A 115,343-nucleotide genomic window follows, 5' to 3' on the forward strand; every position below is an offset into this window, starting at 1 on the left:
TGATATCAATAAATTGATTGAAGAAAACTTTATCATTTCATTAAATAAAAAGGATTTACAATCAATTAATCAGAACGAAGATCATTTTGATTTTGATTATGCAAATAATTTATCGAAAAAATTAGGAGAATATCTTTTATTTGATTGGGAATCTCAATCTGAAATGAGAAAAACTGATTTTTATTTATGGAATAAAAAAAATACTTGGGTTGAAGATTATTCAATCTTTATGGTCTTAAGAGAGAAATTCAATATGTTGCCATGGTGGGAGTGGCCATTGGAGTTTAAGCAAAAGGAAAATGAATTTATAAAAACATGGATAAAAGACAAAAAAAATGAAATACTTAAAACAAAATTAATACAATGGCATCTTGATAAACAGTGGAAGGAAATCAAAGTCTTTGCCAAAACTAATGGAATTACACTAATAGGTGATTTGCCTTTTTATGTTTCAAGAGACAGTGTGGATGTATGGAGTAATAAATCACTATTTTCTATCTCTCAAAATGGAGATTTACTTTTTCAAAGTGGAGTGCCTCCTGATTATTTCTCATCTACGGGACAACTATGGGGTACTCCCACTTACTATTGGGCTAAGCACAAAAGTACAGCATTTAGATGGTGGAGAAAAAGATTTAAGAGACAATTTGAACTTGTTGACATATTAAGACTTGATCATTTTAGAGCGTTGGCTGGATATTGGAGAGTTGATGGGAATGCCCAAAATGCTATTAATGGGTCATGGATTAATTCCCCTGGGAAAGAGCTATTAAATCTTTTAAAAAAAGATTTAAAATCTGATTATCTACCTATCATTGCTGAGGATTTAGGAGTAATAACTAAAGATGTAGAGATATTAAGGGATAATTATGAATTACCTGGTATGAAGATTTTACAATTCGCATTCGATGGGAATGACAATAACCCTTATCTACCTAAAAATATCGAAAAAGAGAACTGGGTTGTTTATACAGGAACCCATGATAACGCTACCTCCACATCGTGGTGGGACTGTTTAGATATTACAATTAAAACCCATATTAAAGATAAATATAAATACTCAATTGATCCCTCTTGGAATTTAATGGAAATTGGCATGAGTACAAAAGCAAACCTTTTTATCTCTCCAATTCAAGATATCTTATCTTTGGACGATTCAAGTAGATTAAATACACCTGGTACAATTACTAACAATTGGAGATGGAAATTAAATCAAACTCTTGACGAGATAGATATGAATTTAAAAAAATATAGTGACCTTGGAAATAATTATGGGAGATTAAGCAATTAGATCATCAGATATATTTTATTTTCCTTTTTCCTCAATAATTTGAATCTCAATAATATTAATATTTGAAATAAAGTATCGATTAAGAAAAAATAGTATCAAAATTAAAAATAAAAAATAAAAAAAACTTCCCTGCCAGGAATTTAGAAAATCAAACTTTCTCAAAATTATTTTTTTTTTGTTTTTTTCGAAAGTATTTGTTTCTCTAATTTCTAACCCTACCAATGTATTATTTTCCAGAGATAAACATTTTTCCAACTTTAATAATATTGACCTTAGAAAAGGATCTCTTGGTCTAAGGTCTTCAATATTATTCTCAATTGAATTTATAGAAGATTCTGGGATTTTAGAGATATTTGATAATTCTTTAACAGAAAGATTATTTTGAGTCCTTGCTTCTTTTACTAATTTACCAAGTTCAACATATTGATCATATTTTTTACTATTATTTTGTTCCTTCAATTTTATTTTTTTATTTTTTTGAAAATTAATATTGAATAATCTCATTAAAATTTTTTTATTTGACTATTTAAATTATGCATCTAAAGGATTATTTAATTTTAATCAATTCATAAATCAAAAACTATAATTTAATGAGTTGACATCAAAGCAAACACTAAGCTGGAGATATAATGTTTTGAACAGCACTTTTAGCCAATTTTAGAGGACTAAAAGTATCTCTAAGCAAAATTAAGAGTTTTTCTGCATCTTTAAATTCCAATCTATCATCCTTAACAAGGCTTAATAAAAGGTTTTTTCTTACTTCAGATCCTTTGTTACTTACAATTAGTTTCAAACCTGCATTGGCTACTGGAATGAGATCTGCATTAATATTTTCGGTATCCTTAAATAATGTATTTAATAAACTTTCAAGCTTGTCTATCTGAATCCTTCCTTCATTATCAAATACAACTTCAAGAAGAATATTTACAATTTCATCTGAATTATCTGTTAAAAGTTTTTTTGCAATGTATGGATATGCAATTTTTAAGATCTTAAATTCAGGATCAAGTCTCAAAGCTAAACCTTCTTGACTTACAACAGCTCTAATTATTAGTGCGAACCTACTTGGAACTCTAAACGGATAAGAATACATAAGTTTTGAGAATTTATCAGTTACATTTTTTAAATTAAAATTTCCAACCTCGGCCCCAAATGCTCCCCCAAGGACCTCTTTAAGTGGTTCTACAAGTTGTTCAAGATCTTGTTCTTTGGTTAAGAAACCTAATTTCTGAAAATCTTTAGCCATAAGTAAATATTCTTGGTTAATCAAATGCACAATTGCCTTAATGAGTGTGAGTCTATCTGAATTTGTAATAGTATCCATCATCCCAAAATCAACGTATGCTAAGTGTCCATTATCTAAAGTTCCTCCTTTAAGAGCAAACATGTTTCCAGGATGAGGATCTGCATGAAAATAACCATATTCGAATAATTGCTGCAGTCCACTTATCACGCAAGTTCTAATATAAGAAGAAGGAATTAAATTATTTTGCTCTAAAATTTCTCTGTCCCTTAATTTAACTCCATCAATCCAAGATGTTGTAATAACCCTTTTTGAGGAAAAATCTTTTTCTAATTTTGGTATAAATACATTGGGATTAGATTTAAAAAGATCGGCAAACTTCAATGCATTTTTCCCTTCTTGCTCGTAATCAATTTCATCGAAAAGGGCCCTACCAAATTCATCTATTATTTCTCCAATACCAACACCTATATTAAGTGGTAAAAATGATCCGAAAGCAGTCGCTAAGATTTTTAGAATTACAATATCTCTTCTAATAAGAAAATATAAATTAGGTCTTTGTACTTTTACAGCACAAAAATTATTATTTTTTTTTCTTGCTTTATAAACTATTCCTAGACTTGCTGATGCAATAGGTTCATCTGGAAAATCATCAAATAATTCATTAGCAGGAAGTCCAAGTTCATCTTCAATTATTTTTAGAGCAATTTTATGTTTAAAAGGTGGGAGATTATCCTGTAGATTTGTAAGTTCTGTTAGCCAATCTTGCCTTACAAGATCTGGTCTAGTTGAAAGTGCTTGTCCTAATTTAATAAAACATGGACCCAAATCTGTAATAACATCAAAAAGGTATTTTGAAAGATTTTTCTGTACACTCTTACTATTACTGTTACCTTGAAATAGTATTCTTACTAAAAGAAAAATTAAAGTTAAAAGTATATATAAAACTCTTGGTAGTAATATCCATGGTCTAAGGATCAACCAAATCATATCTCCTTTAGGTGAATATTTTGAATAAGAAGTTGCCATTTACATTTAAGATATTAAAGAAGAATTTGTCTTCAACATATTCTATATGTGCCAATAATACTTTATGAGTATTTCCTCTTTTCTATCTAAAAAGTTTTTAAAATCACTTTTTTTCCCTGCCCACAATAGAGGGAAAGCTTTACCAAAAGGCTTGATTAGATTATTAAAAAAACAACCAGGTTTTTGGGATTTGCCAGAACTTCCTGAAATAGGTTCTCCATTATCTAATAGTGGATTAATACATGATGCGCAAATATCAATTTCAAAAAAAGTTAATGCAAAAAAATGTTTTTTTGGAGTAAATGGAGCATCAGGTTTGATTCAATCAGGAATAATCGCTATGGCTAATCCTGGTGAATATATTCTTATGCCAAGGAATGTTCATATAAGTGTTATTAAAGCTTGTGCTTTGCAGAATATTATCCCAATATTCTTTGACATAGAGTTTTCTAGAGTAACTGGACATTACATGCCCATCACGAAAAGATGGTTTACAAATGTATTCAATAATATAGATTTTGACAATTTTAAAATTGCAGGAGTCATATTAGTTAGTCCTTACTATCAAGGATATGCAACGGATCTTGAACCTTTAATTAAAATTTGTCATCTACATAATTTGCCTGTTTTAGTTGATGAAGCCCATGGTTCGTATTTTCTTTTTTGTGAAAACTTTAATTTACCGAAATCAGCCTTAAGATCTAAAGCTGATTTAGTAGTCCATTCATTACATAAGTCACTTAATGGACTAACTCAAACAGCAATAATTTGGCATAATGGGTATCTAGTAGAAGAAAATAAATTAATCAAAAGCATAAATTTACTGCAAACTACTAGTCCTAATTCTCTCTTGCTTTCTTCTTGTGAGGAGTCCATTAAAGACTGGCTTAATAAGGATAATCTTAATAAATACAAAAAAAGAATTTTAGAAGCAAAATCAATCTACAATGAGTTAATAAAAAAAAAGATACCTCTTATTGAAACTCAAGATCCTTTAAAAATAATACTAAATACTTCTAAAGTTGGTATTGATGGCTTTACTGCAGATAGATTTTTTTATAAAAACGGATTAATTGCTGAATTACCTGAAATGATGACGCTTACTTTTTGTCTTGGATTTTCAAATCAAAAGGATTTTACTTTTTTGTTTCAAAAATTATGGAAAAAGTTACTAATTCATACTAATAAATCTTATGGTTTGAAAGCTATAAAACCTCCTTTTAGAATAGTTCAATCACCAGAAATACCAATAGGAGTTGCTTGGAAAAGTAAGAGTATTAGCATTCCTCTAGTTGAATCTTTGGGAAAAATTTCTGGAGATATTATTTGTCCTTATCCTCCTGGAATACCTTTAATTGTACCTGGAGAGAGAATAGACAAGGAAAGAATAGATTGGATAGAAGCTCAAAGTTTGTACAACGAAGATCTGTTAAATTCTTATATAAGGGTCTTAAATAACTAAAAATCAAATATGAGATTGCGAAGTGGCTTATTAATTGGATTGTTTGGGTTAGTTGTTGTTTTATTAGGCGGATGGTATTTCACAATAGCAATTGCATTACTTACCTACATTGCACTTCTCGAATTTTTTAGAATGGCAGAATTCACAGGAATTAAACCAGCCACCAAAACTACCTTATTTTCTTGCTTCATAATTACAATTGCTACATATCTAGAAGTTATTGGATTCCTTGATAGAGAGATATACAATTCAATATTACCAATATGTTCAGTAGGAATATGCACGTGGTTATTGCTGCAGCCAAAGTCAGGCACCATTTCAGATATTGCAGCATCAATTTTCGGATTATTTTATTTAGGTTTTTTACCTAGTTATTGGATTAAATTAAGAGCAATACAATCGACTATAAATAATTCTTCCAATGGAATATTATCCTTTGAAAATATCTCAAATTCGACAGGTCTTTATTTAACATTAATTTCATGTTTATTAATTGTGGCAAGTGATATAGGTTCTTATTTTATTGGAAAGTCATTTGGGGAAAGGGCTCTTTCCCCATTATCTCCAAGTAAAACTATCGAAGGTCTGATCGGAGGAATAATATGCTCAATTTCAGTAGCAACCTTTTTTGCGTTTTTACTTAGTTGGCAGAATCCATTCTTAATTGGGATTTTATATGGAATATTAGTTTCTCTTATGGCATTAGTAGGAGATTTAATTGAATCAATGATGAAAAGAGATGCGAAAATTAAAGATTCTGGAACTTTTTTACCTGGTCATGGTGGAATACTTGATAGAATTGATAGTTACATTTTTACCCCTTCAGTTATCTATTATATAATTATAATTTTGAGGTTTTTTAATTAATTCCTAAGTATTAACTTTACAGATAAATCTATATTCACTAATTAATTTTTTTTTATTAAGATTTGACAATTAATTTTTTTTAAAGATAGAAATATTTTGTTTATATATCCTTTAAATATCAAGTTTAAATTCCATTACAAATAAAATTATTAAAAATACTTTTACTAGGTACAAAAATAATCATAAATAATCTTGCTAGATAATGATGGCAAATCTACATGTGGAAGATGACCACAATTTTTCAACCCAATAAAATTTAATTGATCTATTTGTTTTATTTTATTAATTTCTTTTTTACCGAGAATGCGATCATTCTCTCCACAAATAGTTTTAATTGAAATATTTTGCATGTATTTATATGTCCCAGCAAATCCACCACTTTTTGCAAAAGAAGCTAACGAATTTCTCCAACCGGAGCATCCTAAATGAATTGAGGCAATTTGTTCTTCCATTGAACCAACACTTTTATCTGGATATGCAAAAGCTTGTCTACAAAGACCCTTTCTTACTTGAGATAATCCTAAAAAAGACGCCCCAATCTGGTTTAGTGGGAAGGGAATATTTTTGGATTCTCCAAACAAACCCGCTGGAGATAACAGAATCATCTTATCAATGAGCTCTGGGATTTCTTTCGACAAGTTTATCGCTACTGATCCTCCCATTGAAGCTCCTACAACCATTAATTTATTTTTTAATTTAAGGGTATTAATAATATCAAGAAGATTATAAATTATTTTACGAGGATTATATTGATTGGAAGCATTCCTCGGAGTAAATCCAAATCCTAATAAATCAGGAATTATTAATTGGAATTTTTTTTTTAAAAATGGATAAATCCTCCTAAATTCAAGAAAACTACTATCAAATCCATGTAAGAAAAGGATTGGTTGACCAGTTCCTCCCATAACGACTGGAAATTCAGAAGAATTCCATTTTTCGTTAAGCTTTATCCAATTAACGTCATTAGATATATTAAATCCTAATGGATCTTGAATAGAGTTTTTGACTTTTTCAAAATAATCAATATTCAACTTATTAAGATCATTATAAATATTCTTATTCAAAGTATTTATGCTATTTTAATTTTTTGTTTTTCAAATTCTGTAATAGTTTTTATTATATCTTGCTGATTGATTTCAAAAGGCAAAAAATGAATCTCTGATTTATCCCTGCAGGTAAATTCAGCAATTTTTTGTAAATTATTATTTTCAAAAACATTTATTCCTAAGTCGGCAATAGTAGTTGGTAAATCTAATTTTCTCATTAATTCCATTAACTGTTTAATAGATTGATTAGCTAATTTATTGTTATTTTTAGTTTCTTCTAATCTCAGTTGCAATAAGATTCCTACTCCAACAATTTCACCATGTAAAGGCTTATGACTTGAAATTATCTGAGTAATAGCATTATGTATAGCATGAGCAGCTGCAGTTCTACATTTTTCTCCACCAATTCCACCAATCAATCCAGCAGTAAGTGAACATCCCTCTACAACATTACACCAAGCAACGTTATGGAATGACTGACTCTTATAAGCACTTTCTCCATTAATAAGTAATTGGTCTCTTAATACTCTTGATATTTGAATTGCTTGCTGAACGAGTCCATCTTCCACTTTTGAGCTAGTCAAAGAAGATTCGTACCATTTAGCTAATGCATCAGCTATTCCACTAGCAAGTGTCCGCTTAGGGGCTGTTTTAATAAAACCGTGATCAAGTACTAATATTTCAGGACAAGATTTCAACTCAATATCCTTGATAAATTGTCCATCTTTTGAATAAATATTTGATAATGCAGTCCAACCTGCACAAGTAGATGCACTTAAAGGGATAGTAATAGCAGGAATCGATAGAAAGTCTGCTAAAAATTTTCCTGCGTCTAAAACTTTGCCTCCACCTATAGCAATAATTGAATCGCAATTATTTTTAAGTATGATTCTTTCTATTCTTTCAAGATCTTCATAACAACAATCAAATTGTAAGTTTGATTTAATTATATGGAAATGATGATCTTGTAAGTCTTTATAAATTTGATGCCTTATTTCCTTCGTTGATAAACTTCTACCTAAAACCAAGGGACGCTTAGAAATTTTTTTTATTTGTGTCAGAGATTCTTCCCAAGCATTATTTCCCCTAAATATTTTTTCTGGAGATATTAATTGCATATCAGAGAAGCTATCTAGAAATTAGCCCCTGCCAATTCTTGAGAAGATTCTTCTGTAGAAATATTTACTATAACTTTCTTGTTCTCATCAATATCAACTATAGCTTTGTCTCCATCTTTAATTCTTCCTGATAACACCTCTTCAGCTAAACTATCTTCTAATAAGCGCATGACTGCTCTTCTTAAAGGCCTTGCTCCGTAAGCTGGATTATATCCTTCCTCGACAAGCCTTTCTTTAAAAGCATCAGTAACATCTAGTTTTATACCCTTCTCGTTTAATCTAGAAAAAACTTCTTTTAACATTATTTCTGCAATATCTTTAACTTCATTTTTAGATAATTGTCTAAATACAATTATTTCATCGAGCCTATTTAAAAATTCTGGTCTAAAGTATTGTTTTAATTCCTCATTTACCAAAGATTTTATCCTATTATATTGGCTATCTTCAACTGAATCTCCTGAAAATTCAAAGCCTAAACCTCCACCACCTTTTTCGATTACTTTAGAACCAATATTAGAAGTCATTATTAAAAGTGTATTTTTAAAATCGACCGTTCTACCTTTTGAGTCTGTCAATCTTCCATCTTCCAGTAATTGTAATAGTAAATTAAATACGTCTGGATGAGCTTTCTCAACTTCATCAAAGAGTACGACAGTGTATGGTCTTCTTCTTACTGCCTCTGTAAGTTGGCCTCCCTCATTAAATCCAACATACCCTGGAGGTGAACCAATTAATTTGCTAACAGTATGTCTTTCCATAAATTCAGACATATCTAATCTGATCATGGCTTCTTCACTACCAAAGAAATACGAAGCCAAGGATTTGGTTAATTCAGTTTTTCCAACCCCAGTAGGACCTGAAAAGATAAAACTTGCAATTGGCCTATTAGGATTTTGTAAACCGACTCTAGCTCTTCTAATAGCTTTTGATACTGCTTTAACAGCCTCATCTTGACCTATTAACCTTTGATGCAAAGTCTCTTCCATATTAAGAAGTTTGACTGATTCGGTTTCTGTTAATTTCTGAACAGGAACTCCGGTCCAAGAAGCAACTATATGGGCTACATCTTCTTCACTTACAAGAGGATCATGAATAATAGTTGAGTTATTTTCCGTAGTTTCATTAGCATTACTTATTTCATTTTTTTCTGAACTTTCTTTTTTATTTTCCAATAACTCTTTTATTTTTGCAGATAATTCAATCTCTTTTTCTCTTAACACACCTGCCTGGTCAAAGTTCTGATCTCTTACTGATTCTTCTTTTTGTTTCTGGACTTGTCTTAATTCTTTATCAATTTGTTTCGCTTCGGGAGGAAGTTTAGAATTAATCAACCTTACTCTACTACCAGCCTCATCTATAAGATCTATAGCTTTGTCTGGTAAAAATCTATCAGAAATGTAGCGATCACCTAAATGAGCTGCTGCTTCTAATGCATTATCTGTAATTTTTAAACGATGATGTTGCTCGTAACGTTCTCTTAAACCTTTTAAAATTTCAATAGTATCAGCAATAGATGGCTCTCCAACCATTACAGGTTGGAATCTTCTTTCGAGAGCAGCATCTCTTTCAATATGCTTTCTATATTCATCAAGAGTTGTAGCACCTATACATTGGAGCTCACCTCTAGCTAATGCTGGTTTTAATATATTGGCAGCATCAATTGCTCCTTCAGCAGCTCCTGCACCTATTAAAGTATGAACTTCATCGATAACCAATATAACGTTACCTGCAGATTTAATTTCTTCCATTATTTTTTTTAGTCTTTCTTCAAATTCACCTCTATATTTTGTTCCTGCGACAAGGAGACCAATATCAAGAGTTAGAACTCTTTTATCCTCAAGTATATCTGGAATTTCTCCAAGTTGTATTCTTTGTGCTAAACCTTCAGCAATAGCAGTTTTTCCTACTCCAGGTTCACCTATAAGAACAGGATTATTTTTAGTTCTTCTACCTAAAATTTGAATAACTCTATCAATTTCTGCATAGCGTCCAACAACTGGATCGAGTTTTGATTCGCTTGCTAGTTTTGTTAAATTTGTACCAAACTCGTCAAGAGTAGCTGTCTTTAAATTACCCTTATTTGAAGACCCACCTGAACCAACCTCAGCAGTCTCTCCTAGCATTCTTATAACTTGAGTTCTGACTTTCGTTAAGTCAATTCCTAGATTTTCTAAAACTCTTGCTGCAACCCCTTCTCCTTCTCTTATTAAACCTAAAAGTAAATGTTCCGTACCTATATAATTGTGACCCAATTGGCGTGCTTCTTCAAGAGATAATTCTAAAACTCTTTTAGCTCTCGGTGTAAAAGGTATTTCAACTGCTACAAATCCTGAACCTCTTCCTATTATTTTCTCAACTTCTATTCTTGAATCTTTTAAATTTACACCTAGTGATTTGAGCACCTTTGCAGCTACACCTGTTCCTTCTCCAATTAAACCTAAAAGTATTTGTTCTGTTCCAACAAAATTATGCCCAAGCCTCCTAGCCTCTTCTTGAGCAAGCATAATGACTTTGATTGCTTTTTCTGTAAATCTTTCAAACATTACGGTGTTTAATTTCTTATTAATAACCTACCAGTATTAAGTCAATTTTGTGTTCAGAATGAGCTTTTGTGAATACCCAAAAGTATAAATTAATCAATATTAATTAATATTATTGATGATATAGCAGCTTATTAAAGTAATTTCAGGGATTCTGGTTATCCGCACAAAAGATTTTTAAATATTTATTATGTGAATTTTTTTTCTTTCAAAACAGCATCAGCACCACTTTTATAATAGTTTTTTCTTCTTCCAACAGTTAAAAAATTAAATTTGCAATAAAAGATCTCAGCAATTGAATTAGTTTCCGAAACTTCCAACAGTAATTTTTTTATATTTAGTTTTTCACAATCTTTTATCAAATAGGTCATTAGTTGACTTCCATAACCTTTTCGACGAAATTTTTGTTTTATTGAAAAATAACTTATTTGAGCTTCATCAATTATTGTTTGAACTACATAAATTCCAATTATTTTCTTTTTTAATAATATTGCGACTACTTTGGTACCACTTTTATTAAACTCACTTTGCCATTGTTTTTTAGTCCATAAACAAATTGTAGCTGAATCTAATTTGTAACATAATTCAAAATCTTTTTGATCAATTTCTTTAATTGAGATCATCGAAGTAAATATTTTCTCTCAAAAAATTTTTTGAGATTTATTTTATTATAAATGTTCTGAAAGTTGTAGAATAAACTTACGAAAGAGTTTCCCATGAATGTAAAAACATCATTCTTAAAAAATAAAATTAATGAAGATAGTCCCAATAAAAACATAGTTCCTGTCACAACGACCATTAATAGTGAACATAAGTTATTTATTGGGGAATGTTCTTTGGAAGATTTAGTAAGTAAATACGATTCACCCCTTTATGTTTTGGATGAGATTACCTTAAGAAATTCCTGTAAAGCATATAAAAAAGCACTAGAAAAATATTATCCAGGACCATCACTACCGATATATGCATCCAAGGCAAATAGTTCAATATTTATGAGTAATTTAATTGCATCAGAGGGTTTTGGGCTCGATGCAGTTTCAGAAGGAGAATTATTGACAGCTCTAAAAGGTGGAGTTCCTAATGAAAAAATTGTTTTTCATGGAAATAATAAATCTGATAAGGAAATTGAATTTGCGATAAAAAATAATATCAAAGTTATTGTGGATAACGACCATGATTTAAAAAGACTTGAAGAGATATCTAATTCCTTCAATCACGACATAGAAATAATGGTTAGATTTACACCTGGAATAGAATGCCATACACATGAATACATCAGAACAGGTTCTTTTGATAGTAAATTTGGATTTGGAATCGAATCACTTGGTAGGCTATTCGAAGTTATAAGTAAAACTAAACACATTAAATTAACAGGATTACATGCTCATATTGGTTCTCAGATTTTTGAACTAGATCCTCATAATGACCTTGGAAAAATAATGGTAGATGTCATTTTACAAGCTAAAGATTTTGGTCACAACATAAAAGAACTTAATGTAGGTGGTGGTCTAGGAATTAAATATACTGAGGAGGATGATCCTCCTTCTATTGATGAGTGGATTAAAACAGTATCATTATCTGTTGTAAAAGCTTGTGATAAAAATAATTTAAACTTACCAATTCTTATGTGTGAGCCGGGTAGGTCTATAGTTTCAACAGCAGGAGTAACTATATACAAAATTGGCTCATTTAAAGAAATCCCTGGGATAAGGACATACTTATCAGTGGATGGCGGTATGAGTGATAATCCCAGACCAATTACATATCAATCAAAGTATTCAGCTTGTTTGGTAAATAACCCTTTAAATAGTAATTCCAAAAATAAATATACAGTTGCAGGAAAACATTGTGAATCTGGAGATGTATTATTTAAAGAACTTGAACTTGGTGATTGCAAAACAGGAGACTTGATATGTGTTTTTGGCACTGGTGCATATAATAATTCTATGAGTTCAAACTATAATAGAATTCCCAAGCCTGCTGCTATTTTAGTTTGTAATGGAGAAGCAGAGATTATTCAGAAAAGAGAAAGTCCACATGATCTTCTAAAATATGATGTCCTTCCTGATCGCTTTATCAAACAAAGTTAGGTACATTTAATATAATTTAAATTTCGATGTGAATTTTTGGGGGTTTATAAACTTAAAATTTTTACTAGATGTACTATTTGCTCTAGGATTTGGTCTTTTATTATTTTCAAGAGTCAAAGAACAGCGAACGCTGTGGTTACTAAGAGGGTATTTATTATTAGTTTCTTTTGCTTGGTTTATTCAAAGATATGCTTATCTTCCTCTAACTTCAAAATTAATTGATGCAGTAGTACTTGCTTGCTCTCTATCTTTAGCAATCCTATGGCAGGGTGAACTTCGACGATTAATGGAATTACTTGGGACTGGAAGGCTAGCTGTATTACTAGGCAACCCACCTAAAGAATTCAGAGCAACATCTACGACAGTAAACCAATTAGTTGATGCCGCAGGAAAACTATCACAAAATAGAAAAGGAGCTTTGATAGTTGTAGATTTAGGAAGCGATTTAAGACCAGAAGATTTTTTATATTCAGGTATAAAGATTGAAGCAAAATTGTCTACAGATCTTTTAATAAATTTGTTTGCAACAGATACCCCCTTACATGATGGAGCAGTCTTAGTTAAAGGTAATAAAATAATTTCAGCGGGAGTAATATTACCTCTTTCAAGGCAAGGTATTAGTAGATACGGAACAAGACATCTTGCCGCGTTGGGCATTACAGAAAGGTTTGATAGATGTATTTGTATTGTTGTCTCTGAAGAAACAGGCACTTTATCATTAGCTAATCAAGGAAAACTCGAGAGACCTATTACGAGCAGCAGATTACAAGAACTTCTCATAAAGTTAGTAGGAAATCAAAATACATCGGGTACTCCAAAATCATCTTCGAACAAAACCAATTCGTACCAAAAAACAAATACTAATGATACTATTACAGTTGAAAAGAAGTTAGACAAACAAAATACTATTCAAGATTAGTTTATGAGATTGAATAACTTACAATTAAAAAATAATCTTAATTTATCGAATAAATTAGATAAGGAGAGAATTCCAGAACACATTGCAATAATTATGGATGGCAATGGGAGATGGGCTACAAAAAAAGGGTTACCTAGATCATTTGGGCATAATAAGGGTGTTAGTGTTCTTAAGGAAATTATTAAGGCATCTAAGAACATAGATTGTAAAGTTCTTACTGTTTATGCCTTTTCAACTGAGAATTGGATTAGACCCTCTAATGAGGTTGATTTTCTTATAAATCTGTTTGAAAAAGTTTTGAAAAAAGAAATTTCTGAGATACATCAAGAATCAATAAAAATTAAGTTTATTGGAGATTTATCACCTCTTCCTAATTCATTAAAATTACTGATAAAGAGTTCAGAAGCTCTTACTAATAACAATAAAAAATTTACATTGAATATTTGTGTAAATTATGGAGGTAGGCAAGAAATAGTAAAAGCTGCTAAAGAAATAGCCATCAAATCTTCCTCAGGTAAAATAAAACCCAGTGACATCGATGAACAATTATTTAATTCAGAACTACTAACTAAGGGGAGCATGGATCCTGAACTACTAATACGAACAAGTGGTGAAAAAAGGATTAGTAATTTTCTTTTATGGCAATTAGCTTATTCTGAAATTTATGTTACTGATGTATTATGGCCAGATTTTACTGAGAGTGAATTTTTAAAAGCAATAATAGATTATCAATCGAGGAATAGGCGTTTTGGAGGTATAGAATCATTATCAAATGAATCTTTTGAAGATTCTTGCTATTCTTCCCTAAGTAAAAATGATTAATTCTGATAATCAAAAATTTAGCGAAATAAGATTTGATTGGGAAAGAGACGAGATTTTGGAAATTTTAAATTACCCATTAATAGATTTAATGTGGGAAGCTCAAATTATTCATAGAAGATTTAATCAATATAAAGTCCAACTAGCTTCTCTTTTCAGTGTAAAAACTGGCGGGTGTGAAGAGAACTGTTCTTACTGTAGCCAATCAATTTATAGCTCTAGTCAAATTAAGAGTCACCCTCAATTTGAAGTTGAAGCTGTTTTAAATAGAGCTAAAACAGCAAAAAAAGAAGGTGCTGATAGATTTTGTATGGGTTGGGCTTGGAGAGAAATTAGAGATGGCAAACCTTTCAACTCAATGATAGAAATGGTCAAAGGTGTAAAAGAACTTGGAATGGAGGCATGTGTAACTGCAGGGATGCTCACAGATGAGCAGGCCTTGAAACTTGCCGATGCCGGGCTAACCGCATACAACCATAATCTCGATACAAGTCCTGAATACTATAAAAATATTATTACGACAAGAACTTATCAGGATAGATTAGAAACTATTAAAAGAGTAAGAAATGCAGGTATAAATGTATGTTGTGGAGGAATTATAGGTTTAGGAGAAGATAATGGAGATAGAGCATCTCTTTTAGAAGTCCTCTCAAACATGAATCCTCACCCTGAAAGTGTCCCAATCAATTCTCTGGTAGCCATAGAAGGAACAGGTTTGGAGGGGGGAAAAGAAATTGATTCTATTGAGATGATAAGAATGATCGCTACTGCTCGAATTCTTATGCCAAAAAGCAAAATAAGATTAAGTGCTGGAAGGGAGAACTTAACTAAAGAAGCTCAGATTCTTTGTTTTCAATGCGGAGCAAACTCTATTTTTTATGGAGATGAATTATTGACAACCTCAAATCCATCTTTTCAAGATGATAGAAAACTACTTAAGGATGTAGGAGTTTTATTTAATAAAGACTTTGAATATTGTGATAAAACTGTTTCTACAGTATGAGTAATAATATTTACAAGATTGTATCTCTCTATTCTTTCTTCTCATTTCAAGAAAATTCAATAATTGAACTGAAAGAAAACTTATTTAGTATTGAGAAGAACAATGATCTTTCAGGCCTATTAATAATTGCGAGAGAGGGTCTTAACGGAACCGTTTGTGCTGAAGAAGGCATTATTGAAAATATCCTAAAGTTAATCAAAAATATTGTTGGGAATAACAAATTAAACATTAAAGTTAGTTATTCAAAAAAAAAGATTTTCAAAAAATTAAAAATAAAAATCAAAGATGAAATAGTAACTATGGGTGTCCCAGAAATAAATCCATCAGAAGATTCCGGAACTTATATTGACTCATTTTCTTGGAATAAATTAATTAAAGATAAAAATACAATCGTCGTTGATACTAGAAATCATTATGAAGTCTCTATAGGAAGTTTTAAAAAGTCAATCAATCCAAATACGGAAAATTTTAGCGAGTTTCCTGAGTGGGTGGATGATAATTTAGGGAAATATATAGGCGACGATGATTCTAAAAATATAGCTATGTTTTGTACTGGAGGTATTAGATGTGAGAAAGCTACTAGTTTATTAAAAAAGAAAGGTTACAAAAACATCTTCCATTTACAAGGCGGGATACTTAAATACCTCGAAGACATGTCAAAGGAAGAAAGCCTGTTTGAAGGAGAATGTTTTGTTTTTGATAAAAGAGTGGCTCTAGATCACGAATTAAAACAAGGTTCTTACTCAATTTGTCATGCATGTGGGATGCCAATTTCTATAGAAGATCAAAAGAATAAGGAATACCGAGAAGGTATTCAATGTCATTTTTGTGTAAACAAATTCAGTGATAATGATAGAAAAAGATTTGAAGAAAGGCAAAAACAAATAAATAAATTAAAAGATAAAAATCAAAAAGTTTATAAGGATTAATTGATAATAATTATGAAAGTTGAAGAATTACAAAATATAGCATTTTCCTTAGGCCTAGTTATAAAAATACAAGTAAGAGAAACTATTGGATTATGTTTTTTTAAAATTGTTATCGCAGAACAAACAGATAATGTTGTAAAAATTTGGGGAGAGATGAAAGGTTGGACTTACCTTAATAAGAAGGGTATTCAACTTGATACATTAAGGATCCTGAGTAACTCTCCACCTTTTGTTTCGGAATTAATATGGGCATCTACTATGGCTTGGGCAATAGAAATGAAAGTAAGTAAAAAAGCACGATTATTAGCTATTTATGATACCGAAGGATATAGTAAAAAACTTGTCAGATACTTTAAAATTATTGGTTTTAAAGTTGTAAAAGAAGTTGGTTCTAGTCCAATAGACCTTTTCTTAAGATTAATTTGGGGCGGGGCGGGAACACTAATGCAAGGAGAATGTTATTTTGTATTAAACAAAATGAAAGAAAAACTTTCTTTAATTGAAAAAGTCTAACCAGCGTGATAACTACTTCTAACTAAAGGGCCACAAGATACTTTTTTAAACCCTAATTTACTACAAAAACTTTTTAGGTATTCAAACTCCTTTGGTGCCCAATATTTCTTAACAGATAAATGCTTTAATGAAGGTCTTAGATATTGTCCAATTGTGATTTGATTACAATCCACTTTTTTTAGATCGAGAATCGTAGTTTCTATTTCTTTTAACGTTTCTCCTAAACCCAACATTATTCCTGATTTTGTTTGAATATTAGGAGCAATAGACTTTGCTTTTTCTAATAAGCCTATTGAATTTTTATAGTTAGCACCTCTTCGAACTTCTTTTTGAAGCCTTTCAACTGTCTCAAGATTATGATTAAAACAAATTGGCCTTTGTTCTAGAATTTTTTTAAGTCTATCTTTTTGAAGTTTATCTTTATCTTCAAAAGATTTTCCACCTCCCCATAAATCAGGAGTAAGAACTTCTATTTGAATCTTTGGATCAATTTTTCTAATCTGATTAATCGTTGAGACAAATAAATTAGCTCCATGATCGGGAAGGTCGTCTCTGGCTACTGATGTAAGTACAACATATTTTAAGTTTAGAATTTTTACTGCTTCTGCGACTTGAATACTTTCATATTTATTTATTTCACTAGGTTTACCTTTGTTTACCTGGCAGAAAGCGCAGGCACGAGAACAAATTGATCCTCCAAGTAAAAAAGTAGCAGTACCTGAGGCATAACATTCGGCCCTATTAGGACATCTCCCTTCTTCACAAATTGTATGTATATTTGACTTTCTAATAAGTCTTTGCATTTTCTCAAATTCCGAAGCTTTGCTAATAGGAAACTTTATCCAAGAAGGAAGCCTTAAAATTTTTTCTACTTTCATCTGATTTTTATTTTTCATTTTTAAATTAAATTTGTTCTTCCTTCTAAGGCTCTTGCTAAAGTAACTTCATCTACATATTCAAGTTCACTCCCCATAGGAAGACCATAGGCAATTCTAGTAACCTTAGTAAAAGGAGTTAGTAATTTTCCAATGTAAAGACTTGTAGTATCTCCTTCAACACTTGGAGTAAGTGCCAGTATTATTTCATCAATATCTGATTTACTAACTCTCTCTACTAGACTTCTTATCTCTAATAATTCTGGACTAATTGAATCCATAGGAGAAATCAACCCCCCAATAACATGATATGTGCCTTTAAACTCCCTTGATCGCTCTAAAGCCAGTAAATCTTTAGTTTCTGCTACTACGCAAATTATCTTTTGATTCCTCTCAGTATTTCTACATATTTCACATTCTTCTTCTGAAGTTAAATTAAAACATTTTTTACAATGACCAACATTACTATGTGCCTCTAATAATGCTTTAGAAAAATCTCTAATACTACTTTCAGGTTGTTTTAAAATAAATAATGCTAATCTTTGAGCTGTTCTTGGACCTATTCCGGGAAATTTCTCAAAATGACCAATTAATTTTGAAAGTGGTTTGGTAAAAGTTATCAAGATTAAAATTCCTCTAGAAACAATTTAGACGTATATTTTGAAATTGGATATATTTGTTTGCTTTTAATGTCTTATTATATTTTTAGTTAATAATTTCTAACAACAATGAAAAATATGAAAATTAACCCTTTTAAAAATTTATTATTAATAATTTTATGTCTTGCATTAAGTGCATGCAGTGGAGGAATAAATGCAGGATTAGAGGCTTATCAGAGTCCCGATGGTAGATATGCCTTTTTATATCCAACAGGTTGGACAAGAGTAAAAGTAGATGGGGGTCCTGAAATTATTTACCACGATCTAATTAATAGTAATGAGACTTTAAGCTTGGTGATATCAGATGTAAATAAAGAAGTCGAATTAGAGCAACTAGGGGATCCAAAAGAAGTTGGACAAACATTAATAACTAAGGTCATTGCGCCTGAGGGTTCAGGAAGATCAGTAAAACTTATTGATGCTAAAAAGAGAGAAGCATCTAATCATATTTTTTATGATCTAGAGTATGAATTAAATCTTAATGAACAAGATAGGCATGAACTTGCTACTGTCGTAATCGACAGAGGAACTTTATATACTTTTGCCGTCGGAACAAATGAAGAGAGATGGAATAAAGTTGACAGTATGTTTACTAATGTTATCGAGTCTTTTAACTTCTTAATTTAGTTTTTGAAAAGATATTTTCTAAATTCCTACCTGAACATTCCACAAATCTGAATATACATTTTTATTGTTTAGCAAAAAATCATGTTTTCCGCTTTCAATAATTTTGCCTTTATCAATAACAATAATATTATCAGCGTTTTTAATTGTACTTAATCTATGAGCTATGACTATAGTTGTTCTTTCTTTAGTTATTTTAGATAATGATTTCTGAATTAAAACTTCTGTCTCGTTATCAACTGAAGCAGTAGCCTCATCTAAGATCAATATAGGAGCATCTTTTAGTACTGCTCTTGCTAAAGCTATTCTCTGGCGTTGTCCTCCAGAAAGTCTTTGTCCCCTTTCCCCAACGATTGTTTTATAACCATCCGGTAATTGTTCAATAAATTTATGAGCTTCAGCAATTTTAGATGCTTTTACAATATCTTTAATTTTTGAACTAGTTGCCCCGTAGGCAATATTTTCCTCGACAGTTCCATGAAATAAATAAGTTTCTTGACTTACTAGAGAAATGCATTTTCTTAAGTCTTTTAAATTAATATCTTTTATTGGTATGTTATCCAAAAATATTAAACCATTATTACTATCATAAATTCTCAGAAGAAGTTTAATAATTGTACTTTTGCCAGAACCAGTTAATCCAACAATTCCTAATGTAGAGTTATTCTGAATTTCAAAAGTTATGTTTTTTAATGTTGAATCTCTACCTGGATAATTAAAATTTACATTTTCAAATCTAACATCGCCTTTTATCTTTTTAGAGCTAATTTTTATTTTGCCATCTTTTATTTTTATAGGGGTATCGATAAGATCTATTACTCTATTTATTGATGCCATTGAGCGTTGAAAATCATCTAAAACATGACCTAGAGTAGTCAAAGGCCATAACAATCTTTGAGTAATAAAGACTAAAAAACTATATGTTCCTACATCAAGTACCTTATTCCAGGTTTGAAAACCTCCAATAAGTAAAATTGCTATAAAAGCAAATAAAATAGCAAATCTTATTAGTGGAATAAAAGCAGATGATAATTTTATTGCTGCTTTATTACTTCTTTGATATGCAAGGCTTTCTTTATTTAGTCTATTTAGCTCCCAATTCTCTTTAGTAAAGCTCTTAATCGTAAGTATCCCACTTAAATTATTATTTAATCTTGAAGCCAAAAGACCTGCTTTATTCCTGACATCTTTATATTTTGGAGAGAGCTTTCTTTGGAATCTTATTGATCCAAGAAATATTAAAGGGATAGGTAAGAAAGCAAATAATGCGATTTTGGGCGCAACAAAGATCATAGTCCCCCCAATAATTAAAACAGTAATAAATAATTGAATAAGTTGATTAGCGCCTTGATCAAGAAACCTCTCGAGTTGATTTACATCATCATTTAATATCGAAAGTAGTCTTCCCGTATTATCGTTTTCAAAGAAAGCCATATCTAGTTCTTGAATATGCTTATAAGCCTTTATTCTCAATTTATGTTGTGATATTTGGGCTAAATTTCTCCATAAAACTGAGTATAAATATTCAAAGAAAGATTCTGCTGACCACACTATCCCAGAAGCAAATGCAAGAAATATTAATTGGTTTGGCACTTCCTTTATTCCTAAACTAGCAATCCAAGAATTCTGTTCTTTTACTACAATATCTACAGCAAGCCCAATAATTACTGGAGGAGCTAAATCTAAGATTTTATTTATTATTGAACTTAAAAAAGCAAATAAAATTAGACTCCTTTCCTCTCTTAAATTTAGATAAAGCCTAACTATAGGATTTTTATTATTTATTAATCTCATTGTTGTTTTATTATAATTTAAAATTTTTCTTAGTTTCTAACTTACATTCATTAATTGAATTTTGATGACTAGTACCTTTTCTAAATTTTTCTAAGTAGCAATTACAAGTACCTTTAGCAATTTCTTCGTCATAATTTAAATTCGCTTTTAACATTTCCAACTTAAAACTTTCAATACAAAACAAATTTATAATTGAATTATTTTTTGTATCTGCTAAATATTCAGAATTTAAAAATCCGAACAAAAGAAAAAAACTTCCTAGAACAAAATGTTTTGTAATAGAACTCATGATCCAAAATTAATTCCTTATTCTTAAATTTTTTAGTTTGTTCTTAACTTCACCATGTAAATCTCTTGGTAAATCTACCAAGCTGTACTCATTAAATATTTGTATCTTTCCAATCAATCTTCCATTAATATTTGTAGACGTACAAATAGAAGAAATAATATTTGCTACTCTAACTCTGTCCATTTTGCCAAAATTAAATTTATAGGTTTCAAAAGAATCATTTTGATAATTATTTCTTCTATTTGTATTTCTCATACGATTATTTCCATTTCTATTTGATCTATTACGATCAGAATTATTTTGTCTATAAAGCCAAGACTCGTCTTCGTTAATAAAGAAAGATTTATTACCTATTGCTAAATTAATAGCTGCCATTGCTATATTTGAATCTTCCATAGAATGCTTTTCTCTTAGGGTATCCAGAATATCGATCATCAAAGCTTTTTTTTCTTCATTATTTTCCTGATCTAAAGAACTTTCATTCAAATTTGTAATTAATTTACCCATTCTTTTTTCATTAATTATTTTATTATTAGGTATCTCGATTTCTTCTATTTTATTTCTTGTTGAATTTTCTAAATTCCTAAGAAAATGTTTTTCTCTTTGATTTACAAATAAAATTGCTTCCCCAGACCTACCTGCCCTCCCTGTTCTACCGATTCTATGAGTATATGTTTCCTTATCAAAAGGAAAATCGTAATTAATAACGAGTTTAATCCTTTCAACATCTAGGCCTCTAGCAGCGACATCAGTTGCAACAAGAATATCAATAAATCCTTTTTTTAATCTATCAACTGTATTTTCTCTTTGATTTTGTGGGATGTCACCATTAAGAACAGCTACACTATGACCTGAGTTTTCTAGAGCTTCCGCAATTGAGGTAGTAAGTAATTTAGTCCTTACAAATATTATTACTCCTTCATTCGTTATTTCTAATATTCTTTTTAGAGCATCTAACTTATGGTGCCTTTGAACATTAATATATTTTTGAGTAATTAATTGAGTTTCTTGTTTAACGCTTTTAATAAGTATTTCAGCTGGTTCATTTAGATATTTTTTTGCTATGTTTCTTATCTCATTTGGCATTGTTGCAGAGAACAAAACCATTTGTTTATTTTCTGGAAGTTTATCTATAATCCATTCAATATCTTCAAGAAATCCCATTTTTAACATTTCATCTGCTTCATCAAGAACAAGACAACTTATGTTATTGATCTTAAAAGTTCCTTGTCTTATATGATCCATTATTCTTCCAGGAGTTCCAACGACAATGTCTGTCTTTCTTTTAAGTGATGAGATTTGATTCCTAAAATCAGTTCCTCCATATATTGCTAATGTCCTTAAATTAGTTGATTCAGCACTATAACTTTTAAAAGAATCTGCAACTTGAGTAGCCAACTCTCTTGTTGGGGTCATAACCAAAACTTTAGCGTTTGATTCTTTATTATTTTCAAGCTTTTCTATTAATGGGAGAGCAAAGGCTGCTGTTTTACCTGTACCAGTCTGAGCTTGTCCTAACAAATCTCTTCCAAGCATTAATTCTGGAATTGCTGCTTTTTGTATAGGTGTAGGAGTTTTATATCCTTTACTTTCTAATGAATTTAATATTAATTTATTAAACCCAAAGCAAGCAAATCCATTATCAAGATCCTCTTCTTTAAAAGAAATTTCATCTTCGGTAACTTCTAATTTTTGTTCTGATTGAATTGAAGGATTATTAGAAATATTTTCTACCCCCAAATTATCGTCATTTTTTTCTACTAATTGATTGTCTTTATTTGAAGCCATTAAAATACCTGATTATCTACTGATCAGGCATTCAACATTTATCTAAAGAATATTAAATTGTTGACTAGCCTTTCAGATCCGAATCACTAATCTAACATCTGGAGGTAAAGATAAATCTGATTTCACGAAATAAAAACTTAATTAAGAAAATAAATATCCAGAAAATTCTTTGCTCTTGTAATTGCGGTATATAGTAATCTCTTTTCATAACTATCTCTAAAGAAAATTAATTTGCTTTCTTTCAGATCTTCCTTATAATTGTTAATTTGAGATTTTTGGGTCCACAAAATACTTACTTTTTCAGATTCGCTTCCTTGAGATTTATGAATAGTGATAGCAATTGCTGGCACGACGTTATCAAGAGTTGATGGTTCAATAAAGTCAACTACAAGATCGTTATTATCATTAAATTTCCTAAATAGAAATTTCCGGTTTTCATTTTTTCCTATTAAGACTCCAATATCTCCATTTGAAATTCCGAGTTCGTTATTATTTTCAGTACACATTATGGGGATCCCTTCTTCAAGGCTAGTAAAGTCATAAGGTTTTCTCTGGCCTAAAACGATATCATTTATATTCTCAACGCTCCATGTCCCAGTATTCTTCTCACAAAGGATAAGGTGACTTTGTAAATCTGTAAAAATATTATTTATTAAGTCTTTTTCATGGCTCATTAAATCTCTAAATGTTTTTTGAAAGATATATTCTTTTTTACTTAAGTTTGATGTTGAAATTCGTAATTTATTAATGTAATCTTTAATTTCATTTAATAATCCTAGAGGAATATTCTTATTAATGCTTTTTAAGATATTAACTTCTTTTGATTTTTTATCATTTTCTAATTCTTTTATCTTTTTCTTAAATAAGGAATCTGTAGGATTAAAAATAAGATTACTAAGTAATTCAATATCCCCACTATTTCTATAAGTTTTATTGAGATTTACTATACAAGATTTGATTACCTCATTATTAGAATATTCGAATAAATAATTCCATATAGAGGAATTTTTTACTGGAGGTAATTGATTTTTATCACCAACTAGGATTATTTTACAATCTTTAGCTAATAAATCTAAAATCAATTCAATAATATCAATATTTACCATTGACATTTCATCAATAATAAAAATATCTAATTCCTTTAATTTAAATTTTAATTTAATAGCTTTATGTTCAGAATAAAAAATCCATTTATGTAAAGTTTGACATTCTATTTGATCAAGACTTTTACTAAAAATTATATCTTTTTGTTCATTAAGAGATTCTTTTAGTCTAGAGGTGGCTTTTCCAGTAGGTGCTGCGAGTCCTATATTTAAAAAACGGTCACTTTTTAAAGAATTTAATATAAAGTTTATAATTAAAGTTGTTTTGCCTGTTCCTGGTCCTCCTTGCAGAAATACTAAATTTGAACTTTTAAAAATATTTTTAATTTGATGAAGTTTATTATCATCATTTATTTTTATGGGGATTTTATCTATTTTCTTTAAGAAAATATTTATAACTCTATTTATCTTTCCAGACCATTTTGCTAATGATAATTTCCTATCACTAAATATAAATGGGGAATTAAAGGAGTTTAACAATCCTAAATCTTTGAGAACTTTTAAATGTTCATTAGGCCATCCATCTTTTAATAAATCAAATAATATTAACCTTTTATCAACTTCTACAATAGTTTCACCATTTTTCTCAAATTCTAATAATATTTTTAAAGTATCTTTTACGAAATCTCCATCTTTTATTTCATTAAATCCAAAAATATCCTGGAGGAGATTAAATATATGATTATATTGAAATGCTTCTATATCCAAATTAGTATGATTCATTCTAAAAAAGTTTATCTAAATAATTAATTCTATTTATAGGAGCCTGGCCAATAAAAACTCCTGGAGAAATATCTTTCTCAACAGATTTTTCAAACAACTTTTTGTCAGGCAATCCCTTTAAAAATAAATATACATATCCTCCAAGATGAAGATTAGGTTGATAATTTTTTAATCTCCACTTTAATAATCTATGTAATGCCAATAGATAAAGATGAGATTGCAATGGATAATGATGTTTAATCATTTCTTCTTTCATATTTTCATAGTTATAGTTTCCAGGTAAACAATCACTATTTTCGCTTCCAGAAATAAAATTACTTTTCCAATCGATTACCCACCATTTACTATCCTCTAACTTATTACCAATAGGGACTACACAGTCAATACAACCTGAGTGAAAACCTTTATTTAGAATTTGTAGATCATTAATTTTGTTTGAGTAGCTTTTACCAAATTCAAATTCTTGATCCAATAGAAAGCATTTGGAAATATCATATGAATTAATATTTTTTCCATTATAAGAAAGTGTTAAATTGTACTTAACCTCTTTTAGAATATTATTTGAAGGGATATCAATTAATTTTTTATTTAATAATTTCCTTCCAAGCGAGACGTTAATGATTCGCAATATACCTTCTCTTACATTTAATGCTAAAGAAGAATCAATTTGAAAGAAATTTAGTTCTTCATTAATTAAATCAAGTAATTTATCGGTGTTATCATTTTGAAAATCAAATCTCTCTATTATTTTATGCAAACATGTACCAGCAATAGTACCTTTAGGAAAATCACTTAAGGGATTGGAGAGAGTTAAGTATTTGGGACAATTTTTTGATTTTTCTAAATTAGTATCTTGGGAATTATTAAGAATTGAGATATTATCCTCATAATCCTTGTATTGATTGGAAGCATAGTCTGTTTTTTTTTCTTTACTAATCCATGAGGAATAACTTGAGAAAGAAATAACTTCTTCAGAAGGAATAGGTTTTTTTGTATTAACTTTATTTATTTTCCAAAGATTATTCTTCAAACCAATAAAATTAAACTTATTAGAAATTTCTCTAATATTTATTGCCGCTATTTTATGTTCAATTTTAGATTTATGAAAATTAATATTTTCTAGGTTAGGTAACAAATCATTATTAATAATATTATTTGTATTATTAATATCATTAAAGATAATGAGCTTATATTTACTCCTGGTAAGAGCCACATAAATCAATCTTTCACTTTCATTAAATAAATCTCTTTCTTCTATTAATTTAAAATCTTCTACCTTACTGTAATTATTAGAAATATTGATATAGATAGACCTATCCAAATTTGATTTCCAGATTGGACCTTTGGTTTTATTTGATTTATTGGAAATAGTAGATAAGTAGGGACATAAAACTATTTCATATTCAAGTCCCTTACTATTATGAATTGTCGAAAGATTAATTCCATTTTGAAGATTATAATCTTTCGTAAAATAATCCTCTCCAGTACAACTCCTTAAAGAATTATCTAATTGGTTTAGATACCACTTAAATACTTTATTTAGATTAAAGTCATTATTCATTAATTCTATTTCAATTATTTCTGACAATTGAAATAAATTCGAGTATAAATCTGCATCAAATATAATTGAGGATGACTTGTAATTAATAATGAGTTCATTAACAAGGGTTAAAAATCCTTTCTCTTTTAATTCCAAAGACCATGAAATACATTGATTAGTTAAAATTTCAATTTTTTTACTAATTTGATGATCAATTAATTCTGCCATATCCATTTCTATAAATTTAGAAGTAGCCAACAAACTTATATTCCTATAACGCCTTGGATATAATATAGATTCAATAAATAAGACTAATAGAGTACTGGCTTCAGTATCAAAGATATTTTTTTTATTTTTAATCTGGCACGGTATATTTAACTTTATTAATTTATTTTTTAATTCTAAACATTGGGAATTATACAAGGTAAGAATTGAAATTTTATTAATATCAATTTCATTATTATTTAAAAGAAAACTAACTATATATTTAGTGACAAGATCTTCAATATCAACTTCTTTGCTTGAAAATTCTACAATTTCAAATACATTCTTAAAATCAAATTTATGATTAAAACTTTTATTAAGTTTAGAGTTTAAATTATTATATTCAAGTTTTGACTCTCTAAGACCATTTTTATATAGATTATTAATAACATCAAGTAATTTATTTGAAGATCTAAAGTTATTTGTAAGACTAAAAACTTCAATCGCATCAGATTTAGCCTCTAAATAAGTTTCAATATCTCCACCTCTAAATTTATAAATAGCCTGCTTTGGATCTCCAACGCAAAGTAAAAAGTGATTATTTGTATAAAAGAATTTTTTTATTATGCTCCACTGAATATTATCTGTATCTTGAAACTCATCCACTAGAACACATTTAAATCTATTTTGAATTTCTGAAAGACTTTTATCATTGGTAAGATCTGATCCTAGATATTTTTTCTCAACAGTCTTTATAAGATCATTAAAATTAAAAATAGATAAACTTCTTTTTAAGGTAATTAGTTTTATATTAGCTAATTGAATAAATATTCTTACAAATTCAGTATAAAAACCTTCTTTAATTTTATAAATTTTATCTTGAAGTAATTTAAAACTACTAAAATCTAGACTAAGATCAAATTTATTAATTTCTTTATTGATATTTTTATTATAAAAATATTTAAATAAAAGATCTTCATTTAAAATCTCATATAAAAGTTGACTTATATCTTCTGAATTAAGTCTTTTATTAATATCTTCTATCCATTCAGTTATTTGATTAAACTTATTGTTTCTTGGCTTGGACGAATATACCTGACTTTTGCATCCAATTTCCTTTATTAATTTCCCTAATGAAATAAGTTTAAGGTATAATTCCTCCCCATTATTATTCCATTCAACACAAAACGCTTTCCAATTTATATGTAAAAATTCTTTTAAATAAATTGATATATCAATATTCTTATATTTATTTATTATCTCAAATTTGCAAATATTTTCTTGATCAATATTTTTTAAAATTTCAACAAAAAATGATTTATTAATTTTACTTCCATATATAGAACTTATTTTTTTTTGATTAACTGCAGAAATTATTTCTGGATCAAGATTTTGAAATTGCTCAATCCATAAATCATCGATTATATCTTGGTATAAATTATCTATATTATTTTCAATAAATGGATCTTGTGCTGAGCCTATATCTATACTAAATTCCTCTAAAATATTATTGCAAAAAGCATGGAACGTAGTTACTTTTAGTTTATAAATAGTATTAATAAAATTATCAATATCGAATATTATTTTTTTCGGATTCGTTTCCTCCTTTTGAAAGTTTTTATACCATTCTAAAAGAGTATTATCTAATTCAGTTTCTTCGGGATTCTGTAAAAATAATTTGAGTTTACAAAATCTTGAAAGTATTTTGTCTCTTAATTCTGTACATGTATTTTTTGTGAAACTTAATAAAAGTATTTCCTCTGATTTGATCTTTTTCTCCAATACATTTCTTAAAACTAAGTGAGCCAAAGTAAAGCTTTTTCCAGTTCCTGCACTTGCTTCTATTAATTTAAAATTATTATCTAATTTAATTTTGTTAATATCCATATCTTATTTAAGTTAATATTTAACCTTATCTGTATAAATAAAATAATTTTTAAATTTTTTATTTAAATATTTCTCTTCTAAAATTATCTTTAATTTAATTATTAAAGCAAGACTTATTGTTAAAAATAAATGATAAAAAGATAATTTAGTAATAAAAAAACCAAAAGATATCAGTATTAAAGAATAATACATAGGATGTCTAATGAAACTATAAATGCCTGAAGTAGTTAGATTGCCATTGACTGTAGGTCTTGGGAAAGGAGATAAATTTCTACCTAAGTCTTTAATTGAAATCAACATGACAATTGTTGAGATTATGATGAGTAAGAAACCCACAAAACTAAAGAAAAAATTAACTTGCATTATTTCTTTCTTAGGAATAAATTCCAAATGAATAAAATGAAGAATAATGATGAAGAACTGAAAAAGAACTAGGGAAAATTCATAAGATTTTTTAAGAAATCTTTTCAAATGTAATTTAGACATTATTTATTTTTTAATGCCTCAAATAAGGGGCCATATAATCTGAAAGATAAATCATCAAATTTATCATTTCCAAAAAAGAAGTCTCCTTCTTTTTTATTTCCAAAACACATTTAATTACACTATTATCTCTTTCTCCTTTGGTAAATGTTTTATTCCCTATCCATTTATCAGAAAAAGCTTTTTTCTCATTTTTAAATAGCTTTTTTGCTTCTACATATTTATATGTACTTTCTGGAGGGAGGGGTAAACATTTATCAGAGTAATTCTTAAAAATATTTATATATTCTTCTAATATTTTCTTTGATTGGAGTTGGCCTGGTGTTTGAAGAATTTCTGATTTATATTGATTTTCTTTTCTAAAAATTACTTTTGTCTTTGTTATCCTCTTTTCTAAAGAAGAAATAAAGAGTAACTTAATCCAAGCTTCTGACAAACTTTTCAAACTAAGTTTGGAATGAATCAATTCAATCACAACATTATCAGAAATTAAATATTCTTCTTTATTTGAATTTGATTTAACGTAAACTCTTTTTATATTTTTATCATTACTCAAATTTTCAACTAAACTTCCTAACAGGTTTTGTATCTCTTTTCCTTTTGTAAAAATACTATTTCTTGGCGCAATAATTCCATTTTCAAGAAATTGTTCGTTTATATTTAAATTTTTTAATTCATCAATAATGTCATAATTATCAATGTCTAGTTTCTGAATAACTTTAGTAACTAGTTTAAATTTCTGCAAATTACTTACATACTCTTCATCTGGATGATGATTAAATATTACTTTAGGAGAAATATTCTTTTTATTGAGCCAATAAAGCTGAGGAGCTTTAAACCAATAAATCAATTCAGATAATTTAAAGTCTTTACATTTATAAATTTTTTCTTCCCAATCTATTTTATTTAATAAAGAATATTGACTTTTTAAAAAATTACTATTATTAGGATTATCAACTTCTTCTTTCTCATAATCAAAGTATTTGATTATGGACTTTCTTTGTTTTACAGATAAAAAGCTCTCTAAATAGTTTATTAGTTCCTTAATAGGGAAGGAAATATCTAATATTTTATTATCTTTATCATTATTAACCCAAGAAACTATAAGTTGCTTTCTACAGGAAATTAATAACTCTAGGAAAAAGTATTTTTCTCTATCAAAAGAAGATGGATCCCCAAGAAGGTATTTTTTAGTTAGCAAATTTATATTTTCATTACTCGATAATCTTGGATAATAAATACTATTCATATTTATCAAGAAGATAATCTTACGAGGAATTAGCCTAACCTTCTCAATATCACTTACTAATATCTTATTTATATAAGATTGATTTCTATAGTTAAGTTTATTTATACATGTAATTAATATTTCTCTAAAAACATTCAACACAATTACTTTATCAGATGTTGAAGATATTAAATAATTATCAAGAATTCTATTTATTTCATATATATCTAAATTAAAATTATCATTAAAATTTCTAATTTTTTTAAGTATAAATTTAATCTTTTTAACCCAATCTGAATAATTAAAAGATCCTCTTAGTAAATTAATATATTGTTTTAATTGAACTAAAATTTTAACCCATTTATTCAAGTCCAAGCTTGAATTCTTAGGGGTAAATGATTTAAGGTTAGAATTATTTAAACTAAATTGTTCATCATAAACTAGACCTAAAGTAATTCTATTTATACACCACTCTAAAGTATTTTTTTCTTCACCCAACCTTTCGTTAGTATCTAATCCCCAATGAAAACCAACTTCATTTAGTATTAAAATAATCTCATTTTTCTCATCAATATCAAAATCAAAAATATTCTGATTAACTTTTTTAGAAAGAAAATATTCTATTTTTTCAAGCGTAATTTTCTCATTTGCTAATTCAATAATATCAAGTAAGAAATTATATACATTTGAAGAATCCTCAAAATTATCTTCAAGAAATAAATGAGGTAGCTTTTGTCCGTTTATTAATTCATTATTAAAAATATACTTAAGATAAGGTTTTATTAAACTAGTTTGAGGAGATACTATAGCGATATCACTGTATTTAACATTATCGCAAGCTTCTAATATTTCTATGACTTTATTTCTTACATACTCTAATTGACTTAATTGATTAAAATGCTCCCTAAAAATAATTGACTCATCCTTTTCATTTATCATAAAATCATCTTGACTATTATCAATTAATCTTTTCTGAATTTGATTAATCAAAGGTATATCCTTCTCACTTGTAAAACTAAACGTTGGATCAATATATATTGAATTATTGTTTATTTTTATATTTTCAATATTAGAAGTTTCCTCAATTAATTTCTGATAATTAGCTCCAAATTTGCCAAATATTTTTTCGATATTTGAACTATTTAAATTAAATTTGCTCTCAATAGAACTAAAATCAACCTCTCCCTCAAGAGAATTTATTCTATTCCACAAATTATCTCCAGCAGAGAGTAAGTATAAATTAACCTTAGTAAATTCTGCTAATTTAGAATAAAAGCTAACATGTAATCTTGATAAATTGTTATCAGAAATAATATATATTTGTCTAGGTAATAGATTTTCTTCATTATGTATTTTTTTAATATTATTTATTATGTCAATCATGAATAAACATGAAGGTTTCTCGGTCATTTTTTTCTCAAGTAATTTATATAAAATTGGTTGCCAATATTCATTTGAATTTAAATTATTAAAAAGATTTCGTGAACTCAACTCATATCTATGCCAATTAGCTATCATCTCAGGCCTGAAAATTAAATACTCAATAAAATTATTTGCAATCTTTTTGATTAAGTTGTGAATATCCCCATCAATTATCTTTTTATTGTTTAAATATTTATTAATCCAATTACTTAGCGGTAATGATTCTTCATAGCTGTTTAATTCTTCAAATGAATCTATAATTCCCCATTTTATTGAATCAAAATTCCATACTCCCATATCAATTGCCGGGAAAATTTTTGTCAATATTGCTTCGGTATAACTTGATATAGTCTTAAATTCATAAAGAGCACTTATTTGATTACTTATTGTTATTTGGTCCCATAACCACTTCCCTAAAAAATAATTAGGAACTGCTACATCTAGTTTTTCTGTTATAAAAGGGGGGCTAATTATTAATTCTTTTGCTAATAGCTCAGTAATAACTTCAATTTTGTTTGATTTATAAATATTAAGCAATTTTCTTTTATTATTTTTTACTCAACTTTAAAAGGGTCATTAATTTCACTATTAGGGCATTCAAATTCTCCTACCGCAACAAATTCTAAGCGAAGCTTTAAGAAGGTAATAAATTTTTTATCTGTAGAGATAACGGCTGCAGGAGTATTAGGGATTTTTTTAGATAAATCTAAAAATGCCGACGATTTCAAAAAAGATGGATTCTTTAAAAGCCAAAAATCTATTTCCTTTTTGTTTTCTTTATAGTTTCGAATCCTTTCTTTTAAAATCTCTTCAAGAGGTTCTTCAACTGTTAAAAATTTCTCACTTGCTGCAACGAAAAAATAAGTTGTCATTTTAAATAATTAATTTATTGAAATTAAAGTCTTCATTTCGCGTACAGCTCTTTCTAGACCTACCGCTAAAGCCCTTGAAACAATACTATGTCCAATGTTTAACTCATTCATATTGTTAATTGATGCAATCTTTTTTACATTCTGATAATTCAGTCCATGCCCTGCATTAACGATTAATCCAATATCTACAGCATAATACGAAGATTCAATAATTTTTTGAAGCTCTACATATTGATCTTGTCCTTTTAAACCAGCATATTTGCCAGTATGTAATTCTATAAAATCAAATCCTATTTCTCCTGAAGAATTAATCTGATCATTTGCAGGATCTATAAATGCGCTTACTTCAATATTGGAACTTTTTAAACTATTAACGTAGTTTTTAAGGTATTTCTCATTATTTTTGACATCTAACCCCCCCTCTGTGGTAATTTCCTTTCTTTTCTCTGGTACAAGTGTTACGTAATCTGGAAGTAACTTTTTTGAAATTCTCAACATTTCTTCAGTCGCCGCCATCTCTAGATTGAGTTTCGTTTTAATAGTATCTTTCAAAAGATATATATCTCGATCTTGTATGTGCCTTCTATCTTCTCTTAAGTGAATTGTTATAGAATCAGCTCCGCCTAATTCTGCTAAAAAAGCAAATTGAACAGGATCTGGTTCTACAGTCTGCCTAGCCTGCCTGACATTTGCAATATGATCTATATTTACTCCTAATTTTGCCATAAATTGATAACTCTTTGATTTAGACAATTTACTAACCGACTAATTCTAGCTAATAAAAAATTACAATCCTATAATTTAATAATATAAAATAAATTGAATTTGAAAAATAAGAATATTAATATTTGCCATGAAATTAACCCTTTTTTGGGACTTATCGCAATGTTTATAACCCAAGATATCGTTATGAAAATATTTTTTAAAAAAAAGAAAATAATTAATAATAAGTTTCTAATCCCCAATAACAGTTCCGTTATTTTAGCCCCAACCCATAGATCGAGGTGGGATGGATTAATTCTTACTATGGCGATGGGTAGGAGAGTCACCAAAAAGGATTGTAGATTTATGGTCACAAAATCTGAGATGATTGGTATTCAGGGTTGGTTTTTAAAAAGACTTGGTTGTTTTTCAATAAATCAATTATCTCCTTCTCTTGCTGTCTTGCGATATGCTGTTGATCTGATCGTCAAAAAAAAGCAGTTAGTTGTTTTTCCAGAAGGAAAAATTAATAAACATGGAAAAAAAATTGTCCTAAAAGAAGGAGTATTTAGATTAGCCCAATTAGCTAAAAAAAAAGCAGCCTTTATAACTATAATTCCTATCGGTATAGCCTACAGTGAGGTAAATCCAAAATTTAGAGGCAATGTTTCTCTATGTGTTGGAGAACCTTTAATCATTAGTGACAAAATAAACTTTTCTATAAATGAATTTAATGAAATATTGCACGAAAAAATGACATCCGCCGAAAACGAAGCTCTAAAAATAGTCGGTTGATGAATCCATTATCAGTTAGTATTGAAACTAATAAATACGACAACATGAAAGTCTTAAAGTTAATTCCGATTATTTTTATATCTTTAGGAATATTTTCCCCTACTAATACTGTTTATGCAGATAGTGATGATCCAAACAATTATAAAGTCCTTAAAAGCACCAATAAAAGGCTTTCAATTACAAACGTAGAAGCCCTCTTAAGAGAAGGTGATAATCTAATAAAATCTGGTGAGATTGAAAAAGCAAAAGATTCTTTTGATAAGGCAAGAAATTTAGCAAAAAAACTAGCAGGATTTTACGGGGATTTAAATGGCTCGTTTAAAGGGTTAGATGCCAGGATCCCAAGGGAGATGACAGAAAAAGGTAAGAATTCATTAAAAATTTGGGCAGAATCAAATGAAAGATTAGCTGCAGTATATAAAAGTAAAAATCAACCCGAAGTCGCTGTACCTTTACTTGTAGAAATAATCAGATTAATGTCGCCTGCCAGCTCAGAAGGTAAAGAAGCTTATAAAGAATTGGTTCAACTTGGTTTTGTTGAAACACCCTACAAAGGATTATAGGAATCAATAATGGCTACTAAAAGTGAGGTAATTAACTTAATAAAGCAAAAAATAGTTGATTCTGAAGTTTATGTTGAGAATCTAAAAGGAGATGATCATTTGCAAGTAACTGTAATTTCATCTGAATTCAATGGATTATCATTAGTTAAACAACATCAGCTAGTCTATTCTGCACTTAAAGAAGAATTAGCTTCAGAGGCTATCCATGCGTTAGCTCTAAAAACAGAAACTCCTAATTAAATTATGGAAAACCCTACCAAAAATAAAATTCAAAACCTAATTGACCTTAATCCAGTTATGGTTTTTATGAAAGGAACTAAATTAATGCCTCAATGTGGGTTTTCTAATAATGTAGTTCAAATTCTTAATTCACTTGGAGTGACATTTAATACATTTGATGTCTTAAGTGATTTTGAAATAAGAGAAGGTATTAAAGAGTATTCGGAATGGCCAACAATACCTCAAGTTTATTTAAAAGGAGAATTCTTAGGTGGTTCAGATATTCTTATCGAGATGTACAACGCAGGTACATTGAAAGAAAAGATCGAGATTGCATTAGCTTCTTAAAATATTTACTAAGTATAAATACTAAATTTAGTTAATAAAAATTAATATTTTAAATCTTTTTTTTATCAAAAAAACCTTTATTTTCATCTCCATCTGGATTTATAAAACTGGATGGATCTAATATCCATCTTTCAATTAATCTTTCTAATTTCTCTTGATCTTTTAGCTCTAAACTATTGCAATTCCTCAAAGCTTGGAGATAACCATCACTGTATAATTTCAAGTCTGAGGGAGTATGAAATCTAGTTACTAAGTCTTGGCAACTATCGCAGATTGATTGAAAATGGCGAATTGCTACTGGATTTTCAAATGATGTCATAATTCGATAGATTCTGATTTTTATTTAGCATTTGTTATACCTTATTAAGGATGATTAAAAATTGCCTGGCCAAACAGTAATTAAGAATGCAATCAACTGAGCAAATCTCAGCTTCAGCTCCTGGCAGCTCCCAATTGCCCTCGACCTCTCAAACACCTTCGAGAGTTCTTGTTGTTGAACCTCACCCCACACTAAGAACAGTCTTAGTACAAAGACTTCGTCAAGACGGTCATTTAGCAGCCGCCGTAGGATCAGCTATTGAAGCTGTTGACTTATGCAGAGAGCAATCTCCTGACCTGCTTGTAAGTGCTGAGATATTAGAACAAAATACTGCAATGAGGTTAGCTCAACAACTAGGTTGCTCAGTTATAGTTCTAACAGCAAGATCTGGGGTAGAACCATTAGTCAGCCTATTAGATGAGGGGGCTGATGATGTTCTAAGAAAACCTTTTGGATTAGAGGAGTTAGCCGCAAGATGCAGAACTCTTCTAAAGAGGGGTCGTATAGGTTTACAAGAGAAAGTTGCAGTAGGTCCTTTAGAAGTTCATTTACTTTTAAGACAAGTAACTCTAAGCGAGAAGCCTGTAGAATTAAGCCCTAGAGAGTTTGCATTGCTTTGTGCTTTACTTATGCCCCCTGGCATGGTTCGAAGTCGCCAAGAGCTTCTAAGATTGGCATGGCCGCCATTTAGTGGAGGACCAAGATCTGTAGATACTCAAGTTCTGACATTGCGTAGAAAATTAGAGCAAGCAGGATTAGGAGAAGGAGGAGGTATAACCACAGTTCGACAGCAAGGATATAGATTTAGTATTGATAGTATTTAAATTATAAAAGCTATTAGTTCACCTATAATCATTAATATAGACATGTATGTTAGTAGTTTATATGTCCATAAGGGTGAAATGTATGATAATTTATCGATATTTAACTTTGTCTTTTCCTCAATTATAGATACAAACCTTTCAAAATTTTCAACCCTTTGCGGAACAAGAAAACTTTCATTTTTATTACTAATGAAATAATGTATATTACTTCCTTGGCTGGTTGGCAAAGATTTAATTAATTTAATATCTTTCCAAAAAATTTCCCAATTTTTTTTTCCAAAAATTTTAGAAATAAAGCTTGTTTTATAAGAAATTTTTTTATCACAGGTATCCACATAATCATTTGTAATATTGATAATCAAAAGTAACCCAAAGAAAAAAGTAATTATTGAGAATATTTTTAATTTTTCACTTGAAATAAACGGGATAGGACATGTAAGCGCTAAATACAATGAAATCAAAGAACTTTTAACAAAAAAAAGAGTTTTGAACTTTTCTACCATCTGATTGATCTTTTAGTCTGGTAAATTAAAACTATTTATATTTAATTTAGATCCTATTTTATGAGCGCAAGCATAACCACTAAAAGCAACTGCATTAAGACCTTGTCCTGGAAAACATGAATCTCCAACGCAATAAAGGTTTTTAATTTTTGTAGTATTGAATGGCATAGGAAGTAATCCAAGCAATTTTTTATTAGGAATTGGTCCATAACTGCCTTGGAATCTACCAAGAAATTTTCTATGAGTTCTTGGAGTTCCTATCTCTTTATGATCAATATTTTGATCTAAGTTAGGAATTATTTTAGAAATTTTTTCTATAAGGAATGAATAATAAACTTGCTTCTTTTTAAGATAATCTTCTCGTGAGAGGTCTTCCCATTCTTCGATTGATGAAGGAGTAAATGCATGGATAATATGTTTACCTTCTGGAGCCAAGGACGGATCTAGTATTGTAGGTATGGAAATGAAAATCACCCCTTTTTCATTCTCTAATTCATCCCAATTCTCAACAATTATATGATGACAATTAAAGTCTTTATTTATTAAATCTTTTGTAACTCCAAGATGAATTGAGACGAAAGAGGGAGAAGGCTTATAAGTTTCAGACCACTTATTTTCACTTTTTGGTACTTGATCACTTTTAATTAAACCTTTTTTAAGATTATCAAGCCCAAAAGTATCCCATCTTGTGGAATTGGATACAACAATATTCGTGTAAATTTCTTCTCCATTTAATAGCTTTACTCCTACTGCCTTTCCATCTTTTAATAGTATTTCAGTCACATTAGCTCTGTAACGAATTTTACTTCCAAGTCTTTCTAACCCAGAAACTAATTTTTCTGCAATCTTGCCAACTCCACCTTTTGGATAATTAATTCCTCCAGCATGTCTATCAGTAAAAACCATTCCAGCATTGATCATAGGAGTTTTAAGGGCTGGCATTACTGACCAACAAAAACACTCAATATCAATAAATTTTAAAAGTTCAGGATCCTTAATAAACTTTCTAGCAACATCTCCTGCATTTATTGGAAGCCATCTAGCCAAACCTAAGCAAGATAATGGCGCCTTAAAGAATACCTTAAAAAGATAACTAGGATCCTCTATTGATAAGAGAGGGATGGAATCTAAACAATTAAAAACCTTTTTACATGTTCCATAAAATTTGTTTATGCCCTCCTTCTCATGAGGAAAACGTGCTGATAAGGTACTGATAAATTTTTGATAACTTTTATCTACAGAAATACTAAGTTTATTTGGGAGATGATATTCAAGTTGAACTGGATCGGGAATAGTTTCACATTTCTCATTTACATCTTTCAGGGCACGAGTTAACAAATTTGTATAACCTTTCTCTCCAAACCCAAAAATCATTGAAGCGCCTACATCGAAAGTATAACCATTTCTTTTAAATGAACCTCCACTTCCCCCTGGAATAATATATTTTTCAAGCACTAGGACTTTGGCTCCTTTAGCAGCTAATTGTGATGCTGTTACTAAACCTCCTATACCTGAACCAACAATAATTGCATCGAAATTTTCTTTATTTAATTTCATTTTTGATTTCATTTTAATTAATCTCAACAAGTAATTGATCATTTTTAAAAGATGCATCTAATACTTTTTTAAATACTTGCAATTCCTTTAGTGACCTTTCTTGATATGCCTTATATCTTAATTTTTTATCTTTTATTTTATTAGTTAATTCTGGAACTAAACCAAATGAAGCAGGCATTGGTTGAAATTTATTTTTTTTCTGATTGGACATGATTTCATTTCTATTACTAATGAAGTTCATTAGAGACCCAATCATTGATTCGTTAGGAAAAGTCACTAGATTTTTATTTTTGGCTAATAATGAAGCGTTTATTCCAGCCAACAAACCTCCAGCAGCAGCTGCTGCATATCCCTCTGTACCTGTTATTTGACCAGCGGCAAAAAGAGTTTCTCTTTTCAAAAATTGAAGTGTTGGTAGAAGTAATTTAGGGGATTCTAAAAATGTATTTCTATGCATTACTCCAAAACGTACAAACTCAGCTTTTTCTAGGCCTGGTATCATCCTAAATATTCTTTTTTGCTCTGACCATTTCAGATTAGTTTGAAAACCAACCATGTTTAGTAATTTACCTTCAAGATCCTCTTTTCTTAATTGAACAATTGCATGAGGTCTTTTTTTTAATCTATTTTCCCTATCAAATAAATCCCCCCAATTTGGATTCCATAAGCCAATAGATTTCAAAGGTCCATATCTCATCGTTTCAATACCCCTTCTAGCTATTTCCTCTATTGGTAAACAAGCTTCAAAAAAATTTGCAGATTCTTTATCGAAATCTTTTAAAGAAGCTTGTTCTCCATTTATCAATGCATTTCTAAAATTAAAATAATCCAATTTATTAATTGGACAATTTAAATATGCAGGATCTCCTTTATCGTATCTACTTGCCTTAAAAACAATTTCATGATTTATACTATCCCCATAAATAATTGGACTTGCTGCATCAAAAAAATGACAAGAATCAATACCTGTAAATTTTTTAATCTTAGTAGCTAGTTCATCAGATGTTAATGGTCCTGTTGCCAGTACAGTAATATTTTTTTTATTTGGAAGATCAAGTTGCTCAAATCTGCTTATTTCCACGAAAGGATGAGCAGATAATGTTTGTGTTAATGATTTACTAAATTTTGATCTGTCAACAGCTAAAGCGCCACCAGCGGGCACAGAAAATTTATCAGCTGTTTGAATTATCAATGAATTAAAAGTCCTCAATTCTTCTTGTAGTAAACCTGCTGCCCTATCTGCGCTCAAAGCTCCAAAACTGTTACTACAAACTAGTTCTGCAAATTCACTCGTATGATGGGCTGGAGTTGAATTAAGGGGCCTCATTTCTACAAGTTTTACTGCTATCCCAGAATTAGCTATTTGCCAGGCAGCTTCACAGCCCGCTAGTCCTGCTCCTATTACAATTACTTGTTTATCTATCAAATCGAATTAGTCCTTTCCCAAAAAGTCTCTGTTAAATTGTTCTCTGGCAGGTTTTTGGATGTTAAAGACAACCCAAGCTAATGCGGCAATAATTGGTGCGAAAACTACAATTGCTCTTAACATTTTAAATATTCAATAATTCATATACTACTTTACCTATCATCTACAAATAAAGAGAGTATTTTTAATTTTTATATCATAAGTTAAGAATTGTATTTCAATTGTTCAACTTAGGATATTAAGTTGTTTTTTTTACCTTTAGAAGGGATAATTTCATATGTACTCAATTTTACAACTGGGTCGCTAGCTCAGCGGTAGAGCATCCGGCTTTTAACCGGCTGGTCCTGAGTTCGAATCTCAGGCGACCCACATTTAAAAATTGAGTCTGTATTAATAGTCCAAATGAATTTTAAAGGTTACATATTTGGTTGAATTATAAATAAAAACATTCTCAAGTTTATGCGGCTATATCTAATTGATTGGTCATTTCAATAAGAACAAAAATCAGCTATTACCTACAAATTAATTCGGTCAATATCAGTAATGAAGGGAAGTAAAATAAATAATTGGACGGATTTATATTAAAATAAACATTTAAGATCCTGCAAAACGTTTGAGGGGAATTACTTGTAGATATAAAGATATAGAAAAGATGTAGCTGTAGTATTTAAAGTTTTCAATACCTGAAAAAATTTTTTTAATATTACTTTTTACTTCAAACCAGTATAAAAAAAACGAAGAACTTGCTTCTTTACTTAAGTGGAAATTATTTGAGGTTAAGCATGAAAATAATATACATTTATGTATCAAATATGTCTTTTATTCATACAAAGCCCGAATTTACCTGGAATTTCTAGTTAAAATCTTCAAATAATTTACAAACCTTCATATATCCTGTTACACTATTTAATATAAAAACACTTTAATTATCATGACTCCTGAAGCAGAACGTTTTAATGGTTGGGCAGCAATGTTAGGTTTCGTAGCAGCTGTTGGTGCTTATGTAACTACTGGTCAAATCATTCCAGGTTGGTTCTAAATCTTAACGATTTAGGATTGAAAGTATTGGCACGTTGTTCTACTATTTTCTTTAAATTTAAATTATTTATTTCTGATAATAAATTCTTCATTAATATATAAATTTATTCCAGATTATATTAGTCCTTCTTATTTAAGTAAGGGCTTTTTTTCAATTTTGTCTAAGCAACTTGAACAAAGCAAATGTCCCTTTTTAGTCCAAAATGACTTAGTTGATCTTTCAATATCTTTTCTGCAAATTAGACATTTAAATATGGGGGCCATTGAAATTAATTCTTCGTATTTTCAATCATTCAATTAAAATTTAAGCTTTTTAATAAAATCTAGTTGATTTATTTTATTAATCGACAATAAATTGTTTTTAAATATCTAATAGTAGTATTTTTAACAATAAAAAAGATCTGCAATAAAGCAGATCTTTCTTTGTATGTAAGATTTTCTAATTAATAATTAGAAAGAGAATGAAGTTTTAACAGCTACTCCTGTTAAATCATCACCAGCTGTCTCCTCGATAAATATACCAGGTGTAATAGTCATGGCATCATTTACTGGATAAGAGTAAGACGCTTCATATATAAGATACTCAGTTACACTGTCAGCAAAAAGTCCAGTAGTTGCTGCACCAACGTTTACTGAACCAGGGCCAACTTCTGAGAAGCTTAGACCAACGAAGTATCCAGAACTATCAGTTCCGCCTGTTTCTGAAGTTTCATAACCAACACTTAGGCTTGCTAAATCAAAAGTGTAGAAACCGTTAAGACCCCATGTTGTTGTCTCAGCGCCTGTTCCACCATCATCAATAGCATATCCAACAGCTACTCCGTAACTGTCTGTTGAATAAGCAACATTAAGACCGTATAAGTCAGCATCATCACCTACGATTTCAGTTGTTGGGGATGATATTCCACCAGCTATTGAGAATCCAGAATCAAATGCATAACCTAAAGATGCTGCAACACCTTTACCACCAGCACCTATAGAGTTACCAGTACCACAGTCGTCTAATGTTGTATCAGTGAATGCACTGTAAGTACAAGCTCCTGTGTATGTAGCACTAACGTCAGTTGCATCACCAACTACCATTGTTGCTCCACCAACAGGGAATGAATAAGTAACACCATCAACAACTAAGGAAGTTCCAGTGTCGAAACCCATTTTTGCTCCAATAGGTGAAGCTGTTGCACTACCGTTGTCAATAGCTATGTCAAGTGAATCTTCACCTGTGAAACTTGTTGATAAACCAATATTGAATTGGAAGTCAAAACCTGTTTCTTCGCCTTGACCAGTAGTAGCAGATGCATTACCGTCGATAGCACCTAAAACAGCGTCAACGCTAAATGATGCTGTAGTTGTTTGTGAGAAGCCACCATCTGAGCTCCCACTATCAACTAAACCTTCACCACCAGCAAGTAAAGAATTATTCTTTGGTTCATCATTTACAAATGCATTAGCGAGGTCAAGATGCTCTAGATTAGAGTATTTTGAGATATCGTTTAAGTTTGCCTCGCCAGCAAACGTTGAAAATGGAGCTAGTAGCCCAATCGTTGCTGGAGCTACCAACAAGCTTTTAAAAAGCTTCATAAAAATCCTCACACAATTTGAGTAATTTAAAAATAATCTATTTGCCTAGAATTAACAACCACCAGTAGACAAAAAACGAGCTGGCCATTACTAAGAAGCACTTTGCTTTACGTAATCTTATCTCCAAGGATTTTATTGGTTTTAATAATTTCAATTGCAGGTTCCAAAAGTTCCTTATATTCTTTCCAAATCCCAATAGAAGAGGAATAAAATTTCTTTCTTATTTGAGCGCTACTTGCAGTGTATACATTTCTCTTGTTTTGATGGGGTGAAAAATATATTTCGTCCCAATCCCAATCAAGCCAATTTATTATCTCAGGTATAACATTATTAGGATTTTCAATTAAGTCCTCATAGTAATAATCATAAATATTTTCACCATATTTAATTTTATATTCCTTAATAGTTTCAAAATAGTGTAAGTATAAACTAGCAATATCAGGCAAAGAGAAAGAGAAAGACTGATTTAAAAAGTTTGCTCTGTATATGGATAAAATATTATCAAGAGGGTTTCTAATGCAATTTATTATTTTTGCATTAGGGAAAAAATTAGAAATAATGGGACAATACATATAATTAAATAAATTTTTGTCGGTGTAAATAAGAGATGATTCAAATTGATTTATAATTTTTTTTTCGTATAAGTTATGAACATTCTCTAAATCTTTAGCTTCCTTGATAGATTCCTCTAAAAAGTTAACCTCACCCATATCAGTTACTTTAGGATTTAAACTCAATATGTTTTCCAGTAAAGTGCTCCCAGACCTAGGCATGCCAACAATAAAGACATAATTAGAAGAATTTTTAAAATATTTATTTTCTGTTTTTTTGATTTTTAGTGATTTATAAAATTCGGTATATTGAATTTTCAGACTTGAGTCAGATTTTTTAAACTTCATGACTTCGTCGTTGGCAATTTTAAGATATTTTGCACTTTCTTTAAATTTTCTTTGTTTATGAAGCAAATTTGAGATTGCAAAAGCTGCGTAGATCTTTGAATTTGGATCGAGATTCTCTAGTTTTGTATTTAATAAAAAATTTAATTCATTTTTATGATTCTTAAAATCATAAATCCCAGATAATTCATAAAAACTATTAAAGTCAAATTTATTTCTCGAAATAATATATAAATTAGTCTCGATTGCAAGTTTAAGCTGGCCTGAATTTCTATAGAAACAAGCCAAGTTGGTGTAAAAAGGCATGTAATTAGGAGATAAATTTATTCCTTTTTTTAGTATTTGTATACTTTTACTTAATTGATTTTTTTCTTTATAAAGGATACTAAGATTTAAATAAGCCAACTCCAATCCTTTAAATTTATTTATTAACTTTAAAAGAATATTTTCTGCTTCTTTGAACTCTCTTTTCTTTATATGTGCCTTAGCTAAAAGAATATTTATTCTTATTTCTTTGCTATTATCATTTTTAGTTCTATTTTTATTATTTAGTTCCTCTAAAATATATATAGCACCATCAATATTGGATTTATTGATAAAAATCTCAGACTTTAAAAGTTTATAAATATCATTATTTATCGATAATTTAATAGCTTTATCTATATAAACCAAGGCATAATCAAAGTTTCTAAAGGCAAAGTACAAAAGAGAGAAATTATAGAGCAAATCTCCATGATTAGGATCAATTTTTAATGCCTTTAAAAGTAATCTTTCTGCATCATTGAATTTATTCTCAATTTTTAATATTTCGGCTAATAAAATATAAGGATTAATTGATGATGGGAATTTATTTATTAAATTGAGAAACACTCTTTTTGCTAAATTAAAATTTTTTAAATCCCTACAAAACAAACCATAAGCGAATAGTAAATCAAAAGACTCATTATTTGATTTTAATAACGTTTGGAATATCTGATTTGCCTCTAAAGAATTTCCTGCTTTTTGTTTTATTTTTGCTTCTTCAATTTTTTTTAATAAGTCAATTTTTTTCAATATATTTTGTTTTCTAATAATTATAGTAACTGAAATTATGAAAAATAAAATTCACTAACTTGAGAATTTCCTCACAAAAAAAAGACCTGCTGTTAAGCAGGCCTCTTTTTGTGTGTAGTTTTTTCTATCTAAGTTATTAGAAAGAGAATGAAGTTTTAACAGCTACTCCTGTTAAATCATCACCAGCTGTCTCCTCGATAAATATACCAGGTGTAATAGTCATGGCATCATTTACTGGATAAGAGTAAGACGCTTCATATATAAGATACTCAGTTACACTGTCAGCAAAAAGTCCAGTAGTTGCTGCACCAACGTTTACTGAACCAGGGCCAACTTCTGGGAAGGATAGACCAACGAAGTATCCAGAACTATCAGTTCCGCCTGTTTCTGAAGTTTCATAACCAACACTTAGGCTTGCTAAATCAAAAGTGTAGAAACCGTTAAGACCCCATGTTGTTGTCTCAGCGCCTGTTCCACCATCATCCATAGCATATCCAACAGCTACTCCGTAACTGTCTGTTGAATAAGCAACATTAAGACCGTATAAGTCAGCATCATCACCTACGATTTCAGTTGTTGGGGATGATATTCCACCAGCTATTGAGAATCCAGAATCAAATGCATAACCTAAAGATGCTGCAACACCTTTACCACCAGCACCTATAGAGTTACCAGTACCACAGTCGTCTAATGTTGTATCAGTGAATGCACTGTAAGTACAAGCTCCTGTGTATGTAGCACTAACGTCAGTTGCATCACCAACTACCATTGTTGCTCCACCAACAGGGAATGAATAAGTAACACCATCAACAACTAAGGAAGTTCCAGTGTCGAAACCCATTTTTGCTCCAATAGGTGAAGCTGTTGCACTACCGTTGTCAATAGCTATGTCAAGTGAATCTTCACCTGTGAAACTTGTTGATAAACCAATATTGAATTGGAAGTCAAAACCTGTTTCTTCGCCTTGACCAGTAGTAGCAGATGCATTACCGTCGATAGCACCTAAAACAGCGTCAACGCTAAATGATGCAGTAGTTGTTTCTGAGAAACTACCAGCTTCAAAGTTGTTTAATCTTGCTTCTAATCCGTCTACACGGCTATTAGTAACTGCGAGTTCTTCTGCAGGATTAAATTCGCTAATGTTCCGAACTTCTTCTGATGAAGAGTAGCCAGATACATCTTTTAAATTAAGCTCATTAGCAGTAGCGGTCATTGGTGCTAAAAGACCAAGAGTTGCAGGTGCCACAAGCAAGCTTTTGAAAAGCTTCATAAATTGCCTCACACAATATTAGGGACACCTTAAGATACTGTATAACTGAGTATAATCACAAGTATCAAACGATACTTTTTCTATGATTTTTTAATTTAAATCAAATATATTTTTGAATATATAAATCTTAAATAAATTAACAAGTCATAGCAGTGGTTTTTGAGGATAAAATTTAAACATTAATTTTATTGCAACATGTTGTGCCGATATTATTTGTGTCCAATTAAAAAAGATTTGTTTTTTAAATAAGGGTTAAGCAAGCCAATTGATTTATTAAATCATGACAAAATTTCTGAATGAGAGGTTATGTTTAAGATCATGAAAGGTTTCGAATCCAAAAAGAAAATTCCAATTAAGACTTTACTATTTCAAAAGATGAATCCCTGATAGATGATTTTGATAATCACACAAAAATATGTTGGAGTTCTTGGATCTTGATTGGAACTAAGATTTTAAAATTTTACTGAAACAGCCTTGAGAAGAGATAAAAAAAATACCTCATTTTTCTATCATGTAGTACAAATTACTAATAAAACCTAAATAGTAAAATGGAGAAATTTCACTTAATAATACGTGGATTGTTATGTTTACCCAAAAAAGTGGGTTAATTATTTTGAATACAAAATTTAAAGAGCACATTAACGATTAAATATTTCTTAAAAATATAAACCGATCAGAAATTTAAGACTTTTATTCACATAAAACTATTAATTTATTAAATTGGTTTATTTAAGGAAATATATTTCTTAGAAAATGATCTTTATACTTAATTTTTTTTTCGGGAAATTTTATAGGTTACTTTTTGAGTCTTAAATTGCTTCTTCTTTTTATTCTCAAAGGCTCCCACATACCAACCAGAAGCTAACCTAGTATCAATTTCCTCATAAACCTTATTCTCATTAAGTTTGCTAAGAGATTTTTTTATGTAATCCATTCATAAATACAATTCTTTTTATTATAGCAAATATATATTATGTAACTTTGATTTATAATTGAAAAAATCCTCAAATAGATATTTTTCAAATAAAAGCAATTACTATATTGAAAAAATATAAAATCTTTAGAAAAAATGAAAAATAAACGAAAATCTCTCAATAAATAATGATTATAGCTATCTTAAATAAAATTTACACCTGAGGAGCACAAGGTAAAATGACTCAAATAAATTTTTTTGTTAATTCTCTTCCAAGAGATTTATCAGAATTCTCATTTTTCTTAATTATCGGTTTTACAGCAGGATCATTGGGATTAATATAATAATTCATTAATTCTATTAATTCTGAAGTTTTTTCCATTATTATAACGATTTAAAATTAGTAACAAACAAACAATCTTAACTTAATTCTTCTAAAAAATCTATTTACATTTTAACCAGGATTCAACTGGAAAATCAAATTTTGATCTTCCTTCAAGTTCTATCAACTCAACTACGGTTAATAGCCCCGTAATTTTTTTGCCATTGTCTTTTAAAATATTTGAAACACAATTTACAGTACCTCCTGTTGCTAACAAATCGTCGATAATTGCAAAAGAATAAAAGTTATTAAGGCTCTTTTTTTGAATTGACAATGAATTTTCTCCATATTCAAGAGTATATTTTTTTTTAATTAATTCTCCAGGAAGTTTTCCTGGTTTTCTAGCAAATATCATTGGTTTTGAGACTTGAAATGAGATGGCAGATCCAAAAATAAAACCTCGCGCATCAATTGATATTAAAGCTTCAGCATTAGACACAATTTTACTCGATGCCATTTTAAGAATAAGTTCTTTAAAGACTATTGGATGTTGAACTATCTCAAGGACATCTTTAAAATCAATTCCTTCCTTTGGATGATCTTTGTAGGTAGATATTAATTCATTTAGTATTTCCATGTTTTTAGTGTGGATTTAAATTCTCTTTAACAAATTATTTATTAGAAATATCATAGCCAAGCGCAGGATTTAATCATTTAAAGCAGTTTTTATAAAATAATTATTTAGAGGGGCTTTTATAGATGTCTAAAATGAACTAAGATTTAGTTAACGGGGCGTGGCGCAGCTTGGTAGCGCGGGTGCTTTGGGAGCACTAGGTCGCAGGTTCGAATCCTGTCGCCCCGATAAGTCATACCAACGGATTAGAAATAATATAACTTGTCTCATATTGCGAAAAGGTAGCTAGAGGGGTAGCTAGGATACAGTTGTTGCGGTCGTGGATTACTTTTCTAGTGCCTTTTATTGACAATTCCATCAATTAGGTTGTTCCCAAAAAATTTTAGAACTCTTATTAATCAATAAGTGCAACCCATGAAAAGGCTGCTCCAATACCAATTAAAATTCCCGAAACCAAATTTTTATTCTTTAAAATTCTTCCAATATGCTCTGATAAGTATAGGACTATTAAGAGCAAAGATCCTTGCCCTATAAATATTCCTAAAAAGTAACTTAATAGAGGACTTTGCTCAGCACCAACAATTGCACCTCCTATCAAGTAACCATGCAAAGAGATCATGGGTAAAAGTAATGAGCTAGGTAAATAGCCCAAAATTATCAAACTTTCTAAAACTAAGCTTAAAGATACTAATGCTTCTGCGTAGGGGATCATAAATTCTGGCAATGACAAAATTTGCGCAATAGCACTTCCAATTAAACCAAAACCTAATAAAGGTAATATCCATTTTTTTTGGGATCTCAATCCAATAAGACTTATTGCCAAAATAAAAAGGAGATGGTCTGGACCCAATAAGGGATGACCAATACCACTGATAAAACCCTGCCAGGAAGTTAATGTGGAACTCTCACCCATACCAAATGGATGATGAGCAAATACTGGATTATAGATACTAATAAAAAACAAATATACAGGGAAGATTATTAAAGAGACTTTTAAGTTCTTATGAAAAAAATTTTTAGAATTCATTTTTCTATTCAAATTAATGATCTTTGCATGGCGAACATTCTTCACAATCTGTACATTCGCAAGGACAAACACAACCACAACCTGGACAAACTTCTTTCTCGTTTAAAATCAAAGTATCTGTTAATAAATGTTTTGTAAAAGTAATAACCATAATTTAAAAATTTATTTCTAAATATAAATTATATATGACTAAAAATCAATGCTAGTAATAATTTATACATTTTATAAAATTAAAATAAAAAACGATTATCATTTTTATTTAGATAATGAAAATCATATTCATGATTATTATTTAAAAAGATAACTTCACTCAGCTTCTATATCAATAATTCTTTTACCTTCCTAAGCATTAATTCTTTCTTCTTGGAATTCAATAGCGACTATCAATTATTTTTTGGGGTGATGACTACAAGAAGGCACTCGGGTGTAAAAAGGGTAGCTAGAGGGGTAGCTAAGTGACGATCTCATGTGAATTCATGCGATCGCAAGGTATGAATTTGAGACTCAGAAACATTCCAACACAATAGAAAACCTTAGTTACAATCTATATTCTTATCTTTTTCTCAAAGTTACATACAAGTGCTTTGGGAGCACTAGGTCGCAGGTTCGAATCCTGTCGCCCCGACTCTTAGAATCCAAGTCATAGAGAGGAATCCCAACCTCTCTTTTTTATTGCTTGTTCATTCTCACATGAGAAAGGGGCTCTAGGAGGGGCTCTAGCATCTTCGAAGATCTCCAAAAGGTGCCTACCTTTTTTGAATTAATTAATAACTAGTTGATTAAAACTGCCATCTAAAACCGCCACCATAGGACTGCTCATCTCCTCCTTCTGCTAGACCATATTCAGCATTTAAGTTAAACATAAAATCTTTAGTACAGATAAAATCAGCTCCCACTTTTACAGAACCATTATGTTGACCAAGTGTTTTAGAAGAAACTTTAGTATGAGCTGTTGAGCTTTCTGTTAATCCACCTTTAATACTTCTATGATCATCGTCCGAATAGGGATCCATTTCATAATTTAGTGCAAGTGAAGGAACTAAAATCCACTTTCCTCCTTCCATAGGGATTTGCTTATCTATACTGATTCCTGTTTTAAACAGAAGAGATTCTGCCTGATTTGGATCAATGGTAATTAAATCTCCACTACCCGATTCACTGAATCCATCTTGAGTATGGGCGGCATAAGCAACTCCTACCGTTGGTTGTAAACGGATTGGGGTTTTCATATTTTTTATATTCTTTTTCATATCCCAGATACCATTTATCTCCGCAGTATATCCATCAGTATCGTAGGCAGATGTTGCTGATGTAGTTGAATAATTTCTATTACCTTTGTAATCAAAATCAGATCCACCAATCATTCCTTTTAAGGTGAATTTATCACTTACTTTCTTAACTCCATAAATAGAATAGTGAGTGTTAGTGGAACTCAAACTAGCTGTAGTACTAGAGAAGTTGTAATTATTTAAATTAGAAGATCCAACGCCATATGCAACACCAGCTTTCCATCTATCATTAATTGTCTTCTCTACATTTAATGAGGTATTAAATTTTGTATAATCATATCCTCCATAACTGCTATTACCGTTAACAGAAGCAGTTGTATTGTTCGCATTGGTATAAACACAATAATCAGTATCTCCAATCACCCAACCATAGTTATTGCATTGTCCTGCTTTAGCTAAAACCAAGTCTCTATTATTTTTAATTGATGCCAATCCAATATTCTGCATCGCTGTATAGGGTTGGACCCATTCAGTTCCAGTGTCAGGAGGATCTGGAGTAACAAGGGAAGAGATCGTTAAAAATGCACGCCCACCAACACCATCATTTGTTTCAATCTCAAAACCAAAATTATCCCCCGCCTCTACATCAGTGGAAATACTTCCTGATTGATTGAAATCACCATGCAACTGATAACCAGTAAAAAGGGTTGTACTGCTACCGTTTATCAAGTTTGGAAAATCGTAGAAAGGAGTATCGTTTGTAGTATAAGCCCAATCAAAACTATATGTACCAGAACCTCCAGAAGGAATTTCGATAAAAAACTTTTGGGCTGAGCCTCTCGAACCATCATTTGGACCAGTAATAGTTATGGAGTCTGGAGCATTATTAGTATCTAAGGAGCCATCTCCAGACGAGCCTACTGTGCTCCAATTATTAACATCAAAATTTCCTGAAAAATTTTCGCCAGCTTTTATAGGCAGAGAGGAAAATATTAACGTTAAAAGTAAAAAATTATAAATTTTCACTTAATTAGTAATTATACTTATAAATATATATATCAAACTTCTTAAACTACTTTTTATATGAGGATATGCTCTTAAAATATAATAATTAAAAGCTATAAAAGCCAGTGACTTGCAACAATTTTAGATTTCTAGATTACTATAATTACTGAAAACTTACGTGCTTATTTATATTTCTAGGTTCCTAGACTTCTTATATTTTTTATTATTTAGTAGCTTATTTATATTGTTATTTAATATAAAAAACTCTTTTATTTATTTTCTTTTTCTCTTAACTCTGGAAAGCATTTAGCAATATGAATTAACTCATATACTTCTTCACTGTCATAATTTTTATTTGGAACTCCACTTCCTACTTCTATTCCTCTAGCTTTCATCATCTTTAAAATTAATTCTTGCCTTTCTTGGCTAGACATTGATTTATATTTGTTCCTTCTTTCTTCCTTATCCAAAATTAAAAAAGTTATAACTATAGTTCCAATAGTATAAATTAAGCTCCACCCCTGCGAGTTAATTTGCATTAACAGTAGTAGGTAAAGCAAGTAAAGCTAAACAAGATATTAATAATTTATGCATAAAAAAGAGGGTTTTATCCCTCTAAGTTTATCTATAGTTTCCCAAAAAGTTATCATTTCTTCGAGCTGGTTAAAGCTAAACACTAGGTCGGTGGAGGGGGCTCTAAAGGGGGCTCTAAAGGGGGCTCTAAAGGGGGCTCTAATATCTATTAACATCTTGTATGATCTTCGAAGATATTGCAATATGTTGTCTCAAACTCGTTCCACTCTCTATAATTAGTTAAGACTATAACTAGATTCTCAAGCAATTCTTAAAAATAACGCCCAGTGCTTTGGGAGCACTAGGTCGCAGGTTTGAATCCTTTCGCCCCAATCAGTGCATATAAATAAAAGTTAGGTATTGCTAATCTCATATATTCCTAGGTATATAAAAAAAGATTATTTTCTGCGAAATTTAAAGTCATTTCTCTAGCCTTCTTTCTTCGGAGGTATTTTTAAGTATTTCTAGATAAGAAGAAAATAACAAAAGTTTATTATTTTTATCATTAAACATTTTAATTAAAATTTATATTTTGTTATTTGTATCATTTTCAATAATAAAGTTTTTTAATTTATTAACTAATACTTTTGCACCATAATCAGATAGATGATTCCCATCACGATAGAATTTTGAAAAATCTTTAAAATTATCACAACAACTTTCTAATGCTTCTAATGGATTGAATAGAAATAAACCTTCTATATTTGATAAGTTTTTTATAAACAAATTATTCAAAGAAATCGCATTTTTTCTTTGAATTAGATAATTTTGATTATGATTATTTTCTTGAAAAGGTCTAAACCATTCTGGATGAGGAATAGAATTTCTCAATGATGAGGTAATTAAATAAGTTTTAATACCTTTCGCATTAGCTTTTTGAACAAAAGATTTTATAGAGTTTATATAGATATTTATCTTTTCCTCAGCATTAATAGAAATCTCATCATTTATGTTAAAAATGGTATTTCTTGTATCGGGATGTTTTTGATCCCCAAGATAAGAAAGGTGATAACCATAAATCACTAAAATATCATCTTGCCCTAATTTATTCAAAATTTTAGTGGAGGATAATTTTATAAATTGATTACATTTTGATGGTAGAATTCCAAAATCCAAAGGAGGGAAGGGGCAACCTGCATGTGTATAGTGAATCAAATTCAAACCCCTATTGTAAAAAATATCTTGAGCACTCATTAGAGTTTGCGCGTGACTATCACCAACGAAAGCAATCGTTTTATCAATCTTATTTGGGCTTTTATTATAAATAATACAATGATCAAATAATTCATCTATTTTTTCTTGTGTATAGCCTCCATCGGCATGACATTTCCTACCATTAATTTTTTTAGAAACTGATTTAATAGCATATCTCCATTTATTACCCGCATTAAAAGTAGGCGATTGTCCGGTAAATAAAACACTATTATTTAAAGACAAAAATATTGCAATAAGCCCTGAGCTAAAAGCAATAATAATATTAAGGATTAATAAACCAAACTTTTTAACATCATATTCTCTACTTCTTAAAGGTATTTCTACGTATTTATATGAAAAAAAGGCCAGAAAAAAACTTAATAAAATTTGTATTGGTATTGTCCACCATGTTATTCCAAAAGTCCATCTACTTATACAGATAACAGTCCAATGCCATAAATACAAAGAATAAGAGATTTTTCCAATAAAAACTATAAATCTATTGGTAAGAAATTTGTAAGCTAAGAAATCTTCTTTTGTCAATAAGATAAATAATGTTGTACAAAAAACCGTAAGAATTGTAGATAAATTAATAAACTCTCTAGGAAACATCATTATTGATATCAATATCAAAAAAATTAAAATTTCTGAAAGATGTCTGTATTTAAATTTCTCAACTATTTTGTACCGACTTAAAACGAAGGTTAAACCTCCAAAAGAAATTTCCCAAAATCTTGTTGGCATTAGAAAGTAAGCTGCATCTGGATTTGATTTATATAAATGCAAATAAAGACTTAAAGAGGGAATTGAAAAAATTATTAAGACAATAAATAAATTTCTTAAACTTTTTTTAGCTGATCTAGAGAATCCTGTAAACCATATAAAAAATGGATAAATAAAATAAAATTGCTCTTCAACGCCTAAAGACCATGTATGAGTAAAAATATTTAAATCCGCATCCTCTGCAAAATAATCAGTAGCATGTCTAATCAAATACAAATTTGATAATCCAAAAGCAGATGAGGCTCCAGTTCTTAAAGAAATTTGTGGATCAGAATTAAATAAACAGATAAGAATACTAGAAATAATTATAAATACAGCTAATGCTGGAACGATTCTTCTTAATCTTCTTATGTAAAAATTTTGGATAAAATCAATAAAATTTTTAGAATCTCTTCCATACAAAGATGAGGAAATAACAAAGCCTGATATTACAAAAAATATATCTACTCCTAAAAATCCGGATAGTAAGAACTCTTTGTTAAGGTGATTAATTATTACCCCTAAAACTGCAATAGCCCTTAATCCATCAATTTCTGGTCTGTATTTGCTAGGAATTATGTTCAAGAAATTTTAGCCAATAAACTTTTTCTAACGTAATTATAATTAATCATGGATATTAACTGGGCAAGTACCCAAATAGTAAAGAACTTAGACCGACACGAAAAACGAGATTTACTGGCTTGGATTTTGACCCAAAGTGAACGTACCTTCCAGAGAGCCTTCGAAGCTGGACAATATTCTTCTGCTATTGGCTCACTAAAATTAATTTGGGAAATGACGATTAAGGATTCTAAGGAAAAAGACTCTAGATATCACGGGAACTATAAACATTAGTAGGTCTCATCCGTCTTGGACATAGCTTTTGAAGTTGTTGGACAAAATATTAGTTATTTTTGAATATCTGATCTCAACCTAAGACGTGAAAAGTATTGGAAATTGGTTGGCTAGTCTCATTAGTTAGTGGGCGTACTGTCCTCGACACAATGCTTATGTCTCTTTTTTTTCTAAAGTATATATAAGGTGGAAAAGTAATTAATATATAAGGCTATTACTACTATTTAACCTATTTTTATAGGGTGGGAAAGTAGGTGCGAAAGTATGGAGGTTTGACCAACTTTTCCCCTTTTCCAGTTCTTTTTTTATTAAAAAACTTTTGTAATAGCGAAGTAAGCATATTTAGGTCTCCCGCCTGTTGAAGGTAGTCCCTTTTTATCTATGTTTTTGTCTTTTGCCAATTCCCTAAGTACTTCATCTGTATATTTCTTATTAATTGAGAGTTTTTGGCTTATTTCATCAGAAGTGAAAAACCTATCAGAATTATCATTAATGTAAGTCCCAATTCTTTCTCTATGGGTTTTTAATTCATTTAACGTGCAACCTAATCCTTTCATTCTTAAAAAATGGACTCTTTGATCTTCTTCCGAACCTTCGAATAAATAGATTTGATTATTTTTCATAGTGTTGCCCCTAGATTTAAAACTCTTAAGGCTATAGATAGTTTCTCCCCTTTCCCCTATTTCTTTCCAATAGCCCCAAACATCAGTAGAAGCATTTTTCAGATAAACAGTTCCAAATATATCGTTAGCTGTTAATTCTGGCGTTTTACTTTCTTTCTTTCTGGTGTGATGAGTCATAAGAACGGCTACTTGTTTAGTAGTGCTAATCCTTTTGAGCCTATACAAGAACAATGCAAATTCAGCAATACCCCGCAACTATTTAGTCATAGCTTGTAGACATAGTGCTCTACTAGGTTTGTTAAGTGCTTTGGGAGCACTAGGTCGCAGGTTCGAATCCAGTCTCACTGGTTTACTCTTCATGATTCTTAAATACTCTCTGGGTGATCATCTGCTAAACCTACCTTGCATAGCTTTGCTTACAGCATTGTCTGTTTAATACTACTAAATAAGCAGTATTAAACAGACGATTGCTCCAATACTAAAAATTAAACTCCAACCCTGAGAATTAATTTTCAATTTAAAATTATTTATATGTATTGAGTAATGATATGTAAATTCCTGACAATACTAAAATTGCTACACCTACACCCATAATTGAATTTGGTTGATTATGTCAAAGCTCATTAAAAAATCCCATAATTAATACTTAAAGGATTGGATATGCTATCCATCCAAATAAAGTGTAGTTAATAATGACAGCCATGAAGCCTATCATTGCAAGCCTTCCATTAGTCCTTTCGGCAATAAACCAATAGCTATTTGGCCATTCAAATTTTTTCGTATTAAATATTTGATCTTCTGGAAGTGTGGTCTCTTCAGGAGTATTGTCCTGATCAAGATAATAATTACTATCTGGATAAAAGTTTTCGCTTCGAATATTGTCCCCTTTTTTTTCGATCATTTTATTAAAAATTGCACTACATTTATTTTAAAATGTAAAAAGTGTAAATAGGGTAAAAGGCTATTTTTAAATATTTGAGCCTGAAGCAATTTCTTATCCACATAATAAAAGTCAATATTCCTATTATTTGGTAAATACACAATCTTAATTAAATTTCTACTTTCGAGCAAAAGATCAAGATAATATTTGGTATTAGTTTAATAGCTATTGGTATTGGTGCAATTTCAAAAAAGGTTATCAGTTATCTAACTGGAAGCTGTATCCAAGGGTCCCAAGAAATGACTTTAAATAAGGCATAAATAAGTTCTTTTTTTAACGAGTAAGCATTTCATCTAAAATTTAAGTTTTGTTTTTACTCTATTTTTATTTTCAGAATTAAATTTTAAAAGTCACGAATCAGTAAATATAGTCAATTCATCGCCATATGATTCTTGTATAGATAACCCTTCAGACTCTAAATTTTTAACAAATACATTTCCAAGTAGTTCTAAACTTTTAGCATCTTTGTCATAAGTGAGCTTATTTGAGGAAGCTTAAAAATTATTATTAATACTTTTGATAACTACATTACTAATAGCTTCAAAATTACCTTTACCATTTTGTACCTGAGAATCAGAGGTAATAGTGTAATTCAGTTTCTCTTTTGCAAATGAAATTTCACTTAAAAGAAATAGAACTGCTGCAAGTAGTAAGCGTTTCATTAGAAGCAATTCCTATAGCCTTCTATTTTAGCTAATTCCTCAATACTTAACCCAGTATCTTTTAAAAGTGTTTCGCCGATATTATCGCCATTTAATTTATTTAAAGCACCTTTTTCTGAGAGTTTTATACACATGTTTTTATATTTAGCTTCTTTGATTACTGGTGATACATACAAACCTAATAAAATTAAAAAGCCTCCAAAAGTTACTACTCTTCTATGATTCTTCCACCATTGATAAAAATTATTAGCCATTTAAAAAAGAATTTTATTCCTTTAATATAGAGTATTTTTACAATCGTTTAATCAATATTTTTTAAATTCTATAAATTTCAATTTTCAAAATTTCCGAAAACAAGCATCTCCAACTAACAATACTTTCCAATAATCGTTTTTAGCATTTTTAATCCTTAATAAATAATTTGGATTAACTAAGAGAATCGTTTTAATTTGGATATTACCGTCACTTCCATCTTTTATAATATTAAAAAAACATTTCCTACTATTTCTTGAAATAATTCCAGGCCAAATTGCAATAACACCTAGAGTAAAACCTAAAACAAGAATAGATAATTTTTTTATATTAAAAACTTCAAAAAAAATTTTCCTTCTCATTTCAAAATGTATTTTGTTGAGTTAATTTTTACAATATTTACGAATAAATATAATTTCTACTCTTATAAATATATAGAATAATACAAATATTAAAATTATAATTAAAAAATGCTTGACTCAAAAGAATCCGATTCAGCAAATCCAGAAGATAAAAAACTTCCTACACTAGACTTCGATGGTAAGAAATACGATATAAACTCACTGCCAGACGAAGTTAAAGATCTTCTCAAGGGTTTACAAATTGCAGATACACAAATTCGAATGCATAAAGATACTTTAAGACTTTTAGATTTAGGAAAAAATTCACTTGGCGTTCAATTAAAACAAAAATTAAAAAATATATCTCCAGTAAAAAACTAAAAATTAATTAACTGAATCTAGTTAATTTGATAAAAATCCTTTTAAATTATCTTATATTTAAGATATTAAAATATCTTTAAAATTAAATGATTAATTCTATTAATACTGAACATTTACCTGTTAAAGATTTAATTATTTCTGGTTTAATAATTTTCATAGTATCGACAATAATTGCCAATATTTATAATCCATTGTGGGGCTTCACTTATGCTTTTTGTAATGTTTTAACTCTTGTATTCTTGAGTTGGCTTTATCAAGATACATGGAATGATAATCAGTAATAATTATTAAATGATAAATTTAGCTTTTAAGAACTTTTTCAGTGATGTCCCAATTCAACATTAGTAAAAAAAACTTTTTAAGATTAAAGAAACTTTAGAAAATTGAGTAATTCTGATTTTGATAAAAATGGAATAGATAGTACTGGAACACATTGGCTTCAATATGCTGCTTTTGCTTTTTCAGCTTTTGCTATCTTCACTACTTGGGCCTTCTTTTTTGATTATAAATTTCATAATTTCATATTAAATATTCTCAGAGTTTTTAATTGCAGTGGCTTCAACTGTAATGGTGTTTACTAGAATTTAAATGGCTAATCCAAACCAAAAAACGATATTAATTGAGGAAATATCAAAAGATATCATAAAAATTTGTAAAAAATTCCAAGCTGATTCAGGCTCATCAGATTCTGAAGTTAAAACTCTCTTAAAAGAAATAGCTAGGTTATGGGAAATCGAAGAAAAAAATAAATTCGGGTTCAGATTATAAACTTTTCATACCAATTTAATTCTCAAATAAATAATTCCATTATTTTTGAAATTTTATATTGGATGCATATTTAATTTTTACTAGATAAGAAGCTAATAAAGATAGCACTAAAAAAAATAACAAACTTTCCAAAGTAGATTGAGGCATAATCATAATTAAGTAAAGAAGATAGCTATATATCTATGAAAACGAAATTTTATAAAAAATCAAACAGAAACAATTTTTTTGACTAAAATTTAACACTTAATTATCTTTTTATTTGAGTAATTTTTATTGACAGTAAATTACTTTAAAGGCATATAGATGAAATTCAATATAAAATATAGTTATTGTTCATTTCCAGTCAAATACAACCTAATCAAGAATAAAGTACAAAATTAATGTCACGAAAATCTGAATTATTAAAAGGCGAAGAAACTAAAAACTTTTCTGAGTTTTCACAATTAGCAGATTTTTCTTTAATGAATTCTCTCAACGCTGATCCTCATTCGACAAAAGATGGGAATGATCACAGGGCTAGGTCAGTTAATTCAGGTCATTATGTTCCCGTTACTCCAACACCAATTCCCGAACCAATATATGTTTCGCACAGCAAAACATTATTTAAAGAATTGGGATTAAGTTCTGACCTTACAAAAGATAAAAATTTTTGTCGTTTTTTTTCAGGTGATATCGAAGTCGCAGAGTATCCAATGAGACCCTTTGGCTGGGCGACGGGATATGCATTGTCTATTTATGGAACTGAATATACACAACAATGTCCTTTTGGGACAGGTAACGGCTATGGAGATGGTCGAGCAATTTCTGTTTTTGAAGGTTTATTCAATGGGAAAAGAATGGAGATGCAACTTAAAGGTGGAGGCCCCACACCTTATTGTCGTGGAGCAGATGGCCGAGCGGTACTACGATCAAGTGTTCGTGAATTTCTTGCACAGGAGTTAATGCATGCATTAGGAATTCCTACTTCAAGATCTTTAACTCTTTATGTCTCAGGGACAGAAATAGTTAGAAGGCCTTGGTATACAGAAGGTTCTAGATATTTTGAACCTGATATTATGGTTGATAATCATGCCGCAATTACTACACGTGTCGCGCCTTCATTTTTGCGTGTAGGTCAGCTCGAACTCTTTGCTCGCAGAGTTCGAAGTAATTCACATGATGACGCTTTCAATGAGCTTAAAATTATTGTCCAACATCTTATAGATAGGAACTATAGAGATGAAATTGATCCAAGTTATTCATTTAATGAGAAGGTGATTAGGTTGGCTAATTTATATCGAGGAAGGCTAATATCACTTGTAACTAACTGGATGCGAGTCGGTTACTGCCAAGGTAATTTTAATAGCGATAATTGTGCTGCTGGAGGTTTTACCCTTGACTACGGTCCTTTTGGTTTTTGTGAATTATTTGATCCAAGATTTCAGCCTTGGACTGGAGGTGGAGAGCATTTTTCATTTTTCAATCAGCCTTTTGCTGCCGAAATCAATTTTAAGATGTTTTGTTCATCTCTTCTACCATTACTCTTAGAAAATAAAGAAGACATAGAAAAATTAGAGAAAATTAAAAATGATTTTTCTAAATTTATGAGCAAAGAAATGCAATTAATGTGGGCAAAAAAGCTTGGTCTTGAAAAATACGACGAAACTCTTACCAACGAGCTTTTCAATCTTATGGTTAACTCTAAGGTTGATTTCAGTATTTTCTTTAGAAAGCTTTCTCATATTCCTGACAATATATCTTTTTTAAAAGATAGTTTTTATTTACCTTCTAGCGAAGAACTTGATAAGGAATGGTTTATTTGGTTAAAGAAATGGCAAGATTGTATTAACAAACAAGGTGATTTAAAAGAAATCTCCAAATCAATGAAACAAGTAAATCCTAAGTTCACTTGGCGTGAATGGATGATAGTGCCTGCTTATCAAGAAGCTGAAGAGGGTAATTACAACAAAATAAAAGAATTACAAACTATCTTCAAAAATCCTTATGAAGAAGAGTCTTTGGAGATAGAACAAAAATATAATCGACTTAGGCCAAGAGAATTCTTTAATAAAGGAGGAGTTTCGCATTACAGTTGTTCCTCTTAAGAAGAAATTAATTCAGTTATAAACAAAGTTGATAAATAATTTAATTGAAGACTTTTATTTGTTAATAGTTGTTGGCACTCCCACTACTGAAATAACATCGACATGAAGAATGGCAGGTTTTTTTCCAATACTTTTTACATAATGTTCTCCTCCTTTATTACTCTCAACGAAAACATCTCCTGCTCTAAAAGTATTTATAACTCTACCTCTGACATGTTTTAACTTACCTCGCGTAACATGAATCAACATTGGGGAAGGATGCTTATGGATAGGAGTCTTTAAACCTACAGGTATTTTCACTCTCAACAGCCTTAATTCAGGTTCTCCTTCTAGATAATTAAAACTTTCTCCACTTAACCCTTTAGAAGTTTGAATTAATGGGACAACTTCAATTTTTTCTTCAGCTAAGGCATATTTTGGAGATATTAAAGCTATTAATAGCACCATAAAGGAGAAAAAATATTTTTTGATTTTCATATGATTTAAATACTATTTTTATTATATAAATATTGATATTAACTACATCTAGCTTTTACTTTTTATATAGTTTTTCTAACTGCTTAATTTCTTCCCTTAATTCTCTTCCTCTATCATTTAATTTATTATTTTTTTTAATTATTGGAACTATCCACCAAACTTGTAGACCAACAAAGACCAAAATTAAAAGAATTAAATCAGGAGTTCCAGGCGACATTAAGATCGATTTTGGTTAACTTTTTTAATTGATAATAACAATACTTTATTAATTTTAACTATCAAGAATAAACTTGATAATTTTATGCCGCTTCTAAATCAATGCGAAGTTCCCTTCCCTTATAGATTATTGCCTCTTTGAAATTAAGTAGTTTTCTTATTCGTTCCTGCCTTACCTTATCTGTAATGTAAACATCCTCAAGAACCTCTTGTATTGCTAAAGTAACTTTCTGAAGTTGAAACTCTAAATCTTCTCTATAGTTCATTGATTAATGTAATTATTTACTAATTAAAGTTGAAATTTTTAATTAGTAAATGAGTACTTTAACCAATAAAACTCTTGACACCAAGCTAAACAAAACATAAAACTAATAGTATAAATGTACCATTAAATTAATGACGCATAGAGAGGCTAATGTTTGGTCTAATTTTTCGTATGGCAGTCGTACTGATACCCCCAACGGTTGTCTTCTTAATCCCGAGGGGAGCAGATTAATTTTCTTTGAAAGATGCAAAAAATCACCGCAGAACAATATCAAAATCTTTACGCATACATTTTATACCAATCATCTAGGAGAGCCGGCAGGGTTTAAATCTACTAGCAAAATCGTGGTAGAAGAGGCCTGGAAAGAATGGAATGATCTACAAAAACATGGTTGGACAGAAGTATCACACAATTTTGGTTAGCAAGGATAAATCTAAAAAATAGACAACCTAATATTTTTAGAAGAAAATTAATTACCTTAAACCGTCTGGATCACATCAAAACAAAAGCTTTAAAGAGAAAAATTAATGTATTAGCGCAAAAAGTATTCAAAACATATCTCAATAATTTAATTAGCATCAAACGAAAAGTCGCAATAAGACCTTACTTCATACCAATACTGTCTCATTTCTGACACAGTAATTGAGTAATTCACCCATCCCCTTCTTCGGACTTTACATTATTTAATACTTGTGTTACATTAATTAACAATTATAAAAACATTAATGGCTAACTCTCAAGTAACAACAGAATCAGGCGGAAGACAGAATATGTTTCCATCAGAAACTCGTCCTTACATAGATGAGTCAGTTTCTTATGACAGTTACCCTAAAAATGCAGAAAAAGTCAACGGTCGTTGGGCGATGATTGGCTTCGTAGCATTATTAGGCGCATATGTAACAACAGGTCAAATTATTCCTGGAATTTTCTAAAATGGAACCAATTTCTCCTGAACTTTATAAAAAACTTCTTAAAGCATATAAGTACAGCAGGTGAAATAATTTTCTAGTAATCTCTATGGCGGTATCAATTACCTTTTATAGCAATACGCAATTACAAGACTTAAAATTTTAATTAAATTATCAATTATAAAATGCTAGTTTCTCTTCTAGAAGACAACTAGCATTTACTTTATAATTTCATTGAAAACTTTTTAATAAAAAAAGAGTTCGATTTTTAGCTGAAAACGAACTCTCATTACCTAATTCTCACAAGAATAATTTCAAGTAAGCTTTTATAGCTTAATTTATTTTAATTAAGTGTAAATCCGTAGATATGCCGATTTAATTCTATCTTTTTAATCCACCTCTCTTAATCCAAAGAAACCAAGTTATCCAAATTGGAGGAAGAAACTTTATTAGAGAACCAATCTTATAAATATAAAAAGGAACATTATCACCGATAAATAAATTTACGACTGCTGAAGATAATGATACCCAAATCACAATAATTAAAATATTTGCTCCCAATAAAGCGAATTTGTTTTGCTTAAATATTTTTGGCATACAAAAAAAGATATGATTCTAATTTTAAATCAACTAAGAATATAAATGAATTATTTTTCAAAAAAACTTCAAATTTAAAATCCATAACCAAATAAACAAAATACTAAATTTTATCCCACCTCCTAATAGAATTCCAAAAATATAAGGTGGTAAAAATAATATTATTAAAATCGAAAGTAAACTAAAAAGAGCAAAAGAGCATCTAAGAATAATATTCTTTCTTCTTTTTCTTCTTAATTGTTTTATGAAATTCCACTCCCATTCCATTAACCTGTAAAATTTTTCAGATAATAAAAATAAATATTTCATACCTACTTATTTTTAATAATATTAGACTCCTTAAATACAATTTTCCTAGCAAGTCTATTCAAGCCAGACCATGTTGAATATTTTTTCTGAGCTGCTTTTATAATTCCCTGCTTCCCTTTTGATGTTAATTTATATCTTTTTAATAATTTACCTAGGGCTATTGAATTTATAGAAATACAAGTATTCACTAATTATTCCTCAGTTTAAAATGTATGTATATTTAATTTCTAATCTTAGCAATAAACTTTATTACCTTCTTTAGTAAGATAATAAATTTTTCCTTGCTCATTGATAAAAAAAGTTAGCCCTTTGTATTGAGATCTCCCAAATCTTTTGAGTCTATTTTTATGTAAATCCCAATTTATAGTATTAATATCTGGATTTAATTCCTCTTTTAGATTGTCTGGCTGATATAAAAAACTTTTGGATAACTTTTTCTTATAAGAACGATTTTTTTGATTAAAAATAAATGCAAAAACTAAAAGCAATAAAATCAAAAAAACTAAACTAGCAATAAATAATTTAAACACCAAATAAAAACCAAAAATCAGTTCAGGTATTAATCCAAACTATATCAATAGGACCCAAATGCATTTACATGCTATATGTAGCATTTGATCAACTAATAAATTAAACTTTCCAATACATTTTAAATAGTCAATATAAAAATGTAATAAAGCCTCCAAAAGAGCAATTAAAAAATGATGATGGAGTAAGAATGTTGCTGAGAGTTATATACGAATCAATTACCGATTAATTTTCATAATTAAAATGTTTGCATATCTTTTTATTGAGTAAAAAATCCTATTTTTATATTCTTGTATTTTTGAATACTCTTAAAGGTCCCAACTAAATCAGATTATGAGATTAGTTGCATTTTTAACATGACTCAAAATTCCATGAATACTCCTTATGCAAAAAGAGTAGCTGAAAAATTTATAGAGGCTCAAAACTACTTAAAAACCAACGGCTTTAGTAGGTCAACTAAACATTTACTAGAAGATATTGAAAATTCTGCTGAAAAATAATAATGCCAATACCTCCTCACTTACCACAATTACAATACGGGTATGATGATGGTTTTACTACAATTGTTTTCGGATTAATAGGAAGTTGCTTGGGATGTATCTTAATTTTATTAATTTCATTTTTTGAATTTAAATTTAAAAAGCAAAATAGTAAGTCTTAACTTTCAGGAGATGACCTTTATTTAGACATTAAATAAAAACTCCATTACATCACCTTCATTTACTACATATTCCTTACCTTCACTTCTTAGTAAACCTTTATTTTTAGCATTAACTATTGATCCTGAATCAATTAAATTTTGATATGAAATTGTTTGAGCTCTAATAAATCCTTTTTCAAAATCAGTATGTATTACTCCTGCAGCTTGTGGAGCAGTCATCCCATCTTTTATTGTCCAAGCTTTAGTTTCTTTTTCTCCAGTTGTGAAATAAGTTTTTAATCCTAATAATTTATAAGTAGATTTTATTAAAGATTTTAATCCTCCTTCCTCTACACCTAAACCCATTAGGTAATCTTTTTTATCCTCAGGTTCTAACTCTATTAATTCTGATTCAACTTGGGCTGAAATTTTTATACATTCTGTATTTTCAGAGTTTGCAAAACTTTGCACTTTTGAAGAGAAATCATTACCTTCAGCTAAATCATTTTCATTTAAATTAGTGGCATAAACAATTGGTTTTGCAGTAAGAAAACCCAATTGTTTAATCATTAAATTTTCTTCATCAGTTAAAGATATTGACCTAATAGAAAGTCCTTTTTGTAACTCATCCTCAATTTTTTCTAATAAAGAATCTTCTTGTGCCGCTTCTTTACTTGTTTTAACTTGTTTTTTAATTCTTTCTCTTCTTTTTTGAAGCTGAGATAAATCAGCCAAATTAAGCTCCAAATTAATAATCTCAATATCATCTAAAGGATCAATCTTCCCTGAAACATGAATTACCTCAGTATCTTCAAAACATCTCACGACGTGAACTATTGCATCAACTTCTCTAATGTTGGAAAGAAATTTATTTCCTAAACCCTCACCTTTACTCGCACCTTTTACAAGACCTGCAATATCGACAAATTCAATTTTAGTGGGGATAATATTCTGACTAGAACTTAAACTACCTAACTCTTGAAGCCTTTGATCAGGGACTGAAACAATACCTTTATTTGGCTCGATGGTACAAAAGGGGAAATTTGCAGCTTGCGCTTTTGCATTTTCAACAAGTGCATTAAATAAAGTTGATTTCCCAACATTTGGCAATCCAATAATACCGGCTTTTAACATTTGAAAAAATTTATAGATGAATTAGTCAATGAATCATCTTCTTGTAATATAGAGTTTACTTAGCCAACCTTGGATAAGTTAATCATAATCGTTTCGATTATTTACTATAGTTTCTAAATATCCTTAATTGCTTGCTCACTAAAAAATATGCTTAATTTAATAAAAAAGAATTTAAATATAAAAAGTGGAATTGCATTAATTGTTTTAGCAACTATTTTTGTCTTTTTAAGTAATTCTTTTAAGAAAAATAAATCAAAAGACATATCCAACTTTGTAGTTTCCGTTGAAAAGGGAATTCTTTCTGAATCAATAAACACTAGTGGAGAAGTAAAGGCTACCAGAACAAGCAATATTGGTCCAAGGAAACAAGGAATACTAGAAGAAATTAAAGTAGAAGAAGGTGATCTCGTAGAAAAGGGTCAAATTTTGGCTACTCTCGATGATGAAGATTTCATCTATAAGCTTGAAGAACTTGAATTAAATTTAAAAAAACAAAAATCTGAATATTTAAGAAGAGAATTTTTATTCAAAGAAGGAGCAGTTAGTAAAGAGGATTATGAAAGCTATAAAAACAAGTACAACACAAGCGAAGCGAAATTTAGTGATGCGAAAGCTGAAAAAGATTTTTATTCTATAAGAGCTCCATACCCAGGGAAAATAACAGCTAAATATGCAGAGATAGGTTCGTACGTTACACCTAGTTCAAATTTAAGTTCGAACTCTAAAGCTAAAAACTTTATTTTTGAATTATCAGAAGGTCTTGAAATTATTGCCAAAGTTCCAGAGAGTGATATTGGAAGGATAAAAACAGGTCAAGAAGCCTCTGTAAGGATAGAAGCTTATCCCTCAAATAAATACAGAGCAATAGTTAAAAAAATAGCCGAAAGGGCTGTAAAAGATAATAATGTAACTTCATTCGAAGTAACGTTGAAATTCAAAGAAATCTCTGAGGAAATAAAAATTGGTATGACCGCTGACCTTGAATTTAAAGTTAAAAGTAGTGAAGAAAAAATCTTAGTTCCGACAGTTTCGATAGTCACCGAAAAAGGTGAAAAAGGTGTCTTAAAAGTAGATAAAAATAATACTCCTAAATTTGAAAAGATTGAAATAGGTATTAGTAGCGGAAATAAAACCTCGATAATTGAAGGTTTAAGACCTGGAGAGCAAATATTTATTGATATTCCACCTTGGGCGAATAAAAGAAAATGAGTTTGAAATCCAAAGACTCAAAAAAACCAATTTTACTTTTAGTTGATGGCCATTCTCTAGCCTTTAGAAGCTTCTATGCATTTAGCAAAGGGGTTGATGGGGGATTAACAACTAAAGAAGGTTTTCCCACTAGTGTCACCTATGGATTTTTAAAAAGTCTTCTAGATAATTGCAAAAATATTAATGCTGAAGGGGTTTGTATTACTTTTGATACAGAAAAACCAACTTTTAGACATGAATTAGATCCAAATTATAAAGCTAATAGAGATGTTGCTCCAGATGTTTTTTTTCAAGATATAGAACAACTAGAAATCATCTTGAAAGAAAGTCTTAATTTACCCATTTTTAAATCTCCAGGATTCGAAGCTGATGATCTATTAGGAACAATTGCTAATGATGCATCCTCAAAAGGTTGGTGTGTAAATATTCTTTCTGGGGATCGAGATTTATTTCAACTAGTTGATGATCAAAAAGATATTTATGTTCTCTATATGGGCGGAGGTCCTTATGCTAAAAGTGGTAATCCGACTTTAATGAATGAAAATGGAGTCAAAGAAAAACTAGGAGTTTATCCAGAAAGAGTTGTAGATCTGAAGGCCTTAACTGGTGACAGTTCGGATAATATCCCAGGAATAAAAGGTGTTGGACCAAAAACAGCTATTAATTTATTAAAAGAGAATGATACCTTAGACGGGATTTATAAAGCCTTGGACATTATTCAAAAAGATGAAGATAAAAAATATCAGGGTTTTATAAAAGGCGCCGTTAGGGAAAAGCTAAAAAATGATAAATTCAATGCTTATCTTTCAAGAGATTTAGCAAAGATAGATGTTGAAGTGCCTCTGGTATTAAGCAATGGATATGAACTAAATCAAATAAACCAAGATGCTTTATCTGAATCTCTACAAAAACTTGAATTATCAACTTTACTTAGGCAAGTTGATATTTTTAATTCAGCATTTAGTAAAGGTGGTTTTAATAAAAATAATGAGGAAAAACAAAAGAAAAAAGAATCAAAAGTTTCAGCTTCAATTAATTTAGAAGAAACTGAACATGAAATCCCCAAAATCAAAGTAAATATAGTTAATAATTTTAAATTACTAGATCAACTAGTTAAAAGATTAGAGATTACGAAGGAAATAGTTGCCTTAGACACTGAGACCAATAGTTTAAATCCTCTAGATGCAGAACTTGTTGGTATAGGTTTTTGTCTTGGCGAAGAGATTAATGATCTATTTTATATACCTCTTAGTCATCAATCGCAAAAAAAAGAGATGAATCAATTAGCAATTGAAGATGTATTCTTTAATTTAAGATCTTGGATAGAAAGTCCAGAGAAAGAAAAAACACTTCAAAATTGTAAGTTTGATAGACAAATATTTTATAACCATGGGCTAAATCTCAGAGGAGTTACTTTTGATACCCTGTTAGCAGATTACATTCTTAATAATCAGGAAAAACATGGATTAAGTGAAATTAGTTTTAGAGAATTTGGATTTAAGCCACCAACTTTTAAAGAAACAGTTGGAAAAAATAAAGATTTTTCATTTGTCGACATTAATGATGCAAGTACTTATTGTGGTTATGATGTACTCCTAACTTTCAAGATCGCGAAAATTTTTAAAGAACGATTTAATAATGAAAATAAGGATTTAACAAAATTATTTAAAGAAATCGAATTGCCTTTAGAGCCAGTCTTATCAGAAATGGAGATGAATGGTATCAGAATAGATACCACTTATTTAAATGAACTATCTGGAGAATTAAAAAGTACATTAGAAAATATTGAGGAAAATGTTTTTGAAATAGCAAAGCAAGAATTTAATTTATCCTCTCCAAAACAACTTGGTGAAATATTGTTTGAGAAGTTAAATCTTGATAAAAAAAAATCAAGGAAAACAAAAACAGGTTGGAGTACTGATGCAGTTGTTCTTGAAAGATTAGTAGAAGAACATGAGATAATTCCCTTTCTAATAAAACATAGAACTCTTAGTAAACTTTTAAGTACATATATTGATGCTCTTCCCAACCTTATTAGTGAAAAAACTGGAAGAGTTCATACTAACTTTAATCAAGCAGCTACCGCCACTGGGAGATTAAGCAGTAGTAATCCTAATCTTCAGAATATCCCTGTCAGAACAGAATTCAGTAGAAGAATAAGAAAAGCCTTCTTGCCCGAAAAAGGTTGGAAATTACTATCGGCAGATTATTCTCAAATTGAATTAAGAATACTTGCTCATTTAGCTAACGAAGAAATTCTTATAAATGCATTCCACAAAAATGATGATATTCACTCTTTAACAGCACGATTGATTTTTGAAAAGGAAGACATAAATTCTGACGAAAGAAGAGTTGGTAAAACCATTAATTTTGGAGTTATTTATGGAATGGGAATAAAAAAATTCGCACGATCTACAGGGGTAAGTACAACTGAAGCAAAAGAATTTTTGATTAAATATAAAGAAAGGTATGCCAAGATTTTTAAATTTCTAGAATTTCAAGAAAGGCTTGCTCTATCGAAAGGTTATGTAGAGACAATTTTTGGAAGAAAGAGAGAATTTAAATTTGATAAAAATGGACTTGGTAGATTAATAGGAAAAGATCCATATGAAATAGATTTGCAAACTGCTAGGAAAGCGGGAATGGAGGCTCAATCTTTAAGAGCCGCCGCAAATGCTCCTATTCAGGGTTCTAGTGCTGACATTATTAAAATAGCTATGGTTCAATTAAACAAAAAATTATTAGAGATGAATATTCCAGTTAAAATGCTTTTACAGGTTCATGATGAATTATTGTTCGAGGTCCAACCAGATTTCTTAGAAATCACAAAGGATTTAGTAAAGGAAACTATGGAAGATTGTGTAAAATTAAACGTACCACTTCTTGTCGATATCGGAGTTGGAAATAACTGGATGGAAACTAAATAATCTTCAAATAAATACTTTTTTAATATGATCAAATTATTTAATACTTTAAGCAAAAACATTGAAGTCTTTAAACCAATAGATGAAGTAGTAAAGATATACTGTTGTGGTGTAACTGTTTATGATTTATGTCATCTTGGGCATGCAAGAAGTTATATAGCTTGGGATATCCTGAGAAGGTTCTTAATTTATAGTGATTACAAAGTTAAGTATGTGCAGAATTTTACTGATATCGACGATAAGATTTTAAAAAGAGCAAAAGAAGAAAATAGCTCTATGAATGAGGTTTCAGAAAAAAATATTACTGAATTCCATAAGGACATGGATGCCCTAGGAATTATGAGGCCGGATAGCATGCCAAAAGCTACAAATCATATTTGCAATATTTGTTCATTTATAAAAGTTCTTGAGGATAAAGGTTTTGCATATATCAGAGGTGGAGACGTTTATTATTCTGTTTTTAAAAATAAAAATTATGGAAAACTGAGTAATCAAAATATCCTTGAGCAAAATATAAATCAACAGGGCAGGATTACTACAGATGAAAGTAATAAAAAAGAAAATCCCCAAGATTTTGCTCTATGGAAAAAAGCAAAAGACAATGAACCATCTTTTGATTCGCCTTGGGGGAAAGGTAGACCAGGATGGCATATTGAATGTTCTGCAATGGTAAAAGATGAATTAGGAGAAACAATTGATATCCATTTAGGAGGTTCTGATCTTATTTTTCCTCACCATGAAAATGAGATTGCACAGTCTGAATCAGCTAATAATAAAAAGCTTGCGAACTATTGGCTTCATAACGGAATGGTCAATGTAAACGGACAAAAGATGAGTAAATCTTTGAAAAACTTTACTACCATAAGAGACTTATTAGATTCAGGGACAAGTCCGATGACCCTAAGATATTTTGTTTTAACCGTAAACTATAGAAAGCCACTCGATTTTACCGATGAGGCTTTGAAAAGTGCCTCGGAAGCATGGAAAAATATTAATGTTGCTCTTTCTTTATTTGATATTACTAAAAAAGAAAATCTATCGATTGAGGTAAATGAAACTAATGAATTTGTTGAAGAAACATATAAAGATATGATCAATTATGAAATATCTCAAAAAAAGATAAAGTTTACTAATGCTTTAAATAACGACCTTAATACAGCAGGAGCAATTGCAATCATTTATGAATTAGCCAAACCACTAAAAAACTTTATAAATCAATTCCAAAGAATTAAAAACCTTGAAATAAATACTAATGAAAAATTTCATCTTAGAGAAACTTTTAAAACACTAGAAGAACTGACTGATGTTCTTGGATTAAAAAAAGAAGAAATAATAATCGACAACAGAATCAACGAAGATCAAATACTATCCCTCATTAATAAAAGATTGGGAGCAAAAAAGGAAAAAGATTATGCAGAAGCCGATAAAATAAGAAATTTATTAAAGGAAAAAGGAGTAGAACTCATAGATCAATCCCCTGAGCTTACAACATGGGTAAGGATCTAAATTTTAAGAAAAAACCCAATTTAAATTTTTTATTTTTTAAATTCACCTTTAAGTGGGAAAATATTATAAATATTAGAGAAAATTGAAATACATCACTGTGCTGGGTTCAACAGGTTCAATTGGAACCCAAACTCTCGAAATAGTAAGTGAACTGCCTGATAAATTCAAAGTAGTAGCTCTTTCAGCAGGGAGAAATATAGACTTATTGACGGAGCAAGTTAGTCAACATAAACCAGAAGTTATTGCTATTGAGGATGAAAATCTTTTAACAGATTTAAAAAATAATATTAACAATTTAGGAATAAGTAATCCTCCTATAGTTTTAGGTGGTCGAGAGGCAATTAATTCAGTGGCAGCATGGGATTCTGCCGATACTGTAATTACTGGAATAGTAGGATGTGCTGGACTTATTCCGACGATGTCAGCTATTAAGGCTGGTAAAAATATTGCGCTTGCCAATAAAGAAACCTTAATTGCCGCGGGGTCTGTTGTTATACCTGCTTTAAAGGAAAGCAAAAGTAGACTTTTACCTGCGGACTCTGAGCATTCAGCTATCTTTCAATGCATACAAGGATTACCTAATTATGAAAATGCCGATTTTTCAACAGGTCAAATCCCAAATGGTTTAAAAGCTATTCATTTAACTGCATCAGGAGGTGCTTTTAGAGATTGGGAAGTAGAGGATTTAAAAAATGTCACAGTGGAAGATGCGACTTCCCATCCAAATTGGAGTATGGGGAGAAAAATAACTGTAGATTCTGCCACTCTTATGAACAAAGGATTGGAGGTTATTGAAGCACATTATCTTTTTGGGACGTCTTACGAAAATATTGAAATTGCTATACATCCTCAAAGTATTATTCATTCAATGATTGAGATGGAAGATTCTTCTGTCCTAGCTCAATTAGGATGGCCTGATATGAAGCTCCCAATTTTATATGCAATGAGTTGGCCAGAAAGGTTCAAAACTAATTGGAAAAGATTTAATTTAACTGAGATTGGGCAACTTACATTTAAAAAACCGGACGAAGTAAAATATCCATGTATGGGACTTGCATATTCAGCAGGGAAATGTTCAGGAACAATGCCTGCAGTACTTAATGCTGCAAATGAAATGGCAGTAGATCAATTTCTAAAAGAAAAAATTTCTTTTCAAGAAATTCCTATCTTTATAAATAAAACTTGTGAATCACATTTGAATAAAATCAACTTAAACCCAAAGTTAGAAGATATTCTAGAGGTTGATAATTGGGCGAGGATTTTTGTTCAAGAAGAGATAAAAAAAGGCAAAAAATATATCAACGTAGGTTAAAAAAAGTGAACGTTCAAAAGCACTTATTACTTTGTGCAACGCCTACAAAACAAAAATGTTTTAAAGGCGATGAAGGTAATAAGACTTGGGAATGTCTTAAAAAGACTTTAAAAAATTATGAGAATGATTCTTCTTCAAGAAATATACAAATAATGAGATCTAAAGTTGATTGTTTAAGAATATGTAAAAATGGACCAATTCTTCTTATTTGGCCTGATGGCATTTGGTACGAAAAAGTTTCTCCAGAAAAAGTATCAGAAATTTTCACCTCTCATGTAATTAATGGTAATCCAATCGAAAAGTGGATTTTTAAAAAAACTCCTTTTGAAAAATAATTTAAAAAAACATATATTATTTAAAGACTTAAAAGCCAATTCTTAACTGCTTCATCAGACCAACAACCATTATTTGAATGAAAACCATTATGACCTCCCTTATTAGTTATTAGAATAGTTAATTTATCAAATGATTCATTCAAAGAGTTTTTCAAATTTAAAGTAGATTGATATGGAACCCAAGGATCATCCTTAGCATGGATTAAAAGAGTAGGGGGAAGATTCTTAATTAAATTTTGAATTCTAAATATAGGTGAAGATTGATAATAATAATCCTCTAAAGATTTGAACCCCCAACTAGGTGCAGTGAAATTTGCATCAAATTCTCCTATCGTTTTTAAACCTTTAATTTTTTTACTCAAGCTACTTTTAGGAAATAAAATCCCTTCGTTTTTAAATCCATCCCATAATTGCCTTTTCAAACGTTGCATTAACCATTTTTGATATAAAAAATTTCGAGGTCTTTCTATACAATTGCTGCAAGATAATAAATCTAAAGGGCTACTAACACAAGCCAATCCATCTAATAATTTTCTTCTATTTCTTGATCTGTAGTCTAAGCAGGCATTAAGAAGAATAGTTCCTCCTAAAGATAATCCAACTCCAAATATAGGTAAATCTTCTTTATTTTTTAAAGAATCTTTAAATTCAGAATTAAGAAGTTGCCTAAAATTTTTAAGACCCAAAATAATATCATTCGAACATCTTGCGGAATAATTCCCTTTCGCCAAATATCTAGCTGAACCAGCCCCTCTAAGATTTAATTTAATAACTCCAAATCCATTATTAACTAACTTTCTAGCAATTCGTTTTAAACCAAAACGCCTAGTAGATCCCCCTAATCCATGAGTAATAAGAACAATTCCTTTTAAACAATCTAAGTTTTCTGGTAACTCTAAGAACCCTAAGAGATAATCACCCTCAAATTTTTCTGAGAGAATATTATTTATTGGTAAAAGTATTTTTTTATTTGTTTTAGCTTGGAGAAAATCAAAAATAAATGTATCTCTTAAAGTTTGAAGGTCCCCTCCAATCCAAGGGAAAGCCTGTCTAAAAGGTCTTTTGTTTATATAATCTGAAAACTTAAATGAGAGATTACTATTTATCGCCAACTCCTAGATCCTTTAATTCTCCAATTAACTCACTTAAAACTTTCTTGGCATCACCAAAAACCATTGAGGTATTTGGCAAGTCAAACAAATCATTTTTTATCCCCGAATAACCAGCGCTCATCCCTCTTTTTATTACAAAGACTGTTCTTGCTTCTTGGACATCAAGAACAGGCATTCCATATAAAGGAGAACTCTTGTCATTTTTTGCTTGTGGATTAACAACATCATTTGCCCCTAAGACCAAAACAACATCTGTTGCTGGGAATTCAGGATTAACAACATCCATTTCTTTGAGTTGTTCATAAGGAACATCTGCTTCTGCCAAAAGAACATTCATATGTCCTGGCATTCTGCCTGCTACAGGATGAATCGCATATACAACTTCAATACCATTTTGTTCTAGTTTTTTTGTTACTTCTCTCAAAGTATGTTGTGCTTGAGCCACAGCAAGACCATATCCGGGAACAACGATTACCCTATTTGCTGCCTCTAATGTTAATGCACATTCTTCAACACTACAGGAAGTTATATTTGTATATTCCCCTGATCCAGAAGATGTAGTAGTTTGTGCAGATAAAGAGCCTCCAAAAAGGACAGAAATCAGAGATCTGTTCATTCCTTTGCACATTACCTGAGTTAATATCAAGCCTGCTGCTCCCACCATTGCTCCAGCCACAATTAAAAGCTGACTGTCTACTACAAAACCTGCAGCTGCAGCTGCGATACCTGAATAGCTATTTAAAAGAGATATAACAACCGGCATATCTGCACCACCAATTGGCAAAGTTACCCCAATTCCTAAAAGAGTGGAGGCTATAACCAAAAGCCAAATCGAACTAACATTACCGCTTATTAGGTATATGAAAGATATCAATGAAGTTACTCCAAAAACAATGTTTACAAAATGTCTAGCTTTAACCTGAGTCCATCCAGGAGTGGACAGCCAACCTTGTAATTTAGCCATTGCCACGATTGAACCTGAAAAAGTAATCGCACCAACAAATATTGAGACTGAAATTGAAGCATCATTAATAAAAGGTTCTAAAGATCCTGCTTTCGCCACTTCATTAAAAGGGAATAAAAACGCACCAATAGCTACCAATAGAGAAGACATTCCACCAAAACCATTGAACAAAGCTACAGTCTCTGGCATTGATGTCATTGGCACCTTCTTAGCAAGTAAAGTTCCTAACAAACTTCCCACTAAGGATCCAACAATGATCCATGCCCATGATTGAGCTGGGATTCCAGAAGTACCTAGATAGTAGGAGAGTAAACCTACAACAGAAAGCAACATAGCAAATGCTGCTAATATATTCGCTTCTCTAGCAGACCTAACTTTTGATAACCCTTTTATACCAAGTGCTAATAAAAGAACTGCTAGAAGATCTATAACGAATTTAATAATATCAGGAAGATTCATTTTATGTACTTAATTATTTATTTTTTTTTGTAGGTTTACGACTAAACATGGCAAGCATTCTATCCGTTACAAAAAAACCACCTACAACGTTAAAAAGAGCAAATCCAAGAGATATTGATCCGATTATTAATAACGGACTATTTGGCTCTGCTTTTATAATTGCAGTTAATGCTGCCAACATTGTTATACCTGAGATGGCATTTGCCCCACTCATTAAAGGTGTATGAAGTGTTGGAGGTACTTTTCCTATTAATTCCAGACCTAATAAACTTCCAAGCAACAAAACCCAGAGTAAGCTATCAAAATTCATAATTTAATTAAGACCTCAATTTTCAAAAACTTTATTTTGAAGGATAACTCCTTCATTACTTAATAAACAGCCAGAGATTAATTCATCCTCTTTATCTAGATTAATTACACCATCTTTTATGAAAGGTGTAATCAGAGATGTGAGGTTCTTAGCATAAAGTGTACTTGCATCATAAGGAACAGATGATGGTAACTCGCCTGCTCCTATTAGCTTTACGCCATTCCTAATAATAGTTTCATTAGATTTTGTTCCTTCGCAATTACCTCCTTGAGATACGGCTAAATCAATAACTACTGCTCCAGGTCGCATCTTTTCAATCATATGAGAATCGATTAAAACTGGAGCTTTTTTACCTAAGACTTGAGCAGTACAAACAGCAACATCAGCTTCGGATAAATATTTAGTTAACGTAGCCTTTTGTTTAGAAAGGAATTCAGGCGTAACTGCTTTTGCATAACCACCTGATTCGCCTGGTTTTTCATCAATTTCAGGAAGTTCTATAAATCTTGCTCCAAGAGATTCAACTTGCTCTTTTACAGCTGGCCTAATATCTGACACGAAAACAATAGCTCCAAGTCTTTTTGCAGTGGCAACTGCCTGCAATCCTGCGACTCCTCCACCAAGAACAACAACTTTCGCAGGCTGTACAGTTCCTGCTGCAGTCATAAGCATCGGAAAATATCTATCAAGTTCACTTGCTGCTAAAAGGACTGCTTTATATCCTGCGATATTGGCTTGAGAAGAAAGTACATCCGATGATTGAGCTCTACTAATCCTTGGAAGTAATTCCATTGATAAAGCTGAGATCTTTTTACTAGTTATAGTTTTTTGAAGTTTTTCATTAGCATATGGATTTAAAAGGCCTAGCAGAATAGCACCTTTTTTTAACTTGCTTAAATTAGATTCAGAAGGAGTTTGAACACAAAAAATAACATCCGCATTCTCCCAAATATTTATATTAGATTTACTAACAATTTCACCTCCAGATTCTTTGTATAAAGTGTCGTTAAACCCTGATAGTTCTCCTGCTGAACTTTCTACAAAAACTTCGCATCCAAGACCCTTTAATTTTTTTACAGCTGAGGGAGTAGCTGAAACTCTTCTCTCTCCAGAGGCTGTTTCAATAGGAATGAGTATCTTTGTCAATTTATAGTAGTTTTAAACATACTAAAGATAATTTGAATAAAGTCAAAAGTCTTGGAGTTTGAGTTTTGTTAAAAATATATTTTCTTTTCTTTTAATCATGGCTATGAAAAATATATAAGTATTAAAAATCTAATGAGCATAAAAGCTATCGAATGCCCAGATGGAGTTTGTCATAGTCATCATGGAGGCCATGCTGTTCCAAGACAAACCATGCAGAGAAACTTAGAAAAACATGGTAAAGACTGGTGTGAAAAACTAGCTGAAAGAATTTATGAAATGTCAGTTGACACCTATTCTCAAACAGTAATGCCTAGCCTTCATTCATCAGGATGGCAAAGAAGACATCTAGATTGGGAATTTAAATTAGCCGAAAATGACTCTGAACCTGATGAAGCTCTTGTTGAAGGAATCATAAATGCTACTGAAAGTTTTCTTAGAAGCAGTGAGGTGCATAGATTATTCATACAAGAACTCGTACAGGGTACGTTTGAAGAAGCGAATGATAAAAAAATAATTTCTAAGGCTATAAAGTCTATTATCGAAGAGGAAATAGTTATTTCGTTAAGAGAAAAAAAAGAAATTCTTTTAAGAAAAATATCATCAAAATTAGTTTCTGAAGAAAAAGTTAGCGAGGAGCTCGCAATAAATTCAGCGAAAGAAGGATTTGATGAAGTTGAAAGGTTACTCGTAAATCATACAGAGGCAGTTTAGACCTAATTCTTTATATTTTGTTTATATTCACAGCAAATATAGGCTCAAATATTAACTAATTATTAAATTATTGTTTGAAAGTACAAAGTTGTAACTTATTAGACAATGATTAAAGCAATCCATATGCTTACCTATAGTCAATTCTAAATCAGGAAATGACTAATTTTATAAGAAAAAGAATTGATGTAGCAACCTGCTGGGCAACCAACAGGATATCAGTAATGGATACTCTTGAAAAATACGAGGATAGTTACGCAATTGCAGAGGAGTTCAGAGAATGGATATTGCATATTGGTGAGGAAAATGAAAACCTAAAAAGTTCTGTATTAAATTTCCCTAATGAATTAAAAGAATTATTAAATCAAAAGATAAATGAAAACTTAATCGAGTGAAATCCGACCTTCATAAATTGGGTTAATTGATTAATATTAGAGAAATAAATATTTAAATGGAAACAAAAGTAAAAGAAGACAATGTTGAAAATTTAGTAATAATAGGTTCTGGTCCAGCAGGTTATACAGCTGCTATATACGCAGCACGTGCAAACCTTCAACCTCTTTTAGTAACGGGATTTAATTCTGGTGGAATTCCAGGTGGTCAATTAATGACAACTACTTTCGTTGAAAACTATCCTGGTTTTCCTGATGGAGTATTAGGTCCTGAATTAATGGATTTAATGAAAGCTCAAGCCGAAAGATGGGGAACAAATCTATATGAGAGTGATGTTATTTCAATTGATACCAGTAAAAGTCCTTTTGAGTTAAAAACCTTAGAAGGAAGCATTAAATCCAATTCAATTATTATCGCAACTGGCGCAAGTGCTAATAGGTTAGGTGTTATAAATGAAGATAAATTTTGGAGCAAAGGGATAAGTGCTTGCGCAATTTGTGATGGAGCGACTCCACAGTTTAGAAATGAAGAATTAGCAGTTATTGGAGGCGGAGATTCTGCATGTGAAGAAGCTGCATATCTCACAAAATATGGTAGCAAGGTGCATTTACTCGTCAGATCCGAAAAACTCAGAGCTAGTGCCGCAATGATAGATAGAGTAAAAGCTAATTCAAAGATTGAAATACACTGGAACACAAAAGTAGAGAAAGCTAATGGTACTGATTGGCTTGAAAACGTTGAAACCATTAATTCACATAAAGGTAACGTCGAAATTAAAGTTAAAGGACTTTTTTATGCTATTGGACACACACCTAATACAAAGTTTTTAAATAATAAAATTGAATTAGATAAAAAAGGATATATTGCTTGTAATTCTGGAAGACCAGAAACTTCAATAGAAGGTATATTTGCGGCTGGCGATGTTGTAGATTCTGAGTGGAGACAAGGGGTTACAGCTGCTGGTACAGGATGTATGGCAGCATTAGCTGCTGAAAGATGGTTAGCAGAGAAGAATTTATCAAAAATAATTGTTAGAGAAACAAGCGAACCAGAGAAAACATTGTCTTCATCAAGTTTTAATGAAGAGGTGACAAATGAAGATACTTTCAATTTAAATTCCGAATGGCAAAAAGGTAGTTACGCACTGAGGAAGCTTTATCATGAGAGTAATAAACCAATATTAGTTATTTTTAGCTCACCAAGTTGTGGACCATGCCATGTATTAAAACCACAACTTAAAAGAGTGATTAAGGAATTTGATGGAGCTGTACAAGGTATAGAAATTGATATAGATAAAGATCAAGAAATCGCTAAACAAGCAGGAATAAATGGAACTCCTACAATACAATTATTTAAAGACAAATTACTTAAAAAACAATGGCAGGGTGTTAAACAACGTAGTGAATTCAAAGAAGCGATACAAAATATCATCTGATTAAATTATTTATTATTTATTTCCTTCTTGCATTATTTTTAGAATTTCCAGTTCTTGGGCCACCACCGCCTGCATTTCTTTCTCGATAGGTAATCCTTCCTCTTGTTAGATCATAAGGACTTATTTCCACCAGTACTTTATCTCCAGCTAACAATTTAATTCTAAATTTAGTTAACTTACCTGCTGCTCTGCATAAACATTGGTGACCTTCAGGTTGTTCTAAAGTAACCAAATAAAAACCATTTCCTTGCTCTTTTTCTATCACACCAGATGTTTCGATCATTAAATAATTTATTTTCTAGATTTATATTATCAGAAAAGAATAAACAAAATTTACCTCAACATAATTGCGTCAGATGAAATAGGTTAATTGCAAAGATTTTTAATTTATACAAAAAATTTGATTTCATTAATTATTTGTAACTGACCATAATAAAAATTTGCCTTTGCAATTTTTTCAGGATCCTCTAGTTGATCGAAAAAGACAAATCCTAAACTCTCCCATAAAGATGAACCACAAACATTGTTTAATTCATTAGTTGCCTCTTGAGCGATATTATTTAACTTACGTTCAAGATTTTTAGATTTAGAAATTGACATCAGAATAGTTACTTATAGTACAAATATACTATAGAATTTATCTAATGCAACCTTAGAAAGGAAGTCTCTTTTTTTCTTCAATATTTAGATCAGCTTCCATTTCTTTAAGTCTTTTTAAAATCTGCTGATAATATTCTTTAATGTAACTTTCTAAAGAAGTAGAATCTTCTTTTTTAAGTTCTAACAATTCATAAGTATTACTCATATCATCGTCTAAGGGGACTCCACTACTAGTAACTTCAGCGAAGGCCAATCTCTCAGAAACATTTAGTGCATCTTGAAAAAATGAAACCACGTTCTGAGTTACTTTTATTAGAAAAGGCGAAACTCTAAAAATCTTTGCTTTCTTATTACTATATTTTTCGCATAAAGAAATTACTTCATCAGAATCCCAAGCCTTTGGTCCAACTAAAGGAAGTGAACGCTTATAAGATTTTGGCTTATTTATAGATGAAACAATAATTTTTGCCATATCTTGGGTGTTCATATACGCGATTTTAGTTGGGGTGCCACTCATCCAGACGGCTTGACTGTCTAACACAGGTATGGCGAATTGACTAATGACGCCTTGCATAAAAGCAGCGCATTTGAAAATTGTATAGTCAAAATTAGATTTTTCTAGAAGTTTTTCGGTGCAATACTTAACATCCATTAGGGGTACATTTCTAAACTTTTCTGTTGATAAAATTGAGAGAAAAATAACCCTTTTTATTTTTTTCGATTCACAAGCATTAAAAAGATTAAGTTTACCGTCCCAGTCAGTTTCATATATACTTTTGGAATCTTCGGGTCTCCCAGTTGCGCTATCAATAACTACTTCAATGTCTTGTAGAGCATAATCTATATCTCCAGAGTTTAGTAAATTCCCCTTTGTAAGTTCACAACCCCATTCTTGGAGAAAAGAAGCTTTCCTTGGATTCCTAACGAAACATCTAACTTCATGCCCTTCTTCAATAGCTTGCTTTGCTATCTGCCTACCAAGAGTTCCTGTTGCACCTACTAAAAGAATCTTCATACTTGAGGATGTACTTAACTTTCCGAGATTAACTCACTTTCTATAGTATTCGTGAGAATCAATCTCCTTGAAATTTTAATAATAATGCACCACCAACCAATCCAATTGGTATCAATATCCAAAATACAGCAGCAATACTAAAAATTTCTTTAGCCATAGGAAACTTAATCAACTATTATAATTTAACGTTTATATGCATTTTTTTGTAGAAAAAAGAACTAATGCAAATATCTTTAAATTATTTAATAGAGGAACAGAGGGGGTAATTTATATGAACTCTATAGATAAATCGCATGAAGGAAACGAATCTAATTATTGGAATTGGAATGGATTTAAAATTTTTTGGAGTGTTAAAGGTGAAGATAATACAAATCCAATGATTTTGCTTCACGGGTTCGGAGCAAGTAGTAAACATTGGAGAAATAATTCTTACTACTTTGCACAAAAAGGATATTCTGTTTACTCAATAGATTTAATTGGATTTGGCAATTCAGCACAGCCAGGTATAAGAGATATAGGAAAATTAGATAATGGAGTTTGGTGTAATCAAGTCAGTGATTTTATTAAACAAGTAATCAGGCCAAAGACTTCTAAGAAGATAATTTTAATAGGAAATTCTTTAGGTTCTTTAGTAGCTTTAACATGCGCAGTCTATTTAAAAAATGAAATATTATCAGTTATCGCATCTCCACTTCCAGATCCTTTAGTAATTAAAAAAAAGGAATCAAAACTTAATTCGACTTTTGAAAAATTTAGAATCAAACTTATAAAAATATTTTTCAGAATATTTCCTTTAGAAATAGTTCTATTTTTAATAAGTAAATTGGGAATAATAAAATTAGGACTTAATTCTGCATATTTCAAAAAAGATAAAGTAGATAAAGAATTAATAAATATTGTAAGTAAACCAGTTTTAAGAAAGACTTCGGCAAGAGCACTAAGAGCTATGTGCATTGGTATGGCAACAAGGGGAGATAAGTTAAAGGCCTCTTACCTTTTGGAACAACTTAGTTTTTCAAAAAAAATTCCTTTTTTATTATTGTGGGGAGAAAAGGATAATTTCATACCTTTATTTCTTGGCAAAAAGATTGCAAAATTCCATAGATGGGTAGAATTGAAAATAATATCCAATTCAGGCCATTGTGTTCATGATGAAGATCCTTCATTATTTAATAAAATTTCTTATGAATGGATTAGAGACTTAACAACCTATTAAAAGATGAAACATACATTATCAGTACTTGTTGAAGACGAATCGGGGGCTTTAAGTAGAATCTCAGGTCTATTTGCTAGAAGAGGTTTTAATATCGATAGTCTCGCTGTTGGGCCTGCAGAAACTAAGGGGATTTCAAGATTAACAATGGTAGTAGAGGGTGATAATGAAACCCTTCAACAAATGACCAAACAACTTAATAAATTATTTAATGTTCTTGGAGTCGTTGATTTTACAAACCTTGCTGCAGTTGAAAGGGAATTAATGCTTCTCAAAGTATCGTCAAAAGAAGATACTAGAAGTAATATTTTAGATATCGTTCAAATATTTAGAGCAAAAGTAGTAGATGTGTCAGATATTGCTTTAACCCTTGAAGTGGTGGGAGATCCAGGGAAATTAGTTGCTTTGGAAAAGCTTCTTGAACCATATGGAATACTTGAAATTGCAAGAACAGGGAAAGTTGCTCTTAAGCGATCTTCTGGAGTAAATACTGAAATGTTAAAAATAAATAAATACTCTTTAGAGATTTAATTAGAAATTATGATTTCATAAATCAAGTCTTCCCTATCTATTTCCTGTAATATTTCTATTCCTTTAACAACTTTTCCAAAGATTGAATATCTTCCATCTAATTCGGGGAATTTATTAGTTACAAAGAAAAACTCTGTAGTAGATGAATTCCTTTCTCCACTTTTAACCATAGCTAATGATCCCTTTTCAAAAAAGTTAGTCAAAGTTACAATTCCTGCAGGATCTAAAATTTGGTAACCATATTTTGGTTCGATTTCTTTTTTTAATTTTATTTCCAAGGGAATATTTCTTCTAAGTTTGTTTAAGTTTTGATTTTCTTTTTTGTAATAATTGTTTTCTGGGTAAATGCCTGAATAAATTACTTTAACTTGAGGAAAATTAATTATCTTATAAAACCTTTTATTTTTATAGATATTTTTATTTACATTTTGAATAAAATTACTTACTGTAACTGGTTTATTTTTTCCATATAATTGCACATCAATATTACCTTTTGAAGTCTTGAAAACTACTCTTTCGTTCTTTTTCAAACAATTAAGTTCAAGCTTTTTACAATAATAATTAGAATCAAAAGTATTTTTATAACTGCAACCTGTAATTAATAATAAAAATATCTTAAAAAATATAAGTGGTTTTAATAAATAAAATCTTCTTATTTTAAACCCTCCAAATTTACATTTAGAAATTTGGCTAATCTTGCTCCTTCCTCTTCAACTTGAAGCAACGGTTTAAGTTCTCCTGCTCCACTCAAAGGAAGTGGTTTTTTTCTGCCTTTAAGAACCAATGCAATTCTTCTTCTTGGATTAAATCCTTCACTTATATCAAGTTTTACTGACTTAATTTCATCAAAACTTAATTTAACTTCAATATCCTTAAATAATCCTTTTCTTTTAATTTCAACAGATTGAGAATCTTTATCAAAAAAGTTATAACCTGAACCGAAATTTATAAAAACCAAATACCATAAATAAATATTAAGCAAATTCGCTATTACTCCATATGCACCCATTATTATTCCTTGAGGGATAAAAAGTAAGGTTGAAGGATTACCTAAAGGGAGCAAATCTCTACCTGTATAGCTTGAGATCGCAGCTAAGATAAAACCTATACCGCCAATAGATAACATTCCTCCAATAAGGTAGTTAGAAATTTTTCTTGAACCATTGATTTTTTGTTCAATTTTGTTAAAGGAAGAGAGATTTGATTGCATAATATTTTTATTCTAGATGTCTATTCCTACTAATTTAAGAATTAATATAGAGTATTATTACCTAATTTTTAGCATTAAAGTTAGGAAAGCTTTACAAGGCATTTCATATATACAGATATTTCCCCACTTTACTCTCAATCTTTGTTACAGTCTCATCGTATCCCGAAGCTAAAAACGATTTCTCATGACGATCGCCGTTGGAAGCGCCCCACAGAGAGGATGGTTTGATGTCCTTGATGATTGGTTAAAGCGCGACAGGTTTGTATTTATTGGTTGGTCCGGTTTACTACTTCTACCTTGTGCATATCTTGCAATTGGTGGATGGTTTGTCGGAACAACATTTGTTACCTCTTGGTACACACATGGTATTGCATCTTCATATCTTGAAGGAGCAAACTTTTTGACAGCAGCTGTAAGTACCCCTGGAGATGCCATGGGTCACAGTCTTCTATTTTTATGGGGTCCAGAAGCCCAAGGTAGTTTCGTAAGATGGCTACAACTTGGTGGTCTTTGGAACTTTGTTGCATTACATGGAGTATTTGGCCTTATCGGTTTCATGCTTCGTCAATTTGAAATTGCTGGTCTTGTAGGTATCAGACCTTACAATGCACTTGCTTTTTCAGCAGTAATTGCAGTTTTCACAAGTATCTTCCTTATCTACCCACTAGGACAGCATAGTTGGTTCTTTGCACCATCATTTGGTGTTGCTGCAATTTTCCGTTATATCTTGTTTATTCAAGGTTTTCACAATATTACCCTTAATCCTTTTCACATGATGGGTGTTGCTGGAATTCTTGGTGGTGCACTTCTTTGCGCTATCCACGGAGCTACAGTTCAAAACACATTATATGAAGATACAAGTGTTTACACAGACGGTAAAGTTCAAAGTTCAACCTTTAGAGCTTTCGATCCAACTCAAGAAGAAGAAACTTATTCAATGATTACAGCGAATAGATTCTGGAGCCAAATTTTTGGTATTGCTTTCTCTAATAAGAGATTCCTTCACTTCTTGATGTTATTTGTACCTGTTATGGGTATGTGGACATCTTCAATTGGTATTGTTGGTTTAGCACTTAACTTAAGAGCTTACGATTTCGTTAGCCAAGAGATAAGAGCTGCAGAAGATCCAGAATTTGAAACATTCTACACAAAGAATATACTTCTGAACGAAGGTATGCGAGCATGGATGTCTTCTGTGGATCAACCACACGAAAACTTTGTATTCCCTGAGGAGGTTCTTCCGCGTGGAAACGCCCTTTAATAATTTACTAAGAGCTCCTAACCAGAGTATTGAAGAAACTGGTTACGCTTGGTACGTAGGTAACGCCAGATTAATTAATTTATCTGGACGTTTACTTGGAGCACACATTGCACACTCTGGCCTAATAGTATTTTGGGCTGGAGCAATGATGTTATTCGAAGTAAGCCATTTCACATTTGATAAACCAATGTGGGAACAAGGCTTAATTTGTATGCCTCACGTTGCAATGTTTGGGTTTGGAATTGGCCCTGGTGGTGAAGTTACTTCTGTATATCCCTTCTTCGTTGCAGGTGTTATACATCTAATTTCCTCAGCAGTTTTAGGTTTTGGAGGAATTTATCACTCTTTAGCTGGTCCAGAAAAGCTCGAGCAAGATTTTCCTTTCTTTTCAACTGACTGGAGAGATAAAAACCAAATGACTAATATATTGGGTTATCACCTAGTAGTTTTAGGAGTTGGTGCTTTATTTTTCGTCGCAGATTGGATGTTTATCGGTGGTGCTTATGACACATGGGCTCCCGGTGGAGGAGAAGTTAGATTGGTTAGTCCAACTTTAGATCCAAGAGTAATACTTGGTTATCTATTTAGGTCTCCATGGGGAGGTGCTGGTTCAATTATCGGTGTTAACTCAATTGAAGACATTGTTGGAGGCCATGTATACGTTGGTATAACCGCAATTATTGGTGGTTTATTCCATATCTTCACAAAACCCTTTGGATGGGCTAGAAGAGCATTCATTTGGAATGGAGAAGGACTTCTTAGTTATGCACTTGGTGGAATCTGTGTTGCAAGTTTTATTGCATCAACTTTCATCTGGTTTAACAATACTGCTTACCCTTCAGAATTCTATGGCCCAACAAACGCTGAAGCTTCACAGGCCCAAAGCTTTACTTTCCTTGTGAGAGATCAAAGAATTGGAGCTAATGTAGGTTCAACAATGGGACCAACAGGATTAGGTAAGTATCTCATGAGATCTCCTACAGGTGAAATTATATTTGGTGGTGAAACAATGAGATTTTGGGATTTCAGAGGACCATGGTTAGAACCTTTAAGAGGACCTAACGGATTGAGCCTTGAGAAAATTCAAAATGATATTCAGCCTTGGCAAGTTAGAAGAGCAGCTGAATATATGACTCATGCACCTAATGCTTCTATCAACTCCGTTGGTGGTATCATTACTGAGCCTAATGCTGTTAACTTTGTTAACTTAAGACAATGGTTAGCTGCAGCTCAATTCTTCCTAGGATGGTTTACATTCATCGGTCACCTTTGGCATGCAGGTCGTGCTAGAGCAGCCGCTGCCGGTTTCGAAAAAGGAATTGACAGAAAGAGTGAGCCAGCTCTAGAAATGCCAGATATTGATTAACTCTAATCAATTTTCAAAAGACCCTTTTTAAGGGTCTTTTTTTTATGGGAAAATTCCTTCCTTAATAAGACTCTTTCTAAGCCATGGCAAACTTAAACCCATTACATTACTAAAACAACCATCTATCCTTTCGATATATTTACCTCCCTTGCCCTCTAAAGCAAATCCTCCAGCACAATATAAAGGTTCAAGAGAGTCAACATAATTTTTTATCTCTTCATCTTGCAATTTAGAAAAATATACTTTAGAACTTACTGTTTTTTTAATTTTCTTTGTCACTTTTAGTATTTTTGAACTTGAGTCAAAAGTACTAAAAAGTAATGTATGTCCTGTATGGAGAAAACCAAATTCTCCAGACATTTGTGACCATCTTCTATATGCCTCATCTTTATCTGATGGTTTTCCGAAAGGTCTTCCATTAAATTCGAATATTGAATCACAACCAAGAATTTCTACAGAACTATAATTAAACTTTTCTGGTAAGTCTATTTCTTGGATATTAAGAGCAATCCTACTAGCTTTTTGAAAAGACAATTCGAGAGTTAAATTAGATATATCTTTCTCTTTTACTAAAGCTTCATCAAAATTACTTGATATTTGAATAAATTCGATTTGAGAATTTTCTAGTAATTTCTTTCTAGATTGAGAAGCAGAGGCTAGAATTAACACAAATTTTTTATCGAATTATAATTCAATTTACTTATTAATAAATTACAAGATTAATATAAATTACTAATGGAATTAATAGAAAAACTACAACCTATTAAAAAGCCCTTAATGGTTTTAGGTACATCTAGCGGGGCAGGTAAATCTTTAACAGTTACGGCCATTGGCAGGATTCTTAAAAATTCAGGAGAAGAACCAATACCTTTTAAGGGTCAAAATATGAGTAACAATGCATGGGTCGACTGGAATGGCGGAGAGATGGCATTTTCTCAAGCTTTACAAGCATTTGCTTGCGGGATAATTCCTTCTTCGGAGATGAATCCTATCCTATTAAAACCACAAGGTAATTCAACTAGTGAAGTCATTCATTTAGGGAAAAGTAAGGGTATTACAACAGCAAAAGATTACTACAAAGATTGGTTTTTCCCAGGATGGGGAGTAATAAAAAAAAGTTTGAATTCAATATATGAACGATACCCAAATTGTCGTTTAATTATTGAGGGGGCAGGAAGTCCTGTAGAGATGAATTTAATTCACAGAGACCTTACGAACTTAAGAGTTGCAAAGTATTTAAACGCGAATTGCATTTTAGTAACTGATATCGAAAGAGGAGGCGTATTTGCTCAAATAATAGGAACTCTTGAGTTAATGAAACCAGATGAGAGAAAGCTTATTAAAGGCATATTAATAAATAGATTTAGAGGGGACCTTTCATTATTTGAAGAAGGTAAAAAATGGATAGAAAACAAAACAAAAATCCCTGTTTTAGGAATAATTCCTTGGTTAGATGATAAATTCCCTCCAGAGGATTCTTTAGATTTATTAGAAAAAAAATCATCTTTAACCAACCCTGAATTAAAGGTTGGAATTATAAAATTGCCATCTATAAGTAACTTTTCAGATTTTGATCCATTAGAAAATGAAGAATCAATATTAATCAAATGGGTAATGGAATCTCAAAATTTAAATCAATATGATTTTCTTATTATTCCTGGAAGTAAACAGACTATTAAAGATCAAAAATTTCTTAGAGATTCTGGTCTATCAGAAGATATAAAAAATTATTCAACGAATAAAGGTAATATTTTTGGAATTTGCGGAGGTTTACAAATGTTAGGGACAATTCTTGAAGACCCATTTTTTAAAGAAGGATCAAAAATCAATTGTGAGAAATCAATCAATGGAATTGGATTACTCCCTTTAAAAACAACTTTCTTTCAAAAAAAGATAACAAGGCAAATAAATTCTGAGTCAATTTGGCCGCAGGTAACAGAAATCAACGGGTTTGAGATACATAACGGAGTAACTGAATTAGATAACAGTCAAGATACTTTTAAAATAAAACCCATTTTTAAGGATTTAGATCTTGGGTGGTATAAAGAAAATATTCAAGGAGGGACTATTGCAGGTACATATATTCATGGAATCTTTGAAAATGATGACTGGCGAGATCACTATTTAAATTTAATTAGAAAAGGGAAAAACTTACCTTTATTAAAAAAGAGAACAAGATCTTATAAAATGAAACGGGAAAACATTATTGATAATCTCGCAAATGAATTTAAAAAAAATTTTAATATTTCATCATTGTTAAATTGAAACAATCAAAAATTAAAATTATATGGCCAAATAACATTACGACAATTGTAAACGAAGGTGATGATTGGTTTTCTGCAGCAGAGGTAGCAGGAATAGAAATCCCAACTGGATGTCTAACAGGTAGTTGTGGTGCCTGTGAAATAGATGTTAATGGAGAAACAGTTAGAGCTTGTATAAGCAATATTCAAAGTGAAACAGATTGTTCATTAAGCGTTGCTTTTACTACCGATCCCTTTTGGGAAAATTAAATTATTAATTCTTTAGTATAAAAAATTTAATTTAAAACCAATTCGATATTCGTTATCTTCAAGAATTTGTCCGATGTCCTGTATACCGACTGCATTGGAATAATATAAATCAATTGATTTTCCTGGTTTTAGAGAATACCTTAATGCTAATGAGGAATTAAAATCTGAATCATTTTTAAATGAAGTATTTATTTCAGGGATAAGTTGCAAATTATCAAATAAATTTATGTAACTTGAAAGTCCTAACCCCCCAAAACTGTCCACACCACTAAAAAAATATTTAGGACTTAAATTAAAGGCTAACTTATCATTTAAGCTAAAAGTATTTATCAATTCACTGAATAGGTAACCTTGATTAGTATCATCATTTCTTCCAACCGATGTCCTAACTGTCATCCAAAAAAGGTCATCTTTTTGAGGGCTAAATATTAATAATTTCCCTCCTAATCTGTAATTAAGATTATTTTCACTTAAGTAAGTTGAATATAAAGTTGAAATATTATTATCATTAAAACGACCAATATTGAGAAACTCTAGTTGAAATATATTTGACAACGAATAACCATAAAATCCAAACAAATTTCCCTTAGAGTCATAATTAAGATTAATTTGTGAAGTTCCAGCTTTAGGTATCAGTGCATTATTAACTGTAATTCCGCCATAACTAATCAATTTCTCTCTATCATTTAAGGGTTCAAGAAGAGTATCTTCTCCATATGGTTTATATATAAGATTTGCAGAATAAAGTGGCTTATTATCTGAGGGAATAGTAAGTAATCCTGTAGATGGAGTCGAACCGTATGAGTTCGATAATTTACCTTCAATTCCAATCTTAGGATTGATATCCCATCCCAACCCTATACTATATATTGGTTTTCTAGAGTACTTCAGTTCACTATCAAAATAATTATTGCCAGGGCCTAATGGAGTTGTATATGAGAAAAGAAGATCAACATCTTCAGCAATATCTAAAACAAAGCCACTTCCAACATAAAAATTATTTTCATAAGCATTTTTACCAATTCCTTTTGAGCCTAGTTTCTCAGGTAAAAAAGTGATTCCAGGAACTATTACAACTGCCAATTTATCATTAAAATTTTTCGAAAAGGGTAAAGAAAAAGCTCCAATTATATTTTCAAATTTATCTTTACCATATGAATTATTCTCTTGATTATATATACTTTTTGTATTTTCAGATCCACTAGCTTGCCTCCAATATTCAAGAGTAGATACCATTGATAGACCCAAGATATTTTCATTCTCTTCTAATAATTTTTTCTTAAATGAAAAAGCATAATTTTGCCAATGATAATTACTTAGTTGTCCATCAATTAAGTTGTATAAATTATCATCCGCTTCAGAAAAATAAATTGAGATAAGGGAAGAATTTGAGAGCCCATAATCAAAAACAAATGATGGATTTTGTTGCCCAGTACCACCAGATACACCCCCATCAAAAGATGATTTCCATCTAACTGAAGTTTGAAAATCTCCATAGTCAAGAAAATTGTTAAGAGGTAAATATGGTTCAATTTCAAGAATAGAAGGATTTGATTTTAGTTTAGAATTATAAATATTTTCATCTCTATAATTCTCAGTTTTTTTTACTTTAGAACTTTCCTCATTATTATTTTGAAAATAACTTTTATCATCCTTATAGTATTTCCAAATAATCTTTTTCAAATCATTTGAATTTTTTTCTTGTATTTTTTCCCATTTAATCTTTTTTGTTTCAGACGATTCTTTTGTATATTTATCTGCTAAGACACTAACGAAATTTAATAATTGACTAAATATAAATAAATAAAATACCAACCTCATTTAAAAAATTCTTTAATTTATCTAATTAACTTTTCAATAATACTACTAGGAAGACAGTTTTCAATTCTATAAGATAATAATAGGAATGAAAAAAGAGTATTGGACAACTAATGGAGAAGGAATGTAATCATTATAATGATGGATTAGATCCATCAGAAGAATATTTAAGAAAGAAGAAAAAAGGTAATGATGATGATACCTATTTCCCTCCAGAAGAATCAGAATCGCCACATTATTAAGAGCGTAAGAAAATTTATTGACAGGTTCTTTAAAATTAAAAAAAATCAAAATTTAAATATGACTGAACAAAGGAAAATAGAGAAATTTGGAGTCGGGAATTTATACCCTGACATTCATCCACCAGAGTTTTCATTCTTTAAAGAAAAATGTATAGATGTAGCACTTGGATATGATGATGGTTTTACTTTCACTCCTAAATTTGGGAATTTTAAAGAAACTGAAGATATTTTTGATTACCTAAAACAATATCTTGAAGATAAAGAATTAGAAAAATTAGATATTCGTTTTGATACTTTAAAAACTTGTATATACCAAATAAATCCTGAGACATTAGAACTTGGAGAATTATTGGAATGTGAAGGAAGTGATGTTGAATATTTTGAATGGAATAAAAAAACTAAAAGTATTGATGAGGTTGATTCAAATTCACTAAGTGATGAAGAAGAAGAATATTTTCACTAAGTGATGATAATTCATATTTTCCTTCAGAAGAAATAGAGCAAGTTGAGGCACTATCGAAATGAATAAAGAACATAATTATGTAGGATTGTTATTAAATTACATTGTTTTGAAGGAAGAGATGGAAGTGATCTTTTATTTACATAATCCCTATCCAGATTGCTTAAAAATCCCAGATATACTGAAACAAAGGTTTCCTAGTGATTACAAAAGCATAGTTGTAAATTCTTTGGATAATTTCAAAAAGTATGGAGCAAAACGTTGAGCACTAAATGGGATAACACTTCATGGCAGAAAGAGTTCTTGAATATGAAGTCACATTCGCCATCAGATGCAAAACTCTTAATAGGAGGTGTAAAAGGATTTAAAGATGCTTGGCGTTTAGGTGTTCTACATGTGGAATACGAAAGATTGAAGAAAATACAAGAGCAGCAGCAACAATGAAAGAAAAAATAGATTGGAAGAAAGAGTTATTAGAAAGTGGAAGATTCAACGATAAATTCTCTAGGAATTTATTAGAAAACGGAGCAAAGAACTATATGCAAGAAATCTATATGGGATATATGTATAACAGGTGGAGGAAAATTAGAGATTGAATATCTACCACACCTCCAAAAGTAGTCCAACACATCATTCTTTCCTTCAATAGATTAAGTTGGTGTCATCTGAATCGAACCCAAATCGTAATGGTATTTCGTTCCACCATATAGGGAATTTTATACCACACAATTTTAAAGGTAAACCACATTTATCCACCACATTTTATTGCTAGTTATAGTGTTAATTTCAAATTAGCAATATAAACTTTTAAATCTATAATTAATCAACCATCCTTTATTAGCATGCATTTTGGAGGATTAATTACCACAACAAAAGGTATAAGAATCTAAAAATTAACGGAGAGGGTGGGATTCGAACCCACGAACAGTCTCCCGTTAAACGATTTCGAATCGTTCGCTTTCGACCACTCAGCCACCTCTCCATAAATAAATAATATATAAAATTTATAAATTCGTTTTTTTATATCTTCTAATTAATTCCAACCTACTTCTTTCATTATTTCTATTGCCTTACTATTGAATTTCCCAAGTTCTTTTATAGTCACATTATCTGGAGTGAAATCTCCAAATTTACTAACAATTCTATTTTGGCTTGATTCCTTCAAGGGGTGCTCATAAGTTTTATTAGCTAAACCTTGACTACCTTCACTAGAAGCTAAATATTCAAGTAGTTTAATAGCCTCAGTCTTGTTTTCTGCATATTTATATACGCCCCCAGCAGTGATATTTACATGAGCAGGATTTGGTATTATTAATTTTATTTTTTCTGCTAAAGAGGCATCTCTTGGACCTTTAACGCCATCAAGCATCCTTGCGACATAATAATGATTAACGATTCCAATACCGCACGTTCCCAGCCCTACAGCTCTTATTAATGAAGAATCTCCAGAAAAATAGGGAGTGGAGACATTTGATATCAAACCCTTAAGCCAAATTTTTGTTTGACCAACACCTTTCTTTGCTATTTGATTAGAAACCAAAGATTGATTATAAGGACTTTTTCTATTTCTTAGACATACTTTTCCTTTAAAAGAAGGATTGGTTAGATCCTCAAAATTTTTGATTTTTGTAATATCCACAATATCCGGATTTGAGATGATTACCCTTAATCTCCTAGTAAGGCCAAACCATTTATTTCTAGGATCTCTCAAATTGTTTGGAACGCTATTTTCTAGAAAATTTGAATTAATTTTTTGAAATAAATTTGCCTTTGATGCATTTTCAATTATTGCTGCATCAACAAGAATTACTAAATCAGCCTGAGAATTTTTACCCTCTCTTTTTAAGCGCTCAATTATAGCTTTTCCATCTGTTTCTATATATCTAACTTTGATGCCAGTTTGTTCTTGAAATTTTTGATAAACCTCTTTATCTGTATTGTAATGCCTTCCTGAATAGACCTTCACTTCTTTTTCAGTCGAATTAACAGGTATATTTGTATTAAACAAGAAAGTAAGAGTTAAAGCTGAATAAAAAAGTCTTTTTAGTTTTTGCACTTTTATAAAATAGTATCTATGGTTACTTTATATAAAACCATAGATCAAGAATCCTAAAAGAAATTTCCTACACATAACCTTGTATCAATTAATACATAATTACTCATTTTTTTTAAATTAATCTCTAAATTTTTATTTTTTCACTAATGGGAAATTCATCAACTCCCTCTCTTTTATCCATGAAGTGGCAACTTCTCTAGCAAGTTTCCTAATTTTTTCTATATATTGAGCTCGATCTGTCACCGAGATCACGCCTCTAGCATCCAACAAATTAAAGCAATGACTGCATTTTAAAACAAAATCTAGAGCTGGATAAGTAAGATCTTTTTCAATTAAAGAGTTAGCTTCTTCTTGATAGATGGCAAATAATTTTCGCATGTTTTCAGGATTTGAATTACTAAAATTAAAAGAACATTGGTTTTTTTCGAATTGAAGCCAAATATCACTGTAATTAATATCTTTATTCCAATTTAAATCCCAAATGCTTTCTTTATCTTGCAAAAACATTGCAATTCTCTCTAATCCATAAGTTATTTCGATAGGTATTGGATTGCAATCTATTCCTCCACATTGTTGAAAATAAGTAAATTGTGTAACTTCCATTCCATCTAACCAAACTTCCCAGCCTACTCCCCAGGCTCCTAGGGTAGGAGACTCCCAATTGTCCTCTACAAACCTTATATCATGATCTTTGGGATTTATCCCTAAGAATTCAAGAGAAGTTAGATATTTTTCTTGTATTTCATCTGGTGATGGTTTAATAATTACTTGGTATTGAAAATAATGTTGAGCCCTATTTGGATTATCTCCAAATCTTCCATCAGTAGGTCTTCTGCATGGTTCAGCATAAGCAACACTCCATGGTTCTGGTCCGATAGCCCTAAGGAAAGTATGTGGATTCATAGTTCCAGCACCTTTTTCTGTGTCATAAGGTTGCATAATCAAACAACCTTCTTCAGACCAAAATTTATTTAAGTTTTGAATTATATCCTGAAAATACATCGAATTAAAATTTTTAAAAATTTAGAGCGGCACCAATGAACATAATAACAAAGTTGTAAGAAAAGAAATATTTTTGACAATGGTACAAATGAGATTTTAAATACAGAAAAAATCTAATGGCAATGGCCCAAAAGTATTAGATTCTTCTGCATCTTCATCAAATTGGCAAGTTATTAAAATTCCTTCTCCCAGACCATTTTCAGATCTAACAAAAACATTACCAGTTTTTTGGTTACCTTTTAAAAAAACACTTCCATCAGCATGAAGGGAATCTAAATTACCAAATTTTATTGAGGAATATTTATTAGAAATTGATTGCAATGCTTCAATAGCTTTAGTATCAGAAGGTGCCATTATCCCTATTGTTATCCAATCGGCATTAAAAATATTAGTTTCTAGTTCTCCTAATAGTTTTTTTACTTGACTGCTGCTTAATTGCGGAGCAGTTCTAAGACTGTTTAAATCAACTAATTTATTTATTTCCATTTAATTAATACCTAAAATAATAATTATTAAGCAAAGGTTCTTCCATTCCACCCCCACATCTCAGCAGGAACGTCTTCAAAACAAATATAAATTTTATCTAAAGGGACTCCAATCTTTTCATAAATAAAATTACATATAGGTTTTGCCATCTCTGAGGGACTTAGGGAACCTATTGACTTTATTTCTAAATAGCAGCAAAGGCTTTCATCATCGAAATACATTTCGCAATTATCATCTAATTTAGCCATAACAAATCTTTTTGATTTATTTGTCAAAGACGAAACTAATATTGAGATTTCTTCAAGTAATTTTTTCTTGTCCTCAATTTTTGCTGAAGTAGAAACATTAATATAAGGCATATTTATGCAGCTAAATTATCTTTTTGAAAATCATTTTGCAGATTAAAAGATTTATTTTTTAAAACTTTTTTTGATGAAAGATATGCCATATCGTATTGACTAATTCCGTTTTTATATGGATTGAAAAGAGCACTTTTAGATCTACTTTTTTTACTCTTTTTAAATAAAATCATTTTAATTAAATTGATATTTAATAATTTAACTTTTTTTGAATAGATGTCTAGCTTTTTTAAAAATCTTTAATTAACTAAATGCTAAATATATTTTAAATCACAATATGAATATCTATTTACTAAATTTATAGTACCTCTCAAAATAATGGTCTTGGAAGTTTTAAATAATTATCAAAGAAAAAAACTTGATGAGAGCAATGATGAAGAATTTTATTCTGACCCAAAATTTGTTTATCATTTAGATGCAAACTTCAGGCAATATTTATCCAATGTTTATAAAAATGAAATTGCAGATGATTCAACTGTCCTTGATTTAATGTCCAGTTGGGATAGTTATTTACCAAAAGAGAAAACATATAAAAAAGTTATTGGGCATGGATTAAACAAACAAGAACTCGAAAAAAACAAAATTTTTGATTCTTATTGGAAACAAAATTTCAATTTAAATCAAGAGATTCCTCTAGAAAGTGGAACGGTTGATTATTGTTTAATGGTGGCAGCCTGGCAATATTTACAATATCCAGAAAATTTAACCAAGGAAATCGCAAGAATTTTGAGTAATCAGGGCAAGATTATGATTGCTTTTTCAAATAGAGCATTTTGGCATAAGGCTCCTAATATATGGACTTCATCTACTGAAGAAGAGAGAATCAAATATGTAAGAAAAGTATTAATCACAAACGGATTTAATGAACCAAAAATCATTAAAAAGTTTAATGAAACTTCTCTTAATATTTTTAATTTTTTAAATAAAGATCCTTTTTATTGTTTAATTGCGACTAAGGAATAAATTGTTCCTTTACTGCAGTGGAAGACAAAGGTAATGAAAAGCTAATAATTAAAAATCCATAGCCATACTTTTGAATTGTTACTAATATTGGGTAGTTTAAAAATTTTCAATGGGATCTAAAAGAGAAAAATATCCTGAAAAATGTCCATGGGATCTAGGTCCTAATCAAGATTTAGCAAAAGAAGAAAATTGGACACTAAGATTAGGGGAGGCAAATGTATGTTTTAGCAAAAACAAATTAGATGCTAATTACTTTCATGTAATTAGTAATGAAAATGAAGAGCAAATTCTTGCTTTCAGAGCTAGGCTTCTTTATCAGAAATTACTTGATAAAGGATTTAGATTAGTAGAGTAAAAAGTGAGCCACTAGCCCAATAAACTTAGATCCTCAAAAATAAACTCTTGTATATCTTCTTCTTGATTTTTATTTAAGTATTTTATAGATCTTGAATTAAGTATCCAAATGTCTTGAGAACCAATATTAATAAATCTATCCTCATATTCCAACTTCAAAGAATTAGCTTTAAGAGTATTAGGATCAATTTGTTGGCTAGTATATTTTTTACTTAGGAATCCATTCCCAGTATCGAAGAATTCTTGAACAAAAATTTCTATGATTATTCCGTGGATTTTTCTATAAACCATATTTATACAATTATTTTTGACACGATATTTATCACCCTCACTTTTACCGGAAACCATCATTTCAATTCCACTCTCTGAATCTTTAATTAAATTAAAATTGTTTTTCGAGTGAATTTCTTTAAATTCTCTTTTTACCCTATGGATAGACACTTCGAATAATTGTGAGGATATACTTTTAACTATTTTTTGATCATCAATATTGTGGATTTCAGGTTTAAAATCTTTCCCTAAAACAAAACTACCTTTATAGGTATCACTATTCACGGAGAAAATACATTTACCTTTATAACCACTAAATTTACTATCCCACGTATATCTTCTTTCATAAGCATTTTTAAAAAGTTCTTTGCAGTTTATTTCTGTTAAATACATTATTTAATAAGTAATAATAATCATATTACAAAGAAAAAAACAAATATCTTAAAAGATTTATCCCAATGAAGGAATTTCGCCCTTTAATTGAGAAGCCCATGTTTCTAGACGAGAGTCTGTTAAATCAGATTCACTATCTTCATCAAGTGGTAACCCACAAAAGCTTTCACCCATTACACTCTTTGACTCATCAAACGTATAAGAAGATTTGTTAACATAGCCAACCATTTCAGCACCTGCTTTTTTGAAATAACTATGTAATTCTTCCATTGCATCGCAATAGTTTTCTGTATAGGTAGATGAATCCCCTAAACCAAAAATGGCTACTTTTTTTCCTGACAAACTAAGTTCCCCAATATCCTCTAATATTGAGTCCCAAGCAGTTCCAGACCTTTCCTCATCTGCTCCAGTATTCCATGTAGGAATACCACAAATTATTCCATCAAGGCCTTCGAATTCCGAAAGATCATCAACATCGGAAACATCCTTAGGTGATTCTGCTGAAGAAATAAAGTTGTGAAGACGATCAGCTACGTCTTCAGTTTTTCCGGTTGTAGTTGCGTAATAAATTCCTACGGTCATAACTTCAAAATGTTTATATTAAAATAATAAAATTAAAATACGATAAATTAATTTTTATAAAAACTTTTTCATGTATATTTTTATACAAATTAACGTAAAAAAATCTATCCCTAGCAATTTAACCTGATCAGAATCTAATAATGCTCAGTAATAATCAAAAAACTAATCTCAATAAGCTGATTGAAGATTTTAATTTTTTAAGTTCAAAAAAATATAAATTAATTGTTTTATTGGGCCTGCTGGGTGATTTTGATAGTTTTGAATACGCAATAAATTTGAAAAATTTTATAAACAATACTCAAAATAAAGAAATAGATATTTTTGCAATAGCAATTGGTAACAAAATCGGTAAAGAAAAATTTTGCAAATTTACAGGATTTCCTAATAAGAATTTAGAAGTAGTTTACGATAATAAAATTCACGAGGACCTTAAGGTTTCAAACGGTATTGATATTGGACTGGGAGGTTGGATCAATATGTTACTGATGTTATCAGGAATAAACTCGTTAAAAACGATTAAAGAGGTTATCAGAGGTTATACAGGTGATAGGAAATCAAAACAAATTTTCTCTGACGAGGATCAAATAAATTTCTTTAATTTGATAAAATTTTCTGGAATATTCTTCAAATATACTTGTGGTGATGGTTATTTAAGGCCTTTTGAATTGGCTACTTACAGATTAACTAACATGTTGGAAATTCTTCAAAACTGGAATGACTATATTCTTGATAATAAATATCTTCCTCAAAGGGGTGCTTCCTTTCTTTTAGATGATAAAGACCAAATTATTTACAACTATTTTTCAAATGATGTGCTTGGGTATTCTTCTAAAATGGAAGATCCCTTAGCTTTTTTATCTGAGAAATGTAGATAATGAATTCTTTAAATATTGAGTTTTTCGGATACTTTGCAGCAATCTTAACCACAGTTGCTTTTCTCCCACAGTTAATTAAAACTTTAAAGACTAAAAAAGCTGAAGACGTCTCTTTGGTTACCTTAATAATGTTTATATGCGGAGTAGGGTCTTGGATTATTTATGGATACAAAATATCTTCATTACCAATTTTAATGGCGAACATTATCACTTTAATACTTAATTTATTTATTTTAATTTCAAAAATATATTATTCCCGAAATATTAGATAGTGATAATTAATTAATCTAAAAGTATTAATTTGCCCTAAAACTGCCCGTAAAACATTTAAATAAAGCCTAATATAAATCAAATAACAAATTAAGTCTTGAAATCTTCTAAATGCTGGGTTTGGTTTAAAGGAAGCCTTAATGAAGGGGGATATTGGAAAGAGGGTTTTAGTTGCACCTTTGATGAAAAACCTGGAATATTAATAGAAAGCCCATCATACGTAACATGTAGAGTCCCAAATTGGCGTGTCCTTACAAAAGAGCCTGAAGATTTAAAAAAGACACCCTTGATTCCAGAAAATGCAATTTGGAAAATAATTTAAATTAAATAAAAAATATATATTCATCACATAACTCCTAAAAAGGTAGGATTATTTTATTAAAAATAAATTAATACTATTTACAATCTTTTTATAAATATTATTCCTTTCTTGATTTTAGGTTTTTTTATTGGAAAAAGAAAACCTAAACTATCAGCACTTATCGCTTTACCCCTAATTAAGTATGGTATTCCGTTGAGTGTAATGGGCCTCTTATTAAAAGAAGGAATTGATCTAGATTTAATTAAAACTGCTTTAATTGCTTTTCTATCAATTGGATTTTTAATAATTCTAATTAATTACTTATCAATATTTAAAACAAGACTACCTAATTACTCTTTACAATTAGCTGGTTTAATAGGTAACACTTCATTTCTAGGGATCCCAATTGCATTAGCCCTCCTTCCCACAAGTACTATTAATTTTACGATAGGATTTGATTTAGGAACAACTCTATTTGCTTGGATATTTGGGCCTTTCTTTCTAAAAAAGAGGATAAACACTAATACAAATCTTAATTTCAATGAACTTTTAAAAGCAATACTAAATAGCCCTGCCTCAAGAGGAATAGTAGGTGTTCTGATTGTATATCTTTTAGGATTGGAAAAATTTTTAGGAGATTATTTGTGGATCCCAGCAAGAATAGTAATAGTACTAGCGATAGTTGTTGTTGGAACAAGACTAGGAATAATCACAAATAGCAAAACTAAATTTTTTAATTTGAATAAAGGGATTAAATATTCAATAATTTTAAAATTATTAATTTTCCCTCTATTTATATTTGTTTTTAGCAAGATCTTGGGCTTTAACTTAAACGAGACTTCAGCAGTGGTTCTTCAGGCAGGAACACCATCAGCTGTATCAACAATCTTGTTGGCTGAAGCTTATAAAACAAATCAAAAGATTGCAGCTACAATTCTTTTTACAACAACATTAATTTCAATTATTACGATTCCTGTTCTGGCAAATTTGATAAAAACTTTTCAATAACCTCAGAAATAACCCTTTAAATAAGTAGATATATTCATTCAATCAACATATTTGCTGATTATTGTAAATAATATATCCGGATATTTACATAATGTCTTAAGATTTATAGTATGAAGTCAGTAAATCCTAAAAATGAATATATCCCTCTAGATCTTAAAATCTCTGTAAGAAGAGATACTTTACGACTCATTTCAGAAATGGCTCGTGATATGGGGATTAGTATCAATGAGGTTTTCAGTTTTTTGGCGGAGGATTCTGTCATAGATTTAGAATTATTAGATAATTTAAATAATGTCGAAATTCCAAATAAATGTAGTTTGGATGACCTAAAGAATGAAATGCTTAAAAAAAAGCTTTGTTAAAATTTTTCCACTTTTTTATTTCTCCAGTTAGCTTCAAAACCGTTACTCAGTAAATTAGTTGCTTGAGCATTTAAATCACTTTTTTTGATCCTCCATAGATTATAAATTCCATGAACACCTAGTTTTTGATGACTAATATTTGACCAATGTTTCTCAATAGATGAATATTTATCTATGACAACCAAAAAGGATTCATTATCGTAATTAGGTTTGTCTTGAAAATTAATCCTTCTATCAAAGGTCAATCTCTCGGATAAATTAATTACCCCTTCTGCATCTCTAGATTCATAAAAAACTATCTGTTTTGAGTAGAAATGTAATGATGGTTTTCTTATTCCAATCATTGCAAGAGTTTCACCACCCTGTCGAGTATTTAAAATTTGCTTAGAGATATTTCGTAAAGGTAATTGTCTAGATGTATCTCCTAATTTCCTTATTGGTGGCATCAAAACAGTTTGTCCAAGCAATAGTAATAATTGTAGATAAAGAAAAATATTATGAGATCTAAAAACAAATAAAACAATTCCCACGAAAGCAAAAGCAAAGAAAAACAATTTTGCTTTAAAAATTATTCCGGTACTCAATAAGTTTGATGCAAGATTTGGCATTTCAGGATCATTTATCGTGTTCAACCAAATATTTGATAAAAAGAACGCTATTGATAACCCAAACAGAATAAAAAGATTAATAATCCACAAAGAAGAAAAGGTTTTTTTTTGATTTCTAAGCTTCAAATAACTATAACTTGTCAGAATTGCTACAGCTGGCATGGCAGGAAGCCAGTAGCTCGGCAGCTTTGTTGCAGAAATACTAAAAAAAATAAAAACAGAACCAAGCCAACATAAACAATAAATAAATAAACTTTCTGAAGGGGTGTAATCTTTTTTAAAACTAGTTTTTAAATCTTTAAAAGCCTCAAATATTCCGTGAAATAAAAAAGGTGTAAATGGTAATGATCCTATAATCATTACGTATAAAAAGAACCAAATAGGTTCTGCATGATTATTAACTACGGATGTATATCTCTGGAAATTATGATACCCAAAAAAACTATCCCAAAAAGGTCTCCCTTCCTTTATTAACTCTAAAACATACCAAGGCAGGCTTAATAAAACTGTAATTAATAAACCTCTTTTAGGTTTTATTTTGTCAAGTAAATCCCTCCAATCTTTTTGGATGGATAAAAAAGATGCAATAGTCAATGATGCAAGGACAAAGGCTACTGGTCCTTTGGTTAAAATTGCAAGCCCCAGAAAAAACCATGGAGAGATACAATTTTCCTTTTTATTACTAGCCATTCTTCTCCAAAACAAAAGAAGGCTTATCCCTAAATTCCCGCATAAGAGTGCATCACTTACGGCAGTTCTGCTCCATACAATTAATAGTGGAGACAAGGCAAAGCTCAAAGATGCCACTATCGGAGTAGATAATTTTCTATCTCCTTTTTGAGGCCAACAGTATATTGTATCTCCAATCATTAGCATTAAAAATAAGGAAGCCAATGCTGAAGGAAGTCTTGCTGAAATTGTTCCAAGGCTGTCCCACACCTCGTTTTTCGGTAAGGAATAGAACAAGCCCATTAGCCAATAAATAAGAGGTGGTTTATCAAATCGGAAAATACCATTTACTTTTGGAGTTAACCAATCGCCAGATTCGCTCATTGCCTTCCCTGCGGCAGCAAAAAGGGGAGGAGTTTCATCTACTAATCCTGTAGAGCCTAAACCTAAAAGAAAAATTATTATTCCAAAAACCAAAACTACTAAAAAAGTTAGTAGCCTTTCTTTAGACTTAAGAAGAATCATTTAATATAAATTTGTGTTTGATATTCTTTAATAACTTTATTAAGCCAATTCACTACTTTACCAGCAAATATATTTGAAGAAGCATTACTATCTACCCATTCTCTACAATTTTTCCGGTCAATCTTATTAATGATTTTCAAGTAATTAAGAAGGCTTTTCTTATCATCAGGTTTTGCTAAGTAACCTGTTTTACCATGCTGGATAATTTCACTTGGCCCTCCCCTTTTGTATGCCACAACAGGTACTCCACAGGCTAATGCTTCAACTACTACATTTCCATAAGCTTCGTTCCATTTGGGAGTATTAAGTAAAGCTCTACAAGTTCCAAGTTCTTTCTGTAACTTATCAGTTTCTACAAAACCCTTCCATTCTATAATCCCTGGAGAAAATAATTTTTCTATTTTTAATGCATATGACTCATCTTGAACAATTCCCCAAACCTTAAGTTTTTCGCCAAGAGCATTAGCCACATACACTGCATCCTCTAAACCTTTTTCAGGGGCTACTCTTCCTACCCAACCAAGAGGACCATTTTTACAATCTTGAAATATATAATTACTTAAATTAAATCCATTCCCAATAACAATTGGATTTTCAATAAAAGGATAATCAGATGCTTGTATCTTTGAATGAAAAGCAAAGTTATTAGGAAATTTGGAATAAACTTTTGAAATTAAATTTCTTATAACAAAACTTTCGGAACCCATACTAATAATATGAGCAATTGGAATGTTTAAATTTAGAGTCATCCAAATTGGTAGCCAATCGTAAGATAAATTCAAAATAATATCTGCTTTCTTTCCAATATCTATTGCCTTTTCAATCATTCCTGATAAAAGTGAATTATCAGGAATACTTACTGACGAATAATAATCTTGATGTTGCCAACTTTTTTGCTCTTTTCCTTCTACAAAATGTAATTTTGCTTTTTTACTAACTTCAAACAATTTAGAGTTATTTGGGGCCACTACGTCAACTGTATGACCTTTTACAATCAAGCCAGCAACTAAAGAGTTTAGAGTAAGCTCAACTCCACCGCCTTTACCACTTCCTAAAAAACCAATAGGGGTACTAATTAAAACTATATGCATTCTTTAAAAACTATTTTCCTATTGACTTACTAAATATTAGTCTTAGTATTTGAAAATTCCCATATAGACTTTCTCTGGCTGACAAAGAAAACTGATATTAGGACAAAAACCACTCCTATCCATTGAACGATTGTTAATCTTTCATTTAGGTAAACACCACCACTGAGGAGCGCAAATATTGGAGTTAAAAATGCAAGAGTGCTAAATCCTGTTATTTCTTTATTATTCGCAAAATAGAAAAATAAACCATATGCCAAAGCGCCCCCAAAGATACTTGCAAATGACATCAGTCCCCAATCAAATATTGACCAATTTGGTATCAATTGAAAATTTGTTTGTAAGCAATGTTTTATAATAAGAGGGACACTACCCAAAACCATATGCCATCCAGTTACTGCAACAGGATCACTTTTAGTACATGTAAATCTTATCAAAATTGTTCCAAGTGCCATTGCTAGAGAGGCTCCAAGCATCCATAATTCTCCTACATTAAATGCGATGTCAATAATACTCTTATCAGACATTAGCCACCAACTCTCCAAAAGTTCTTTTGGAACTCCTAAAAAAATTATTCCACCTAAGCCAAAAAGTAACCCTAACCATCCAATTGGATTAATTAAATTACCAAAAATCGCTCTTGCTAAGAGTGCTACAATCAAAGGCTGAGAATCAATCAAAACAGAGCCAAGACCTGCACCTGTCTTAGATATCCCATATGTTAAAAATAATTGAAAAAAAGTTGCGTCTACGATTGTAAAAACCAAAAACCATTTCAAATCACACTTATAAATTTTTAAATCTCTTTTTAATAAATATGTTGTAATAAGAACAAGGATCCCGGCAGGTAGAAGTCTTAATGAAGCGACAAACTCAGGGCCAGCACTAGAGACTAGAGGGGTCATAGCTGCCATTGAAGTCCCCCAGAGAGCAAAAGGGAGTATCATTAAAAACCAATTTAGGATTGAATTCATTAGTTCTGCTGATAGTCTTTTTAAAGTAGATTTATGATTTGTACCTTAAAAGAATGATTTGGCCTTTTAGACGTAAGTCAAAAAAAAGAATGGCTCGTATAGTAATTGATGAGCCAATAACAAGTTCAACAAGAGTTTCTGTCCTTAAAGCTCTAAAACAAATTGAGGATAGAGAATTCCCTGCATTAATACTTAGAATCGACTCCCCTGGAGGTACCGTCGGCGATAGTCAAGAAATATACTCTGCTATTAAAAGACTTAAAGAGAAAGGTTGTAAAGTCGTCGCAAGTTTTGGAAACATATCAGCTTCCGGTGGAGTATATATCGGTGTAGCCTCCGACAAAATTGTAGCGAACCCAGGAACTATAACGGGTTCGATTGGGGTAATAATAAGAGGAAATAATTTATCTGAACTTTTGAATAAAATTGGTATTAAGTTTGAGACGGTAAAAAGCGGAATTTATAAAGATATTCTTTCCCCAGATAAGCCTTTAAGTAAGGAAGGGAGAGAACTTTTACAAGGATTAATCAATGAGAGTTACAAACAATTCACTGAGGCTGTATCTGAAGGTAGAAATTTACTTGTAGACGATGTAAAGAAATTTGCTGATGGAAGAATCTTTACTGGAACACAAGCAAAAGATCTTGGATTAGTTGACAAGATTGGAGATGAGTTTGTTGCAAGGGAGCTTGCAGCAGAGATGGTAAATATCGATCCAAAAATACAACCGGTAACTTTTGGTAAGAAGAAAAAGAAAATATTAGGGCTTATACCAGGGAGTAGAATTGTAGAAAAAATTATTCATAATATATTTTTTGAAGTAAATTCATCTAATAAAATACTTTGGTTATATAAACCTTAAATCCGTTATGATTGAAAAATTTGAAGGAAATTACCAATTAACAATCATAAGAGGGGCTACGAATGCAAAAGATAATTCTGTAAAAGAAATCGAGAGTGCTGTAGTTGAATTAATCGAAGAATTAATTACAAGAAATAATATCGTTGTAAATAATTTGTTATCAATTACATTTACTGTGACAAATGATTTAGATGCATGTTTTCCTGCTTCCATTGCAAGAAAATGTAAAAGTCTTGATTCAGTAGCGTTCTTAGACTGCCAACAAATGTACGTTCCAAATGATATTGATTTTTGCATTAGATTAATGGCACAAGTTTTGTTACCTGCGGATCAAACTGTTAATCATCCTTATTTAAGATGCGCTTCAAAATTAAGGGCTGATAGATGTTAATCTTATTAAAACAATTCTCTCTATAAACTCGATAGTTAAATAACCAATCATCTATTTATCTAAACATGATGTTTAACAAACAAAAAAAATTAATTTTAAATTTAAAAATTTTAAAGCTGCTATTTTTTTCACCTTTGTTGATTTCAATTCCATTTTATCTTGGGAATAGTGATGCAAAGGCAGGATTAGAATTTCAATGGGATCAAGATTCAGGATATAGAAGATTAAAGTGGTTCCAAAAAGAAAACAAAAAAAGATTTAGAAATACAATCTTTTTCTTTTTAAGACCTTCTGATAGGCAAGCAAATCTTCTTAAAATTACATTAAACATTCCCAAAACATTCGATTCAACTCTTAAGGATAAAGTAAGTTTTTGTAAGGTAAAAATAGGAGGCTTTGAAGGTCGTACCAAATGTATAGAAGATATTCCTGCAGATGTAGATATAAATGAAGATAATTCATCACTAGATATATATCCTTATAGCCCAATCCCTTCAAATAAAGATAGTTACGCGATTGTTTTTAAAAAAATATCTAATCCTAAAAAGTCTGGTCTTAAGCAATTCCATTCTTATGGTCAGTATGCTCAAAAGAATACCTCTTCAAGATATTTAGGAAGCTGGACTATAGTGATCGATTAAGTGATAAATTAATAAAGGATAATAAAAAAAATGACAAAAAGAACATTCGGCGGAACATCAAGGAAAAGAAAACGTGTATCTGGTTTTAGAGTAAGAATGCGTTCTCATACAGGAAGAAGAGTTATTAAAAGCAGAAGAAAAAGAGGTAGAGAGAGAATAGCAGTTTAACTATTTTTTTATGATGGCCTTGCCCAAAGCTATGCGTTTAAAAGGTCATAGGACTTTTGATTATATTCATAAAAATTCTGTTAAATATTATGGGAAGTTAATTACTTTCAAAATAGCAAGAGCAAATCCAAAAATTCTCATGTCCCATAATAATGTTCATAGTTTAAATAATTTTAAAGTTGCCATATCTATAAGTAAGAAAGTATCAAAAAAAGCAGTAGAAAGAAATAAACTTAGGAGAATATTGCAGGATTCTTTATTAAAAAATTTCAGCCTGCAGAATAACCACAAACCTTATTGGTTACTTGTTAACCTTAAAGCTGGTAATTTCTACAATGATAAGATAAATCTATTGGAGGAATTTCAATACCTAATTTTTAAGTCAGGTTTATTTAAATGATTAACATTAATGAAGAATCGTTTTATGAGGGTGGCCCAGCTCGAAGTGATTTAATAATCAATTTATTTGCTGGTCTAACTCTTCTTGGTCTTCCATTCACATTTGCTGCAATAGTAAGAGCTTTATGGTTAAGATATAAAATTACCAATAAAAGAATAACTATTGATGGGGGATGGTTTGGCAAAAATAAAACTCAGGTATCTTTAAGCAATATTGAAGAGATAAGATCTATCCCGAGAGGATTTGGATCTTATGGAGACATGGTTTTAATACTCAACGATGGCTCTAAAGTTGAAATGAAATCTTTACCTTTATTTAGAGAAAAACAAAAGTTTATTGAGGAAAATATGGTTAAAAGATCACAAACATTAAATCTTAATGAGGTTGAGGGATTTGCTACTAAATCTTGATTAAATTAATTACAAAAGTTTTATTATCCTGTAAAATAAAGTGTCAAATAAATTCAATTCTTCTTTAATATCGTGATCGGGTTCATTTCAGAAAAATTATTAATCCCGATTCTAGATTTTTTCTACGGGTTAGTCCCTAGTTATGGTTTGGCCATTGTTGCATTAACAGTCGTAATTAGAATAGCTCTATTCCCGCTAAGCGCAGGTTCTATTAGAAGCGCTAGGAGGATGAAAATAGCACAACCTGTAATGCAAAAGAGGCAAGCAGAAATAAAGTCTAAATTTTCAAGTGATCCAAAGAAACAGCAAGAAGAATTGGGCAAATTAATGAATGAATTTGGTAGTCCTCTAGCAGGATGTTTACCTTTAATAGTTCAAATGCCTGTTTTATTTGCATTATTTGCAACTTTAAGAGGATCACCTTTCGCAGATGTCCCATACAACATAAATTTAAAAGTTCTACCACAAGATCAAATTGCCGCTATTGACCCGAAGCCATATAAATCCCCGAGACATTCAATATTTGTAACAGAAAAATCCCATTTTCCTGTCATTGCTACCCTTCCTAACGGTACAAAATTGGGTTCTGAAGAATCAGTTAAGATAAACTTGCAGACAACAAATGGGAACAACTATTCTGAAGTACTATCAAATTATGATAATGGTTCAAGATTTCTTCCTACTTGGACAGTGTCAAAAGGTTCAGAAAACATTAAAGTTTCTCAAGACGGATTAGTTACCGCAATCAAGCCAGGGGATGCAACAATTGAAGCTAAAATACCTGGATTAGCGGCAAAAAGCGGGTTTTTGTTTATTAAAGCACTTGGACAGGTTGGGTTTTATGTAGACGGTTCAATCAATTGGGATATAGCTACTTTAGTTGGAGCTTTCGGTTTAACCTTGCTTCTCTCACAAGTTTTATCTAGTCAAGGGATGCCTTCAAACGCGCAACAATCTACTGCTAATAAAATTACTCCTGTAATGATTACGGGTATGTTTTTGTTTTTTCCTTTACCAGCTGGAGTATTACTTTATATGGTTGTAGCGAACATATTCCAGGCGTTTCAGACTTTTCTGCTAAACAAAGAAGCTCTTCCAGCAAACTTACAAAAAATTCTTGATGATCAATTAACAGGCAAAAATAAAGTAATACCCTCTACTGCCAACATCTCAGATAAAAGATTACCATTTGAACCTAATAACAAAAAATAGTTTTTCTTTTTAGATAGATAATGGATTCTTGGAGTAGAAATTTCGAATTACTTATAAACTCCAGAACTCCTTTAATTTGGATAAGAACAAAAGAAGAAGAAAGATTATACAAAGTTATTGATAAATCATGTAAAAAATTAAATATTAAAAGATTCGTATCTTGGGATTGTGTTAATGGCATCAAAGGAGTATTAAATGAAAATGGCAAATTTTCGAACAATCCGCTGGGAGTTCTTAATTGGATAAAGGCACAAACGTCTGAAATACCTACAATTTTATTGGTAAGAGATTTTCATAAATTTTATGATGATCCATCTATCAGTAGAACAATAAAAGAATTATCATCTTCACTTAGAGAAACGAACAATAACCTAATTCTTAGTTCACATATATTGCCATCATCTGAAGAACTTGATGATTTAATTACAATACTCAACTTACCTCTACCTGATTTAAGTGAATTGACAGCTCTTATAAAAAAAATTGCTTTTAATACTGATTCTGATTTAAGCGAACAAGACCTAAACGAGCTTGCAATAGCTTCAAGTGGATTAAGCGAAATAAAAGTTAAGCAAGTAACAGCAAAAGCACTCGCTCAAAGAGGAAAAATAAGTAAATTTGATATCAAAGATATTCTTGAAGAGAAAAAACAGGTTATTGCTAGAAGTGAAATATTAGAATTTTGTGAAAGTAAGTCAAGTCAAAATGATATTGGAGGTTTGAAATTATTAAAAACTTGGCTTAAACAAAGATATAGAGCTTTTTCAAAAGAAGCCCAAGAATACGGATTGCCAATTCCTAAAGGTGTCTTATTAGTTGGGCCACAAGGAACTGGGAAATCTTTAACAGCCAAATCAATTTCTGAAAGCTGGTCGATGCCTCTTCTTAGACTTGATGTCGGTAGATTATTTTCAAGTCTTGTAGGGTCAAGTGAGGCAAGAACAAGAGAGACAATTTCAAGAGCAGAAGCAATGTCACCATGCATCCTATGGATTGATGAAATTGATAAGGGATTTGGTGGAGATGCTAGAAGTGATGGAGGAACTAGTCAAAGAGTTTTAGCTAGTTTGCTAACTTGGATGGCAGAAAAAGAATCAGCAGTATTTGTAATTGCTACCGCTAATGCTATCGATAAGCTCCCAGCAGAATTATTGAGGAAAGGTAGATTTGATGAAATATTTTTTCTTGATTTACCAAATTCTGAAGAAAGATTGAGCATTCTTGATTTGCACCTTAAGAAAAGGAGACCTAGCTATAGTTTTCCTCTTTCAACAATAATTGATCGAACAGATGGATATTCAGGAGCGGAACTTGAGCAAGCAGTTATAGAGGGTATGCACTTTTCATTCTCTGAAAATAGAGAATTAATGGAAAAAGATTTAATTAAAGCTGTTTCTGAATTAGTGCCGTTATCACGCACAGCTAAAGAGCAAATAGATTTATTAAAAGAATGGTCTTCTACAGGCCGAGCTCGTTCTGCATCTTAGTTTCTTTTTAATTTAAAAATGTAAATTAAGTTAGTAATCTATGTATTTAATTAATTTTTCATCAAAAAGCTCTGATAATGATTTGAGATAAACTATCTTATTAAGATATGAAAAATTAAAAAGAGTGTTAGATCAAAAATTAATAAGAGAAAATCCAACATTTGTAGAAGATAATTTATCCTTAAGAGGTAAAGTTTATGATATAGCTCGCATACGTGAACTAAGTTTAGAGAGAAAAGAAATTGACACCGAAATATCAAGTCTGCAATCAGAAAGTAAAAAATTAAGCAAAATAATTGGCCAAGAAATAAGAAATTCTAATATTAATTCTAAGGAACTCAATGAATTAAAAGATAAGGGAAATAAATACAGAATAAAAGTTTCTGAATTTGAAGAACAAAAAAGAATTCTAGACAAACAACTTCAAGATGAAATATCAAAATTACCTAATTTACCAAGTAAAGATGCACCTCTTGGAGAAAATGAAAATAATAATATTCAAATTAAAGAATGGGGAGATCCTCTAACAAAAGATAATCTCAAAGCTCACTGGGAGATAGGTGAAAATTTAAATCTATTTGATTCCGTAAAGTCAACCAAAATTTCAAAAAGTCGTTTTATTACCCTTACAGGAAATGGAGCAAGGTTGGAGAGGGCTCTAGTTAATTTCATGCTAGATGTTCATTCAAATAACGGGTACTTAGAATTAATGCCTCCAGCTTTAGTTAATTCAGAAAGTCTTCAAGGATCTGGCCAACTTCCAAAATTTTCAAATGAAAGTTTTAAGTGTGCTAATGACGATTTATGGCTCTCTCCAACAGCAGAAGTTCCTCTGACTGCTTTTCATAAAAATGAGATTATTGATCCAAAAATTTTGCCTTTAAAGTATGTAGCTTACAGCCCTTGTTTTAGAAGAGAAGCGGGTAGTTATGGAAGGGATACAAAAGGATTAATAAGACTTCATCAATTTAATAAGGTTGAATTATATTGGTTTTGTCATCCAAATAAATCACTAGAGGCTCATAAAGAGATAACGGCAGATGCAGAAAGTATCCTAAAAAAGCTCAACTTGCCCTACAGATCAGTAGATATTTGCACTGGAGATTTAGGTTTTTCTTCTAGCAGAACTTTCGATCTTGAAGTTTGGCTGCCGAGCAGTCAATGTTATAGAGAAATATCTAGTTGCAGTAATTGCCTAGACTTTCAAGCTCGTAGATCATCAATAAGAACAAAAATTGATAAGAAAACTTCTTATATCCACACTTTAAATGGAAGTGGTTTAGCTATTGGAAGAACAATGGCAGCAATTCTTGAAAACGGCCAACAACTTGATGGAAGTGTAAAAATTCCTGATGCTCTTGTTCCATACTTTGGATCATCTTTCATAAAAACTACCTAATATAAAATAATGAATGTTTTAACCTCAATAACTGTACTAGGATTTCTTATTTTCTTTCATGAATTGGGTCATTTTCTAGCTGCAATATTCCAAGGAATTTACGTTGACGGTTTTTCTATTGGATTTGGTCCTTCAATAATACAAAAAAAATATAAGGGTATCACTTACTCTTTTAGAGCCTTTCCTTTAGGAGGATTTGTTTCCTTCCCTGATGAAGAAATCAATAACATTGACCCAGAAGACCCAAACCTTTTAAAGAATAGGCCAATAATCCAAAGAGTAATTGTAATATCTGCTGGAGTATTTGCTAACTTACTTCTTGCTTATACAATTCTAATTTTAAATGTAACTACTATTGGAATTCCCTTTGATCCAGAACCAGGGATTTTAGTTTTGGCAACTCAACCAGAAAAAGCTGCTTTTAAAGCCGGTTTAGAAGCTGGGGATAAAATATTAAAAATAGATGACAATGTATTAGGTGTTGGTGATCAAGCAGTAGCGTCTCTGGTAGAAAGAATCCAAAGTTCATCAGAAGAATCAATACCAATTGAAATTGAGAGAGAGAACTCATATCAAAAATTAACTCTAATTCCTCAAAATATTGATGGGAAAGGGACCATTGGAGCTCAGTTACAACCAAATATTAAAAAAGAAACAAAAAAAACCAAAAATATTAATGAACTTTTTCAATACACTAATAATGAGTTTTCATCCCTTTTAATAAAAACAATCCAAGGTTATAAAGGACTAATTACAAATTTCTCATCAACAGCTCAACAATTAAGTGGGCCAGTGAAAATTGTTGAAATTGGAGCTCAGTTATCAGAGCAAGGTGGTACTGGAATATTATTATTTGCTGCATTGATATCTATAAATTTGGCTGTTCTGAACTCTCTTCCTCTACCACTTCTTGATGGAGGTCAACTTGTATTTACTCTTATTGAAGGATTAAGAGGAAAACCCGTCCCAGTTAAAATTCAAATAGCCGTAACTCAATCAAGCTTTTTTCTTTTGGTAGGACTAAGCGTTTTATTAATAATTAGAGATACTAGTCAATTACTCATAGTTCAAAGATTTCTTAATCAATAACTTATTTTTTTATTTTTGATAGTTCAGCTGTTAATATAATATATATGTTTTGAAGAAAAATTTTAATGGCTAAAAAATCAATGATTGCTAGAGAAGTTAAACGTAAAAAACTAGTAAAAAAATATGCTACCAAGAGGAAATCATTATTAGATGAATTTAATGCTGCTAAAGATCCTATGGAAAGATTAGAAATACATAGAAAGATACAAGGACTTCCAAGGAACTCAGCTCCCACAAGAGTTAGGAATAGATGTTGGGCTACAGGTAAACCAAGAGGTGTGTATAGAGATTTTGGATTATGCAGAAATCAGTTAAGGCTAAGAGCTCATAATGGGGAATTACCTGGAGTAGTAAAATCTAGCTGGTAATTAAAAAAATATTGTAGATTTTAAGATATTCACTATTTCTTATATTTTAGAAAAAACCTAGTTATTCCAATCGATTAAAGTTGATAACCAGACTATCAACAGAATTATTTTAAAACCTTATTTAATAAATCTCTCAATATGTACCTACGAGATGTAAGAATAAATTATGTATAGAATTATAATTTAAAAAGTGGAAGGAAAAAATACGTCGATCACGTTTGACGGACGAGAGATACGACTAACTACAGGACTATATGCTCCTCAAGCTGGTGGAGCTGTAATGATTGAATGTGGAGACACATCTTTATTAGTCACAGCAACAAAAACAACGAAAAAGCAAGCTGCAGACTTTCTCCCTCTAATATGTGATTATGAGGAAAAGTTGTATGCTGCCGGAAGAATTCCAGGCGGGTTCATGAGAAGAGAGGGCAGACCTCCTGAAAGAGCAACATTAATAGCAAGGTTAATAGATAGACCAATGAGGCCTCTTTTCCCATCTTGGATGAGAGATGAGATACAAATAGTTGCTTCTTGCCTTTCCCTTGATGAAAGGGTACCTGCAGATGTTCTAGGCGTAACAGGAGCCTCAATTGCAACCTTGTTAGCAGAAATACCATTCTACGGACCAATGGCTGCTGTAAGAGTAGGGCTAATAGGAGATGACTTTATTTTAAATCCAAGCTACAGAGAAATAGAAAAAGGTGATTTAGATATTGTTGTGGCAGGATCTCCAGAGGGAATTGTGATGATTGAGGCAGGTGCCAATCAACTTTCGGAACAAGATACTATTGAGGCCATAGATTTCGGTTATGAGGCTGTAAGCGAACTAATTAAAGCTCAAGAAAATCTTCTTAAAGACTTAGGAATAAAACAGGTTAAGCCTTTAGAACCAGAAGAAGATAAAGCATTAGCAACATATTTAGAGAAAAACTGTACTAAGCCAATTGATCTAATCTTAAAGAAATTTGATCAATCTAAAGAAGAGAGAGATCTTGAATTAGATAAAATAGAACTTGAAGTGCAAACAAAAATTGATTCACTTAAAGATGATAATCAATTAAAAGTTCTTACTTCAGAGAATGAAAAACTAATACATTCTGACTTCAAAAAGTTAACCAAAAAATTAATGAGGTCACAAATAATTAATGAAGGAAAAAGAGTTGATGGAAGAGATCTTGACGAAGTTAGAAAAATATCAGCATCTGCTGGAATACTTCCGAAAAGAGTTCACGGGTCTGCATTATTTCAAAGAGGTTTAACACAAGTATTATCTACTACAACACTTGGAACTCCTAGTGATGCTCAAGAGATGGATGATCTAAACCCAAGTACTGAGAAAACTTATTTGCATCATTATAATTTCCCTCCTTACTCAGTTGGAGAGACTAGACCAATGAGAACTCCTGGGAGAAGAGAGATAGGTCATGGTGCACTAGCAGAAAGAGCAATAACTCCCGTATTACCAGGTAAAGAGACTTTTCCATATGTCTTAAGAGTAGTCAGTGAAGTACTGAGCTCCAATGGATCCACCTCTATGGGATCAGTATGTGGAAGTACACTTTCATTACTTGACGCTGGAGTTCCCCTCAAGGCTCCAGTAAGTGGTACTGCAATGGGTTTAATTAAAGAGGGTAAAGAGGTCAGAATCCTTACAGATATTCAGGGAATTGAGGATTTTCTTGGAGATATGGACTTCAAAGTGGCTGGCACTGAGAAAGGTATCACTGCTCTACAAATGGATATGAAAATTACGGGCTTACCCGTTTCTGTAATTTCTGATGCAATCAAAAAAGCCCGACCAGCAAGATTACATATTCTTGAAAAAATGCAAGAGGCCATTGATAAACCTCAAGAATCATTGTCACCACATGCTCCAAGGCTTTTAAGTTTTAGGATTGATCCAGAACTTATAGGTACTGTTATCGGTCCGGGAGGGAGAACTATTAAAGGAATTACTGAAAGAACTAATACAAAAATAGATATTGAAGACGGAGGAATCGTAACTATTGCTTCTCATGACGGCGCTGCAGCTGAAGAAGCTCAAAAGATAATAGAGGGTTTAACTCGAAAAGTACACGAAGGAGAGATCTTTCCAGGTGTTGTTACAAGGATCATTCCAATAGGTGCTTTTGTTGAAATCCTTCCAGGGAAAGAAGGGATGGTGCATATTTCTCAATTATCTGAAGCAAGAGTTGAGAGAGTTGAAGATGTGGTTAGACAGGGAGATGAGGTGACAGTTAGAGTTCGTGAAATTGATAGCAGAGGAAGGATTAATCTCACATTAAGAGGTGTAGCTCAGAACGGAGGGATGTCATATCCAGAACCTACTCCTACACCTGTTGCTCCTCTTAATTAATTCTTAAAGGGTATATATCGTATTTTTTGATAATTTCCTTAATTTCAGTACATATATCTTTATGAGTATTGATATTACTGGATGCAACGATGATACCCCCTTGCTCGAAATTTGATTTCCCGTAAATAAGTTCTTGATTATCTAAATTTGTAATTACTCCTCCTGCTGTTTTTAAAATAGCTTCTGGTGCAGCAAAATCCCAATCTTTAGGGGAGCTTTTCCCCATTAGGCTCAAACTTATATAAATATCGCTTTCTCCTCTGATGATTGATGCGATCT

At 30.7% G+C, this 115,343-nt stretch carries 130 protein-coding genes and 3 tRNA genes (2 of these 133 cut by a window edge); 64 read left to right on the top strand and 69 right to left on the bottom strand.

The annotated features are described in order from the left end of the window. Positions 1 to 1,291, top strand: the 3' portion of a protein-coding gene (malQ, locus tag TX50_RS05805; protein ID WP_011132714.1) for a 4-alpha-glucanotransferase. The gene continues 230 nt to the left of window position 1, outside the view; the window shows 1,291 of its 1,521 coding nt (coding positions 231–1,521); the start codon falls outside the window, past its left edge; it ends in the stop codon at positions 1,289 to 1,291. Between the two features lie 15 nt (positions 1,292 to 1,306). Here malQ and TX50_RS05810 read toward each other — a convergent pair whose 3' ends face one another. Both TX50_RS05810 and TX50_RS05815 read right to left on the bottom strand, forming a co-directional pair. Beyond that, on the bottom strand, positions 1,307 to 1,795 hold the full coding sequence (locus TX50_RS05810) for a helix-turn-helix domain-containing protein (RefSeq protein WP_011132715.1): 489 nt from the start codon (positions 1,793 to 1,795) through the stop codon (positions 1,307 to 1,309). A 109-nt stretch (positions 1,796 to 1,904) separates the two neighbouring features. Further along, positions 1,905 to 3,563 (bottom strand): ABC1 kinase family protein, encoded by a 1,659-nt coding sequence (locus tag TX50_RS05815; protein ID WP_011132716.1) that lies wholly within the window; start codon positions 3,561 to 3,563, stop codon positions 1,905 to 1,907. 64 nt (positions 3,564 to 3,627) lie between these two features. On the opposite strand from TX50_RS05815, the gene TX50_RS05820 reads away from it, so the two are divergent. Together TX50_RS05820 and TX50_RS05825 are read left to right on the top strand one after the other, a co-directional pair. Next, positions 3,628 to 5,025 carry an aminotransferase class I/II-fold pyridoxal phosphate-dependent enzyme gene (locus TX50_RS05820; RefSeq protein ID WP_011132717.1) on the top strand — a complete coding sequence of 466 codons (1,398 nt, stop codon included), beginning with the start codon at positions 3,628 to 3,630 and terminating at the stop codon, positions 5,023 to 5,025. A 9-nt stretch (positions 5,026 to 5,034) separates the two neighbouring features. Further along, positions 5,035 to 5,892 (top strand): phosphatidate cytidylyltransferase, encoded by an 858-nt coding sequence (locus TX50_RS05825; protein ID WP_011132718.1) that lies wholly within the window; start codon positions 5,035 to 5,037, stop codon positions 5,890 to 5,892. A 164-nt stretch (positions 5,893 to 6,056) separates the two neighbouring features. Here TX50_RS05825 and TX50_RS05830 read toward each other — a convergent pair whose 3' ends face one another. The 4 genes from TX50_RS05830 to TX50_RS05845 all read right to left on the bottom strand — a co-directional run bounded on the left by TX50_RS05830 (position 6,057) and on the right by TX50_RS05845 (position 11,219). Next, on the bottom strand, positions 6,057 to 6,956 hold the full coding sequence (locus tag TX50_RS05830; protein WP_011132719.1) for an alpha/beta fold hydrolase: 900 nt from the start codon (positions 6,954 to 6,956) through the stop codon (positions 6,057 to 6,059). A 5-nt stretch (positions 6,957 to 6,961) separates the two neighbouring features. After that, positions 6,962 to 8,056 (bottom strand): iron-containing alcohol dehydrogenase, encoded by a 1,095-nt coding sequence (locus TX50_RS05835; RefSeq protein WP_011132720.1) that lies wholly within the window; start codon positions 8,054 to 8,056, stop codon positions 6,962 to 6,964. A 14-nt stretch (positions 8,057 to 8,070) separates the two neighbouring features. Continuing rightward, complete coding sequence (locus TX50_RS05840; RefSeq protein WP_011132721.1) at positions 8,071 to 10,599, bottom strand: ATP-dependent Clp protease ATP-binding subunit; 2,529 nt, start codon at positions 10,597 to 10,599, stop codon at positions 8,071 to 8,073. 185 nt (positions 10,600 to 10,784) lie between these two features. After that, the gene (locus tag TX50_RS05845) at positions 10,785 to 11,219 is read right to left on the bottom strand and encodes a GNAT family N-acetyltransferase (RefSeq protein WP_011132722.1); all 435 of its coding nucleotides are present in this window, start codon (positions 11,217 to 11,219) and stop codon (positions 10,785 to 10,787) included. Between the two features lie 93 nt (positions 11,220 to 11,312). Here TX50_RS05845 and lysA point away from each other — a divergent pair, with 93 nt between their 5' ends. From lysA to TX50_RS05875, 6 genes are read left to right on the top strand one after another with little or no spacing between them, the layout of a single operon-like run. Continuing rightward, positions 11,313 to 12,686, top strand: coding sequence for a diaminopimelate decarboxylase (gene lysA / locus TX50_RS05850; RefSeq protein WP_011132723.1), 1,374 nt, complete (start codon positions 11,313 to 11,315; stop codon positions 12,684 to 12,686). Between the two features lie 28 nt (positions 12,687 to 12,714). Continuing rightward, a complete protein-coding gene (gene cdaA / locus TX50_RS05855; protein WP_011132724.1) occupies positions 12,715 to 13,605 on the top strand; it encodes a diadenylate cyclase CdaA in 891 nt (296 codons plus the stop codon). A 3-nt stretch (positions 13,606 to 13,608) separates the two neighbouring features. Then, positions 13,609 to 14,427, top strand: a complete 819-nt coding sequence (locus TX50_RS05860; RefSeq protein WP_011132725.1) for an isoprenyl transferase — start codon at positions 13,609 to 13,611, stop codon at positions 14,425 to 14,427. Further along, a complete protein-coding gene (bioB, locus tag TX50_RS05865) occupies positions 14,420 to 15,427 on the top strand; it encodes a biotin synthase BioB (RefSeq protein WP_011132726.1) in 1,008 nt (335 codons plus the stop codon). The genes TX50_RS05860 and bioB overlap by 8 nt, the downstream gene beginning before the upstream one ends. After that, positions 15,424 to 16,356 carry a rhodanese-related sulfurtransferase gene (locus TX50_RS05870; RefSeq protein WP_011132727.1) on the top strand — a complete coding sequence of 311 codons (933 nt, stop codon included), beginning with the start codon at positions 15,424 to 15,426 and terminating at the stop codon, positions 16,354 to 16,356. Before bioB ends, TX50_RS05870 begins: the two co-directional genes overlap by 4 nt. 12 nt (positions 16,357 to 16,368) lie before the next feature. Continuing rightward, positions 16,369 to 16,869 (top strand): hypothetical protein, encoded by a 501-nt coding sequence (locus TX50_RS05875; RefSeq protein WP_036930323.1) that lies wholly within the window; start codon positions 16,369 to 16,371, stop codon positions 16,867 to 16,869. On the opposite strand, the gene lipA is transcribed toward TX50_RS05875, so the two are convergent. Then, entirely contained in the window at positions 16,866 to 17,765 is a 900-nt protein-coding gene (gene lipA / locus TX50_RS05880; protein ID WP_011132729.1) for a lipoyl synthase, read from the bottom strand. The two genes, TX50_RS05875 and lipA, sit on opposite strands and share 4 nt — an antisense overlap. A gap of 2 nt (positions 17,766 to 17,767) precedes the next feature. Further along, positions 17,768 to 18,367: a recombination mediator RecR gene (recR, locus tag TX50_RS05885; protein ID WP_011132730.1), complete on the bottom strand. Its 600-nt coding sequence runs from the start codon at positions 18,365 to 18,367 to the stop codon at positions 17,768 to 17,770. Between the two features lie 105 nt (positions 18,368 to 18,472). On the opposite strand from recR, the gene psbP reads away from it, so the two are divergent. Continuing rightward, the gene (gene psbP, locus TX50_RS05890; protein WP_011132731.1) at positions 18,473 to 19,030 is read left to right on the top strand and encodes a photosystem II reaction center PsbP; all 558 of its coding nucleotides are present in this window, start codon (positions 18,473 to 18,475) and stop codon (positions 19,028 to 19,030) included. An 18-nt stretch (positions 19,031 to 19,048) separates the two neighbouring features. Here the strand turns inward: psbP and TX50_RS05895 are convergent, their stop codons facing one another. The 9 genes from TX50_RS05895 to TX50_RS05935 all read right to left on the bottom strand — a co-directional run bounded on the left by TX50_RS05895 (position 19,049) and on the right by TX50_RS05935 (position 33,086). After that, positions 19,049 to 20,821, bottom strand: a complete 1,773-nt coding sequence (locus TX50_RS05895) for an ABC transporter ATP-binding protein (RefSeq protein WP_011132732.1) — start codon at positions 20,819 to 20,821, stop codon at positions 19,049 to 19,051. 10 nt (positions 20,822 to 20,831) lie between these two features. After that, positions 20,832 to 21,110, bottom strand: coding sequence for a hypothetical protein (locus tag TX50_RS05900; protein WP_011132733.1), 279 nt, complete (start codon positions 21,108 to 21,110; stop codon positions 20,832 to 20,834). 9 nt (positions 21,111 to 21,119) lie between these two features. Further along, positions 21,120 to 22,898, bottom strand: a complete 1,779-nt coding sequence (locus tag TX50_RS05905; RefSeq protein WP_011132734.1) for a DEAD/DEAH box helicase — start codon at positions 22,896 to 22,898, stop codon at positions 21,120 to 21,122. A 137-nt stretch (positions 22,899 to 23,035) separates the two neighbouring features. Next, positions 23,036 to 24,724: an ATP-dependent DNA helicase gene (locus TX50_RS05910; protein WP_011132735.1), complete on the bottom strand. Its 1,689-nt coding sequence runs from the start codon at positions 24,722 to 24,724 to the stop codon at positions 23,036 to 23,038. Between the two features lies 1 nt (position 24,725). Then, positions 24,726 to 28,355, bottom strand: coding sequence for a UvrD-helicase domain-containing protein (locus tag TX50_RS05915; RefSeq protein ID WP_011132736.1), 3,630 nt, complete (start codon positions 28,353 to 28,355; stop codon positions 24,726 to 24,728). 12 nt (positions 28,356 to 28,367) lie between these two features. After that, entirely contained in the window at positions 28,368 to 28,841 is a 474-nt protein-coding gene (locus TX50_RS05920; protein WP_011132737.1) for a methyltransferase family protein, read from the bottom strand. Between the two features lie 10 nt (positions 28,842 to 28,851). Next, positions 28,852 to 32,025: an exodeoxyribonuclease V subunit gamma gene (locus tag TX50_RS05925; RefSeq protein WP_011132738.1), complete on the bottom strand. Its 3,174-nt coding sequence runs from the start codon at positions 32,023 to 32,025 to the stop codon at positions 28,852 to 28,854. Between the two features lie 17 nt (positions 32,026 to 32,042). Then, positions 32,043 to 32,360 carry an MgPME-cyclase complex family protein gene (locus TX50_RS05930; RefSeq protein ID WP_011132739.1) on the bottom strand — a complete coding sequence of 106 codons (318 nt, stop codon included), beginning with the start codon at positions 32,358 to 32,360 and terminating at the stop codon, positions 32,043 to 32,045. A 9-nt stretch (positions 32,361 to 32,369) separates the two neighbouring features. Next, positions 32,370 to 33,086: a pyridoxine 5'-phosphate synthase gene (locus tag TX50_RS05935; RefSeq protein WP_011132740.1), complete on the bottom strand. Its 717-nt coding sequence runs from the start codon at positions 33,084 to 33,086 to the stop codon at positions 32,370 to 32,372. 159 nt (positions 33,087 to 33,245) lie between these two features. Here TX50_RS05935 and TX50_RS05940 point away from each other — a divergent pair, with 159 nt between their 5' ends. The 4 genes from TX50_RS05940 to grxD are packed head-to-tail and all read left to right on the top strand — an operon-like array spanning position 33,246 to position 34,987. Then, the gene (locus TX50_RS05940) at positions 33,246 to 33,857 is read left to right on the top strand and encodes a lysophospholipid acyltransferase family protein (protein ID WP_080503714.1); all 612 of its coding nucleotides are present in this window, start codon (positions 33,246 to 33,248) and stop codon (positions 33,855 to 33,857) included. Positions 33,858 to 33,901: 44 nt separating this feature from the next. Then, a complete protein-coding gene (locus tag TX50_RS05945) occupies positions 33,902 to 34,420 on the top strand; it encodes a hypothetical protein (RefSeq protein ID WP_036930320.1) in 519 nt (172 codons plus the stop codon). A 9-nt stretch (positions 34,421 to 34,429) separates the two neighbouring features. Then, positions 34,430 to 34,660 (top strand): BolA family protein, encoded by a 231-nt coding sequence (locus TX50_RS05950; protein WP_011132743.1) that lies wholly within the window; start codon positions 34,430 to 34,432, stop codon positions 34,658 to 34,660. A gap of 3 nt (positions 34,661 to 34,663) precedes the next feature. After that, the gene (gene grxD / locus TX50_RS05955) at positions 34,664 to 34,987 is read left to right on the top strand and encodes a Grx4 family monothiol glutaredoxin (protein WP_011132744.1); all 324 of its coding nucleotides are present in this window, start codon (positions 34,664 to 34,666) and stop codon (positions 34,985 to 34,987) included. Between the two features lie 49 nt (positions 34,988 to 35,036). On the opposite strand, the gene TX50_RS05960 is transcribed toward grxD, so the two are convergent. Then, complete coding sequence (locus TX50_RS05960) at positions 35,037 to 35,306, bottom strand: DUF6761 family protein (RefSeq protein ID WP_011132745.1); 270 nt, start codon at positions 35,304 to 35,306, stop codon at positions 35,037 to 35,039. 86 nt (positions 35,307 to 35,392) lie between these two features. Between TX50_RS05960 and TX50_RS05965 the strand changes: the two genes are divergently transcribed. Beyond that, positions 35,393 to 36,130, top strand: a complete 738-nt coding sequence (locus tag TX50_RS05965) for a response regulator transcription factor (RefSeq protein WP_011132746.1) — start codon at positions 35,393 to 35,395, stop codon at positions 36,128 to 36,130. Here TX50_RS05965 and TX50_RS05970 read toward each other — a convergent pair. Genes TX50_RS05970 through TX50_RS05985 form a run of 4 tightly spaced genes read right to left on the bottom strand, consistent with a single transcriptional unit; the run spans position 36,127 to position 39,739 of the window. Next, the gene (locus TX50_RS05970) at positions 36,127 to 36,591 is read right to left on the bottom strand and encodes a hypothetical protein (RefSeq protein ID WP_225866748.1); all 465 of its coding nucleotides are present in this window, start codon (positions 36,589 to 36,591) and stop codon (positions 36,127 to 36,129) included. The genes TX50_RS05965 and TX50_RS05970 overlap by 4 nt on opposite strands. Positions 36,592 to 36,645: 54 nt before the next feature. Next, complete coding sequence (gene crtH, locus TX50_RS05975) at positions 36,646 to 38,190, bottom strand: carotenoid isomerase (protein ID WP_036930317.1); 1,545 nt, start codon at positions 38,188 to 38,190, stop codon at positions 36,646 to 36,648. A gap of 13 nt (positions 38,191 to 38,203) precedes the next feature. Then, positions 38,204 to 39,616: a methylenetetrahydrofolate--tRNA-(uracil(54)-C(5))-methyltransferase (FADH(2)-oxidizing) TrmFO gene (gene trmFO / locus TX50_RS05980; RefSeq protein ID WP_011132749.1), complete on the bottom strand. Its 1,413-nt coding sequence runs from the start codon at positions 39,614 to 39,616 to the stop codon at positions 38,204 to 38,206. A gap of 6 nt (positions 39,617 to 39,622) precedes the next feature. Continuing rightward, positions 39,623 to 39,739 carry a photosystem II protein Y gene (locus TX50_RS05985; RefSeq protein ID WP_011132750.1) on the bottom strand — a complete coding sequence of 39 codons (117 nt, stop codon included), beginning with the start codon at positions 39,737 to 39,739 and terminating at the stop codon, positions 39,623 to 39,625. Positions 39,740 to 39,913: 174 nt separating this feature from the next. Here TX50_RS05985 and TX50_RS05990 point away from each other — a divergent pair. Further along, a tRNA-Lys gene (locus TX50_RS05990) sits at positions 39,914 to 39,985 on the top strand. A gap of 562 nt (positions 39,986 to 40,547) precedes the next feature. Further along, positions 40,548 to 40,655, top strand: coding sequence for a high light inducible protein (locus TX50_RS05995; protein WP_011132751.1), 108 nt, complete (start codon positions 40,548 to 40,550; stop codon positions 40,653 to 40,655). 449 nt (positions 40,656 to 41,104) lie between these two features. On the opposite strand, the gene TX50_RS06000 is transcribed toward TX50_RS05995, so the two are convergent. The 6 genes from TX50_RS06000 to TX50_RS06015 form a co-directional block, all read right to left on the bottom strand. Then, on the bottom strand, positions 41,105 to 42,235 hold the full coding sequence (locus TX50_RS06000; RefSeq protein WP_042116108.1) for a porin: 1,131 nt from the start codon (positions 42,233 to 42,235) through the stop codon (positions 41,105 to 41,107). A gap of 107 nt (positions 42,236 to 42,342) precedes the next feature. Further along, complete coding sequence (locus tag TX50_RS06005; protein WP_011132753.1) at positions 42,343 to 44,184, bottom strand: tetratricopeptide repeat-containing sulfotransferase family protein; 1,842 nt, start codon at positions 44,182 to 44,184, stop codon at positions 42,343 to 42,345. Positions 44,185 to 44,320: 136 nt separating this feature from the next. Beyond that, positions 44,321 to 45,454 carry a porin gene (locus TX50_RS06010; RefSeq protein ID WP_042116110.1) on the bottom strand — a complete coding sequence of 378 codons (1,134 nt, stop codon included), beginning with the start codon at positions 45,452 to 45,454 and terminating at the stop codon, positions 44,321 to 44,323. A 766-nt stretch (positions 45,455 to 46,220) separates the two neighbouring features. After that, positions 46,221 to 46,388: a hypothetical protein gene (locus tag TX50_RS09755; protein ID WP_173028025.1), complete on the bottom strand. Its 168-nt coding sequence runs from the start codon at positions 46,386 to 46,388 to the stop codon at positions 46,221 to 46,223. Positions 46,389 to 46,611: 223 nt separating this feature from the next. Then, entirely contained in the window at positions 46,612 to 46,749 is a 138-nt protein-coding gene (locus TX50_RS09520; RefSeq protein WP_162009312.1) for a hypothetical protein, read from the bottom strand. 61 nt (positions 46,750 to 46,810) lie between these two features. Next, positions 46,811 to 47,326 (bottom strand): adenine phosphoribosyltransferase, encoded by a 516-nt coding sequence (locus TX50_RS06015; protein WP_011132755.1) that lies wholly within the window; start codon positions 47,324 to 47,326, stop codon positions 46,811 to 46,813. 151 nt (positions 47,327 to 47,477) lie between these two features. Between TX50_RS06015 and TX50_RS06020 the strand changes: the two genes are divergently transcribed. Continuing rightward, positions 47,478 to 47,551: transfer RNA gene (locus tag TX50_RS06020), tRNA-Pro, on the top strand. Positions 47,552 to 47,717: 166 nt separating this feature from the next. On the opposite strand, the gene TX50_RS06025 is transcribed toward TX50_RS06020, so the two are convergent. The 10 genes from TX50_RS06025 to TX50_RS06065 all read right to left on the bottom strand — a co-directional run bounded on the left by TX50_RS06025 (position 47,718) and on the right by TX50_RS06065 (position 56,807). Next, entirely contained in the window at positions 47,718 to 48,422 is a 705-nt protein-coding gene (locus tag TX50_RS06025) for a HupE/UreJ family protein (RefSeq protein ID WP_011132756.1), read from the bottom strand. Further along, on the bottom strand, positions 48,364 to 48,501 hold the full coding sequence (locus TX50_RS09760; RefSeq protein WP_173028028.1) for a hypothetical protein: 138 nt from the start codon (positions 48,499 to 48,501) through the stop codon (positions 48,364 to 48,366). The genes TX50_RS06025 and TX50_RS09760 overlap by 59 nt, the downstream gene beginning before the upstream one ends. Positions 48,502 to 49,129: 628 nt before the next feature. Next, complete coding sequence (locus TX50_RS09190) at positions 49,130 to 50,605, bottom strand: autotransporter outer membrane beta-barrel domain-containing protein (RefSeq protein ID WP_011132757.1); 1,476 nt, start codon at positions 50,603 to 50,605, stop codon at positions 49,130 to 49,132. Positions 50,606 to 50,853: 248 nt separating this feature from the next. Next, positions 50,854 to 51,123 carry a hypothetical protein gene (locus tag TX50_RS06035; RefSeq protein WP_011132758.1) on the bottom strand — a complete coding sequence of 90 codons (270 nt, stop codon included), beginning with the start codon at positions 51,121 to 51,123 and terminating at the stop codon, positions 50,854 to 50,856. Between the two features lie 559 nt (positions 51,124 to 51,682). Further along, entirely contained in the window at positions 51,683 to 53,698 is a 2,016-nt protein-coding gene (locus TX50_RS09195) for an acyltransferase family protein (RefSeq protein ID WP_011132759.1), read from the bottom strand. 578 nt (positions 53,699 to 54,276) lie between these two features. Further along, positions 54,277 to 54,768, bottom strand: coding sequence for a hypothetical protein (locus tag TX50_RS06050; RefSeq protein ID WP_011132760.1), 492 nt, complete (start codon positions 54,766 to 54,768; stop codon positions 54,277 to 54,279). A gap of 469 nt (positions 54,769 to 55,237) precedes the next feature. Further along, on the bottom strand, positions 55,238 to 55,492 hold the full coding sequence (locus TX50_RS06055) for a high light inducible protein (protein WP_011132761.1): 255 nt from the start codon (positions 55,490 to 55,492) through the stop codon (positions 55,238 to 55,240). Between the two features lie 533 nt (positions 55,493 to 56,025). Then, positions 56,026 to 56,193, bottom strand: coding sequence for a hypothetical protein (locus tag TX50_RS09875; RefSeq protein ID WP_225866749.1), 168 nt, complete (start codon positions 56,191 to 56,193; stop codon positions 56,026 to 56,028). Further along, positions 56,193 to 56,447, bottom strand: a complete 255-nt coding sequence (locus TX50_RS06060) for a hypothetical protein (RefSeq protein WP_011132762.1) — start codon at positions 56,445 to 56,447, stop codon at positions 56,193 to 56,195. The genes TX50_RS09875 and TX50_RS06060 overlap by 1 nt, the downstream gene beginning before the upstream one ends. Before the next feature lie 84 nt (positions 56,448 to 56,531). After that, entirely contained in the window at positions 56,532 to 56,807 is a 276-nt protein-coding gene (locus tag TX50_RS06065; protein WP_011132763.1) for a hypothetical protein, read from the bottom strand. A 108-nt stretch (positions 56,808 to 56,915) separates the two neighbouring features. On the opposite strand from TX50_RS06065, the gene TX50_RS06070 reads away from it, so the two are divergent. From TX50_RS06070 to TX50_RS06090, 5 genes are all read left to right on the top strand, one after another. Next, positions 56,916 to 57,167: a DUF6447 family protein gene (locus TX50_RS06070; RefSeq protein ID WP_011132764.1), complete on the top strand. Its 252-nt coding sequence runs from the start codon at positions 56,916 to 56,918 to the stop codon at positions 57,165 to 57,167. A gap of 86 nt (positions 57,168 to 57,253) precedes the next feature. Continuing rightward, a complete protein-coding gene (locus tag TX50_RS06075; RefSeq protein WP_036930577.1) occupies positions 57,254 to 57,448 on the top strand; it encodes a hypothetical protein in 195 nt (64 codons plus the stop codon). Positions 57,449 to 57,550: 102 nt separating this feature from the next. Next, complete coding sequence (locus TX50_RS06080) at positions 57,551 to 57,748, top strand: hypothetical protein (RefSeq protein WP_036930574.1); 198 nt, start codon at positions 57,551 to 57,553, stop codon at positions 57,746 to 57,748. Between the two features lie 7 nt (positions 57,749 to 57,755). Continuing rightward, complete coding sequence (locus tag TX50_RS06085; protein WP_036930572.1) at positions 57,756 to 57,935, top strand: hypothetical protein; 180 nt, start codon at positions 57,756 to 57,758, stop codon at positions 57,933 to 57,935. Between the two features lie 380 nt (positions 57,936 to 58,315). Next, a complete protein-coding gene (locus TX50_RS06090) occupies positions 58,316 to 60,019 on the top strand; it encodes a protein adenylyltransferase SelO (RefSeq protein ID WP_011132765.1) in 1,704 nt (567 codons plus the stop codon). Positions 60,020 to 60,073: 54 nt separating this feature from the next. Here the strand turns inward: TX50_RS06090 and TX50_RS06095 are convergent, their stop codons facing one another. The 3 genes from TX50_RS06095 to TX50_RS06100 all read right to left on the bottom strand — a co-directional run bounded on the left by TX50_RS06095 (position 60,074) and on the right by TX50_RS06100 (position 60,978). After that, positions 60,074 to 60,466: a cupin domain-containing protein gene (locus TX50_RS06095; RefSeq protein ID WP_011132766.1), complete on the bottom strand. Its 393-nt coding sequence runs from the start codon at positions 60,464 to 60,466 to the stop codon at positions 60,074 to 60,076. Between the two features lie 85 nt (positions 60,467 to 60,551). Next, entirely contained in the window at positions 60,552 to 60,713 is a 162-nt protein-coding gene (locus tag TX50_RS09765) for a hypothetical protein (protein WP_173028030.1), read from the bottom strand. Positions 60,714 to 60,795: 82 nt separating this feature from the next. Then, positions 60,796 to 60,978 (bottom strand): hypothetical protein, encoded by a 183-nt coding sequence (locus tag TX50_RS06100; RefSeq protein WP_036930569.1) that lies wholly within the window; start codon positions 60,976 to 60,978, stop codon positions 60,796 to 60,798. A gap of 130 nt (positions 60,979 to 61,108) precedes the next feature. On the opposite strand from TX50_RS06100, the gene TX50_RS06105 reads away from it, so the two are divergent. Both TX50_RS06105 and TX50_RS06110 read left to right on the top strand, forming a co-directional pair. Continuing rightward, complete coding sequence (locus TX50_RS06105) at positions 61,109 to 61,399, top strand: DUF1651 domain-containing protein (protein WP_011132767.1); 291 nt, start codon at positions 61,109 to 61,111, stop codon at positions 61,397 to 61,399. Between the two features lie 303 nt (positions 61,400 to 61,702). After that, on the top strand, positions 61,703 to 61,909 hold the full coding sequence (locus TX50_RS06110; RefSeq protein ID WP_011132768.1) for a high light inducible protein: 207 nt from the start codon (positions 61,703 to 61,705) through the stop codon (positions 61,907 to 61,909). 357 nt (positions 61,910 to 62,266) lie between these two features. On the opposite strand, the gene TX50_RS06115 is transcribed toward TX50_RS06110, so the two are convergent. The 3 genes from TX50_RS06115 to TX50_RS06130 form a co-directional block, all read right to left on the bottom strand. Beyond that, entirely contained in the window at positions 62,267 to 62,482 is a 216-nt protein-coding gene (locus TX50_RS06115) for a hypothetical protein (protein ID WP_036930567.1), read from the bottom strand. Between the two features lie 311 nt (positions 62,483 to 62,793). Continuing rightward, positions 62,794 to 62,979: a hypothetical protein gene (locus TX50_RS06125; protein WP_036930565.1), complete on the bottom strand. Its 186-nt coding sequence runs from the start codon at positions 62,977 to 62,979 to the stop codon at positions 62,794 to 62,796. 45 nt (positions 62,980 to 63,024) lie between these two features. Further along, positions 63,025 to 63,279, bottom strand: a complete 255-nt coding sequence (locus TX50_RS06130; protein WP_225866750.1) for a cytochrome B — start codon at positions 63,277 to 63,279, stop codon at positions 63,025 to 63,027. A 396-nt stretch (positions 63,280 to 63,675) separates the two neighbouring features. On the opposite strand from TX50_RS06130, the gene TX50_RS09480 reads away from it, so the two are divergent. Next, positions 63,676 to 63,819, top strand: coding sequence for a hypothetical protein (locus TX50_RS09480; RefSeq protein ID WP_157859393.1), 144 nt, complete (start codon positions 63,676 to 63,678; stop codon positions 63,817 to 63,819). Between the two features lie 182 nt (positions 63,820 to 64,001). Here TX50_RS09480 and ychF read toward each other — a convergent pair whose 3' ends face one another. Then, positions 64,002 to 65,093 (bottom strand): redox-regulated ATPase YchF, encoded by a 1,092-nt coding sequence (ychF, locus tag TX50_RS06135; RefSeq protein WP_011132771.1) that lies wholly within the window; start codon positions 65,091 to 65,093, stop codon positions 64,002 to 64,004. A 147-nt stretch (positions 65,094 to 65,240) separates the two neighbouring features. Here ychF and TX50_RS06140 point away from each other — a divergent pair, with 147 nt between their 5' ends. The 5 genes from TX50_RS06140 (at position 65,241) to TX50_RS06160 (ending at position 72,379) form a co-directional block, all read left to right on the top strand. Beyond that, on the top strand, positions 65,241 to 66,302 hold the full coding sequence (locus TX50_RS06140) for an efflux RND transporter periplasmic adaptor subunit (protein WP_011132772.1): 1,062 nt from the start codon (positions 65,241 to 65,243) through the stop codon (positions 66,300 to 66,302). Continuing rightward, complete coding sequence (polA, locus tag TX50_RS06145; protein ID WP_011132773.1) at positions 66,299 to 69,229, top strand: DNA polymerase I; 2,931 nt, start codon at positions 66,299 to 66,301, stop codon at positions 69,227 to 69,229. The genes TX50_RS06140 and polA overlap by 4 nt, the downstream gene beginning before the upstream one ends. Before the next feature lie 24 nt (positions 69,230 to 69,253). Next, positions 69,254 to 70,732, top strand: a complete 1,479-nt coding sequence (gene cysS / locus TX50_RS06150; protein ID WP_011132774.1) for a cysteine--tRNA ligase — start codon at positions 69,254 to 69,256, stop codon at positions 70,730 to 70,732. A gap of 82 nt (positions 70,733 to 70,814) precedes the next feature. After that, positions 70,815 to 72,044 carry a 1-deoxy-D-xylulose-5-phosphate reductoisomerase gene (locus TX50_RS06155; RefSeq protein ID WP_036930563.1) on the top strand — a complete coding sequence of 410 codons (1,230 nt, stop codon included), beginning with the start codon at positions 70,815 to 70,817 and terminating at the stop codon, positions 72,042 to 72,044. Between the two features lie 5 nt (positions 72,045 to 72,049). Next, complete coding sequence (locus TX50_RS06160; RefSeq protein WP_011132776.1) at positions 72,050 to 72,379, top strand: (2Fe-2S) ferredoxin domain-containing protein; 330 nt, start codon at positions 72,050 to 72,052, stop codon at positions 72,377 to 72,379. A 20-nt stretch (positions 72,380 to 72,399) separates the two neighbouring features. Here TX50_RS06160 and TX50_RS06165 read toward each other — a convergent pair whose 3' ends face one another. Genes TX50_RS06165 through TX50_RS06180 form a run of 4 tightly spaced genes read right to left on the bottom strand, consistent with a single transcriptional unit; the run spans position 72,400 to position 76,370 of the window. Continuing rightward, positions 72,400 to 73,491: a YheT family hydrolase gene (locus TX50_RS06165; RefSeq protein WP_011132777.1), complete on the bottom strand. Its 1,092-nt coding sequence runs from the start codon at positions 73,489 to 73,491 to the stop codon at positions 72,400 to 72,402. Next, positions 73,478 to 74,914, bottom strand: a complete 1,437-nt coding sequence (locus TX50_RS06170; protein ID WP_011132778.1) for an NAD(P)(+) transhydrogenase (Re/Si-specific) subunit beta — start codon at positions 74,912 to 74,914, stop codon at positions 73,478 to 73,480. Before TX50_RS06170 ends, TX50_RS06165 begins: the two co-directional genes overlap by 14 nt. A gap of 13 nt (positions 74,915 to 74,927) precedes the next feature. After that, on the bottom strand, positions 74,928 to 75,224 hold the full coding sequence (locus TX50_RS06175; RefSeq protein ID WP_011132779.1) for an NAD(P) transhydrogenase subunit alpha: 297 nt from the start codon (positions 75,222 to 75,224) through the stop codon (positions 74,928 to 74,930). Positions 75,225 to 75,239: 15 nt separating this feature from the next. After that, positions 75,240 to 76,370 carry a Re/Si-specific NAD(P)(+) transhydrogenase subunit alpha gene (locus TX50_RS06180; protein WP_011132780.1) on the bottom strand — a complete coding sequence of 377 codons (1,131 nt, stop codon included), beginning with the start codon at positions 76,368 to 76,370 and terminating at the stop codon, positions 75,240 to 75,242. 132 nt (positions 76,371 to 76,502) lie between these two features. Here TX50_RS06180 and TX50_RS06185 point away from each other — a divergent pair, with 132 nt between their 5' ends. The 3 genes from TX50_RS06185 to trxB all read left to right on the top strand — a co-directional run bounded on the left by TX50_RS06185 (position 76,503) and on the right by trxB (position 78,906). Next, the gene (locus TX50_RS06185; protein WP_011132781.1) at positions 76,503 to 77,081 is read left to right on the top strand and encodes a hypothetical protein; all 579 of its coding nucleotides are present in this window, start codon (positions 76,503 to 76,505) and stop codon (positions 77,079 to 77,081) included. A gap of 155 nt (positions 77,082 to 77,236) precedes the next feature. After that, positions 77,237 to 77,473 (top strand): hypothetical protein, encoded by a 237-nt coding sequence (locus TX50_RS06190; protein ID WP_011132782.1) that lies wholly within the window; start codon positions 77,237 to 77,239, stop codon positions 77,471 to 77,473. Positions 77,474 to 77,529: 56 nt separating this feature from the next. After that, positions 77,530 to 78,906: a thioredoxin-disulfide reductase gene (gene trxB / locus TX50_RS06195; RefSeq protein ID WP_011132783.1), complete on the top strand. Its 1,377-nt coding sequence runs from the start codon at positions 77,530 to 77,532 to the stop codon at positions 78,904 to 78,906. A gap of 16 nt (positions 78,907 to 78,922) precedes the next feature. Here the strand turns inward: trxB and infA are convergent, their stop codons facing one another. The 4 genes from infA to petM all read right to left on the bottom strand — a co-directional run bounded on the left by infA (position 78,923) and on the right by petM (position 80,678). Further along, positions 78,923 to 79,189 carry a translation initiation factor IF-1 gene (gene infA, locus TX50_RS06200; RefSeq protein ID WP_011132784.1) on the bottom strand — a complete coding sequence of 89 codons (267 nt, stop codon included), beginning with the start codon at positions 79,187 to 79,189 and terminating at the stop codon, positions 78,923 to 78,925. A gap of 104 nt (positions 79,190 to 79,293) precedes the next feature. After that, positions 79,294 to 79,506: a hypothetical protein gene (locus TX50_RS06205; protein WP_036930560.1), complete on the bottom strand. Its 213-nt coding sequence runs from the start codon at positions 79,504 to 79,506 to the stop codon at positions 79,294 to 79,296. 52 nt (positions 79,507 to 79,558) lie between these two features. Next, positions 79,559 to 80,521 (bottom strand): NAD(P)H-binding protein, encoded by a 963-nt coding sequence (locus TX50_RS06210; RefSeq protein ID WP_011132785.1) that lies wholly within the window; start codon positions 80,519 to 80,521, stop codon positions 79,559 to 79,561. A 58-nt stretch (positions 80,522 to 80,579) separates the two neighbouring features. Continuing rightward, complete coding sequence (gene petM / locus TX50_RS06215; protein WP_011132786.1) at positions 80,580 to 80,678, bottom strand: cytochrome b6-f complex subunit PetM; 99 nt, start codon at positions 80,676 to 80,678, stop codon at positions 80,580 to 80,582. 114 nt (positions 80,679 to 80,792) lie between these two features. On the opposite strand from petM, the gene TX50_RS06220 reads away from it, so the two are divergent. After that, entirely contained in the window at positions 80,793 to 81,737 is a 945-nt protein-coding gene (locus TX50_RS06220; protein WP_036930629.1) for an alpha/beta fold hydrolase, read from the top strand. A gap of 3 nt (positions 81,738 to 81,740) precedes the next feature. After that, positions 81,741 to 82,265 (top strand): acetolactate synthase small subunit, encoded by a 525-nt coding sequence (ilvN, locus tag TX50_RS06225; protein ID WP_011132788.1) that lies wholly within the window; start codon positions 81,741 to 81,743, stop codon positions 82,263 to 82,265. Here ilvN and TX50_RS06230 read toward each other — a convergent pair. Together TX50_RS06230 and TX50_RS06235 are read right to left on the bottom strand one after the other, a co-directional pair. After that, entirely contained in the window at positions 82,262 to 82,795 is a 534-nt protein-coding gene (locus TX50_RS06230; RefSeq protein ID WP_011132789.1) for a peptidylprolyl isomerase, read from the bottom strand. The genes ilvN and TX50_RS06230 overlap by 4 nt on opposite strands. Positions 82,796 to 82,917: 122 nt before the next feature. Further along, complete coding sequence (locus TX50_RS06235; protein WP_011132790.1) at positions 82,918 to 83,475, bottom strand: photosystem I assembly protein Ycf4; 558 nt, start codon at positions 83,473 to 83,475, stop codon at positions 82,918 to 82,920. Positions 83,476 to 83,659: 184 nt separating this feature from the next. Between TX50_RS06235 and psbD the strand changes: the two genes are divergently transcribed. Next, positions 83,660 to 84,736, top strand: coding sequence for a photosystem II D2 protein (photosystem q(a) protein) (gene psbD / locus TX50_RS06240; protein WP_011132791.1), 1,077 nt, complete (start codon positions 83,660 to 83,662; stop codon positions 84,734 to 84,736). Then, positions 84,720 to 86,102: a photosystem II reaction center protein CP43 gene (gene psbC, locus TX50_RS06245; RefSeq protein WP_011132792.1), complete on the top strand. Its 1,383-nt coding sequence runs from the start codon at positions 84,720 to 84,722 to the stop codon at positions 86,100 to 86,102. The genes psbD and psbC overlap by 17 nt, the downstream gene beginning before the upstream one ends. A 42-nt stretch (positions 86,103 to 86,144) precedes the next feature. On the opposite strand, the gene TX50_RS06250 is transcribed toward psbC, so the two are convergent. After that, positions 86,145 to 86,771, bottom strand: a complete 627-nt coding sequence (locus tag TX50_RS06250) for a nucleoside triphosphate pyrophosphatase (RefSeq protein WP_011132793.1) — start codon at positions 86,769 to 86,771, stop codon at positions 86,145 to 86,147. A 66-nt stretch (positions 86,772 to 86,837) separates the two neighbouring features. On the opposite strand from TX50_RS06250, the gene TX50_RS06255 reads away from it, so the two are divergent. Together TX50_RS06255 and TX50_RS06260 are read left to right on the top strand one after the other, a co-directional pair. Continuing rightward, entirely contained in the window at positions 86,838 to 88,367 is a 1,530-nt protein-coding gene (locus TX50_RS06255; RefSeq protein WP_011132794.1) for a cobyric acid synthase, read from the top strand. Further along, positions 88,364 to 88,615, top strand: coding sequence for a 2Fe-2S iron-sulfur cluster binding domain-containing protein (locus TX50_RS06260; RefSeq protein WP_011132795.1), 252 nt, complete (start codon positions 88,364 to 88,366; stop codon positions 88,613 to 88,615). Before TX50_RS06255 ends, TX50_RS06260 begins: the two co-directional genes overlap by 4 nt. Before the next feature lie 12 nt (positions 88,616 to 88,627). On the opposite strand, the gene TX50_RS06265 is transcribed toward TX50_RS06260, so the two are convergent. After that, positions 88,628 to 90,436 carry a hypothetical protein gene (locus tag TX50_RS06265; protein WP_011132796.1) on the bottom strand — a complete coding sequence of 603 codons (1,809 nt, stop codon included), beginning with the start codon at positions 90,434 to 90,436 and terminating at the stop codon, positions 88,628 to 88,630. 110 nt (positions 90,437 to 90,546) lie between these two features. On the opposite strand from TX50_RS06265, the gene TX50_RS09945 reads away from it, so the two are divergent. The 5 genes from TX50_RS09945 to TX50_RS09485 are packed head-to-tail and all read left to right on the top strand — an operon-like array spanning position 90,547 to position 91,731. Beyond that, positions 90,547 to 90,675 carry a hypothetical protein gene (locus TX50_RS09945; protein WP_268741251.1) on the top strand — a complete coding sequence of 43 codons (129 nt, stop codon included), beginning with the start codon at positions 90,547 to 90,549 and terminating at the stop codon, positions 90,673 to 90,675. Positions 90,676 to 90,733: 58 nt separating this feature from the next. After that, a complete protein-coding gene (locus TX50_RS06270) occupies positions 90,734 to 91,138 on the top strand; it encodes a hypothetical protein (RefSeq protein WP_036930555.1) in 405 nt (134 codons plus the stop codon). Positions 91,139 to 91,196: 58 nt separating this feature from the next. Beyond that, positions 91,197 to 91,400 carry a hypothetical protein gene (locus TX50_RS06275; protein ID WP_036930552.1) on the top strand — a complete coding sequence of 68 codons (204 nt, stop codon included), beginning with the start codon at positions 91,197 to 91,199 and terminating at the stop codon, positions 91,398 to 91,400. Then, the gene (locus TX50_RS09950) at positions 91,397 to 91,579 is read left to right on the top strand and encodes a hypothetical protein (RefSeq protein WP_036930549.1); all 183 of its coding nucleotides are present in this window, start codon (positions 91,397 to 91,399) and stop codon (positions 91,577 to 91,579) included. Before TX50_RS06275 ends, TX50_RS09950 begins: the two co-directional genes overlap by 4 nt. Further along, entirely contained in the window at positions 91,576 to 91,731 is a 156-nt protein-coding gene (locus tag TX50_RS09485) for a hypothetical protein (protein WP_157859394.1), read from the top strand. The genes TX50_RS09950 and TX50_RS09485 overlap by 4 nt, the downstream gene beginning before the upstream one ends. 301 nt (positions 91,732 to 92,032) lie before the next feature. Here TX50_RS09485 and TX50_RS06285 read toward each other — a convergent pair. The 6 genes from TX50_RS06285 to TX50_RS09770 all read right to left on the bottom strand — a co-directional run bounded on the left by TX50_RS06285 (position 92,033) and on the right by TX50_RS09770 (position 95,211). Beyond that, positions 92,033 to 92,117 (bottom strand) — tRNA-Ser (locus TX50_RS06285). Between the two features lie 51 nt (positions 92,118 to 92,168). Then, positions 92,169 to 93,191 carry an extracellular solute-binding protein gene (locus TX50_RS06290; protein ID WP_011132798.1) on the bottom strand — a complete coding sequence of 341 codons (1,023 nt, stop codon included), beginning with the start codon at positions 93,189 to 93,191 and terminating at the stop codon, positions 92,169 to 92,171. A 132-nt stretch (positions 93,192 to 93,323) separates the two neighbouring features. After that, on the bottom strand, positions 93,324 to 94,193 hold the full coding sequence (gene glyQ / locus TX50_RS06295) for a glycine--tRNA ligase subunit alpha (protein ID WP_011132799.1): 870 nt from the start codon (positions 94,191 to 94,193) through the stop codon (positions 93,324 to 93,326). 96 nt (positions 94,194 to 94,289) lie between these two features. Beyond that, entirely contained in the window at positions 94,290 to 94,679 is a 390-nt protein-coding gene (locus TX50_RS06300; protein ID WP_011132800.1) for a DUF1824 family protein, read from the bottom strand. Positions 94,680 to 94,705: 26 nt separating this feature from the next. Continuing rightward, positions 94,706 to 95,038, bottom strand: coding sequence for a phenylpyruvate tautomerase MIF-related protein (locus TX50_RS06305; RefSeq protein WP_011132801.1), 333 nt, complete (start codon positions 95,036 to 95,038; stop codon positions 94,706 to 94,708). A gap of 2 nt (positions 95,039 to 95,040) precedes the next feature. Further along, the gene (locus TX50_RS09770) at positions 95,041 to 95,211 is read right to left on the bottom strand and encodes a hypothetical protein (protein ID WP_173028032.1); all 171 of its coding nucleotides are present in this window, start codon (positions 95,209 to 95,211) and stop codon (positions 95,041 to 95,043) included. A 151-nt stretch (positions 95,212 to 95,362) separates the two neighbouring features. On the opposite strand from TX50_RS09770, the gene TX50_RS06310 reads away from it, so the two are divergent. Together TX50_RS06310 and TX50_RS06315 are read left to right on the top strand one after the other, a co-directional pair. Next, positions 95,363 to 96,001 carry a methyltransferase domain-containing protein gene (locus tag TX50_RS06310; RefSeq protein ID WP_052039327.1) on the top strand — a complete coding sequence of 213 codons (639 nt, stop codon included), beginning with the start codon at positions 95,363 to 95,365 and terminating at the stop codon, positions 95,999 to 96,001. 109 nt (positions 96,002 to 96,110) lie between these two features. Further along, on the top strand, positions 96,111 to 96,356 hold the full coding sequence (locus TX50_RS06315; protein ID WP_011132803.1) for a hypothetical protein: 246 nt from the start codon (positions 96,111 to 96,113) through the stop codon (positions 96,354 to 96,356). Positions 96,357 to 96,367: 11 nt separating this feature from the next. Here TX50_RS06315 and TX50_RS06320 read toward each other — a convergent pair whose 3' ends face one another. Together TX50_RS06320 and fldA are read right to left on the bottom strand one after the other, a co-directional pair. Then, complete coding sequence (locus TX50_RS06320; RefSeq protein WP_011132804.1) at positions 96,368 to 97,018, bottom strand: DUF3386 domain-containing protein; 651 nt, start codon at positions 97,016 to 97,018, stop codon at positions 96,368 to 96,370. 57 nt (positions 97,019 to 97,075) lie between these two features. Continuing rightward, a complete protein-coding gene (gene fldA, locus TX50_RS06325; protein ID WP_011132805.1) occupies positions 97,076 to 97,600 on the bottom strand; it encodes a flavodoxin FldA in 525 nt (174 codons plus the stop codon). A gap of 140 nt (positions 97,601 to 97,740) precedes the next feature. Here fldA and TX50_RS06330 point away from each other — a divergent pair, with 140 nt between their 5' ends. The 5 genes from TX50_RS06330 (at position 97,741) to TX50_RS06350 (ending at position 100,416) form a co-directional block, all read left to right on the top strand. Further along, the gene (locus tag TX50_RS06330) at positions 97,741 to 98,475 is read left to right on the top strand and encodes an AhpC/TSA family protein (RefSeq protein WP_011132806.1); all 735 of its coding nucleotides are present in this window, start codon (positions 97,741 to 97,743) and stop codon (positions 98,473 to 98,475) included. After that, complete coding sequence (locus TX50_RS06335) at positions 98,475 to 98,747, top strand: SemiSWEET transporter (protein ID WP_011132807.1); 273 nt, start codon at positions 98,475 to 98,477, stop codon at positions 98,745 to 98,747. Before TX50_RS06330 ends, TX50_RS06335 begins: the two co-directional genes overlap by 1 nt. Before the next feature lie 95 nt (positions 98,748 to 98,842). Then, complete coding sequence (locus TX50_RS06340; RefSeq protein ID WP_011132808.1) at positions 98,843 to 99,067, top strand: hypothetical protein; 225 nt, start codon at positions 98,843 to 98,845, stop codon at positions 99,065 to 99,067. A 201-nt stretch (positions 99,068 to 99,268) separates the two neighbouring features. Then, positions 99,269 to 100,054, top strand: coding sequence for an AEC family transporter (locus tag TX50_RS06345; RefSeq protein WP_011132809.1), 786 nt, complete (start codon positions 99,269 to 99,271; stop codon positions 100,052 to 100,054). A 110-nt stretch (positions 100,055 to 100,164) separates the two neighbouring features. Next, entirely contained in the window at positions 100,165 to 100,416 is a 252-nt protein-coding gene (locus TX50_RS06350) for a hypothetical protein (RefSeq protein ID WP_011132810.1), read from the top strand. Here TX50_RS06350 and TX50_RS06355 read toward each other — a convergent pair. From TX50_RS06355 to TX50_RS06365, 3 genes are read right to left on the bottom strand one after another with little or no spacing between them, the layout of a single operon-like run. Continuing rightward, complete coding sequence (locus TX50_RS06355) at positions 100,413 to 102,218, bottom strand: ArnT family glycosyltransferase (RefSeq protein WP_011132811.1); 1,806 nt, start codon at positions 102,216 to 102,218, stop codon at positions 100,413 to 100,415. The genes TX50_RS06350 and TX50_RS06355 overlap by 4 nt on opposite strands. Continuing rightward, positions 102,215 to 103,309 (bottom strand): glycosyltransferase family 4 protein, encoded by a 1,095-nt coding sequence (locus tag TX50_RS06360; protein ID WP_011132812.1) that lies wholly within the window; start codon positions 103,307 to 103,309, stop codon positions 102,215 to 102,217. Before TX50_RS06360 ends, TX50_RS06355 begins: the two co-directional genes overlap by 4 nt. A 29-nt stretch (positions 103,310 to 103,338) precedes the next feature. Continuing rightward, a complete protein-coding gene (locus TX50_RS06365) occupies positions 103,339 to 104,280 on the bottom strand; it encodes a DMT family transporter (protein WP_011132813.1) in 942 nt (313 codons plus the stop codon). A gap of 53 nt (positions 104,281 to 104,333) precedes the next feature. Between TX50_RS06365 and sppA the strand changes: the two genes are divergently transcribed. The 12 genes from sppA (at position 104,334) to TX50_RS06425 (ending at position 115,064) form a co-directional block, all read left to right on the top strand. Further along, a complete protein-coding gene (gene sppA, locus TX50_RS06370) occupies positions 104,334 to 105,143 on the top strand; it encodes a signal peptide peptidase SppA (RefSeq protein WP_011132814.1) in 810 nt (269 codons plus the stop codon). A gap of 7 nt (positions 105,144 to 105,150) precedes the next feature. Beyond that, entirely contained in the window at positions 105,151 to 105,534 is a 384-nt protein-coding gene (gene aroH, locus TX50_RS06375; protein WP_011132815.1) for a chorismate mutase, read from the top strand. Positions 105,535 to 105,602: 68 nt separating this feature from the next. Then, positions 105,603 to 106,175 (top strand): DUF2808 domain-containing protein, encoded by a 573-nt coding sequence (locus TX50_RS06380; RefSeq protein WP_036930545.1) that lies wholly within the window; start codon positions 105,603 to 105,605, stop codon positions 106,173 to 106,175. A 30-nt stretch (positions 106,176 to 106,205) separates the two neighbouring features. Next, the gene (gene rpmH, locus TX50_RS06385) at positions 106,206 to 106,343 is read left to right on the top strand and encodes a 50S ribosomal protein L34 (RefSeq protein WP_011132817.1); all 138 of its coding nucleotides are present in this window, start codon (positions 106,206 to 106,208) and stop codon (positions 106,341 to 106,343) included. A gap of 13 nt (positions 106,344 to 106,356) precedes the next feature. Further along, a complete protein-coding gene (locus TX50_RS06390; protein WP_036930543.1) occupies positions 106,357 to 106,743 on the top strand; it encodes a ribonuclease P protein component in 387 nt (128 codons plus the stop codon). After that, on the top strand, positions 106,740 to 107,153 hold the full coding sequence (locus TX50_RS06395) for a PH domain-containing protein (protein ID WP_011132819.1): 414 nt from the start codon (positions 106,740 to 106,742) through the stop codon (positions 107,151 to 107,153). The genes TX50_RS06390 and TX50_RS06395 overlap by 4 nt, the downstream gene beginning before the upstream one ends. A gap of 72 nt (positions 107,154 to 107,225) precedes the next feature. Beyond that, positions 107,226 to 108,365, top strand: coding sequence for a membrane protein insertase YidC (gene yidC, locus TX50_RS06400; RefSeq protein WP_011132820.1), 1,140 nt, complete (start codon positions 107,226 to 107,228; stop codon positions 108,363 to 108,365). Between the two features lie 20 nt (positions 108,366 to 108,385). Then, positions 108,386 to 109,852 carry an AAA family ATPase gene (locus TX50_RS06405; RefSeq protein ID WP_011132821.1) on the top strand — a complete coding sequence of 489 codons (1,467 nt, stop codon included), beginning with the start codon at positions 108,386 to 108,388 and terminating at the stop codon, positions 109,850 to 109,852. Positions 109,853 to 109,976: 124 nt separating this feature from the next. Further along, on the top strand, positions 109,977 to 111,251 hold the full coding sequence (gene serS / locus TX50_RS06410; RefSeq protein ID WP_011132822.1) for a serine--tRNA ligase: 1,275 nt from the start codon (positions 109,977 to 109,979) through the stop codon (positions 111,249 to 111,251). 9 nt (positions 111,252 to 111,260) lie between these two features. Beyond that, complete coding sequence (gene rseP, locus TX50_RS06415) at positions 111,261 to 112,340, top strand: RIP metalloprotease RseP (RefSeq protein WP_011132823.1); 1,080 nt, start codon at positions 111,261 to 111,263, stop codon at positions 112,338 to 112,340. A 65-nt stretch (positions 112,341 to 112,405) separates the two neighbouring features. Further along, positions 112,406 to 112,708, top strand: coding sequence for a 30S ribosomal protein S14 (gene rpsN / locus TX50_RS06420; RefSeq protein ID WP_011132824.1), 303 nt, complete (start codon positions 112,406 to 112,408; stop codon positions 112,706 to 112,708). Positions 112,709 to 112,898: 190 nt separating this feature from the next. Beyond that, a complete protein-coding gene (locus TX50_RS06425) occupies positions 112,899 to 115,064 on the top strand; it encodes a polyribonucleotide nucleotidyltransferase (protein ID WP_011132825.1) in 2,166 nt (721 codons plus the stop codon). On the opposite strand, the gene TX50_RS06430 is transcribed toward TX50_RS06425, so the two are convergent. Further along, a protein-coding gene (locus TX50_RS06430) for a 3'(2'),5'-bisphosphate nucleotidase CysQ (protein ID WP_042116241.1) crosses the window boundary here: on the bottom strand, positions 115,057 to 115,343 show its 3' portion. It continues 625 nt past the right edge of the window; the window shows 287 of its 912 coding nt (coding positions 626–912); its start codon lies beyond the right edge, outside the window; the stop codon is at positions 115,057 to 115,059. The genes TX50_RS06425 and TX50_RS06430 overlap by 8 nt on opposite strands.

Origin of the sequence: Prochlorococcus marinus subsp. pastoris str. CCMP1986 (assembly GCF_000011465.1) — a bacterium.
GTDB classification, from domain to species: Bacteria; Cyanobacteriota; Cyanobacteriia; order PCC-6307; family Cyanobiaceae; genus Prochlorococcus_A; species Prochlorococcus_A pastoris.

Excerpts from the sequence above, each read along its gene's own strand:
- fldA (WP_011132805.1), bottom strand. The coding sequence starts at position 97,600 with ATGACCGTAGGAATTTATTACGCAACTACAACCGGAAAAACTGAAGAC.
- TX50_RS05845 (WP_011132722.1), bottom strand. The coding sequence starts at position 11,219 with ATGATCTCAATTAAAGAAATTGATCAAAAAGATTTTGAATTATGTTAC.
- TX50_RS06235 (WP_011132790.1), bottom strand. The coding sequence starts at position 83,475 with ATGCAATCAAATCTCTCTTCCTTTAACAAAATTGAACAAAAAATCAAT.
- TX50_RS06255 (WP_011132794.1), top strand. The coding sequence starts at position 86,838 with ATGGAATTAATAGAAAAACTACAACCTATTAAAAAGCCCTTAATGGTT.
- TX50_RS06395 (WP_011132819.1), top strand. The coding sequence starts at position 106,740 with ATGATTAACATTAATGAAGAATCGTTTTATGAGGGTGGCCCAGCTCGA.
- TX50_RS05895 (WP_011132732.1), bottom strand. The coding sequence starts at position 20,821 with ATGAGATTAATAAATAATAAAAATCCTATAGTTAGGCTTTATCTAAAT.
- TX50_RS06065 (WP_011132763.1), bottom strand. The coding sequence starts at position 56,807 with ATGAGAAGGAAAATTTTTTTTGAAGTTTTTAATATAAAAAAATTATCT.
- TX50_RS06190 (WP_011132782.1), top strand. The coding sequence starts at position 77,237 with ATGACTAATTTTATAAGAAAAAGAATTGATGTAGCAACCTGCTGGGCA.
- lipA (WP_011132729.1), bottom strand. The coding sequence starts at position 17,765 with ATGAAAAATAAAAATCAGATGAAAGTAGAAAAAATTTTAAGGCTTCCT.
- TX50_RS05995 (WP_011132751.1), top strand. The coding sequence starts at position 40,548 with ATGACTCCTGAAGCAGAACGTTTTAATGGTTGGGCAGCAATGTTAGGT.
- aroH (WP_011132815.1), top strand. The coding sequence starts at position 105,151 with ATGATTGAAAAATTTGAAGGAAATTACCAATTAACAATCATAAGAGGG.
- TX50_RS06085 (WP_036930572.1), top strand. The coding sequence starts at position 57,756 with ATGGCTAATCCAAACCAAAAAACGATATTAATTGAGGAAATATCAAAA.
- TX50_RS05930 (WP_011132739.1), bottom strand. The coding sequence starts at position 32,360 with ATGACAACTTATTTTTTCGTTGCAGCAAGTGAGAAATTTTTAACAGTT.
- TX50_RS05825 (WP_011132718.1), top strand. The coding sequence starts at position 5,035 with ATGAGATTGCGAAGTGGCTTATTAATTGGATTGTTTGGGTTAGTTGTT.
- trxB (WP_011132783.1), top strand. The coding sequence starts at position 77,530 with ATGGAAACAAAAGTAAAAGAAGACAATGTTGAAAATTTAGTAATAATA.
- cysS (WP_011132774.1), top strand. The coding sequence starts at position 69,254 with ATGATCAAATTATTTAATACTTTAAGCAAAAACATTGAAGTCTTTAAA.
- polA (WP_011132773.1), top strand. The coding sequence starts at position 66,299 with ATGAGTTTGAAATCCAAAGACTCAAAAAAACCAATTTTACTTTTAGTT.
- TX50_RS06055 (WP_011132761.1), bottom strand. The coding sequence starts at position 55,492 with ATGATCGAAAAAAAAGGGGACAATATTCGAAGCGAAAACTTTTATCCA.
- TX50_RS09765 (WP_173028030.1), bottom strand. The coding sequence starts at position 60,713 with ATGTCGCCTGGAACTCCTGATTTAATTCTTTTAATTTTGGTCTTTGTT.
- TX50_RS06305 (WP_011132801.1), bottom strand. The coding sequence starts at position 95,038 with ATGCCTTATATTAATGTTTCTACTTCAGCAAAAATTGAGGACAAGAAA.
- TX50_RS06115 (WP_036930567.1), bottom strand. The coding sequence starts at position 62,482 with ATGCCAAAAATATTTAAGCAAAACAAATTCGCTTTATTGGGAGCAAAT.
- TX50_RS06315 (WP_011132803.1), top strand. The coding sequence starts at position 96,111 with ATGGGATCTAAAAGAGAAAAATATCCTGAAAAATGTCCATGGGATCTA.
- grxD (WP_011132744.1), top strand. The coding sequence starts at position 34,664 with ATGGAAAACCCTACCAAAAATAAAATTCAAAACCTAATTGACCTTAAT.
- TX50_RS09480 (WP_157859393.1), top strand. The coding sequence starts at position 63,676 with ATGACTCAAAATTCCATGAATACTCCTTATGCAAAAAGAGTAGCTGAA.
- TX50_RS06205 (WP_036930560.1), bottom strand. The coding sequence starts at position 79,506 with ATGTCAATTTCTAAATCTAAAAATCTTGAACGTAAGTTAAATAATATC.
- TX50_RS09770 (WP_173028032.1), bottom strand. The coding sequence starts at position 95,211 with ATGATTTTATTTAAAAAGAGTAAAAAAAGTAGATCTAAAAGTGCTCTT.
- TX50_RS06380 (WP_036930545.1), top strand. The coding sequence starts at position 105,603 with ATGTTTAACAAACAAAAAAAATTAATTTTAAATTTAAAAATTTTAAAG.
- TX50_RS05840 (WP_011132721.1), bottom strand. The coding sequence starts at position 10,599 with ATGTTTGAAAGATTTACAGAAAAAGCAATCAAAGTCATTATGCTTGCT.
- TX50_RS05875 (WP_036930323.1), top strand. The coding sequence starts at position 16,369 with ATGAAAGTTGAAGAATTACAAAATATAGCATTTTCCTTAGGCCTAGTT.
- TX50_RS05960 (WP_011132745.1), bottom strand. The coding sequence starts at position 35,306 with ATGACATCATTTGAAAATCCAGTAGCAATTCGCCATTTTCAATCAATC.
- TX50_RS06320 (WP_011132804.1), bottom strand. The coding sequence starts at position 97,018 with ATGTATTTAACAGAAATAAACTGCAAAGAACTTTTTAAAAATGCTTAT.
- TX50_RS06015 (WP_011132755.1), bottom strand. The coding sequence starts at position 47,326 with ATGGAAATACTAAATGAATTAATATCTACCTACAAAGATCATCCAAAG.
- crtH (WP_036930317.1), bottom strand. The coding sequence starts at position 38,190 with ATGAAATTAAATAAAGAAAATTTCGATGCAATTATTGTTGGTTCAGGT.
- TX50_RS05915 (WP_011132736.1), bottom strand. The coding sequence starts at position 28,355 with ATGGATATTAACAAAATTAAATTAGATAATAATTTTAAATTAATAGAA.
- TX50_RS06275 (WP_036930552.1), top strand. The coding sequence starts at position 91,197 with ATGAATAAAGAACATAATTATGTAGGATTGTTATTAAATTACATTGTT.
- TX50_RS09760 (WP_173028028.1), bottom strand. The coding sequence starts at position 48,501 with ATGGTTATTACTTTTACAAAACATTTATTAACAGATACTTTGATTTTA.
- TX50_RS06110 (WP_011132768.1), top strand. The coding sequence starts at position 61,703 with ATGGCTAACTCTCAAGTAACAACAGAATCAGGCGGAAGACAGAATATG.
- TX50_RS06070 (WP_011132764.1), top strand. The coding sequence starts at position 56,916 with ATGCTTGACTCAAAAGAATCCGATTCAGCAAATCCAGAAGATAAAAAA.
- TX50_RS05820 (WP_011132717.1), top strand. The coding sequence starts at position 3,628 with ATGAGTATTTCCTCTTTTCTATCTAAAAAGTTTTTAAAATCACTTTTT.
- TX50_RS06335 (WP_011132807.1), top strand. The coding sequence starts at position 98,475 with ATGAATTCTTTAAATATTGAGTTTTTCGGATACTTTGCAGCAATCTTA.
- TX50_RS06035 (WP_011132758.1), bottom strand. The coding sequence starts at position 51,123 with ATGCAAATTAACTCGCAGGGGTGGAGCTTAATTTATACTATTGGAACT.
- bioB (WP_011132726.1), top strand. The coding sequence starts at position 14,420 with ATGATTAATTCTGATAATCAAAAATTTAGCGAAATAAGATTTGATTGG.
- TX50_RS06075 (WP_036930577.1), top strand. The coding sequence starts at position 57,254 with ATGATTAATTCTATTAATACTGAACATTTACCTGTTAAAGATTTAATT.
- lysA (WP_011132723.1), top strand. The coding sequence starts at position 11,313 with ATGAATGTAAAAACATCATTCTTAAAAAATAAAATTAATGAAGATAGT.
- TX50_RS06365 (WP_011132813.1), bottom strand. The coding sequence starts at position 104,280 with ATGAATTCAATCCTAAATTGGTTTTTAATGATACTCCCTTTTGCTCTC.
- TX50_RS06350 (WP_011132810.1), top strand. The coding sequence starts at position 100,165 with ATGAAGTCAGTAAATCCTAAAAATGAATATATCCCTCTAGATCTTAAA.
- ychF (WP_011132771.1), bottom strand. The coding sequence starts at position 65,093 with ATGTTAAAAGCCGGTATTATTGGATTGCCAAATGTTGGGAAATCAACT.
- rpsN (WP_011132824.1), top strand. The coding sequence starts at position 112,406 with ATGGCTAAAAAATCAATGATTGCTAGAGAAGTTAAACGTAAAAAACTA.
- TX50_RS06300 (WP_011132800.1), bottom strand. The coding sequence starts at position 94,679 with ATGGAAATAAATAAATTAGTTGATTTAAACAGTCTTAGAACTGCTCCG.
- TX50_RS06170 (WP_011132778.1), bottom strand. The coding sequence starts at position 74,914 with ATGAATCTTCCTGATATTATTAAATTCGTTATAGATCTTCTAGCAGTT.
- psbD (WP_011132791.1), top strand. The coding sequence starts at position 83,660 with ATGACGATCGCCGTTGGAAGCGCCCCACAGAGAGGATGGTTTGATGTC.
- TX50_RS06140 (WP_011132772.1), top strand. The coding sequence starts at position 65,241 with ATGCTTAATTTAATAAAAAAGAATTTAAATATAAAAAGTGGAATTGCA.
- TX50_RS06095 (WP_011132766.1), bottom strand. The coding sequence starts at position 60,466 with ATGGTGCTATTAATAGCTTTAATATCTCCAAAATATGCCTTAGCTGAA.
- TX50_RS09520 (WP_162009312.1), bottom strand. The coding sequence starts at position 46,749 with ATGGAAAAAACTTCAGAATTAATAGAATTAATGAATTATTATATTAAT.
- TX50_RS09755 (WP_173028025.1), bottom strand. The coding sequence starts at position 46,388 with ATGGATTACATAAAAAAATCTCTTAGCAAACTTAATGAGAATAAGGTT.
- TX50_RS06220 (WP_036930629.1), top strand. The coding sequence starts at position 80,793 with ATGAACTCTATAGATAAATCGCATGAAGGAAACGAATCTAATTATTGG.
- TX50_RS06210 (WP_011132785.1), bottom strand. The coding sequence starts at position 80,521 with ATGAAGATTCTTTTAGTAGGTGCAACAGGAACTCTTGGTAGGCAGATA.
- TX50_RS05945 (WP_036930320.1), top strand. The coding sequence starts at position 33,902 with ATGAAAGTCTTAAAGTTAATTCCGATTATTTTTATATCTTTAGGAATA.
- TX50_RS09945 (WP_268741251.1), top strand. The coding sequence starts at position 90,547 with ATGGAGAAGGAATGTAATCATTATAATGATGGATTAGATCCATCAGAA.
- TX50_RS05950 (WP_011132743.1), top strand. The coding sequence starts at position 34,430 with ATGGCTACTAAAAGTGAGGTAATTAACTTAATAAAGCAAAAAATAGTT.
- TX50_RS05815 (WP_011132716.1), bottom strand. The coding sequence starts at position 3,563 with ATGGCAACTTCTTATTCAAAATATTCACCTAAAGGAGATATGATTTGG.
- TX50_RS05985 (WP_011132750.1), bottom strand. The coding sequence starts at position 39,739 with ATGTTAAGAGCAATTGTAGTTTTCGCACCAATTATTGCCGCATTAGCT.
- sppA (WP_011132814.1), top strand. The coding sequence starts at position 104,334 with ATGATTTGGCCTTTTAGACGTAAGTCAAAAAAAAGAATGGCTCGTATA.
- TX50_RS06100 (WP_036930569.1), bottom strand. The coding sequence starts at position 60,978 with ATGAACTATAGAGAAGATTTAGAGTTTCAACTTCAGAAAGTTACTTTA.
- TX50_RS06345 (WP_011132809.1), top strand. The coding sequence starts at position 99,269 with ATGGGCCTCTTATTAAAAGAAGGAATTGATCTAGATTTAATTAAAACT.
- TX50_RS06360 (WP_011132812.1), bottom strand. The coding sequence starts at position 103,309 with ATGCATATAGTTTTAATTAGTACCCCTATTGGTTTTTTAGGAAGTGGT.
- TX50_RS06270 (WP_036930555.1), top strand. The coding sequence starts at position 90,734 with ATGACTGAACAAAGGAAAATAGAGAAATTTGGAGTCGGGAATTTATAC.
- rpmH (WP_011132817.1), top strand. The coding sequence starts at position 106,206 with ATGACAAAAAGAACATTCGGCGGAACATCAAGGAAAAGAAAACGTGTA.
- TX50_RS06265 (WP_011132796.1), bottom strand. The coding sequence starts at position 90,436 with ATGAGGTTGGTATTTTATTTATTTATATTTAGTCAATTATTAAATTTC.
- TX50_RS06175 (WP_011132779.1), bottom strand. The coding sequence starts at position 75,224 with ATGAATTTTGATAGCTTACTCTGGGTTTTGTTGCTTGGAAGTTTATTA.
- TX50_RS09485 (WP_157859394.1), top strand. The coding sequence starts at position 91,576 with ATGAAAGAAAAAATAGATTGGAAGAAAGAGTTATTAGAAAGTGGAAGA.
- TX50_RS06330 (WP_011132806.1), top strand. The coding sequence starts at position 97,741 with ATGCTCAGTAATAATCAAAAAACTAATCTCAATAAGCTGATTGAAGAT.
- rseP (WP_011132823.1), top strand. The coding sequence starts at position 111,261 with ATGAATGTTTTAACCTCAATAACTGTACTAGGATTTCTTATTTTCTTT.
- TX50_RS05860 (WP_011132725.1), top strand. The coding sequence starts at position 13,609 with ATGAGATTGAATAACTTACAATTAAAAAATAATCTTAATTTATCGAAT.
- TX50_RS06090 (WP_011132765.1), top strand. The coding sequence starts at position 58,316 with ATGTCACGAAAATCTGAATTATTAAAAGGCGAAGAAACTAAAAACTTT.
- TX50_RS06405 (WP_011132821.1), top strand. The coding sequence starts at position 108,386 with ATGGATTCTTGGAGTAGAAATTTCGAATTACTTATAAACTCCAGAACT.
- TX50_RS05870 (WP_011132727.1), top strand. The coding sequence starts at position 15,424 with ATGAGTAATAATATTTACAAGATTGTATCTCTCTATTCTTTCTTCTCA.
- TX50_RS05835 (WP_011132720.1), bottom strand. The coding sequence starts at position 8,056 with ATGCAATTAATATCTCCAGAAAAAATATTTAGGGGAAATAATGCTTGG.
- TX50_RS05920 (WP_011132737.1), bottom strand. The coding sequence starts at position 28,841 with ATGTCTAAATTACATTTGAAAAGATTTCTTAAAAAATCTTATGAATTT.
- TX50_RS06050 (WP_011132760.1), bottom strand. The coding sequence starts at position 54,768 with ATGACTCATCACACCAGAAAGAAAGAAAGTAAAACGCCAGAATTAACA.
- TX50_RS06390 (WP_036930543.1), top strand. The coding sequence starts at position 106,357 with ATGGCCTTGCCCAAAGCTATGCGTTTAAAAGGTCATAGGACTTTTGAT.
- glyQ (WP_011132799.1), bottom strand. The coding sequence starts at position 94,193 with ATGTATTTTCAGGATATAATTCAAAACTTAAATAAATTTTGGTCTGAA.
- TX50_RS06060 (WP_011132762.1), bottom strand. The coding sequence starts at position 56,447 with ATGGCTAATAATTTTTATCAATGGTGGAAGAATCATAGAAGAGTAGTA.
- TX50_RS06105 (WP_011132767.1), top strand. The coding sequence starts at position 61,109 with ATGACGCATAGAGAGGCTAATGTTTGGTCTAATTTTTCGTATGGCAGT.
- TX50_RS05965 (WP_011132746.1), top strand. The coding sequence starts at position 35,393 with ATGCAATCAACTGAGCAAATCTCAGCTTCAGCTCCTGGCAGCTCCCAA.
- TX50_RS05905 (WP_011132734.1), bottom strand. The coding sequence starts at position 22,898 with ATGGCTTCAAATAAAGACAATCAATTAGTAGAAAAAAATGACGATAAT.
- ilvN (WP_011132788.1), top strand. The coding sequence starts at position 81,741 with ATGAAACATACATTATCAGTACTTGTTGAAGACGAATCGGGGGCTTTA.
- TX50_RS05810 (WP_011132715.1), bottom strand. The coding sequence starts at position 1,795 with ATGAGATTATTCAATATTAATTTTCAAAAAAATAAAAAAATAAAATTG.
- TX50_RS09875 (WP_225866749.1), bottom strand. The coding sequence starts at position 56,193 with ATGAAACGCTTACTACTTGCAGCAGTTCTATTTCTTTTAAGTGAAATT.
- petM (WP_011132786.1), bottom strand. The coding sequence starts at position 80,678 with ATGGCTAAAGAAATTTTTAGTATTGCTGCTGTATTTTGGATATTGATA.
- TX50_RS06185 (WP_011132781.1), top strand. The coding sequence starts at position 76,503 with ATGAGCATAAAAGCTATCGAATGCCCAGATGGAGTTTGTCATAGTCAT.
- psbP (WP_011132731.1), top strand. The coding sequence starts at position 18,473 with ATGAAAAATATGAAAATTAACCCTTTTAAAAATTTATTATTAATAATT.
- TX50_RS05935 (WP_011132740.1), bottom strand. The coding sequence starts at position 33,086 with ATGGCAAAATTAGGAGTAAATATAGATCATATTGCAAATGTCAGGCAG.
- TX50_RS06010 (WP_042116110.1), bottom strand. The coding sequence starts at position 45,454 with ATGAAGCTTTTCAAAAGCTTGCTTGTGGCACCTGCAACTCTTGGTCTT.
- TX50_RS05940 (WP_080503714.1), top strand. The coding sequence starts at position 33,246 with ATGTTTATAACCCAAGATATCGTTATGAAAATATTTTTTAAAAAAAAG.
- TX50_RS05910 (WP_011132735.1), bottom strand. The coding sequence starts at position 24,724 with ATGAATCATACTAATTTGGATATAGAAGCATTTCAATATAATCATATA.
- TX50_RS05900 (WP_011132733.1), bottom strand. The coding sequence starts at position 21,110 with ATGAGTTCTATTACAAAACATTTTGTTCTAGGAAGTTTTTTTCTTTTG.
- TX50_RS06000 (WP_042116108.1), bottom strand. The coding sequence starts at position 42,235 with ATGAAGCTTTTTAAAAGCTTGTTGGTAGCTCCAGCAACGATTGGGCTA.
- TX50_RS06355 (WP_011132811.1), bottom strand. The coding sequence starts at position 102,218 with ATGATTCTTCTTAAGTCTAAAGAAAGGCTACTAACTTTTTTAGTAGTT.
- infA (WP_011132784.1), bottom strand. The coding sequence starts at position 79,189 with ATGATCGAAACATCTGGTGTGATAGAAAAAGAGCAAGGAAATGGTTTT.